The sequence below is a fragment of the Clostridium sp. CM038 genome, assembly GCF_055081105.1.
In genome coordinates, this window is sequence record NZ_CM143651.1 from 1965827 (window position 1) to 2081169 (window position 115343).

General features: G+C 31.0%; 109 protein-coding genes and 2 pseudogenes (2 of these 111 running past the window's edge). 27 read left to right on the top strand and 84 right to left on the bottom strand.

Features of this window, described 5'->3' with window-relative positions:
• A protein-coding gene (locus ACWJKS_RS08920; protein ID WP_220319670.1) for a VanZ family protein crosses the window boundary here: on the bottom strand, nucleotides 1–991 show its 5' portion. 323 nt of this gene lie to the left of the window's left edge; only the first 991 of its 1314 coding nucleotides appear in the window; the start codon lies at nucleotides 989–991; the stop codon falls past the left edge of the window.
• A 36-nt stretch (nucleotides 992–1027) separates the two neighbouring features.
• Nucleotides 1028–1222 (bottom strand): hypothetical protein, encoded by a 195-nt coding sequence (locus ACWJKS_RS08925; protein WP_216303486.1) that lies wholly within the window; start codon nucleotides 1220–1222, stop codon nucleotides 1028–1030.
• A gap of 414 nt (nucleotides 1223–1636) precedes the next feature.
• Here ACWJKS_RS08925 and ACWJKS_RS08930 point away from each other — a divergent pair, with 414 nt between their 5' ends.
• Nucleotides 1637–1987 carry a L,D-transpeptidase gene (locus tag ACWJKS_RS08930; RefSeq protein ID WP_462960990.1) on the top strand — a complete coding sequence of 117 codons (351 nt, stop codon included), beginning with the start codon at nucleotides 1637–1639 and terminating at the stop codon, nucleotides 1985–1987.
• Between the two features lie 47 nt (nucleotides 1988–2034).
• On the opposite strand, the gene ACWJKS_RS08935 is transcribed toward ACWJKS_RS08930, so the two are convergent.
• From ACWJKS_RS08935 to ACWJKS_RS08945, 3 genes are all read right to left on the bottom strand, one after another.
• A complete protein-coding gene (locus tag ACWJKS_RS08935; RefSeq protein WP_462960991.1) occupies nucleotides 2035–2163 on the bottom strand; it encodes a hypothetical protein in 129 nt (42 codons plus the stop codon).
• Nucleotides 2164–2670: 507 nt separating this feature from the next.
• A complete protein-coding gene (locus tag ACWJKS_RS08940; protein ID WP_220287220.1) occupies nucleotides 2671–2979 on the bottom strand; it encodes a hypothetical protein in 309 nt (102 codons plus the stop codon).
• 126 nt (nucleotides 2980–3105) lie between these two features.
• Nucleotides 3106–3339: a recombinase family protein gene (locus tag ACWJKS_RS08945; RefSeq protein ID WP_462960992.1), complete on the bottom strand. Its 234-nt coding sequence runs from the start codon at nucleotides 3337–3339 to the stop codon at nucleotides 3106–3108.
• Nucleotides 3340–4291: 952 nt separating this feature from the next.
• On the opposite strand from ACWJKS_RS08945, the gene ACWJKS_RS08950 reads away from it, so the two are divergent.
• Both ACWJKS_RS08950 and ACWJKS_RS08955 read left to right on the top strand, forming a co-directional pair.
• Nucleotides 4292–5590 carry an IS30 family transposase gene (locus tag ACWJKS_RS08950; RefSeq protein ID WP_462959832.1) on the top strand — a complete coding sequence of 433 codons (1299 nt, stop codon included), beginning with the start codon at nucleotides 4292–4294 and terminating at the stop codon, nucleotides 5588–5590.
• Between the two features lie 396 nt (nucleotides 5591–5986).
• The gene (locus ACWJKS_RS08955) at nucleotides 5987–6550 is read left to right on the top strand and encodes a hypothetical protein (RefSeq protein ID WP_462960993.1); all 564 of its coding nucleotides are present in this window, start codon (nucleotides 5987–5989) and stop codon (nucleotides 6548–6550) included.
• 429 nt (nucleotides 6551–6979) lie between these two features.
• Here ACWJKS_RS08955 and ACWJKS_RS08960 read toward each other — a convergent pair whose 3' ends face one another.
• A complete protein-coding gene (locus tag ACWJKS_RS08960) occupies nucleotides 6980–7870 on the bottom strand; it encodes a hypothetical protein (protein ID WP_462960994.1) in 891 nt (296 codons plus the stop codon).
• A gap of 1209 nt (nucleotides 7871–9079) precedes the next feature.
• Here ACWJKS_RS08960 and ACWJKS_RS08965 point away from each other — a divergent pair.
• Complete coding sequence (locus tag ACWJKS_RS08965) at nucleotides 9080–9790, top strand: hypothetical protein (RefSeq protein WP_462960995.1); 711 nt, start codon at nucleotides 9080–9082, stop codon at nucleotides 9788–9790.
• A gap of 543 nt (nucleotides 9791–10333) precedes the next feature.
• A complete protein-coding gene (locus ACWJKS_RS08970) occupies nucleotides 10334–11419 on the top strand; it encodes a hypothetical protein (protein WP_462960996.1) in 1086 nt (361 codons plus the stop codon).
• A gap of 234 nt (nucleotides 11420–11653) precedes the next feature.
• On the opposite strand, the pseudogene ACWJKS_RS08975 reads toward ACWJKS_RS08970, so the two are convergent.
• Nucleotides 11654–13964: pseudogene (locus ACWJKS_RS08975) on the bottom strand (GxGYxYP domain-containing protein); the annotation flags it as partial.
• Nucleotides 13965–14324: 360 nt separating this feature from the next.
• Between ACWJKS_RS08975 and ACWJKS_RS08980 the strand changes: the two are divergent.
• Nucleotides 14325–14855: an amidase domain-containing protein gene (locus ACWJKS_RS08980; RefSeq protein WP_462960997.1), complete on the top strand. Its 531-nt coding sequence runs from the start codon at nucleotides 14325–14327 to the stop codon at nucleotides 14853–14855.
• Nucleotides 14856–14997: 142 nt separating this feature from the next.
• Here the strand turns inward: ACWJKS_RS08980 and ACWJKS_RS08985 are convergent, their stop codons facing one another.
• The 9 genes from ACWJKS_RS08985 to menA all read right to left on the bottom strand — a co-directional run bounded on the left by ACWJKS_RS08985 (nucleotide 14998) and on the right by menA (nucleotide 24698).
• Nucleotides 14998–16485 (bottom strand): sensor histidine kinase, encoded by a 1488-nt coding sequence (locus tag ACWJKS_RS08985; protein ID WP_462960998.1) that lies wholly within the window; start codon nucleotides 16483–16485, stop codon nucleotides 14998–15000.
• Complete coding sequence (locus ACWJKS_RS08990; protein ID WP_462960999.1) at nucleotides 16475–17161, bottom strand: response regulator transcription factor; 687 nt, start codon at nucleotides 17159–17161, stop codon at nucleotides 16475–16477. The genes ACWJKS_RS08985 and ACWJKS_RS08990 overlap by 11 nt, the downstream gene beginning before the upstream one ends.
• A gap of 362 nt (nucleotides 17162–17523) precedes the next feature.
• A complete protein-coding gene (locus ACWJKS_RS08995; RefSeq protein WP_462961000.1) occupies nucleotides 17524–18522 on the bottom strand; it encodes a LacI family DNA-binding transcriptional regulator in 999 nt (332 codons plus the stop codon).
• 212 nt (nucleotides 18523–18734) lie between these two features.
• Nucleotides 18735–19643 carry a ribose ABC transporter substrate-binding protein RbsB gene (gene rbsB / locus ACWJKS_RS09000; protein WP_462961001.1) on the bottom strand — a complete coding sequence of 303 codons (909 nt, stop codon included), beginning with the start codon at nucleotides 19641–19643 and terminating at the stop codon, nucleotides 18735–18737.
• A gap of 20 nt (nucleotides 19644–19663) precedes the next feature.
• A complete protein-coding gene (locus tag ACWJKS_RS09005; protein WP_462961002.1) occupies nucleotides 19664–20593 on the bottom strand; it encodes an ABC transporter permease subunit in 930 nt (309 codons plus the stop codon).
• 39 nt (nucleotides 20594–20632) lie between these two features.
• A complete protein-coding gene (locus ACWJKS_RS09010) occupies nucleotides 20633–22138 on the bottom strand; it encodes a sugar ABC transporter ATP-binding protein (RefSeq protein WP_462961003.1) in 1506 nt (501 codons plus the stop codon).
• Nucleotides 22139–22176: 38 nt separating this feature from the next.
• Entirely contained in the window at nucleotides 22177–22572 is a 396-nt protein-coding gene (gene rbsD, locus ACWJKS_RS09015) for a D-ribose pyranase (protein ID WP_462961004.1), read from the bottom strand.
• 42 nt (nucleotides 22573–22614) lie between these two features.
• A complete protein-coding gene (gene rbsK, locus ACWJKS_RS09020; protein WP_462961005.1) occupies nucleotides 22615–23550 on the bottom strand; it encodes a ribokinase in 936 nt (311 codons plus the stop codon).
• A gap of 197 nt (nucleotides 23551–23747) precedes the next feature.
• The gene (gene menA / locus ACWJKS_RS09025) at nucleotides 23748–24698 is read right to left on the bottom strand and encodes a 1,4-dihydroxy-2-naphthoate polyprenyltransferase (protein WP_462961006.1); all 951 of its coding nucleotides are present in this window, start codon (nucleotides 24696–24698) and stop codon (nucleotides 23748–23750) included.
• Nucleotides 24699–24849: 151 nt separating this feature from the next.
• Here menA and ACWJKS_RS09030 point away from each other — a divergent pair, with 151 nt between their 5' ends.
• Entirely contained in the window at nucleotides 24850–25404 is a 555-nt protein-coding gene (locus tag ACWJKS_RS09030) for a biotin transporter BioY (RefSeq protein WP_216303475.1), read from the top strand.
• A 141-nt stretch (nucleotides 25405–25545) separates the two neighbouring features.
• On the opposite strand, the gene ACWJKS_RS09035 is transcribed toward ACWJKS_RS09030, so the two are convergent.
• On the bottom strand, nucleotides 25546–25884 hold the full coding sequence (locus ACWJKS_RS09035) for an arsenate reductase family protein (protein WP_220320178.1): 339 nt from the start codon (nucleotides 25882–25884) through the stop codon (nucleotides 25546–25548).
• A gap of 97 nt (nucleotides 25885–25981) precedes the next feature.
• Nucleotides 25982–27352 carry a hypothetical protein gene (locus ACWJKS_RS09040; RefSeq protein ID WP_462961007.1) on the bottom strand — a complete coding sequence of 457 codons (1371 nt, stop codon included), beginning with the start codon at nucleotides 27350–27352 and terminating at the stop codon, nucleotides 25982–25984.
• A 410-nt stretch (nucleotides 27353–27762) separates the two neighbouring features.
• On the opposite strand from ACWJKS_RS09040, the gene ACWJKS_RS09045 reads away from it, so the two are divergent.
• Nucleotides 27763–28035: a hypothetical protein gene (locus tag ACWJKS_RS09045; RefSeq protein WP_220286554.1), complete on the top strand. Its 273-nt coding sequence runs from the start codon at nucleotides 27763–27765 to the stop codon at nucleotides 28033–28035.
• A gap of 155 nt (nucleotides 28036–28190) precedes the next feature.
• Complete coding sequence (locus ACWJKS_RS09050) at nucleotides 28191–29609, top strand: IS1182 family transposase (protein WP_268064117.1); 1419 nt, start codon at nucleotides 28191–28193, stop codon at nucleotides 29607–29609.
• Nucleotides 29610–29694: 85 nt separating this feature from the next.
• Here the strand turns inward: ACWJKS_RS09050 and ACWJKS_RS09055 are convergent, their stop codons facing one another.
• Nucleotides 29695–30567, bottom strand: coding sequence for a tRNA 2-thiocytidine biosynthesis TtcA family protein (locus ACWJKS_RS09055; protein WP_220286555.1), 873 nt, complete (start codon nucleotides 30565–30567; stop codon nucleotides 29695–29697).
• A 266-nt stretch (nucleotides 30568–30833) separates the two neighbouring features.
• Here ACWJKS_RS09055 and ACWJKS_RS09060 point away from each other — a divergent pair, with 266 nt between their 5' ends.
• Complete coding sequence (locus ACWJKS_RS09060; protein ID WP_462959514.1) at nucleotides 30834–32369, top strand: transposase; 1536 nt, start codon at nucleotides 30834–30836, stop codon at nucleotides 32367–32369.
• A 369-nt stretch (nucleotides 32370–32738) separates the two neighbouring features.
• Here the strand turns inward: ACWJKS_RS09060 and ACWJKS_RS09065 are convergent, their stop codons facing one another.
• The 3 genes from ACWJKS_RS09065 to ACWJKS_RS09075 form a co-directional block, all read right to left on the bottom strand.
• Nucleotides 32739–34253: a YncE family protein gene (locus ACWJKS_RS09065; protein WP_462961008.1), complete on the bottom strand. Its 1515-nt coding sequence runs from the start codon at nucleotides 34251–34253 to the stop codon at nucleotides 32739–32741.
• 105 nt (nucleotides 34254–34358) lie between these two features.
• On the bottom strand, nucleotides 34359–34631 hold the full coding sequence (locus ACWJKS_RS09070; protein ID WP_216303469.1) for a DUF3343 domain-containing protein: 273 nt from the start codon (nucleotides 34629–34631) through the stop codon (nucleotides 34359–34361).
• A gap of 106 nt (nucleotides 34632–34737) precedes the next feature.
• Nucleotides 34738–36273 carry a hypothetical protein gene (locus ACWJKS_RS09075; protein WP_462961009.1) on the bottom strand — a complete coding sequence of 512 codons (1536 nt, stop codon included), beginning with the start codon at nucleotides 36271–36273 and terminating at the stop codon, nucleotides 34738–34740.
• A 242-nt stretch (nucleotides 36274–36515) separates the two neighbouring features.
• Here ACWJKS_RS09075 and ACWJKS_RS09080 point away from each other — a divergent pair, with 242 nt between their 5' ends.
• The 3 genes from ACWJKS_RS09080 to ACWJKS_RS09090 all read left to right on the top strand — a co-directional run bounded on the left by ACWJKS_RS09080 (nucleotide 36516) and on the right by ACWJKS_RS09090 (nucleotide 39095).
• Complete coding sequence (locus tag ACWJKS_RS09080) at nucleotides 36516–37289, top strand: hypothetical protein (RefSeq protein WP_220320181.1); 774 nt, start codon at nucleotides 36516–36518, stop codon at nucleotides 37287–37289.
• Nucleotides 37290–37526: 237 nt separating this feature from the next.
• Nucleotides 37527–38285, top strand: coding sequence for a hypothetical protein (locus ACWJKS_RS09085; RefSeq protein WP_216303466.1), 759 nt, complete (start codon nucleotides 37527–37529; stop codon nucleotides 38283–38285).
• 153 nt (nucleotides 38286–38438) lie between these two features.
• The gene (locus tag ACWJKS_RS09090) at nucleotides 38439–39095 is read left to right on the top strand and encodes a DUF4489 domain-containing protein (RefSeq protein WP_462961010.1); all 657 of its coding nucleotides are present in this window, start codon (nucleotides 38439–38441) and stop codon (nucleotides 39093–39095) included.
• Between the two features lie 23 nt (nucleotides 39096–39118).
• On the opposite strand, the gene ACWJKS_RS09095 is transcribed toward ACWJKS_RS09090, so the two are convergent.
• The 3 genes from ACWJKS_RS09095 to ACWJKS_RS09105 all read right to left on the bottom strand — a co-directional run bounded on the left by ACWJKS_RS09095 (nucleotide 39119) and on the right by ACWJKS_RS09105 (nucleotide 41582).
• Entirely contained in the window at nucleotides 39119–40267 is a 1149-nt protein-coding gene (locus tag ACWJKS_RS09095) for an aminotransferase class V-fold PLP-dependent enzyme (protein WP_462961011.1), read from the bottom strand.
• A 288-nt stretch (nucleotides 40268–40555) separates the two neighbouring features.
• Nucleotides 40556–40714 carry a hypothetical protein gene (locus ACWJKS_RS09100; RefSeq protein WP_165412809.1) on the bottom strand — a complete coding sequence of 53 codons (159 nt, stop codon included), beginning with the start codon at nucleotides 40712–40714 and terminating at the stop codon, nucleotides 40556–40558.
• Nucleotides 40715–40952: 238 nt separating this feature from the next.
• Nucleotides 40953–41582 carry a hypothetical protein gene (locus ACWJKS_RS09105; protein ID WP_216303463.1) on the bottom strand — a complete coding sequence of 210 codons (630 nt, stop codon included), beginning with the start codon at nucleotides 41580–41582 and terminating at the stop codon, nucleotides 40953–40955.
• 245 nt (nucleotides 41583–41827) lie between these two features.
• Between ACWJKS_RS09105 and ACWJKS_RS09110 the strand changes: the two genes are divergently transcribed.
• Both ACWJKS_RS09110 and ACWJKS_RS09115 read left to right on the top strand, forming a co-directional pair.
• Nucleotides 41828–42043 carry a YwbE family protein gene (locus ACWJKS_RS09110; protein WP_165412807.1) on the top strand — a complete coding sequence of 72 codons (216 nt, stop codon included), beginning with the start codon at nucleotides 41828–41830 and terminating at the stop codon, nucleotides 42041–42043.
• A gap of 681 nt (nucleotides 42044–42724) precedes the next feature.
• Nucleotides 42725–42907 (top strand): hypothetical protein, encoded by a 183-nt coding sequence (locus ACWJKS_RS09115; RefSeq protein ID WP_165412806.1) that lies wholly within the window; start codon nucleotides 42725–42727, stop codon nucleotides 42905–42907.
• 165 nt (nucleotides 42908–43072) lie between these two features.
• On the opposite strand, the gene pulA (ACWJKS_RS09120) is transcribed toward ACWJKS_RS09115, so the two are convergent.
• Together pulA (ACWJKS_RS09120) and ACWJKS_RS09125 are read right to left on the bottom strand one after the other, a co-directional pair.
• Nucleotides 43073–44965, bottom strand: coding sequence for a type I pullulanase (gene pulA, locus ACWJKS_RS09120; RefSeq protein ID WP_462961012.1), 1893 nt, complete (start codon nucleotides 44963–44965; stop codon nucleotides 43073–43075).
• Nucleotides 44966–45243: 278 nt separating this feature from the next.
• A complete protein-coding gene (locus tag ACWJKS_RS09125; protein WP_462961013.1) occupies nucleotides 45244–46242 on the bottom strand; it encodes a LacI family DNA-binding transcriptional regulator in 999 nt (332 codons plus the stop codon).
• A 186-nt stretch (nucleotides 46243–46428) separates the two neighbouring features.
• On the opposite strand from ACWJKS_RS09125, the gene ACWJKS_RS09130 reads away from it, so the two are divergent.
• Nucleotides 46429–47016: a protein kinase gene (locus ACWJKS_RS09130; RefSeq protein ID WP_220286559.1), complete on the top strand. Its 588-nt coding sequence runs from the start codon at nucleotides 46429–46431 to the stop codon at nucleotides 47014–47016.
• Between the two features lie 67 nt (nucleotides 47017–47083).
• On the opposite strand, the gene ACWJKS_RS09135 is transcribed toward ACWJKS_RS09130, so the two are convergent.
• Complete coding sequence (locus tag ACWJKS_RS09135; RefSeq protein WP_462961014.1) at nucleotides 47084–47563, bottom strand: PIN domain-containing protein; 480 nt, start codon at nucleotides 47561–47563, stop codon at nucleotides 47084–47086.
• 288 nt (nucleotides 47564–47851) lie between these two features.
• On the opposite strand from ACWJKS_RS09135, the gene ACWJKS_RS09140 reads away from it, so the two are divergent.
• Nucleotides 47852–48040 (top strand): hypothetical protein, encoded by a 189-nt coding sequence (locus tag ACWJKS_RS09140; RefSeq protein WP_165412840.1) that lies wholly within the window; start codon nucleotides 47852–47854, stop codon nucleotides 48038–48040.
• Nucleotides 48041–48087: 47 nt separating this feature from the next.
• Here the strand turns inward: ACWJKS_RS09140 and ACWJKS_RS09145 are convergent, their stop codons facing one another.
• The gene (locus ACWJKS_RS09145) at nucleotides 48088–50097 is read right to left on the bottom strand and encodes a YgiQ family radical SAM protein (RefSeq protein WP_462961015.1); all 2010 of its coding nucleotides are present in this window, start codon (nucleotides 50095–50097) and stop codon (nucleotides 48088–48090) included.
• A gap of 201 nt (nucleotides 50098–50298) precedes the next feature.
• On the opposite strand from ACWJKS_RS09145, the gene ACWJKS_RS09150 reads away from it, so the two are divergent.
• Entirely contained in the window at nucleotides 50299–50685 is a 387-nt protein-coding gene (locus ACWJKS_RS09150; protein ID WP_216303457.1) for a hypothetical protein, read from the top strand.
• A gap of 115 nt (nucleotides 50686–50800) precedes the next feature.
• Here ACWJKS_RS09150 and ACWJKS_RS09155 read toward each other — a convergent pair whose 3' ends face one another.
• The 4 genes from ACWJKS_RS09155 to ACWJKS_RS09170 form a co-directional block, all read right to left on the bottom strand.
• Nucleotides 50801–51115, bottom strand: a complete 315-nt coding sequence (locus ACWJKS_RS09155; protein WP_462953829.1) for a hypothetical protein — start codon at nucleotides 51113–51115, stop codon at nucleotides 50801–50803.
• Nucleotides 51116–51173: 58 nt separating this feature from the next.
• A complete protein-coding gene (locus ACWJKS_RS09160) occupies nucleotides 51174–52031 on the bottom strand; it encodes a DegV family protein (RefSeq protein WP_462961016.1) in 858 nt (285 codons plus the stop codon).
• A gap of 28 nt (nucleotides 52032–52059) precedes the next feature.
• Nucleotides 52060–53016: an ROK family protein gene (locus ACWJKS_RS09165; RefSeq protein WP_216303454.1), complete on the bottom strand. Its 957-nt coding sequence runs from the start codon at nucleotides 53014–53016 to the stop codon at nucleotides 52060–52062.
• Nucleotides 53017–53325: 309 nt separating this feature from the next.
• Nucleotides 53326–53466: a hypothetical protein gene (locus ACWJKS_RS09170; RefSeq protein ID WP_165412796.1), complete on the bottom strand. Its 141-nt coding sequence runs from the start codon at nucleotides 53464–53466 to the stop codon at nucleotides 53326–53328.
• 317 nt (nucleotides 53467–53783) lie between these two features.
• Here ACWJKS_RS09170 and ACWJKS_RS09175 point away from each other — a divergent pair, with 317 nt between their 5' ends.
• A complete protein-coding gene (locus ACWJKS_RS09175; protein WP_165412795.1) occupies nucleotides 53784–53936 on the top strand; it encodes a lmo0937 family membrane protein in 153 nt (50 codons plus the stop codon).
• Between the two features lie 74 nt (nucleotides 53937–54010).
• On the opposite strand, the gene ACWJKS_RS09180 is transcribed toward ACWJKS_RS09175, so the two are convergent.
• From ACWJKS_RS09180 to ACWJKS_RS09200, 5 genes are all read right to left on the bottom strand, one after another.
• On the bottom strand, nucleotides 54011–54316 hold the full coding sequence (locus tag ACWJKS_RS09180; RefSeq protein ID WP_165412794.1) for a hypothetical protein: 306 nt from the start codon (nucleotides 54314–54316) through the stop codon (nucleotides 54011–54013).
• A 116-nt stretch (nucleotides 54317–54432) separates the two neighbouring features.
• Nucleotides 54433–55377 carry a TRM11 family SAM-dependent methyltransferase gene (locus ACWJKS_RS09185; protein ID WP_462961017.1) on the bottom strand — a complete coding sequence of 315 codons (945 nt, stop codon included), beginning with the start codon at nucleotides 55375–55377 and terminating at the stop codon, nucleotides 54433–54435.
• Between the two features lie 14 nt (nucleotides 55378–55391).
• Nucleotides 55392–56300 carry an alpha/beta hydrolase gene (locus ACWJKS_RS09190; protein ID WP_165412792.1) on the bottom strand — a complete coding sequence of 303 codons (909 nt, stop codon included), beginning with the start codon at nucleotides 56298–56300 and terminating at the stop codon, nucleotides 55392–55394.
• Nucleotides 56301–56377: 77 nt separating this feature from the next.
• Nucleotides 56378–59125 (bottom strand): type I pullulanase, encoded by a 2748-nt coding sequence (gene pulA, locus ACWJKS_RS09195; protein WP_462961018.1) that lies wholly within the window; start codon nucleotides 59123–59125, stop codon nucleotides 56378–56380.
• Nucleotides 59126–59463: 338 nt separating this feature from the next.
• Nucleotides 59464–59700, bottom strand: coding sequence for a TIGR04540 family protein (locus ACWJKS_RS09200; protein WP_165412791.1), 237 nt, complete (start codon nucleotides 59698–59700; stop codon nucleotides 59464–59466).
• A gap of 196 nt (nucleotides 59701–59896) precedes the next feature.
• On the opposite strand from ACWJKS_RS09200, the gene ACWJKS_RS09205 reads away from it, so the two are divergent.
• The gene (locus tag ACWJKS_RS09205) at nucleotides 59897–60064 is read left to right on the top strand and encodes a hypothetical protein (protein WP_224578941.1); all 168 of its coding nucleotides are present in this window, start codon (nucleotides 59897–59899) and stop codon (nucleotides 60062–60064) included.
• 91 nt (nucleotides 60065–60155) lie between these two features.
• Here the strand turns inward: ACWJKS_RS09205 and deoD are convergent, their stop codons facing one another.
• Complete coding sequence (gene deoD, locus ACWJKS_RS09210; RefSeq protein ID WP_165412790.1) at nucleotides 60156–60869, bottom strand: purine-nucleoside phosphorylase; 714 nt, start codon at nucleotides 60867–60869, stop codon at nucleotides 60156–60158.
• Between the two features lie 407 nt (nucleotides 60870–61276).
• Here deoD and nudC point away from each other — a divergent pair, with 407 nt between their 5' ends.
• Nucleotides 61277–62104 (top strand): NAD(+) diphosphatase, encoded by an 828-nt coding sequence (nudC, locus tag ACWJKS_RS09215; RefSeq protein WP_165412789.1) that lies wholly within the window; start codon nucleotides 61277–61279, stop codon nucleotides 62102–62104.
• A gap of 577 nt (nucleotides 62105–62681) precedes the next feature.
• Nucleotides 62682–63857, top strand: a complete 1176-nt coding sequence (locus ACWJKS_RS09220; protein ID WP_220320189.1) for a DUF4317 family protein — start codon at nucleotides 62682–62684, stop codon at nucleotides 63855–63857.
• Nucleotides 63858–63906: 49 nt separating this feature from the next.
• On the opposite strand, the gene ACWJKS_RS09225 is transcribed toward ACWJKS_RS09220, so the two are convergent.
• From ACWJKS_RS09225 to ACWJKS_RS09235, 3 genes are read right to left on the bottom strand one after another with little or no spacing between them, the layout of a single operon-like run.
• On the bottom strand, nucleotides 63907–64602 hold the full coding sequence (locus ACWJKS_RS09225) for a response regulator (RefSeq protein WP_165412788.1): 696 nt from the start codon (nucleotides 64600–64602) through the stop codon (nucleotides 63907–63909).
• Between the two features lie 5 nt (nucleotides 64603–64607).
• Nucleotides 64608–66179, bottom strand: coding sequence for an ATP-binding protein (locus tag ACWJKS_RS09230; protein WP_216302836.1), 1572 nt, complete (start codon nucleotides 66177–66179; stop codon nucleotides 64608–64610).
• 20 nt (nucleotides 66180–66199) lie between these two features.
• The gene (locus ACWJKS_RS09235; protein ID WP_462961019.1) at nucleotides 66200–66550 is read right to left on the bottom strand and encodes an FMN-binding protein; all 351 of its coding nucleotides are present in this window, start codon (nucleotides 66548–66550) and stop codon (nucleotides 66200–66202) included.
• Between the two features lie 180 nt (nucleotides 66551–66730).
• Between ACWJKS_RS09235 and ACWJKS_RS09240 the strand changes: the two genes are divergently transcribed.
• On the top strand, nucleotides 66731–68224 hold the full coding sequence (locus ACWJKS_RS09240) for a hypothetical protein (RefSeq protein ID WP_462959674.1): 1494 nt from the start codon (nucleotides 66731–66733) through the stop codon (nucleotides 68222–68224).
• A gap of 288 nt (nucleotides 68225–68512) precedes the next feature.
• On the opposite strand, the gene ACWJKS_RS09245 is transcribed toward ACWJKS_RS09240, so the two are convergent.
• The 7 genes from ACWJKS_RS09245 to ACWJKS_RS09275 all read right to left on the bottom strand — a co-directional run bounded on the left by ACWJKS_RS09245 (nucleotide 68513) and on the right by ACWJKS_RS09275 (nucleotide 75914).
• Nucleotides 68513–69256, bottom strand: coding sequence for an ABC transporter permease (locus ACWJKS_RS09245; RefSeq protein ID WP_165412785.1), 744 nt, complete (start codon nucleotides 69254–69256; stop codon nucleotides 68513–68515).
• Nucleotides 69256–70005 (bottom strand): ATP-binding cassette domain-containing protein, encoded by a 750-nt coding sequence (locus ACWJKS_RS09250; protein ID WP_462961020.1) that lies wholly within the window; start codon nucleotides 70003–70005, stop codon nucleotides 69256–69258. Before ACWJKS_RS09250 ends, ACWJKS_RS09245 begins: the two co-directional genes overlap by 1 nt.
• The gene (locus ACWJKS_RS09255) at nucleotides 70002–70583 is read right to left on the bottom strand and encodes a UbiX family flavin prenyltransferase (RefSeq protein ID WP_462961021.1); all 582 of its coding nucleotides are present in this window, start codon (nucleotides 70581–70583) and stop codon (nucleotides 70002–70004) included. The genes ACWJKS_RS09250 and ACWJKS_RS09255 overlap by 4 nt, the downstream gene beginning before the upstream one ends.
• A 12-nt stretch (nucleotides 70584–70595) precedes the next feature.
• The gene (locus tag ACWJKS_RS09260; protein WP_462961022.1) at nucleotides 70596–71459 is read right to left on the bottom strand and encodes a UbiA-like polyprenyltransferase; all 864 of its coding nucleotides are present in this window, start codon (nucleotides 71457–71459) and stop codon (nucleotides 70596–70598) included.
• Nucleotides 71440–72885, bottom strand: a complete 1446-nt coding sequence (locus ACWJKS_RS09265) for a menaquinone biosynthesis decarboxylase (protein ID WP_462961023.1) — start codon at nucleotides 72883–72885, stop codon at nucleotides 71440–71442. Before ACWJKS_RS09265 ends, ACWJKS_RS09260 begins: the two co-directional genes overlap by 20 nt.
• A 24-nt stretch (nucleotides 72886–72909) precedes the next feature.
• Entirely contained in the window at nucleotides 72910–73881 is a 972-nt protein-coding gene (locus tag ACWJKS_RS09270; RefSeq protein WP_462961024.1) for a polyprenyl synthetase family protein, read from the bottom strand.
• 176 nt (nucleotides 73882–74057) lie between these two features.
• Nucleotides 74058–75914 (bottom strand): FAD-dependent oxidoreductase, encoded by a 1857-nt coding sequence (locus ACWJKS_RS09275; RefSeq protein ID WP_216302830.1) that lies wholly within the window; start codon nucleotides 75912–75914, stop codon nucleotides 74058–74060.
• A 420-nt stretch (nucleotides 75915–76334) separates the two neighbouring features.
• On the opposite strand from ACWJKS_RS09275, the gene ACWJKS_RS09280 reads away from it, so the two are divergent.
• From ACWJKS_RS09280 to ACWJKS_RS09290, 3 genes are all read left to right on the top strand, one after another.
• Nucleotides 76335–77285, top strand: a complete 951-nt coding sequence (locus ACWJKS_RS09280) for an ABC transporter substrate-binding protein (RefSeq protein ID WP_462961025.1) — start codon at nucleotides 76335–76337, stop codon at nucleotides 77283–77285.
• An 82-nt stretch (nucleotides 77286–77367) separates the two neighbouring features.
• A complete protein-coding gene (locus tag ACWJKS_RS09285) occupies nucleotides 77368–79317 on the top strand; it encodes a peptidase U32 family protein (protein ID WP_462961026.1) in 1950 nt (649 codons plus the stop codon).
• Nucleotides 79310–80587 (top strand): aspartate aminotransferase family protein, encoded by a 1278-nt coding sequence (locus ACWJKS_RS09290; protein ID WP_462961027.1) that lies wholly within the window; start codon nucleotides 79310–79312, stop codon nucleotides 80585–80587. The genes ACWJKS_RS09285 and ACWJKS_RS09290 overlap by 8 nt, the downstream gene beginning before the upstream one ends.
• A gap of 140 nt (nucleotides 80588–80727) precedes the next feature.
• On the opposite strand, the gene ACWJKS_RS09295 is transcribed toward ACWJKS_RS09290, so the two are convergent.
• From ACWJKS_RS09295 to ACWJKS_RS09325, 7 genes and pseudogenes are all read right to left on the bottom strand, one after another.
• A complete protein-coding gene (locus tag ACWJKS_RS09295; RefSeq protein ID WP_268064016.1) occupies nucleotides 80728–82146 on the bottom strand; it encodes an IS1182 family transposase in 1419 nt (472 codons plus the stop codon).
• 208 nt (nucleotides 82147–82354) lie between these two features.
• Complete coding sequence (locus tag ACWJKS_RS09300; protein ID WP_216302826.1) at nucleotides 82355–82720, bottom strand: hypothetical protein; 366 nt, start codon at nucleotides 82718–82720, stop codon at nucleotides 82355–82357.
• A gap of 117 nt (nucleotides 82721–82837) precedes the next feature.
• Nucleotides 82838–83569 (bottom strand): TIGR03915 family putative DNA repair protein, encoded by a 732-nt coding sequence (locus tag ACWJKS_RS09305; protein ID WP_462955966.1) that lies wholly within the window; start codon nucleotides 83567–83569, stop codon nucleotides 82838–82840.
• Nucleotides 83562–84824: a putative DNA modification/repair radical SAM protein gene (locus ACWJKS_RS09310; protein ID WP_462961028.1), complete on the bottom strand. Its 1263-nt coding sequence runs from the start codon at nucleotides 84822–84824 to the stop codon at nucleotides 83562–83564. The genes ACWJKS_RS09305 and ACWJKS_RS09310 overlap by 8 nt, the downstream gene beginning before the upstream one ends.
• A gap of 75 nt (nucleotides 84825–84899) precedes the next feature.
• The gene (locus ACWJKS_RS09315) at nucleotides 84900–85079 is read right to left on the bottom strand and encodes a pirin family protein (RefSeq protein ID WP_396020625.1); all 180 of its coding nucleotides are present in this window, start codon (nucleotides 85077–85079) and stop codon (nucleotides 84900–84902) included.
• A gap of 181 nt (nucleotides 85080–85260) precedes the next feature.
• The gene (locus ACWJKS_RS09320) at nucleotides 85261–85449 is read right to left on the bottom strand and encodes an alpha/beta-type small acid-soluble spore protein (protein WP_165413544.1); all 189 of its coding nucleotides are present in this window, start codon (nucleotides 85447–85449) and stop codon (nucleotides 85261–85263) included.
• 142 nt (nucleotides 85450–85591) lie between these two features.
• Nucleotides 85592–85750 (bottom strand): annotated as a pseudogene (locus tag ACWJKS_RS09325) (RNA polymerase sporulation sigma factor SigK); the annotation flags it as partial.
• Nucleotides 85751–86334: 584 nt separating this feature from the next.
• On the opposite strand from ACWJKS_RS09325, the gene ACWJKS_RS09330 reads away from it, so the two are divergent.
• Nucleotides 86335–86841 (top strand): methylated-DNA--[protein]-cysteine S-methyltransferase, encoded by a 507-nt coding sequence (locus ACWJKS_RS09330; protein WP_216302841.1) that lies wholly within the window; start codon nucleotides 86335–86337, stop codon nucleotides 86839–86841.
• Between the two features lie 59 nt (nucleotides 86842–86900).
• Here ACWJKS_RS09330 and ACWJKS_RS09335 read toward each other — a convergent pair whose 3' ends face one another.
• The 28 genes from ACWJKS_RS09335 to spoIIGA form a co-directional block, all read right to left on the bottom strand.
• A complete protein-coding gene (locus ACWJKS_RS09335; protein WP_165413541.1) occupies nucleotides 86901–87107 on the bottom strand; it encodes a hypothetical protein in 207 nt (68 codons plus the stop codon).
• A 65-nt stretch (nucleotides 87108–87172) separates the two neighbouring features.
• Nucleotides 87173–87916 carry an amino acid ABC transporter ATP-binding protein gene (locus tag ACWJKS_RS09340; RefSeq protein WP_220320199.1) on the bottom strand — a complete coding sequence of 248 codons (744 nt, stop codon included), beginning with the start codon at nucleotides 87914–87916 and terminating at the stop codon, nucleotides 87173–87175.
• Between the two features lie 13 nt (nucleotides 87917–87929).
• Nucleotides 87930–88613 (bottom strand): amino acid ABC transporter permease, encoded by a 684-nt coding sequence (locus ACWJKS_RS09345; RefSeq protein WP_216302822.1) that lies wholly within the window; start codon nucleotides 88611–88613, stop codon nucleotides 87930–87932.
• 12 nt (nucleotides 88614–88625) lie between these two features.
• Nucleotides 88626–89423: an amino acid ABC transporter substrate-binding protein gene (locus ACWJKS_RS09350; RefSeq protein ID WP_216302821.1), complete on the bottom strand. Its 798-nt coding sequence runs from the start codon at nucleotides 89421–89423 to the stop codon at nucleotides 88626–88628.
• A gap of 248 nt (nucleotides 89424–89671) precedes the next feature.
• Nucleotides 89672–90010, bottom strand: a complete 339-nt coding sequence (locus tag ACWJKS_RS09355; protein WP_165413537.1) for a hypothetical protein — start codon at nucleotides 90008–90010, stop codon at nucleotides 89672–89674.
• Between the two features lie 196 nt (nucleotides 90011–90206).
• A complete protein-coding gene (locus tag ACWJKS_RS09360) occupies nucleotides 90207–91379 on the bottom strand; it encodes an NAD(P)-dependent malic enzyme (RefSeq protein ID WP_216302820.1) in 1173 nt (390 codons plus the stop codon).
• 32 nt (nucleotides 91380–91411) lie between these two features.
• Nucleotides 91412–92692 (bottom strand): dicarboxylate/amino acid:cation symporter, encoded by a 1281-nt coding sequence (locus tag ACWJKS_RS09365; RefSeq protein WP_165413535.1) that lies wholly within the window; start codon nucleotides 92690–92692, stop codon nucleotides 91412–91414.
• Nucleotides 92693–93103: 411 nt separating this feature from the next.
• Nucleotides 93104–94531, bottom strand: coding sequence for an aspartate ammonia-lyase (locus ACWJKS_RS09370; RefSeq protein ID WP_258280667.1), 1428 nt, complete (start codon nucleotides 94529–94531; stop codon nucleotides 93104–93106).
• A gap of 695 nt (nucleotides 94532–95226) precedes the next feature.
• The gene (locus ACWJKS_RS09375; RefSeq protein ID WP_165413534.1) at nucleotides 95227–95667 is read right to left on the bottom strand and encodes a GatB/YqeY domain-containing protein; all 441 of its coding nucleotides are present in this window, start codon (nucleotides 95665–95667) and stop codon (nucleotides 95227–95229) included.
• Between the two features lie 145 nt (nucleotides 95668–95812).
• Nucleotides 95813–96466: a thiaminase II gene (tenA, locus tag ACWJKS_RS09380; RefSeq protein ID WP_216302819.1), complete on the bottom strand. Its 654-nt coding sequence runs from the start codon at nucleotides 96464–96466 to the stop codon at nucleotides 95813–95815.
• Nucleotides 96467–96546: 80 nt separating this feature from the next.
• Nucleotides 96547–97413 (bottom strand): polysaccharide deacetylase family protein, encoded by an 867-nt coding sequence (locus ACWJKS_RS09385; RefSeq protein WP_216302818.1) that lies wholly within the window; start codon nucleotides 97411–97413, stop codon nucleotides 96547–96549.
• A gap of 191 nt (nucleotides 97414–97604) precedes the next feature.
• Entirely contained in the window at nucleotides 97605–99083 is a 1479-nt protein-coding gene (spoIVA, locus tag ACWJKS_RS09390) for a stage IV sporulation protein A (RefSeq protein WP_216302817.1), read from the bottom strand.
• Between the two features lie 146 nt (nucleotides 99084–99229).
• Nucleotides 99230–100222 (bottom strand): NAD(P)H-dependent glycerol-3-phosphate dehydrogenase, encoded by a 993-nt coding sequence (locus ACWJKS_RS09395; protein ID WP_165413530.1) that lies wholly within the window; start codon nucleotides 100220–100222, stop codon nucleotides 99230–99232.
• A gap of 1 nt (nucleotide 100223) precedes the next feature.
• The gene (gene der / locus ACWJKS_RS09400; protein WP_216302815.1) at nucleotides 100224–101540 is read right to left on the bottom strand and encodes a ribosome biogenesis GTPase Der; all 1317 of its coding nucleotides are present in this window, start codon (nucleotides 101538–101540) and stop codon (nucleotides 100224–100226) included.
• Complete coding sequence (locus ACWJKS_RS09405; RefSeq protein WP_220286567.1) at nucleotides 101540–102877, bottom strand: DUF512 domain-containing protein; 1338 nt, start codon at nucleotides 102875–102877, stop codon at nucleotides 101540–101542. The genes der and ACWJKS_RS09405 overlap by 1 nt, the downstream gene beginning before the upstream one ends.
• Before the next feature lie 301 nt (nucleotides 102878–103178).
• Nucleotides 103179–104003 (bottom strand): substrate-binding domain-containing protein, encoded by an 825-nt coding sequence (locus ACWJKS_RS09410; RefSeq protein ID WP_462959410.1) that lies wholly within the window; start codon nucleotides 104001–104003, stop codon nucleotides 103179–103181.
• Between the two features lie 65 nt (nucleotides 104004–104068).
• Nucleotides 104069–104725: a phosphate signaling complex protein PhoU gene (gene phoU, locus ACWJKS_RS09415; RefSeq protein ID WP_165413526.1), complete on the bottom strand. Its 657-nt coding sequence runs from the start codon at nucleotides 104723–104725 to the stop codon at nucleotides 104069–104071.
• 23 nt (nucleotides 104726–104748) lie between these two features.
• Nucleotides 104749–105501, bottom strand: coding sequence for a phosphate ABC transporter ATP-binding protein PstB (gene pstB, locus ACWJKS_RS09420; RefSeq protein WP_165413525.1), 753 nt, complete (start codon nucleotides 105499–105501; stop codon nucleotides 104749–104751).
• A gap of 12 nt (nucleotides 105502–105513) precedes the next feature.
• The gene (gene pstA / locus ACWJKS_RS09425; protein WP_220286570.1) at nucleotides 105514–106401 is read right to left on the bottom strand and encodes a phosphate ABC transporter permease PstA; all 888 of its coding nucleotides are present in this window, start codon (nucleotides 106399–106401) and stop codon (nucleotides 105514–105516) included.
• A complete protein-coding gene (gene pstC / locus ACWJKS_RS09430) occupies nucleotides 106401–107312 on the bottom strand; it encodes a phosphate ABC transporter permease subunit PstC (RefSeq protein ID WP_165413523.1) in 912 nt (303 codons plus the stop codon). The genes pstA and pstC overlap by 1 nt, the downstream gene beginning before the upstream one ends.
• Before the next feature lie 201 nt (nucleotides 107313–107513).
• Complete coding sequence (locus tag ACWJKS_RS09435; protein ID WP_462959411.1) at nucleotides 107514–108389, bottom strand: phosphate ABC transporter substrate-binding protein; 876 nt, start codon at nucleotides 108387–108389, stop codon at nucleotides 107514–107516.
• A gap of 180 nt (nucleotides 108390–108569) precedes the next feature.
• Entirely contained in the window at nucleotides 108570–110273 is a 1704-nt protein-coding gene (gene pnpS, locus ACWJKS_RS09440) for a two-component system histidine kinase PnpS (RefSeq protein WP_165412724.1), read from the bottom strand.
• Between the two features lie 2 nt (nucleotides 110274–110275).
• Nucleotides 110276–110971 (bottom strand): response regulator, encoded by a 696-nt coding sequence (locus ACWJKS_RS09445; protein WP_165412725.1) that lies wholly within the window; start codon nucleotides 110969–110971, stop codon nucleotides 110276–110278.
• 290 nt (nucleotides 110972–111261) lie between these two features.
• The gene (gene ltrA / locus ACWJKS_RS09450; RefSeq protein WP_258280593.1) at nucleotides 111262–112671 is read right to left on the bottom strand and encodes a group II intron reverse transcriptase/maturase; all 1410 of its coding nucleotides are present in this window, start codon (nucleotides 112669–112671) and stop codon (nucleotides 111262–111264) included.
• A 446-nt stretch (nucleotides 112672–113117) separates the two neighbouring features.
• Nucleotides 113118–113573: a transcriptional regulator NrdR gene (nrdR, locus tag ACWJKS_RS09455; RefSeq protein ID WP_165412726.1), complete on the bottom strand. Its 456-nt coding sequence runs from the start codon at nucleotides 113571–113573 to the stop codon at nucleotides 113118–113120.
• A 60-nt stretch (nucleotides 113574–113633) separates the two neighbouring features.
• Entirely contained in the window at nucleotides 113634–113894 is a 261-nt protein-coding gene (locus ACWJKS_RS09460; protein WP_165412727.1) for a YlmC/YmxH family sporulation protein, read from the bottom strand.
• A 238-nt stretch (nucleotides 113895–114132) separates the two neighbouring features.
• Complete coding sequence (gene sigE / locus ACWJKS_RS09465; protein ID WP_165412728.1) at nucleotides 114133–114840, bottom strand: RNA polymerase sporulation sigma factor SigE; 708 nt, start codon at nucleotides 114838–114840, stop codon at nucleotides 114133–114135.
• Between the two features lie 55 nt (nucleotides 114841–114895).
• Nucleotides 114896–115343 carry the 3' portion of a sigma-E processing peptidase SpoIIGA gene (gene spoIIGA / locus ACWJKS_RS09470; protein WP_165412729.1) on the bottom strand. The gene runs 359 nt beyond the window's last position, so the window shows 448 of its 807 coding nt (coding positions 360–807); its start codon lies beyond the right edge, outside the window; it ends in the stop codon at nucleotides 114896–114898.

The following is a 115343-nucleotide window of genomic DNA, read 5'->3' on the forward strand; positions in this document are numbered from 1 at the left end:
CTTTTGATTTATTGTCTGTAGTCTTCTTATTTCTTTTATCCTCTGTATGACTTATAGTAGACCCTTCTTGATTTATGATTGGTTTTTGTATAACAATTATTTCCGCTACTATCTTACCCTCTACCTTTTTCCCCCAAATAGATAAAGTAGAATTTTTTTCTATACTACTTACTGAGTCCGTATATTCATTATATTCAGTAGTCATTTTATTTTTTTTACTTTCCATTGTATTTAGATAGATCTTTGTATCTTCATTAACTTTTACATTTAATTTTTCCATTAATGAAGTGTCTACATTGCTATCTACAATCATACCATCATACATATTTATAATATTAGCATCATAACTAATAAAAGCTCCTATATAATCGACCCTTGATTCTGGTATAACATCTCCTCCGATTACTTCGTGCTCAAATTTTGTTATTCCAATCATATTTCCGAATTCAGCCTTTGCAACTGTAAATCCACTTACTAAAAATAAAACTGTTAGTGTTATTGTACCTATACATATTTTTTTATTAGTTACTAATATTTTAGTAACTACTTTATAACACAAATATCCTATTACTCCACCTAATGTATTTAAAATAATATCATCAATATCAGAACTCCCTATTGCTAATACATATTGTAAAGACTCAAGCACTAAGCTAAATACAAATGACATACATGCTACCGGCAATATACTCTTAGCCTTTTTTAAGATTAAAGGTAATAAATATCCTAGTGGAATAAATATTATTATGTTACCAAATAAATTAGATATAGCCCATGCCCATCCCAGACTGGATGCATTTTCAAAGAAATCAACCCATAGCTTAAATGGAATTAAATTTAAGCGTCTTAAACTAGCTGCTCTTGTTGAAAATATATGTATAGATCCAGGATATTTAAATACAACTATCTTAAATATTATTGCAATATATGCTACAAAAATACATATAATTATAAATTTTGATATGCTCTTATACTTTGACTTCTGCTCCATTCTAATCACTCTCACTTATAATTTGTTGTTTATTTTTTAACCAACTGATATTGTACAGTCTTTCATTTCTACATCAACCTGTCTTATATTATCTACTATAAAACTCTCTTCATATGATTCTGATTGAATCCTATACAATCTATAATATATACCCTTATCTCTAATAAGCTCTTCATGACATCCTATTTCTACAACTTCCCCTTGCTCTATAACAATAATTTTATCAGCCATCTTTGCTGTTGAGAACCTATGTGAAACTATAATACTATTTGTATCTTTTATAAGCTCTTTAAAATTATTAAATAGTTCATATTCACCCTGTGCATCTAACGAGGCTGTCGGTTCATCTTTCTTAAAGTTGTTTTCCGCATTAATAATTCCCCCTTATTTAACATTAACTTCAAATAATAATACCATGGTAACCATAATAATACAATTTTATAAAAATACTTACAACCATTTACAAAATTTGAGATTAAATGCATAGCCAATATATTCAATAAATAAAAAAAGTGCCATGAGTGGCTTGCCGGTTTAGTTGGCGGTACCCCTAAAACCCCGAAAAATTATATTGTGTTAAATTGGAATATATAGGAATTATAGCGATAAGTGATCACTTATTTGAATAGTGGTTTGAGTCGCAATTTGGCAAGACAGCATTTATGGTTTTATAAGAATGATTCGCTTATTGTACAAGGAGATGTTGTTACTGGTGGTGTTAGCAATCATCATCAAACACCGACATGGGTTTGGAAATTAAAATATAAACAAAGAAATTTTATATTAAATAGTCCGGGTTATAGTGTGCCTGCATCGGTTTTTATGACTTTTAATGATGGAATTGAAATGCATGATCTAGGTTCTAGACCTTTATTTGGCGGAAGTGTATATTGGGCAAATGGTTCTCGTGGTTCTATAAATTGTACACCTAGTTTAACAAAAACTATATATAATAATATTGATGCTAATACACCTATTATTTGTTATAATGACTGATTTAATAATGTATTAATCAATTTCTTATTTAGATAGAGCAATATGGATTAATAGAAAAAATCATCTAATCTTCTTAAATGGGTGTTTTGACCTTTTTTTCCTACAAACTCGTCAAACCTTTTAAGTTCTTCCGTATCACTCCTAATTCCTAATACTGTACATTTCTCATCTGCCATTATAAAAATACATCACATTTAATTGTGTTAACACAATTAAACGTGATATAAAGTCTTTTGCAATGTGTTTTTGAGTCTTTTAATCTCATAACTAGATTATATATTAAATACCATGATAATTATAAAAACAAGAAATCAACTCGGAATAATTAGATTCAAATAACTTCTTACATTTATTTTTAATTGTTATCCAATTATAGGTGGTACAGGTAGTAACGGAACAGAAAACGGCTATAAACGTGTAAAAATATGGTAACAGTTAATAATACACTATACTTATTAGCTGTTACCATATTAAATTTATTCTATTTCCGATTCTAAAGTAAGCGAGGATCTTAACATACCTTTTCTAATTTCTTCTGATACCTTAAATGAATATTTACCCATGATGTTAAGGGGGTAGTACGCCCTATTGAATAATAAAGAACTAATTAAACAGCAATGGTGTAAATTGTATTTCCCATTTCCGTTTTTGTTCCATTGCTACAGAGATGCCAAGTATTAGTATTATTTATACATTTTAGGAACGTCATTTCCACTCATATATTCCTGTTTCTTTTCTAAGTATAAATTATCATTAGTTCCTGTAACTGTAAACACAACGGAACTATTCATTGCACCTGTTACTAACTTTCCATCAGCATCAAACATCTCAAAATCATAAATCATATATAAAAATATCTTTCCATTAATTTTATGTTGATTAATTTCAGTTGACTTGAAAGAAATTTTAATAGGTTTCTTACACTGATACAGTTCATACATAATATAACCATTTGTAGAGGTATACACATCCTTAGACATATGTTTTGCCATCTTAGAATCGTACCCTTTTGAACTTGTATAAGCTTTATTTACTAAATCATTTACATTAACATAGTAAAGGCATATCTAAAACAATTATATCAACTTCTTTATTTTTTATAAAATCCTTCCACTCATCTAAGAACATTTGCTTATTTCTTCTAATCTATCAAGAGATTTTATGTATAAAATACCACCACTTCTAAGAATACGTTTCATTAACTGGTATTCAGGTCTCTTAAAATCTTTACCACTGGCTTTTTCTATAAATATGTATTCATCCTGTATTCCAAGGTCTTTAGCCGTAGAAACTTGTCTTTCTAAAGATTGGTCTTTGCTACTTACTCTTGCATAAAAAAATAGTGGAAGCAAATCAATATAACTGCTGCAAAAGCTATGGAGTTTGTTACCATGAAAAATAATGCTTTTTATAGAAGAGTTAAAGAATATGAATCAATTTAATAATAACAAACCTATTTACTATATTAATAAGTTCCATAAAGTTATCGGTTTTACACATTTGTAGGTGTTACCCATTTATAACTTGGCATAGAATATTTAAAAAGTTTTTCAGATAATTTGCTTATTCCACCTTTCCGGGGGGGGTGGGCAAAAACACACATTTTATGAACTAACTATAAGGCTTATTTTTTTTAATTTAATAAATTGAAAAAATGTAAATATTGCACTATAATAAAATTACATAAGAATAAAAGTTGTACATGCTTTGAGAAAAACATTTATTCCTTCCCACTCAGACATTTAAAACCATCTAAATATAATAATAGTAATTTTTAAATGACTTCTATGGCTTCAGGATATTATAAAGCTACAGGTTACCAATAGTGATTATTATTTTTATAGTTGATTTAGCAATAATTATTTCTCTTTTAGTATATAAGATGCAACTCAATACGGAGAATCAACATCAAACATTTTTTGGTAAACTGAATAACAAACAAGCTATTTCCTTAAGAAATACTTGTGTAGGATTGACAGCGATATTTGTAGATGTGAATTACAAAAACTTTTTATTTCCAATCTATAAAATTATATTTTTTATAGGTGCTTATGTTTTTTTCTTTTTATCCTGTTGATTTGGGAGTAAAATATCATATTTAAAGGTGAAAAAATGAAATGCTACTCAATTGTAAATCTAAAAGCAACCTGTTCTATTTACAATTGAGGTATAATTCTTAAATAAAATATATATGCCAAGAGGTTGCATCTCGGTATACAAAAATATTGGTATGTGTCAGTCTTTTGTTTTACTAACATTCAAAATTACATATCCTAAAAGAGTTGGCGGCAGAATGGAGGATATATGTCAACGTTTTTCACCTATGAAGAAAGGCTCGAGATACAAAAATTCTTAAAAGAAAGTCTTTCCTTTAAAGAAATCAGCCGAAGATTGGAAAAGAATCCAACCACCATCTCCAGAGAAATACGTAAGCACAGTTCAGAGGTTGCAACAGGTTATTCGGGATATCCGTACAATGCCTGTAAAAATCGTTTTAACTGCAGGTATAAGGATGTATGCGGTAAAAACTGCACAAGAAAAACAACCATCTACTGTAAGCTTTGTCAATCCTGTAATGATAACTGTCCTGATTTCATTTTGGAAATCTGTACTGCCCGCTTTAGGGTTCCCTATGTCTGTAATGGTTGTGAAACGCTTGGAAAATGCTCTTTATTAAAAAATATATACAATGCGGAGCATGCCCATATGAAAGCTCACGAAGCCATTTCACAGTCCAGAAGTGGATTGTGTGTATCGGAAGATGAAGTAGCCAGACTCAATAAAATAATTTCTCCACTAGTTCAAAACGGTCAATCTGTTCATCAGATATATGTTACGCATGAAGATGAAATTATGTGTAGTGAAAAGACTATTTACAACTACATAGATGCCTGCCTTTTCGATGTGCGAAATATTGATCTTCCGAGAAAAGTCAAGTTCCGCGAAAGGTATAAAAAACCGGAATTCAAGGTAGATAAAGGCTGCCGCATTGGGCGCAACTATAATGACTTTCAGGCATTCCTTGCTAAAAATCAGGATACCACTGTTGTACAGATGGATTCTGTGATTGGAAGTAAGGGTGGCAAATGCCTTTTAACGATTCACTTTGTAGATACCAGCTTGATGTTAGCATTTCTTAGAGATGCAAATACTTCAAAATCAGTAACGGATATTTATGAAACACTTTATGAAACCCTTGGGAAGGAGGTTTTTACAGCCCTTTTCCCTGTAATTCTTACAGACAACGGGAGCGAATTTTCGAATCCAAAGGCAATTGAATATGGTACTGAAAAATTCTCAGGACATCGTACCAATGTATTTTATTGTGATGCTGGAAGTCCCTATCAAAAGGGAGCCATTGAGGTTAACCATGAGATGATTAGGCGGATTCTTCCGAAGGGAAACAGCTTCGATCATCTGACACAGGAAAATATCAGCCTAATGATGAATCACATTGATTCCTATAAAAGAAAAAAACTGAACAACCGTAGCCCATACGAAACGTTCAGCTTTTACCATGGAGAAGAGATTTTACAAAACCTAGGGTGTACACCGGTAGCAGCCAGCGACATCATGTTAAAACCAATTCTTCTCAAAAAATAAAAATATAAAACAGTGCCGCCAGCTATCCATACAATCCTAAAATAGGGGTGGATTCTCCGATTACAAAAAAATCGAGAGTGAGTTGACCTCTATTCGGCATGCATATTTTCTATTATCATACATCAAAAAACCGAAAAATCAAACTGCATTTGGATTACAAATGTGGCTTTTGGGTTTCAAAACTGGCTTTTCAGATACAAAGGTTGCATTTCATTTACAAATATTCAATTGTCAATTACAAACGTTGCATTTCAATTTACAAAGTGGCATATCGCTTTGCAATTGAGTAAAATGAAATGCTTGAGAATGAATAATTTGCTATTTATGATTATAAAACGAGTAAAATTAATTGGTATACAAGCAAGTACACTAAATTTGACAAGGAGTGATTTTGTGTTGGATATTAATAAGTCAAGTATATCAGATGTATTCGGCTGGACTTGTTCTCCTGTATGGAGAAAATTTGCTTTGGATAACAATGGCATATTTGAAAAAGGAAACATAATAAAAGAGCAAAGTATAAAAATAAAAAATTTGGAAGGCTACATATGTTATAAAGCATTCAGGAGAGCTAATGATAAAAGAGGTATGAATACACAGATAACAGCTTCTTATATTACAAAAGGCAATTTTGTTTTTAAATCAAGAATAAAGGGAAGCATATATACACCATTTGTTAATTTCAATAAACTTGAAAATGCAAAAATCGATAATGAAATTTTTAATAAATTTATAATAAAAACTAATAACAAAAATACTTTAGCTGAATTATTCAAAGATGATGAGATTATTAGTTTGATAAGTTCGCAAGATTTATTCTGTATGGAAATTAGGAAAGGAAAAAAATTCAATGAAAAAGTTTTATATATAGAGATCAATGGAATAGTAGATAATTATAAGAAAATGGAACAAACTTTTAATTTAACTATTAAAATTATTAACTATATTCAAAAGATATAGTTATTTATATGGATATGTGCGATTGCTACGCTCTGTAGAAGAAAAATGAAAATGAACCTGAATGGATGGTAACCTTAAGAATTTGCTTAGAGAATTTATTAAATAAAAGAAAGTGTAAATTTACAAAGCCAATTTAATTAGTTTTAAGGGATATGGCCACATAGTTATCCAGTGTCACGGGCTGATACAACAAGTCAAAAGGGTGTTCCGTATACATAATAATAGAATTAAAGTATACCCTACCCTACTAAGTAAACTATGTCATAAGTAAATTGACACCAATAAGATTAATGGTGAGGGTGTCAATTTATTTAATATTATGGAATGTACAGTTTAGAAGCAGGATATTTTATAGTAAAGTATACCTCTTATTTCTTTATTCAATTTTACCTTTTAAAAATATAGGTTATATCAGTCTCTGTTGGTGTGTTATTTATTATTAGCAATAACGCTAGCTTCATTTTCTTTTTTATCCATTTCTAAAATCATATTTTTAAATTTTTCCGCCGCTTCCTCTTTTTCTTTTAATAAATTAGTAATTTTCTCATTAAAGCTTTCTTGTAATTCCTGTGTTTTGATTTGTTGCCCCTCTTTTAATTTTAAAAGTTCTTTGTCCATTTCAAAGCTTGTTCTTTCCCGCTGTATTTCAACATCTTGCTTAGCTTTAATTTGCAGTTCATCTATTTTATTTTTGTTTATTTGGTTTAATTCATCTATCTGTTTTATTAATTTATCTTGTTCAGCCTTTTTACTTAACAATTCATTCTTAAGTTGCATATTTTCATCCAATGATTTATCAAAGGATGTTTTAAGCTCTATAATCTCATCTTCGAATTTAATGTATATTTCATTGGTATTAGCTAGGCTTAATATTTTTTCTTCCTGCATATTATTAAGGGTTTTTAAGTTCTTAATATTTTCTTGTAATTCTTTAGTTATATGCTTTGCATCAGATAGGTCTTTTCCCAGTGAGCTTATTTTTTTGCTGTCTTCTTTTAATAATGTAATTTCTCCTTTTAGTTTTTCATTTTCCTTATTATTGTCTATTAACTCATTTCTATGGATATTTTTTACCTCTAAGGCTTTAATATTATTTCTTTCTACTATGTTTATGTATATATCTGCCATTCTACTGGTTATTGTTTGTAATTCTTTTATATCTTCGGACATAGTGCTGTCCCCTTCTCTTGCTCTATTTAATTCGTAATACTTAACTACTTGCTCCATCAATTCCTTATTGTTTATTCCTTCACTCTGAGCCAACTCATTAAATTTTTGTTTTAATTCATCACTGATTCTTACGCTTAATATTGCATCCATTTCGTACTTCCTCTCTTAGGCCTGTATTTTCTATAATAAATAGAATAAATTTAATTATTTTCATAACTTAATGGCATTTATACTCTAAATTTATCTACAGCTTGTTAAATCATCTCCTGCGGAGCTGCAATATTAACGACTTAAGAAGGAGATTTATACTACATCTTATAGAAGTGGTAGACTTTCCTTCTGAAATGTCTGTTAAATTATCACCTTCGGCGCTGTTCATCTTCTTAGAAGCTGCTATATAAACAGTATAATTCCTAGGATACTTGGTTTCAATGATTTTTTAGTGATTTACTATATTTATCATTGAATTTTTTTATATAATGTAAATAATTTTTAATTGTTAACGCGTGTATACCATTGTTTACAATGCATTTTACCATGTATACTTTATGTTTACATTACAAGTATACCATGAAATCTTTGAAAAATACATATAAAATCACTAAAAAGGCTTGAAAACAAGTAAAATCAGAACCATTCAATATAACTTTTATTATATTGAATGGTTTTGTTTGCGATTATAATGATAATTTATAAGGTTTTTTAACTAAATAGCATACTGAATAAATTAGGATGTGAGAAGAACAGGGATAGTGTTTAAAAAACTTATCGTTCAAAAAGAGAAAGCAAGTTATAAACACCAAAAATACCACTATCCTATCCGCTAATAATCTCCAATCTATTTTATTCACCACCATGTTAGATTTTATATTTTCTAATATAACTGCCCTTAGTCCTTTCCTTTTCTCTTTATAGTTATTATAAAAGCGAAATTACATATCGTGGTAAATATTGCATTTAGTATTTGTATGGTGTAATATAAGCATATAAAATTAAATAAATGTAATAAAAGACATAATTATCAACAATGATCATTATAAGGAAATATTTATTGCACAAGAAAGTTATTATGGCAAGTTAGTGTGTTTATTAGTTTTCGTTTATATAGGTATATGTAAGCTATTAACTTAAATAAAAATGCAACAAAGATCCATCCATTTATGAATTTTAAGATATTTATTGATTAGGTTTAAACTCATTATTACAATAAATTCAAAATACCAATTATATACAAATGTGTAGAAGTTGGTATTTTGTTCTTATATAATCGCTTTGGTACATCCGGTACAAAAAATCCAACTAAATATAAATGACTATTTATATTTAATGGAAAATTAAAAATTAGGAGTTGAATTGTTAATGAAGAAACGATTACTAACCATTATTTTAAGTCTTGGTATGACGGTGTCAATTTTACCAGTTTATGGTGTACAAGACGTAACAAATACAAGTAGTGCGTCCCAATCAATAGTAGGTACTTCAATTAATGCAGTTCCTTCTCAAATGAAACCAGGTACAATAATTGAATATGATAAAAGTGTTCAACTGATTTTAGTACAAGATGGCTATAAGGGTGGAGATGGTAAGGAGGTTGTTCTTGATAAAAAAGTAGCATCTAAAGTACCGACATCTGCCGTTAAAACACCTTTACCTCAAGCTGGTATGAAAGTGTACTACGATGGTTTAGGAGAGCCTATAAAAATAACAATCAACGGGGTTATCTATTCCGATAAGACTAATTCTGCTATTACACGTTCATATGCAGCTGCTGCATCCCAATATACCTCACCAGCTGGTGGAGTTACATGGTATACAGATGCTATTGGAATGTATGACAATACATTAGGTTATAAGGACTGTGCGACAGATATGTATGCTGATAATTGTGCAAAGAATACACAGATAAGACTAACTTGTGCATCTACTGGAAGATTAGCATATTTTTATAAAAATGATATTGGAAATTTAAGAAAATATAATCATGTATTAGACTTACGACCAGAGGCCTTTAAAGACTTTGGCTTTTCTCTTGGAACCGGAGTATTTCAAGGAAAATATGTTCATAATTAATTATGAATATGTCGAAGGTTCGTGCTAAGAATATCAATAAGAAATATATCTCCGATCTTAAAAGAGTCACGATAATTTGTTGCTATGAATTTTGCGAAAAAACAATAAAATAACAAAGGGAGACTATTATTAAGATGCATGAATAATAAAGGAAATTCGATATATTTAGCTGGTGTATGTACTAATTGAAAACTCCTTCATTTTATAGTTGAATTTTTCCTATACCCTAATTTGCAATTGATAATTTTAATGTGGGTTGGCGAAGAGTATCATTTACATTGAGAGTGCATGTGGTAGCATATACCTAGTACTGAACCATTGTTTACAATGACTTGGTTAATGGTCTGTAATCATATGTGCAGAGGCTCAATGTCAATGAGAACCCACATGCACTATCAATTGATACAAGGGCGAGGAAATTTTTCAATTATAATATGAGGGAGTTTTCAGTTTGAAAATACAGCTAGAAAGCTGGCTAAAGATTGTTGATTAACAATTGATTATATACTAAAACGAAAATAAATTTAGGGAGGTAAGCGTATTATGTTTAAAAATATTAAATTTAAAGTGGTTATTGTCATATCATTATTTTCAATATTAAGCTTGCTATCTACTGGATGTAATTCGAATAAGGCCTCAGAGAGTAATAAAAATATTACAAAGAATGCAGCTCAAATGATATCTATTTCCTGTTTTGAAAAAAATGCAGATGTTAGTCTCTATAAGCTGGATACTATATCAAAGAAGGCTGTTTTGCTAAAAACCCAAGTTACTCCGGGGATTTTTATGCCTAATGTATTTTCAGATGACGGTAATTTGTACTATCCTAAAATGGATACCAACAAAAAATTTGCACAGTTATTCAAGTTTAATTTAACATCACAGAAAGAACTTCAGCTTACAAGTCTAAAAAAAAATGACATTGTTTTAGTTGAATATTTGTATATTGATAATTTGACGTCAAAAATATTTATGCGCATTACTAGAAAGAATCATGAGAACTCTGAATTGGCTTCCTATAATTTAAAAACAGAAGAAGTGAAGGTATTTGGAAATCAGGATAAGGATATAGAAGTTTTAAATTTTGATATATGCAAAGATAAAAAATTGGTAGCAGTTGCAACATACTCTAAAGCAAAAAGTTTAAATAATATGGATAAAGCAAGTAAGAACCAGCTTGCGTTGGAACCATCACAGTATAATTTCACAATCTATGATGAAGATGGGAAAATGGTTAAGGAATGTAAGCCAATGAAGGAATTTGTGAATAATGTATCATTATCGCCAGATGGAAGTCTTCTATTAATTTCTATAAGTACGGAGTGGTTAGATGATGCTCATAACAAGAAAAATATCTTTTGCACCCAAAATGTAGAAACAGGAGAAATAAAACAAGTATTTAAAAGCTCGGAGCAATTTCAAGAAATTAAAAATGCAAGATTTTCAGCAGATGGAAAGGGTTTTTTTTATTTAGCAACAAAACTTGATGCAAAATCTTTTGTAAATGATGGAGGATATACAAAAAAGCTTAACACTATATTTTACTATGATTTACACACCAATCAGTCTAAAGAAATATGGAGTCCAAATAATAAAACCATCACTAATTATGTTGTATTAGACAAATAAGGGGATGAATAATATAGCTGGAGTACAGTTTACATAGGGGTATGTGTAGCAATGGAACGATAAACTGGAGTTGATACCCTTAAAATAACCAGTTTTAATTAAACTGGTTACCCCTATCCTACCAGAAGTTTATAAAAGATATACTATAATAAAGAGAAAACTTCAGTGGGGATATAAATCCCCTTCTGAAGTCGTTAGTGCATCATCTTCGGATCTGTGCAGCGTCGAAGATGATTATTTAACATTCTTACTTATTAACTTCATAAATGTTTCAGGGGTCACTATTGCCACTTTGGGATTTTCCTTTAACCTATCCACAACCCTCTCAATATTACTAAGGCTTTTGCTCCAAGCATGAACATAGACAAAGGTGTAGCTATTAGAATTAGAAATATCTACTTGCCCAGAGTCAACTCTATGATTAATATTTTTCACGAGCTCATCTTCACTTTCAAGAGTATCCCAAAGTAAATCTCTGCAGGACACTATAGGTTTATTATTAGACCAAATAATTTCTCCGTGATAATTATCGTGCCTATGATAATCAAGATAAAACAACCCATGTATATTAGACTTCATAGTAAATTTGCCCCAAAGCTCCTTATCATAAAAAGACGAGTCATCTATAATTGATATATATTTTTGATCTACTTTTTTCATATAATCATTTAATCTGTTAATATATATTCCGAGAGCATCCTTATCAAATTTACTTGGGTACATATACCCATTTCCAGATGGTGGAACTATAAAATAATCATTAGTAGCTCCATGAGCTGCACTTTCATAATATAATTTAAATACAGTAGGTGCAAGGTAATATAAAGATGGGCTTAATGACCACCCCAAATTAAATTTGCCTTTATAAGGAGAACCATACCATTTGTGAGAACCATAATTAGTTCCAAGGTTCCACTGTTGATTATCTCCATCTGACACAATAAATGTTACATTATGAACATTTTCTTTATTAGGACTGTTCATTAACGTTTTTTGAGTCATTGGTAATAATGGGAATGAACTTAATACAGTTAAATTATACGACCAATCTGCAGCAACCATGCTAATACCATATTTTGAAACCGTACTTATATTAATAAATTCATCGGGTCCCCACCCGAGGCAAATGGAGTCCTTTTCCATGGATGAGAATATTTTATCGCGAAGCGTTGTATCATTTATTTTATCCTCATAAAATATTAGGGATTTGGTCATTATACCATAATCTCTTAAGGCGGAATCTTTGCTCGGGGATAACTCAATTATTATGGAATGATTGAGGCCAGAATCCCATAAATTATCGTACGCCCATTTTTCATCTGTGTTTCTGCAATCGCCTTTAATATTTGTAATTCCATAGGCGCGTACTTTGTCTTGGATAGCTTCATCAACTGCAATGCAATTATTTAACGAGGCAAGTGAACAAGCATTATTTATCGAAGGATCTTTTAGCGATTTATTATTGTAAAGTACATATCCATCAATATAATCCTTAAATACATCTAATAAGCGCCACGGATCTGATGTATTTTCGTATAAAACTCCATAACTATTTTTTAAATCATCTAGCCATATTTGATAATCTGGTTGTGAGGAATTAAGTGTATATATTTGAATAGATGATTGACTACTAATAAGCCCTTGAAGGGTGGCTATCATTGTCCGCTCACAAGGCGTCATTGTATCTTGAGAAATAACATATAAATAAGTTGGAGTTGTAGGATTTTTCATAAAATTACTACTATTGAGAGTTTTTTTAAAGTCGCTCCATTTAATATTAGACATCTATATTTCCATTACAGTATTTATAGAAATTTCGCAGAAAATTAATTCTTTCATTATTATTATAAAAAGATTTAATATGACTCTCATCAAAATTTGCTAATAGTAATTGTCTATTTATAATATCATCTGCCATAACCTGGTGGGCATTTTTCATCATATCATACATAATCATGAAGGTACTAGTCCTTCCTATACCTTGTTTACAGTGAAAATGAACCCAGGTATTTTTAGATTGTGATTTTACGAGCTCTACGAAGTAATCAACCATATCATCTGTTGGAATCTTACCATCAGTAACAGGAATGCGTTTATATGATAGTGATTTAGAATTAACAAGATGCTCTTCATCTTCAACTTTTTTTGGAACTATACCTATATTATTATGATTATAAAAAGTAATAGGCACATTTAATTTAATACTATTTAATTTTTTATATTCATCAGACATCACTTGATCCTTTGTTAATCCTATATTAGCATCATTTTTTGCATTAGCCCAGCTAACAGGGACTCCATTAATAAACCCATGTGATTCTTGCCTCAAGTCAATAACTGCTATAGGTAATGAAGTTCCTAGACTATTTATTACAAGAGGCAGATTATACTCGGAAAATTGTTGACTACCTGAAATGTTTAATGTGTTTAATCCACTAAGATTTAATTCTTTACTACTTTGTGTACTTAATATATTAGTCGACTTGCGAAAATGTTTTGGAATTTCATAGAGATGATTTTTTAAATCTAAAATTAAATTTATATTGGTGTCATTTAAGGATACATCAGAAGCTCGTGCTATGGATCGCATCGTATTAGCAAGCATCATTTCATTGTTCTGCTGCATATATTTATTTAATCTCATCATATTATAAAAATAGGGACACATGTACATGTATATCCTCCATAAAAAATAGTTTTCACCATATATTATGAATAAAAAATTATTTTGTTACGGAGTTTTGATCTTGATGTTTGAGTTGAACCAAGATTACAACCCCACCAAAAAGTCATTATTATATAACGTTCGCTGGGGTTGTGAATATAATCTGAAATTTTAATTTTTATGAACCTTCTCACTGTCTTTATCATAGAATTTAATAATAGTAATTTTATGGAGTGTAACATGGATTTTTTTAGATCAAATCAATATTCTAGAATAAATGCGGTTAATTATGCAATGACCTATGCCTTGCATCCAAACCCCAGTTTTAGGTACTTCTCTCTTATTAATAATGAGACTAGTGGCGACTGCGCAAACTTTGTATCTCAGTGCCTACTCGCTGGTGGAGCACCTATGAGGTTTAATGGCTCACATCCTTGGTGGTACAGAAAGGCTAATACTAATAGTACAAAGGATGACACATGGTCTGTTCCATGGGCTGTGGCAAATTCCCTTTATTGGTCTTTAAAGACTAATCAACAATCTGAAGCTTCAGGGATTAAGGGTCTTGAAATATATGATACTCGCCTTCTTGAATTAGGTGATTTGATTTTTTTTGAAGATAATAATGGAAATATTTTTCACTCTGCGATTATCACCGGTTTTAGATATTTACAGCCTTTAATTTCTCAACATACCTTTGAGGCTTTAAACATATTTTATAGAGATTCTTGGGGAGCAAATCGTATACATTTTTTAAAAATAAGTTTATAAAAATTATAATTTAAATATGTAATGGCATGTAAAATGATAGTTACGACTCAGCTATTCACTATTGGACTGCCTGAGTCGTAACGATAAAGCAAATCATTTTACATACCATTTTTGAAATATAGTAGCTATAATTACAGGCTAACTATTGTTTTTTTAAAATAAAATAAAATTGAACTCCAATTTCTGTGTTTTCTACTCCGCAGCTACCACCATGAAGTAATACTATGTTTTTTACTATGGAAAGACCTAGACCAGTGCCCCCAAGCTTTCTAGTCCTTGATTTATCGATTTTATAGAAGTTATCCCATATCTTATTTTTTTCAGTATCATCAATTTTACTTCCGCTATTTTCCACTTCGACGCGGATAGCACCTTCTATATTTATCATTTTTACTGTTATGGATCCGCCATCATAAGTATGTCTTATTGCATTAGTCATATAGTTTGTTAGTACCTGTTCTATTCTGTTCCAATCTGCATTTACTTTTACATTTTGGATTAAATTTAATTCGAGCTTAATGTTTTTTTCATTAAGTAGGGATGAAAATTTCTTAGTAACTGGATTTATTAGTTCATCAAGAAAAAATACTTCCTCAATCAATTTAAAATTCCCAGATTCTAGTTGAGACAAATTCAACATATCTGATACTAAGTTGTTCATTTTCCTTGATTCATCCATTATGATATCAATAAAATATTGTTTTTCTGCGCCTTCTAAAACATCATCATTTAACGCTAGTGTATATCCCTCTATAAGGGTTATAGGAGTTTTAAGCTCGTGGGAAACTGATGCCACAAAGTCTTTCCTCATTTCTGTTAATTTCTTTTCTTTCTCAATATCCTTTTCTAATTGTGCGTTAGATTCTTTAAGTGAGGTTAATGCTTCATTTAAATTTTCTGATAGAAGGTTAAGTGAAGTCGCGAGAGCTCCTATTTCATCTTCACTTTTAACCTCACATTTTTCTGTAAAGTCAAGCTTTGCCATTTTAGCTGCCGTTTTAGTTATTTTTATCAATGGCTTTGCAATCATGCTTGAGTAAATTAAAGAAAGAAATAGAGTTATAACTAGGGCACCTATGTAGAAATACAAGTAAAATACCTTTATAACTTGAACGGCTTCATTTACTGGCTGTAGTGAAGCAAAAGCATACACAATTTCATCGCTATTTTCAGCATATAATATACCTGATACACTTGCTACCATATCGGGGGTTTCTTCAGTAGTAAAAATCAGGGATTTTCCTTCTTCTTTAAATTTATTAATACCACCGCTATTTTCTATTTCAGATGACATTATTTGGTTCATGATTCTAACTTTTATAGAGTCTTTTCTTTCATCAATTGTTTTTGTAAGATATTTCAAATTTCCTAATCTATCTCGTGTAATTATTTTATAATTATTGTTTTCTTCAAAAGAACTAACTAAATTAATTTTATCTTCATCTTTTTGGAGTAAAGAATATTCACTTTTGAATTTAACAAGATTATGTTCAAGGTTATTCTTTTTCCATTTTATATAAAACTGCTCAAAGAATGCAGACTGTACTATCAAATTAGTAGTTATAAACACTATAAAAACTATAGAGGTTATAGCGAAAAGCTTTCTAGTGATGCTCTTTTTACTTTTCATTTTTCGCCTCGAATTTATATCCAGCTCCTCTTATGGTTGCTATAAGATAAGATTTTTCACCTAGCTTCTCTCTTAATCTTTTTATAACAGTATCTACAGTTCTTAAATCTCCAAAGTAGTCAATACCCCATAAAGCATCCAATATTTTTTCTCTACTTAATACGATCCTTTTATTAAGTATAAAATAATTTAGTAGTTCAAATTCCTTTGGGGATAGATATATTTCACTATTATCTACAGCAACCTCGTGGCTTAAATTATCAACTACAAGGCCGTCAAAGTTATTTTCTTCCTTTAGAACAGGTTCAGTGCTGTAAGTTCGCCTTATAATTGCTTTCACTTTAGCAACTAGTAGCTTTGGGACAAATGGCTTCGTAATATAATGATCCGTGCCTAATTCAAACCCCAATAATTCATCATCTTCTTCGGATTTAGCTGTGAGCATTATAACAGGGATATTTGAGGTCTTTCTTATTTCCTTGCATACATCCCAGCCATCCATAATAGGCATCATTACATCTAAAATAATCAAATCTACTTTATTTTTATTAAATATATTAACAGCTTCATTGCCATTTTCTGCTTGCAAAATATTATATTGTTCTTTCCTTAAATAAATGGACACAAGATTTCTAATTCTTTCTTCATCATCTACAATTAAAATGGTTTCATTCATATATTTTCTCCTTTATATATCTAGTATAGCACTTGCTAATTTTCAACTTTCTTTTATATTATATAATAATACCAGTAATAATCATAATTTATTATATTTCAACTAACATAAAAGTAATATGAAAACTTCCTCAGCGAAAGGGAGGGCACAAAGGAAGTGTAAATTAGTATATTGCAGCTCCGCAGGAGATGATTTAATTATTTTATTCATTTCTATCCTTTATATATATAATAAAGTTATACCATGGCACTTAAACGGCAAAAATGTTAACAAATTATGAAGGGCACTATAAACCTTTAAGCCACAATAATTAATTCTTATTTTTAACAAAAAGACTTATTGTCTTTAATAAAAATAGAAATCTATGCAGTTCCTCTAATAATAAGCTCTGTTTCAAAGTAAACTTGTTTTTCAATAGGTAACTCACCATTTATAACACCTATTAAAATACTGCACGCTTTTTTGCCCATTATATATATAGGTTGTGCTATTGTTGTAAGTTCTGGTTCTATAATTTCTGATATCTGGATATTATCAAAGCCAACAACGGATATATCTCTTGGAATTTTATACCCATTTCGCAGTAAAATTTTCATCCCACCAAGGGCCATCATATCGTTACTATAAAAAATAGCATCCAAATTGGGGAAAGCACTTATTATTTTTTGCGTAGCTAGTACACCACCTTCAACATTAAAGTCTCCTTCAAATATATACTTTTCATCATATATTCCATAATTCTTCATTCCCTCAATATAGCCTTCCAATCTTTGTTTTGATACTTCTAAATTTTCCCTTCCTTTTACGAAAACTATTTTACGTTTTCCCTTTTCATATAAGTATTTAATACCATTTTTTACACCCTGCTTGTTTAAACAAAATACCCCATAATCATCTTTATATCCTTCAATATATCTATCCACCAATACAAAAGGAATGTTATTGTCTTTTAGTATGGTTATACTTTCATTACTTTTACCTCCAGACATAAAAATAATGCCATCTATAAGTTTACTTATAAGAAGTTCAATATATTTTTGTTCTTTATCAATATCATTATCAGTGTTACATATTATTAAATTATATTCTAACCCTTCTGCCTCATCCTCAATAGCTCTTGCCATTTCTGAGAAAAATGGATTTGTGATATCGGGCAGTATAATTCCTATAGTACCGGATTTCTTGGTGCTAAGACTTCTGGCTATGGAGTTAGGAATATAACTCATTTTCTTAGCAATTTCTAATACCCTTTTTCTGGTTGCGTCGCTTATGCTAGAATCCTTTTTATTCATAACCATTGAAACGGTGGCCTTTGAAACACCAGCCATTTCCGCTATATCCTTCATTGTTACATTATTCATAATCATCCTCCGATTTGTAGTAAATAATGCTAGTAATTAAATCATCTTCTTCGAATCTGAAATATCGTTGAACATCTAGCATCTAATAGTAGTAACCTATTCACAAAGTATACTTTTAATAATTATAATCTCATAAAATTATAACCCAGAGGATAATCCCCTGGGTTATAATTTTTATATTCTATTATTATTGGGGGAATAATATTTCATTACTATTTTTTTATAAGTTCAAGTTCTACTGGAACTTCTTTTTGCACTGTTTCACCTTTCGCTATTTTAACGGCATTTTCTACTGCAACTGAACCCATCAAAACAGGCTTTTGTGCTATGGTAGCTGCTAGATCTCCACTTTTAACTGCTGCTTTTGCATCATCATTACCGTCAAAACCTACAATGATAACATCTTTATTTGCTGCTTTAACTGCTTTTATAGCTCCTAGTGCCATTTCATCGTTATGTGTAAATATTGCATCGAACTTAGGAGTGGATTGAATAATGTTTTCAGTAACGGTTAATCCCTTTTGTCTATCAAAATCTGCTGCTTGACTAGCGACAACTTTAACACCGGCTTTTTTATCTACTATGTTGTGGAAGCCTTGACCTCTTTCTCTTGTAGCAGAAGCTCCTGGAATACCTTGTAATTCTACTAGATTTCCTTTCCCGTTTAATTTTTCAAGTATGAACTCCGCTGCCATTTCTCCCCCTTTTATGTTATCAGATGCAACGTGACAAACAACTTCTCCACCATTTGCTTTTCTATCTACTGTTATAACCTTTACTTTGTTATCGTTTGCAACTGTTATTGAATTTGCAACTGCATCGCTATCTGTTGGATTGATGATTAAAGCACTTATTCCTTGTTGAACTAAATCATCTACATTACATCTTTCCTTTGCAGCATCATTTTGTGAGTCAAGGACTACAATTTCATATCCTAATTCCTTCGCTTTCTTCTCTGCTCCTTCTTTCATTGATACAAAGAATGGGTTATTAAGAGTTGAAACTACCATCCCAATTTTCTTCCCGCCGTCTGCGGATTTTTGCGAAGTGCAGCCAACCAAAGTTCCCATAATTAGTACAGTTGACAATGATATTGATAGTAATTTTGATGTTTTTTTCAATTTAATCATCCTCCATTTTTTTATTTATTCTTTTTTTCAACCATTACGGCGAGTAGAATAACTAAACCCTTAACTATTGCTTGATAAAAAGGTGAAACATTCATAAGATTTAATCCATTGTTAAGTACACCTATTATTAAAGCTCCTATTATTGTACCTATTACACTGCCGTCTCCTCCAGTTAAACTAGTACCACCGAGTACTACGGCTGAGATAGCGTCTAACTCAAAACCTACTCCAGCATTTGGAGAAGCAGATCCTATTCTACTGGCAACAATTATGCCACTTAAGGCTGCTGTCGCGCCACAGATAACATATACAAGTGTCTTGATCTTGCCTGTATTAATACCTGATAATCTTGCTGAGTCTTCATTTCCGCCTAGTGCGTAAAGATATCTACCATACCTAGTTTGACTTAAAACATAAAATGCTATTCCAAACACTAAAATTGTAAATATAACTGGAATTGGTAATCCTAAAAACATCTTATTTCCTATCCCTGAAAAACTCTGTCCCAGTCCTGAAATAGGAGTACCATTTGTATATACATAAGTTACACCTCTAAAGATAGTCATTGTAGCTAGTGTAACTATGAAAGCTTGTATTCTACCTTTTGAAACAAGAATACCATTTATGAGACCGATTACACAGCCGATAGCTAAAGCTACAATAATTGCTAAATATAAGTTGCCTGTGGTCTTTATTATACTCGCTGCAACAGCACCGCTTACTGCAAGTATGGATCCTACAGATAAATCAATCCCTCCCGTAAGAATTACGAAGCTCATTCCTATAGCAATAACTGCATTTACCGAAACTTGGGTAAATATATTTTTAATATTTGGTATGGTTAAAAATCTAGGTGTGATAAATGATATAACGATACATAATATCAAAAGACCTATTAAAGATTTATATTTTAAAACTACATTCTTTAAATTGCTTTTCACAATATAGACTCCTTCCTTGGGGGGGTTATTTTTTTAACCTTAACTTTTTATACCGACTGCATATTTCATTATTGCTTCTTGTGAAGCTTCTTCCCTAGAAAGTTCACCAGATATTTCGCCTTCGTGCATGATTAAAATTCTATCACATATCCCGAGTATTTCAGGCATATCAGAGGATATCATAATAATTGATTTACCCATAGCCTTTAGTTCGTTTAAAACATCATAAATTTCTTTCTTAGCGCCTACATCTATTCCTCTAGTGGGTTCATCTATGATTAATACTTTAGGTGCAAGCATGAGCCATTTAGCTAATATAACCTTTTGTTGATTCCCACCACTTAAATTTTTAATCAACTGCTGCGAACTGGGAGTCTTTATAGAGAGTTTCTTTATATATTCTTGGATTTCCTTACTTTCTTCTACTTTATTTATGTGCTTCGCTCCGTTTTCATATTTTTTAAGGTTAGCTAGGGTCATATTGCTTCCTACTGACATGCCTAGAATAAGACCTTCTTTTTTTCTATCTTCAGAAAGATAACAGATTCCTTTTTCAATAGCATCTTTAGGAGAACAAATATTAACTTCGAAGCCATCAACAAATATTTTACCAGAAGATTTTTTATATTCTCCAAATATAGTTTTTGCCATTTCTGTCCGACCTGAACCCATGAGTCCTGACATTCCTAAAATTTCTCCACTCTTTGCTTCAAAGCTAATATCGCAAACCTTTTCATAAAAGCTTAAGTTTTCAACTTTGAGAATAGTGTGTCCTTTGGATGATTTTCTGTATGGAAACTGTTCTTCTAATTTTCTACCAACCATCATTGATATTAAATCTTCTTTAGTAATGTCTTTTGTCTTAACCTCGCCGATATGTTTACCATCTCTTAAAACTGTTATCCTGTCACAAATTCTAAATATTTCATCCATTCTATGAGAGATGTAGACAATGCACATATTTTCACTTTTAAGCTTGTTAATAACTTTAAAAAGATTATCCGTTTCAACATCAGTTAATGCAGTTGTAGGCTCATCCATAATTATTACTGTTGAGTTCTTGGAAAGAGCTTTTGCTATTTCTATTAGTTGTCTTTCACCTACATTCAAATCTTTAACTAAAGTATCTACATCAATATTGAAACCAATATCTTTAAGTAATATTTTCGATTTTTCTTTTAGCTCTTTTTTATTTATTCTCCTTGTTATTCCATTAAATCCTTCATTACCTAAAAAAATATTTTCCCATATACTTAAATTAGGAAGAAGACTTAGTTCTTGATGAATAATTGCTATTCCATGTTTTTCAGCATCTTTTATACCTTTTATATCTACTTCAGAACCTTGGATAATAATGCTTCCTGTATCCTTATGATAGACTCCACTTAAAATCTTCATTAAAGTAGATTTACCTGCCCCATTCTCTCCGAGTAGAGCTAGAACTTCTCCACTATAAGCTTTCAAGCTAACATCTTCAAGAGCTTTTACTCCTGGAAAGGCTTTTGAAACATTTTCCATCTGAAGTAGAGGTTTTATGTTAGTCATTGAATTTCCTCCTTAAACTTACTTAAATTGAGCTATAGTTAGAATACAACTCCTGATTTTAGTATTATATTTGCATAGGGTGTTTGTTCACCAGTTCTTACTACTGCTTTGCACTCTTTCAACTGAGACTTCAGTTCCTCATGAGTTATAAAGGTGATTTTTACATCTCTAACTGCTTTTTTTATTTCATTAAATAAATGCGGACTAACTTCAAAGGTCTCTTTAGCCACTATTACTTCTTCTATTTGAAGTTCTGTTAATATACATTTTAAAGTTTGAATAAGGCCTGGTATATTTTTAATTAATGCGATATCTATTCTTTTAGTGTCATCTGGTATTGGTAGACCACAGTCCCCTATCGCTAATGCATCTTTGTGTCCCATTTTAGCTATTACTTCAGATATTTGTGAATTTAGTAATGTAGTTTTTTTCATGACTTATCCTCCTTGTATGCCTCTATGGAAAAATGACAATTATTAATTGTTATCTTCACCGTAAATGTCTATTACCTCTTGCATCATTGGTATTGAGGGTTGTGCTCCTGATCTTTGAACTACGATTGAAGAAACTTTATTAGCAAAAGTTATAGCTTTTTTTAGATTTTCATAGTTCAATTTTCGCGTCCCTAAATTACTTGCTACTGCCCCAATAAAACTATCTCCTGCAGCAGTTGTGTCAATAGCCACAACCTTAATTGCTGGAATTAATTCTGCCTTTTCTTTAGTTACTAATGCTGCACCCTTTGAACCTAGTGTTATTATTACGTAGTTCACTCCCATTTCAATAAAACTCGTCGCGGCTTTTTTAGCACTTTCTAAATCTTCAACTAAAATTCCTGTAATATCATAAGCCTCTGTTTCATTAGGAATTATTATATCTGTACATTTCAACAAATTCTTATTTATTTTTTTTGCTGGTGCTGGATTTAGTATTGTTATAATTCCTTGGGATTTTGCATAATTAAAAGCCTCAATTGTCATTTCGCTAGGCGTTTCAAATTGTGCAACTATTACATCGCAATCTCTTATAATTGGATAGCTTTGTTTTATCTCATCTATATTAATACTCATATTAGCACCCGCGACTACAACTATAGAATTATTCCCTTCACAGTTAACATTAATTATAGCTGTGCCCGTAGTCTCTTTATTATCTTTAAAAATATAATCTGTATTTATACCCTCTCGCGAGAGCTTACTAACCAAGAAATCGCCATTACTGTCTAATCCAACTTTACCTATCATGTAGACGTCGCAGCCCATTCGTTTAGAAGCAACCGCTTGATTTGCCCCTTTTCCTCCAGGAACAGTAGTTAAACTTTTCGCAAAAATGGTTTCACCAATCTTAGCCATGTTTTCTACTATTAATACTATATCCATATTTAAACTTCCAAGTACGCAAATTCCACTCATATAATAGATCACCTCTTCTTAACTTAACCGATTAACTGAACCGGTTAAGTTAAGTGTATACGTTTAAATACCTCTTGTCAATAAACAAATTTTTCAAATATTGTCTAATATATTTAATGATATTTATAGTTTTATTAACCCCCTTAAATAAGCTTATCCAACATGGATAGTTCTTATTTAAGGGGGCTGCTTTATACCTACCAATTAAATATAAGCGCTATTAATACTAATATGATGTGAGTCATGTTCATTAATGCAAAATTTTTCACGGATAAAATGAAGGTTTCACTTTTAATAGGGTTTTGGTGAAATAATTTTATATTTTTATTCAATGGTATTATAGTTAAAATTACCAGCAATGATGAAACTGGTGAAATTTTCAATATAACTAAAATTATAATATCTAGGTATGCAATATAATATAGGGTCTTAAATAAGGTAAGTGCATTCCCCTTACCTAAATAGTAAGGCAACGTGTATCTCTTATTTGTTATATCCTCTTCAAGATCGCAAATGTTATTAGCAAGCATTATATTTGCTATGCCATTGATTGTTGGGATGGAGATCAAAAAGATATAAAACAATTCTACTAGATTTATGCTAATGTTTAACATATTACTAACATACATGATAGAAATTATATTTTTATCAGATATATGAATGTAACAAGCTAAAAATAGAATTATAAATCCCATAAATACTCCAGAAAATACTTCGCCTAGTGGCATACGTGAAATTGGAATAGGCCCATATGTATAGAATATACCTGCTAAAAATGAAATAATTCCAATTAAGAGCACAACTACATTAGTGTTTAAAGTTAATAGAATCCCAAAGAAAATTGCTATTGCAAGTAAGGTAAAAATTATAGCTACAGCTGTGGATTCTTTGATGTTATATCTTATGATTCCATTTTTATTTTCATGATTATGTCTGTTACACTTTAAATCTTTTTTGTAATCAATATAATTGTTAATTGCGGTTGTAGCCATATCGAATGTTAATAGTGAGATACCCATAATAATAAAATTTTTCAAATTAAAGCTTTTATATCGGTATAAAGAATAAAGTGTTCCCAATATAAATGGTATCATACTGGCCAATTTTGTTTTAATTTCAATAAATTCAAGAAAACTAATTAAATACAATTTTAAACCCTCCTGTTAAATAATAAATTCTTAGCTATAGTTTGTTTGACTTTCAAAATAATGCATGATATTATCATTGTAAACCATAAATTTAATTGGGTTTACAATTTTTCAGACATCATATTTATAATTTTTTAGGGAGGAATTTATTTTGAAATTATCTACACGAGATTTAATAATTACTGCATTATTTACTGCATTAACGGCAGTAGGAGGCTTTATTTCTATACCTCTAGGTCCAGTTCCTATAACGCTACAATCTTTTTTTGTTCTTTTATCTGGACTTATATTAGGTGCCAAGTTAGGTGCACTATCTCAAATCACATACGTTATTTTGGGGTTAATTGGATTACCTGTTTTTTCTGGCGGAACAGGAGGATTAACTTCTGTAGTAAGTCCTACCTTTGGATTTTTAATATCTTTTATTGTTGTAGCATATGTAATTGGCAAGATTACAGAGAAAAATAAATCTCTTTCTACAATAATATGTTCTGTTATTTTAGGAAGTTCCGTAATGTATCTTATGGGGATACCCTACTTTTATTTTATTTTTACGAATTATTTAGGGAAAAATATAAATTTTTATGCAGCTCTTAAATACGCTTGCATACCATTTATACCTGGAGATATTATAAAGGCAATTATAGCTATAATCATAGCTAAACAATTAATCTCTAGATTATCAAAACATTCGAATTCCAATTAATATTCATAAGTTATTGTAGTATTTTAGGAGATAATCTAATGATATCTTCTAAAATACATATTTAATATCATTTAGGGGCATGAAAATAAATAACAAGTCAAAGCTGTTAGTATACTGACTTATTATTTATTTGAATATCCCTTATTCCCAGGTTGTCCATATCTCTGGTACATAGCCCACAGTGGCTTCCTTTCCATTACGTACTATAGGGGTATTAAGAAGTTGAGGATTTTTCAATAAAATTTCTTCTTTAGTCTCCTCACCTCTAATTTGCTGTAAATTTGATTTTTTATAATCCTTTGCTTTCGTGTTAATTAAATTGTTTAATCCTACAGAATGTTTCACACTTTGTAATTCACCCTTACTTAGTCCTTTAATATTTAAATCTATAAATTGATATTTTATATTTCTTTCCTTAAAATATCGTTCAGTTTTTTGTGTGTCAAAACACTTTTTTCTTCCAAAACATTGAATATTCATCTTTGAAATTCTCCTTAAAATATATTATTCTATTTTTTTAAAATGGTTAAATAATCACCTGCGGTGCCGCGGCAAAGACTTCTGAAATGTCGTTAGACTATAATATTATCATAGCTAGTAGCACGGTAGCAACTATTCCACAAATAACAGGAATAACATTTTTTCTAGCTACGTCAAAGGGTTCAACCTTACATATTCCTGCTGCAGCAACTACACTCCAAGGGATTATAGTTCCTCCGCCTATCCATATTGTAATTATTTGACCAAATGCCGCAACCTTTTCCTTGTCTATATTAATAGTATTTGAAAAGGTGTTAGCCAAAGTGCCTACGAGCGGTAACCCTGCGAAACCTGAACCGCTAAGTCCAAGAAGAGTACTTACTGCTGTTTGTATGCCTATAACAGAGTATTTAGATAATGGTATCTTGCTTGCAGCATATATTCCTATATCACTTAGAAGTCCGCTAGCTCCATTACCCAATATATCAACTGCGGTCCCTTCACTTCCTAGAAAAAAGAACGCACCAATAATTATAATTGGTGCAAATATGTTTATACCAAAAGTAAAACCGCTTTTAATATATTTAGTAACCTCTCCTAATGACGTTCTAAAATCAGTATGTATTATAGATGAAATAATCATTATTATTGCTGCTGTACCACCTATTAGAGCTGTAGAGTCTGAACCTATGAAGTTGAATTTTTTAATGAATATGATATCTATTATAAATGATAAAGGGGTAACAATTGCCATTATTTTTATTCCTATTGAATGATTTTGTATTAATTTTTTAGTTTCAATTATTGTTGCATCAACCATAATTTTAGAGGTTTTATCTTTTTTCATAAGTATAAATGCTAAAGTTATAGTAACTATACTCATTATACCCCAAAAAGGAAGACATTCTTTAATAATTCCTAATGCATTAGGCAAGTTTGCAGTCTTAGCGGTTATTGATGGTGCTGCTTGAAGAACAAAATCGCTTGATAAAGCAACTCCATTTCCGAATAAACATAAAACAACTGCGGCCCATACAGGTGGCAATCCAGATTCTATTGCTGCAGGCACCATTAAAGCACCTATAAAAACTATTGCAGGTGTGGGCCAAATAAACCACGAGGTTACAGTAACCGTAATTCCTAGAACAAAAAATGACAATGTTTTATTTATCATTAATTTCCTTATAGGTTTTATAATTAATTCATCTGCACCCAGGTCATGTAATGAACTAGACATTGAATTAACTAATGAAATAACTACAACTATTTCAATAAATTCTTTACCCGACACTACTACGGCCTTATATATAATCTGAACAGCACTTAGAACATCACCTGTAAAAATATAACCTATTACGCCAATGCCTAAAATACATAGAAGTATTATATCTTTTTTAAGTGTAATTATAACTGTAATTATTAGAATAATGATTATATATGCATAATGAATTACACTTAAATTTATCATATGTTGTTGCCCCTCCTATGTTTTATTCTCGATGCATACAAATATTGGTGTATTAATTTGATTAACTATTTTAAGAATCGAAATGCTCTATCTAGTTGTTTTTTTAAGATATCTTAAATTGAGTATATGCAATATTCAAAGAAAATAATCAATTTTTACTATTTCAATTAAGATAAAAAATTTGCAATATATTTTGAGGAACATAAATATAAATAGGCTAGTATAATGTATTACTATTTATGTTTATGGACATAACATATTGCATGACTTTAGCTTTCATTTATGATAAACTTGTGATTAGCAAAAAATATTCGACTCTATGGAACATTTAATCAACTGATGTTTTCTAAACCAAGAGGATAATAGATAACAGCTGTTATCTATATGCAAAGATAAGCAAGGAGGCAAACATGTTAAAAATCTGGGGTAAATTAATCAAAGATAATAGAATTATTATGGATGAAGTGTCAATGTCGAAGCTAGAAGATAATTACCAGGAAAATCTAAAAGCGTGCATTTCAGAGTTATGTTACAAATTTGATATTTCAACACCGTACTGGCTAAAATCTAATATTAATGAATACAATAAAAGACATAAAACTAGTTTTGACGAAAATAATTTTATAGAGGAAATTTACTTTGATAAGTTTATGATAGAAGAATTAAAACCAACTGAAAAATAGTGCTAATAAGCACTATTTTTCAGACCGTTGACAAACATAAAATGTAAAACACTCTAATTTAAAATTGGAGTGTTTTTTCATATTCAAAAAGGATTTTAGGACATCAATGTCGAATATATATAGTATACAAACTTTATAATTCGGAGGGCATTATTATGATTAATGAAAAGAACTTCACACAACAAAAACTAGAAATGGTGTATTTAGAAGATTTAGTTCCTAAAGACCATATTCTGAGAAATATAGATAAATACATGGATTTCTCTTTTATAAGAGAACTGACTAAAAAATATTACTGCTTAGATAATGGAAGACCTGGCGTAGATCCTATTATACTTTTTAAAATGCTGTTTATTGGGTACTTATTTGGAATAAAATCTGAACGACAACTTGTAAAGGACATTGAAGTAAATGTGGCTTATAGATGGTTTCTAGGACTAAGTCTTACTGATCCTATTCCAGATCATTCAACAATTAGCCAAAATAGACGTAGACGGTTTAAAGGTACAGATGTGTTTCAAAAAATATTTGACGAAGTAGTATTTAAGGCTATAAATCTTAAGATGGTAACCGGTAAAATACTTTACACAGATTCTACACACCTAAAAGCAAATGCTAATAAGCGAAAGCTTGTGAAAATTGAAGTTGAAAAAACGCCGAAAGAATATGTAGCTGAACTTAATAAAGCAGTGGAAGAAGATAGAATAAACCATGGTAAAAAACCTTTAAAAGAAAAAGAACCTGTTACCAAAATAAAAGAAACTAAAGTTAGCACAACCGACCCCGACAGTGGATATATGATGAGAGATGGCAAGCCGGAAGGCTTCTCATATTTAGATCACAGAACTGTCGATAGCAGACATAATATAATTACTGATGTGTATGTTACTCCTGGAAACATAAATGATGTTGATCCTTATATCGATAGATTAGATGTGCAAATAAAAAAGTTTAATTTTAATACAAAATATGTTGGTGCAGATGCTGGTTATGCTACAAATCTTATATGTAAAGAACTATATGAGAGGGAATTAAAATCTGTAATGGGATACCGTAGGTCTCCACATACAAAAGGAATGTACACAAAAAATAAATTCCAATATGTTAAAGAGCAGGACATTTACGTATGCCCTGACTTAAGGGCTTTACATTATAAAACGACAACAAGAGAAGGATATAAAGAATATGTTGGTAATGCAAAATATTGCGAGATATGTCCAAATAGAGCTCAATGCTTTTCTGCAAAAAGCAAGTTTAAAACTATTAGAAGACATGTTTGGGAAACGTATAAAGAAGATGTTGTAAAGTTCACCAGAACAGATAAAGGCAGAAATATATATAGAAGAAGAAAAGAAACTATAGAGCGAAGCTTCGCAGATTCAAAACAACTGCATGGGCTTCGCTATTGCCATATGCGTGGATTAGAAAATGTGCAAGAGCAGTGTCTGCTTACAGCAGCAGTGCAGAATATGAAAAAGATAGCTAGCCTGCTATCTTTACTGTTTTTTGATTTTCTAACTAAGAAGATAGTTGTTATTTTAAATTTATCCATAACTCAAAATGCTATCGCATAATTGCATGTAAAAGGCCCAGTATAATAAAAAAATTATACTGGGTTTGTAAACAACCTGGAAAAATAGTGCTAATAAGCACTATTTTTTAATCTTCATTTTCATCATAAAAGTCTAAATACGAATAATTCTCACCATTTTTTTGCCAACCTAAGATAGAATCCATATTAACATTTTGTGCGGCTCTAAAAATAGATTTATCAGCACCGCTAAAATTCTTCTTTAACTCTTTAACTAAATCTTTAATTTCATGACGTTTATTGCCTATCTTTTTAGCTGCCACCATGCATGCACAATTTAGTGGCCAAATACCACTGTTTTGAGTGAAATCCACAATATATTGTTCTTCAATATAATAAAGAGGACGAATTAATTCCATACCTTCGAAATTTTGTGCTTTTAATTTTGGAAGCATAGTCTTAAAATTTCCTGAATAAAGAACATTTAACATAGTGGTTTCGACTACGTCATTAAAATGATGTCCAAGGGCAAGTTTATTACAACCTAACTCTTTTGCTTTTGCATATAATGCACCTCTGCGCATTTTTGCACACATGTAACAAGGATAATCCTTAGCTATACTATCAATTATATCAAAAACTCTTGATTCAAATATTTTCACAGGAATATTTAGATGTTTACAATTATCAATTAATAGTTCTTTTATATTTTTATGGTAACCAGGATCCATAGCAATATACTCTAATTCAAAATTAAATTTACCGTGAAGTTGTAATTCTTGAAATAATTTAGCCATTATTAGACTATCCTTACCTCCCGAGATAGCTACAGCAATTTTATCACCCTCGCAAACTAAATTATAATCTATTATAGCCTTAATGAATTTTCTCCAAATAGGCTTTCTAAAGGTTGTAATAAGACTACGTTCTATTTCCGCTAGTGGTTTTCTATCATTAAATGGAACTAATATTTCACAACCTTCTCCTGCAATGCTACTCATAAAATCACCCCTCCTGTATATTATAGTACTCTCGGAAACTCTCAAGCCATTGCTAATTCTAGGTTCATTTTTATTCATATATCAACTTCACCCCAGAATTTCTTCGAGTTTTATATCTTTCGGATAGCATAGATAGTCTAAGCTATCCTTAGTATTATCGATTTATTTTAATTAAATAGTTTTAAATAAGACTTGACAGCAGTAAAAATTTCGCAAAATGAATTATGTATATTATTACCATTTTTCATTTATAAGGAGTGATTTTTATGTTAACTGTTAAGGCCTCACATACTCAATATCAAAATTTCGTTGAAACATTTCTAGAAAAATTCTTTATTCAAAATAATCAAGAAATTACTTTGTTTGAGCGTAGTTCAATAATAACAAAAATCTGGTCTGCCGACCTAACCGGAATTGTCCCTCTAATACAAAGTGCTTATTCTAACTCCAATCAAGGGGCTCCGCCCAAAGATGCGGTAGCTTTACTCAGATCACTTATTATTATGGCTTATTGTAAAGAAACCAGCATATCATCTTGGATAAAGACATTACGTTCAGAACCGTTTTATGCAATTCTGTCAGGCTTTATCCCTGCTTGCTACTCGCCTTTTAAAGCCGAAGGCATAGTTGCTGATCAAATACCTGGCATAGGTACTTTTTATGATTTTATGGATAGGCTGATTCATAAGGATAAAATCCTATATAAATCCAAACTGCGTAAATTGAAACGTAAACCAAGTAAAAAACAAAAGAAAAACCAAAAGATGAATAACTCCAAATCTGGTGTAGTCGAACGTTTAGTTAAAAGAATCTTAAAATATGATAATTCTAAGCTTTCTGACAGAATAGAATCCAAAATGAACAACATACTTAAGGAATTATTTGTTATTCCTTCCTTATCAATGGGCATTTTGGGTGACCCTTCTAAACTAAATATTGCTGGTGATGGAACTTGTATGCCTACACAGGCTTCGCCTTATGGTAAAAAAGTTTGTGATTGCAAACTTAAACCAGGAGAGCATTGTGCTTGTTATCGAAAGTTTACCGATCCCAGTGCTAGCTGGGGTTGGGATAGCTTTAATGAACACTATTACTATGGTCAAACTTATCACGGGTTCACTGCCTGTGATAGTTTTTACAGCCTACCTATCCATATTAAATTTGTTAGTGCAGCACGGCATGATTCTGTTACCGGTGTTTATGCACTTAAAGAGATTGTAGATTTATACCCTGAAATTAAATTCTATTCCGTAGCCTTAGATTCTGCCTATGATGCTAATGCATTTTATCTTTTATGCATGCATTATGGAATAAATCCTATTATTGATTTAAATTCACGTTCTTTAAAACCTTCATCAGGCAGTGATTTTGTTGAACTTGACGATAAGGGCATTCCTCATGGGAAAATTTGTGGACATCAGCTTCGTAATTGGGGAATCGTCCGTAAGGAATTTAGGCATAAATGGTTATTCCCAGTTCAATGTGACCACTGTGAAAAATGTCCTATTAAAAGCAAGAAAATTTATTACACTAAAACATTAGATAATCCAAGATATTTTACTCCTATACTAAGAGGTTCAAAGCAATGGAAATCTCTTTATAAACGACGTTCAACTACTGAAAGGTGTTGGGATAGAATAAACAACGACTTCCATGCTGAAAAATCGATTATCTATTCCGTTGGTCGCAGAATAACAAGAGTATTTCTTGGTGCATTTTGCTGTTTTATAGATGCTTGGGCTAATGAAAAAGAGGTAACAATTGCTGATATCTTCCCGGTTTTCAAGAAAATAGCTGCCTAATTTATAATCAGTTTTAACTCAATAACCAGCCTACGGCTTTTTTAAAATAGTGTATAAAAAAGCCTTTTTGTCATGCCTACTATTAATTCAAGTATAGCATTTCATCCAAATAAATACTTTTATTCCTCAAATATGGGAATTGTTAATTATTGTTTTTCGAGTACACTCATATTAGAATATTATAACATAATCCAGAAGGGTTTGTCTTTGGAAAGTAATACACGCTGATACACATTATTATAATAACAGAAACTTAAACATCTGATCAAACCACTATAAATGATATATTGATGTAATCCAAAAAAGATGACTTCTGTTTATGTTACAGAAATCATCTTGTAAGCAGAATAAATATGTTGGCATGTTTATTTAAAGAGTAAACACTGTGTCATCTGGAAAAATTGATCCGCTAAAACCATCGAATGCTTCGAAGTGCTCTTCCACATTATCAGGGGTTTCTTTCGAATTAATAATAGATATTTCATCGTCACCTATTATATTTAACTCCATCAAAGTAGTTACACCAAAGCTTATAACATTCTGAAGAATTTTTGGAGCATCTGTAAGCTCAGTGATTGTTTTAATATTGAGTTGAAATTCATTTAATTCACGGTCTTTAGGAATATCTAAAAAAACTTCTATAGGTTTTTCAAAAAATCCATTTATACTGTTATTTTTGTTGTCTTCAAGATAATCAATTATATAATTAACTCTTTCAATAAATTTAATACTTGCGAACCCAGATGTTGTAGATAAAAGGCTTCTAAATTCGGAATGCTCTACAATAATACCAGGTTCAAATTTTATTTTTTCAAAAATATAAGAAGAATTTATATTTTTAGGTAAATTTATATTTATGATAGGGAAATTAAGATTTTCATTGTATGATGCAAATATTTTTTTTGCTATAATGGTTATTATCTGATTGCCTGGTTGTAGATTAGTTATTGCAGCTGGTGGAACATATGTATAAGGAAGTCTCAGTGAAATAACATCATAGGGCTGGCTATTAAGTGTATTCATCAGAATTGAACCAATTACAGAATTAGATTTTAAATCAATTATATCAATCCCGCCATGATTTTCACGGTTTCTGTTAGCTACCAAGAGCTTAGTATTGTCGTCAGTTATAAAAAGTCTGGTAGGTTCAGGTTTTGAGGTAATAATAAAATCATATGCTTCATTAGTATTAGTATTTATTAACTCTATTCTGTTTAGTCCAAAATTTGATGCGTATAAGGTAGCGTCTTTTAAGATCATTCCAGCAATTAATGATCCCTTAGGTAAAATTAAATCAGTAAATTTTTCTGAGTTAATATCTATTTTTAATATAGTATTTCGCATTGAAATGTATGCAGTTTTATCATCTTCGGATATTAAAAGATAAGTTGGATTTATACCTAAGTTTTTAAATGAATGTATAAGTCCATAATTTTCTGTACTATAAATTCTTAATTCCTTTAGTAATGTATCTAATACATATAGTTTAGTCCCTTCTTTATTAAGTCTTAAATCAATAATTGCTGACAATCCTTTAATGCGACCTATTAAATTGTCTAAGTTTATATCATATACAGTTACTTCAGAAGTATTTGAAATGTATATTTTTTTGTTTATGGTATCAATTTGAAAGTTGCCATTATTGGGAATAATATTTTCTTTTATTTCACCAGTAATACAGTTAATAAATGAGATAGTATTACTCATATCACAAGCAACGCCAATGGTATTGTTATCTTTCAAGGCTAATCTAAATGGGCTTTTCCCTACAGATATTTCTTTTAATATAGTATTGCAAAGACTATCAATTATAGTTAAGGTTCCAGTTTTAACGTTTGAAACAAAATAAAAACTTTTTCTAATATTTTCAGCTATTTCAATCACACCCTTTATCTTTCTTAATAGAAAATATGCTTTAACAATAGAAAATATGCTAAAATTATAAAGGATTTGGAAATTCCAAATCCTAATAATTTCTTTGGATATAAACTAGACCCTTTCGTAGCTATCAAATTTTCCATTTTTAACGATCCTGTACACGCCTTTTGCTTTTATATTAATCTTTCGAATTTCATCGCTAACAATATTCATATAGACTTCTTTGAATTTGATGGATAGACTACAACCATAGGATATTTTTGTTGGGGTTGATACTAATTCAACCTTGCAAGATTTCTTTAAAAGCCTTTGGTACAAAAGTGTTGCAACATTATGACCTGGGTAAACAACTAAATATTCACTTTCTACTACTTCTACCTTCATAGCTTGAACATCTCCCTTATAGCTAATCAAGTTTATAAATTAATTTGTATCATAGATAAACTAGTAGACCAATCCATAATATGAAAATATCTTCTTCATGTGATATCTATCTGACCGGTCTTTTTTTAAAAATTCTATCTACAATTCCTATGTTTTTTTCATATTTTAGATCTTGTTTCAGACCTTCTTTTTCACTAGTTAGTCGCTCTAATTTATTATTCAATTCATTTACTACAACATCTTTGAACATCTTCTGTTTTTTCAACCCTTCGTATTCATTAGTAAGTTGTTCTGATTTATTCTTTAATTCATTTATTACTCTGTCCGTAGATATTTTTTCGATTTTCATTACTTCTAATTTTTTTATAGAAGTCTGTTGTATTTCAGCTATTATATTTAATTTCTCTTCAGCTTTTTTCTTTGCATTTGAAATCTTAAAGAAATTATTATCTGATTCCGCTAGAATTCTTAGTTTTTGCTGATACTTTATTTGTAAATCTATTAGTTTTTTTTCTAAATCTTTGTTAATTTTTTTTAGAGCTAAAATCTCTTCTTGAATATCTAGTTTGTTTTTTTTCGCATTAGAATCTAATTTAGTTTCAGGAGCTACTTTATTTAGTTTTGGAAAGTCATCTCTATAGTCATTATCTTTGCATTGAGGTAATAATAAATTTATTTCAGGAGGATTAGTTCCTATCATATATTTACACTGTATATTACTATGCTTTTTACTTAAAGATAAAAATTTATACAGTGAAATTTCATTGTTTAATTGGGTGTAATCTTTATTCGGTTCACTCCATTGATTTATATATGAAGAAGTTAGAATATTTTTGCCTTCACTCCATATCGCCCAAAGGACTCCACTAATTTCAACTAGCAATAAATTAGTTGGCTTATCACAACCTTCATGAATTTTATAGCTTTTCATTTTTCCATCAGGTTCAATTAATACATGTTCTATAAAATGCAATGATCCCTCTTTAGACAGATTCATTATATTTATTTTATTTAAATATAATAATGAGCAAAAATTAATGCTATTGCCGATAATACCATATAATCTTCTTGGAATACTCCAGTTATTGTTTTTGTATTCTGTGAAATTAATTACTATTTCATTTTTTTCATGCTTAATAAATACTAGGGATAAATCACCATTTTCTAAATTTTGTACCTGGTAATGGCAGAATACCTCTTTTAGAAATGGTATGGTATCTATTGTATTAAATAAACTTTCATTTTTATTTAAGCACAAATGCACTAAAGAACATTGGATTCTCTTTATGCTATTTTTACCAATAAAAAATATATGCATTTGTTCACCAATTGTAATAACATTTAATTCAGTCATCTCATAGCCTTCATTTTCAAAACTATAAATGGTTTTTCCAAACCATTTATTCTGTTCCCATTCGCAATACTTAAGATCACTAGCTCCAACACTATATATAATGTAAATTTTGTTATCTATATCAAAATTAACGGTGAAATCAATAACTTCATTGTCAATTTTGTTTTCCTTAGTCCATTTATTCTCATCATACATAATACTGTACATTAAATTCCTATCATCATTTACATAGAAGCTCCATATATGATCTTCACTATCATAAAATAAACATGGACTACATATCCTCATATTACTCATCTCCTTATAGAAATTATATTTTATTCCAAAGTAATATATGACCTAAAAATTAATATTAAAAGCCATATATAAAGTATTTACATAATATAGTAATAGATAATTTAAAATTAACACTTAGGAACTATTTGTATTACTAAACAAGTATACCAATCACACCTCCTGGATACCTGCATACTATAATATCGAGAACACGCATTAGAAGTGTATCCCTTGACATAAAAGGAGGATGATTTATGGCTATTACTCGTGATGAATTTATTGCAAGACCCGGTATTGTTAACAAACAAGGACACCTTCCTGATCCATCAGAGCTGGTTTGCGTTGAAATTCCAAAAGTTTTTGACCAGTGCCTGATTAAAAGATGTTTAGTTTATGATTGCAGACCGGATACGCTAGATACAGATGCTGAATTAAGAAGTGGCATTCTTGATAATCCAAAAACATTTACAGGATGTAGGGATTTTGATCTAAAGCTTATTTCAGTAGAGAAGATTCCACTAAAGAAAAATCCTAATTATAAGAAAGTAAAAATTTGCTTTGTAATTTCATTTTATGCGGATTTTATAAATTGTAACGGTGAGAGAAAATGCGAGTTTTACAAAATTAATCGTACAGAAGTTATATCAAAATTATATTGTCCAGATTCAATAGCGCAAATATCTACTAACTTTGTGTCTGGTTCATCTCAGGATCTTGATTCTGAAATTGTAAAACTTGAATTGGTTGCAGAATGTTTAGATGGAGCTTTTTGTAAAGATGATGATTGTCACAGTTTTTTAGATATCACTTTAGGATTCCATCTTATTGTAAAATGTGAACTAATTGTTCAATTATTAATTCCTGCATATGGTTATTGTCCTGTACCTTGTCAATGCGAAGAGGAATGTGAAGAAGATTCTTGTGAAAAATTTGATCACGCACCAGTTCCAAAATTCTTCCCAGATCAAAAACTTAGACCTTTATTTGATGATGACTGTGAAGATGATGAAAGTGAAGCTGATAAATAAGTGAATTCTAATAAAAAAACACAAAGCAACTAAAGTTTTTTAAGTGTTGAAATCAAACCTCAGTACAAATGGTAGACGTACTGAGGCTTGATATTGTTTACAGGGTTAGTTCTAAATCTCCATATATAAATTTTAATCAATAAAAATATCATTCACAACTTATAACCACCTGCATACTATAATATAGAGAACACGAATTAAAAGTGTATCACTTAACATAATAAAGGAGGATAATTTATGGCTATTACTCGTGAAGAGTTTATTGCAAGACCTGGTATTATTAACAAACAAGGGCACCTTCCTGATCCATCAGAACTAGTTTGCGTTGAAATCCCAAAAGTTTTTGACCAGTGCCTAATTAAAAGATGTTTAGTTTATTCTTGCGGACAAGATACGGTGGATACAGATGAAGAATTAAGAAGCGACTCCCTTTGTAACCCGAAAATATTTACAGGATGTAGGGATTTTCAACTTAAACTTATTTCGGTAGAGAAAATCCCACTAAAGAAAAATCCTAGTTACAAGAAAGTATTAATTTGCTTTAGAATTTCATTTTATGCAGATTATATAAATTGTAATGGAGAGACTAAATGCGAGTTTTTTGAAATTAATCGTACAGAGGTTATATCGAAACTATATTGCCCAGATTCAATAGCCCAAATATCTGCTAGCTTTATGCCTGGTAAATCAGAGGATCTTGATTCTGAAATTATAAAACTTGAATTGGTAGCAGAATGTTTAGATGGAGTTTTTTGTAAAGATGATGACTGTCATAGTTTTTTAGATATAACTTTAGGATTCCATCTTATTGTAAAATGTGAACTAATTGTTCAATTACTAATTCCTGCATATGGTTATTGTCCTGTACCTTGTCAATGCGAAGAAGAATGTGAAGAAGATGCTTGTGAAAAATTTGATCGCGCACCAGTTCCAAAATTCTTCCCAGATCAAAAGCTTAGACCTTTATTTGATGATGAATGTGAAGATGATGAGTAAGTAAATTCTAGAAAAATTACGAATAATTAGAACATTTATAGGCCTATCTCATATATTGTAATATGAGAATTCTAAGATATCCGACCTCGTAAACAGTACATTTAGAATTCTTTTACTAGATATAACGACTTAAAATTTAGGAGGAATTAATATATGAATTCAATGTCATGTCATTGTAAATCTGAAAAAGAGGATTGCTTTAAAAGAGAAAGAGAAAATGAGGAATGTTGTAAAAGAGACAGAGAAAATGAGGAATGTTGTAAAAGAGACAGAGATAGAGATAGGGATAGAGAAAATGAAGCTGAAATTTTATTAAAGTGTAAGCCTGGAACCGCAGCATCAGTGGCAGCAGCAACTGATGATGAAGTTACTAAAAGACTTGCTACTCTTAGTATAAATACTGAAAGATTTTGTAATCCATGCTTTAAGTTTGAATTTTCAACCAATATATTTTCTACACTACCAAAAGCAGATGATGAAGGTAATGATAAAAAAATGGCAAGTGTAACTGTTAGATTCCAACTATTTAAGCTTTGTAAACGTGATAGAGTTGCAACCGAAGTTGGACCTGAATGGATATTTGATTTATCAAATCCTTCAGACGATTTCCAATTAATGAAGCATGATATTGTTACTTTTATCGTTTGTGATTGTGATTGTGATTGTGATTGTGATTCCGAATGCTGCACCTATTTTGTACAGTCAACTACTACGGGCACACCCGGTGATGATCGTAAGCCCGCAAGCATCACTTTTAACAATCCAACACTTTCAGTTTTAGTAGCAGAAAACAAACGTCATTGCTGCTAGTACTATAACAGATAAAAAAGGCTCTATAAAAAGGGCCTTTTTTCATGTATATCCTTTAAGGCTTTAATAAGTTTTTCAATATCTTCTAAATCATTAAAATATCCTGGACTTATTCTAACTGTGCCATTACGATTTGTGCCAAGTATTTCATGTATTAGTGGTGCACAATGAAACCCGGTTCTCACAGCTATTCCTTTTTTATTTAAGAAATATCCCACTTCAGAAACATCAATATCGTCTATAGCCAAAGAAACTACAGCTCCTCTGTTATTATAATCGCATCCTCCATAAATTTTAACATAAGATAATTTACACAATTCTTTTACTAAATATTCTACGAGCATTATCTCATGTTTTCTTATATTTTCTATTCCGACTTTTCTAATAAACCTTATACCTGCGCATAGGCCTGCTATTGCTGGCGTATTTAAGGTTCCACTTTCAAATCTATCAGGTAAAAAGTCAGGTTGCTTCATAGAAAAGGACTCACTTCCAGTGCCACCTTGAATAAACGAATCCAGCTCAATCCCTTCTCTTATATATAAGCCTCCTGTTCCCTGGGGACCATATAATCCTTTATGACCCGGAAAAGCTAATAAGTCAATATTATCTCGTACTACATCTATTGGGATAACACCAGCACTTTGAGATGCATCAACTACGAATATTATTCCTGATTGTTTCGCGATTTCCCCTATAGCTCTTATATCTTGAACGGTTCCTAATACATTGGAAGTATGGTTTATTATTATTGCTTTTGTGTTTCTACGTATTTTTCTTTTTAAATTATTCATATTCAAATATCCATTTTCATTTACACCAAGAAGGGTAAATGCTATCCCTTTTTCACTTAGATAATTTAATGGTCTAAGAACTGAGTTATGTTCAATTATTGAGCTAATAACATGATCTCCTGACTTTAATATTCCTTTTATACCTATATTCAGAGCCTGGGTAGCATTACATGTAAAAATAATATTTAATAAATCAGGGATGTTGAAGAATTCACTTATCTCTTGCCTGGTATCCATAATTTTAGATGAAGCCTCAACTGCCATATCATGCGAACCCCTACCAGGATTTGCAGCGTAATTCTCCATGCATCTTAACACTTCGGAATAAACTGCCACAGGCTTTGGAAAACTTGTTGCAGCATTATCAAGATATATCATAAAATCCTCCTATTTTGAATATAGCGTTTTATTCTTTATATAGTATAGATATTTTGATATACTTAATAGTATGCTTAATAAAGTGTTAATTTTTTTACCTATCTAATTTTTAACGACATTCCTCCATTTGTAAATTTCAAATTGGATTTTAAACTAATGTATTAAAATAATAACATAAAAAATGAGCCTCTAAAAATAAGAGCTCATTTATTTTAACCATTACTAATTTAATTTTAGTATTATCGTATAAATATATTATCGAAACAAGGTCCCATTAATAATATAATCCTATTTATCAAATAAACCACCAGTTTTTTTAGTGCTCCTTGCTGCTTTTTTTGATTTTCCGATTACTTTATCAGCTCTTGAAAGACCACTTTGCTCAGAACTTTTCTTTTTCTTTTCCTCGATAAGTTTTTTCATCATTTCAATATTATTACTTGACATAAATTTTTCCTCCTTTGGCATCAAATCAAAGAATGTTAGATCCTATAGAATTTATGTTTCAATTCATAATCTCTACATTTTTATTTTCTACACTCAAACTCAACTTGTTGTTTTCCCTACTAATCAGTTTATCTCAATTCTTGTAAAAATTCAATATAATATTGAAAGATAACAATACTTTTTTATTAAAATGCCATTTAGTCTGTAAAATATTTTTAGATTTTCATATACATAGCAATTAATAAGTAATTCTGTTTAACTTAATAAGTACATTTTTATATCCTGGTTTTATAATTTCATTATCATACAAATTTTCATAGGTTGCTTTATCGATATCAAAGGCTAATGCTTTTGAGAAATTGTTTCCGTAAATCTTTTTAATAAACGTCTCAAAATCTCCTTTTATTAATGTATAATGTATTTCATCACAATGATACCCTTTTATATCATTATTCAATTTTTCTATAATTCCATATAATTGATAAATATAGCTCATTTCTTTTAAACTGAAAATTTTATCTAAAGCTACAATAGCTTCAGCATATTTAAAGTTCATAGGTATAGGATAAATACTAATTTTATTCTTATCATCAATTTCTTTCAACATTCTTAAACTTTGAAATAAAGTGGTACATATATCTAATTGAATAATAGCAGCATATTCACTGAGCCTTAAAGATTTACTTTGCTTCTGATGCTCTCTATTTGCTTTTTCAATTTTGCTTTCCCTCTCAATTGCAATATTAGTAGAATTTTTATTTATGAACCAACTAAAAACACCGCCTAAAATAGCGCCAATTATAATGGAGACAGAGGATATAATTGGATTTATAAGATTAGCAGGTATGAATAGTAACGATTTTAGCATTCCTATTTCTCCTTTTTAAAAAAGTATTTTCTACAATATAGTTTCCTTACAAATTAAATTTATTCGTCTACCCTTCTATACTTTTAGTTTATATTCTAATCATTGAAGAATTAACAGGTTGAAATATATTTTGACAAGTAAGAGGTAATTAGGGTATTATTTGTATGTAAAGCTTACAAAAATACGATTTTTACTAGATTAAAAATATACTTTAAAGTAATTTTAATGAAGGAGACTACAAACTCATGAATACACAAAGTGATAACAGAGGACAAATAAGAAATAATATACCAATAGGTATTACAGTAGACGTTGTATTAAAAAAAGACCAAAGAACAACTAAACTAACCAGAGGTGTAGTAAAAAGGTTGTTAACCAACTCTGCAGTACACCCAAGAGGTATAAAAGTTATGCTAGAAGATGGCCAGGTAGGAAGAGTCCAAGCCATTATATCAAAATAAAAACTAATAGTTTGAAGTCAATTTACTATTGTAAATTGACTTTTAACTTTTATTATAGATCATACCCTTGCATTTCTAACCGAAATGATATATAATAATAAAGTTACCTAGTAAAAATAGAATATCTGCAAATACATGCAAAGTCGGATCATTAAAACACTTAGCAAAAGAGAAGACCTGAATTTTAAAATTCCAATTCTTAAATTCTTACCCTTTTCACTCTGAAATTTCTTAATGAATCCTTATTAAAATTATGTTGAATAACGTACTGATAACGCTTATAACATATCCTAATTTGTTTTAGCGGTATTTCAAATCACTCTAAGGAAGCAAAGCAATTAATATTTGTTTCATGTGCTCTCATAGAATAGCAAGGAGGTGTTTATATGAGAAAAGACGAACTAGTTGAAATTACAGAAGATGTAATTAATGAATGTTTAGAATGTTTAGACTAACAACAAAAAAGCAAATCTGTCACTATTGACGTTCTAGTGTAGGTTTCTTTTTTTTATTAAAATACAATTTATAAGTTTTTACTTTAAAGTTATATTATGGAGTATTACCAAGTTCTTAATCTCTAATGAATATTTTAAAATAAATAATGCTATAAATAGAGGAAATTTCTTTTAAGTAGAGAATATGTGTTAGTAGAGAGAATGTAATTAAAAAGGAGTGTTTATAATGTTAACGATTTCTTTTATTAGCGGTGATACGGAACTATTTGATTTAAAACAATCTGAATGTGATCTGTTTAAAAGTTGGTTTTATAATTTTGAAAACTCCAGGCCTCATGAAGTTAATTCTATGGGTAAAAAATATTTGTTTAATAAGAAAGCAATAGCTTATATTGAGATAGAGCCTTAGGTTTTGGTGATATATCAAAGTAATGAATAATTCTTCATATGAATTGGAATAAAATACAAAGACCTGCATTTCTATAAGGATGCAGGTTTTTTGTATATATTAATTATAAACTTACGTATTTTCAGGTTATCCAACAAGACAACCTTTAGGTTTTCTTTTTAATGATTATTTACATAATATATAGGTAGAAAGAGAAGGTACACTTACCTCATTAATACAAGTTTTAATGCCTCTACTTACCCCTGTTTTATCAACTTCATATTCGTTTGCTATAATAGACCATTCTTTAGTATCTGGTAAAATTATTTTTATTTCTTCTTTGTTAGCATTATGAATTATAATTAATTTACTATAACCATCTTTGAATGGGGAAGTTAATTCATAAGCTACACAGTTGCGAGGCGAATCAAGGAATATCAAGGATTCTCTTACTTCACAAGCATTGTCTAAGGTCATAACTTTTTGGCTTTTTCTTAAAGAGATTAGCCCTTTAATATATTCATAGGTTTCTGGGAACTCAGCTTTTCTACTCCATAGTATTTCGTTCACAGCATCACTAGAGTTATAGCTATTATGATTTCCTTGTTTGGTCCTTAGTATTTCTGTTCCACCTTGAATAAAAGGCACTCCTTGAGATGTAAGGACTATAGATAAAGCCAATCTATTCATTTTTTCTCTTTCCAAAGGAGTATTATTAGAATTGCTTTTTTCAAATTTATCATATAAGCATAAATTATCGTGAGCACTTACATAGTTTATTGTTTCTCCAGGATCTTGCGAGAAATCATATATTTCATTGTTATATTGAATGCCACCAACAATCCCCTTTTTAATTTCTACCTCAAGGCCTACCCTACCACTTACAAACCCTGATTGGATACCATCATTATCTCCCTTAATTGCATTTCTTAGAGCATCATTATATACAGACACTTGCATACCCTTTTGGCTACCTTTTCTAAGCTGCATAGAAGATGGTAATGATGATGTTCCCCCTGTCCATGGTTCACCATAAATAATAATATTCGGATTAATAATTTTTGCTTGTAGCGTTACTTCTTTCATTGTATCAATGTCATGAAGCGCCATTAAATCAAATCTAAAACCATCTATCTTGTATTCTCGTGCCCAGAATTTAACACTATCAACTATAAATTTTCTCATCATTGGTTTCTCTGACGCTGTTTCATTTCCACAGCCTGAACCATTAGTATAGTTGCCTTCGCCATCTGTTCTATAATAATAGCCAGGCACCAAGATATCCATTGGTGAGTTACCGGTTGTAAAAGTGTGGTTATATACAACATCCATAATTACGCTGATGCCATTTTCATGCAAAGTTTGAACCATGATCTTAAACTCGCGAATTCGCACAGTACCATCATAGGGATTCGTAGCATAAGAACCCTCTGGAACATTATATAAATAAGGGTCATATCCCCAATTATATCCACCCTTAGTTTCATCCACACTTTTGAAATCAAAAACAGGCATCAAATGAACATGAGTTATTCCTAAATCTTTAAGGTGGTCTAGTCCTGTAACAACACCCTTTGAAGTTTTGGTGTTTTTTTCACAAAACGCTAAGTATTTCCCTTTGTTTTCCATTCCGGAATCTTGTGATACTGAAAAATCTCTAACATGAATTTCGTATATTACTGCCTCGGTTCTATTAATTGGTAAAGGTTTTTTATGATTATCCCAATTAGGGGGATTTAAAGAAGTAAAATCAATAATCATACCCTTTTCACCATTAGCACTTGATCCTTTAGTATATATATCTGGTGTTTCCTTTTCCTCGGAACCATCTGATACTAAATAATTATAGTATTTATTTTTAAAATCACCCTTAAGTTTAAATTCCCAAACTCCTTTTTCTTCCTTGTTCATTTCATATTTTTGTCCTAAGTCATCATCGGGAGTTTCATACACTATTACTACAAGTTTCTGAGCAGTAGGTGCCCAAACCTTAAATGTGGTGTATTCAATAGTATAAACTGCGCCTAAATCATTCCCATAGTATGTTAATTCTGGGTTTTCTAATACTTTTATCATCATCAATCTCTCTCCTTAAAAATCCATTAAATCATCACCTGCAGAGCAGTACATCTTTTTTAAAATGTACTAACGGCGTCAGGAGGATATTTATACTCCAACTGAAGTTCTTTTTTTCTAGGGCAATAAACACCCACATATAAAAATGACGGACTTTATTGTAAAATGCTGTTAGACATTTTATGAAATAGGACATGCGTTTGCATAGGTATAAAACAGAGTAAGTGATTCTTTATTCATAATATGTAGTACGCATGAAAAATAATCCTAAAAAGTTATAGTTATTTAGTTGATTCCCTTTCAACTAATTTTGTCTCAATAATATAATTGTATATTGACTCTTTTTCGTTTTCTAATTTGTTTATTAACAGCTTAACTGCAAAATAGCCTAATTCTCCAGAATTAATATCCACTGAAGATAGCGAGGGCTTTCTATAAGCTGCGAGTGGCGTGTTGTTAAATCCAACAATTGAAATATGACGCTCTGACATTTCACTTATAGCTTTGGATGCACCAAAGGCAATTAAATCATCAGTAGTGACAACAGCTGTAGGGGTAGAGGTATTTAAAATTTTTTTCATAGCATTATAACCACTAATTTCTGTAAACTCTCCTAATTGTACCATATTTCCGTCTATTTCCACTCCGATATTTTTAAGAGCCATCTTGTAACCTTCTAATCTATTTATAGTTACATTAAGCATAGGAGAACCTCCTATAAATGCAATTTTTCTCTCACCCTTTTGTATAAGCGTATTAACAACATTGTACATAGCGTTAAAGTTATCATTATCAACCCATAAGACCCCTTCGGTACTCTCGGGTTTACCTATTACTACGAAAGGATAATCTGCTTCTTTTAAATAAGCAACACATTTGTCATCCTTCCTTACTGTTGGTAAAATAATCCCATCAACTCTTCTACTATTCATTAAACTTGATATGTATTCAACCTCTTGATCTTCATTGCTGCTGTAAGCATACATGATATAATATCCTTTTTTTTGAGCATAGTGACTTATTCCTCTCATAACTTGAATGAAAAAAGGATTAACAAATAAATCTTCATCAGTATTAGGTAAAATAAGTCCTATAGTCTTTGTTGTTTGGCTGACCAGACTTCTAGCTATCGCATTAGGATGATAATTTATTTCCTTCATTGCTTTATAAACCCTATCTTTTGTGGCGTCACTAATTTTCGGATTATCCGCAATTACTCTTGAAACTGTGGATGGCGATACATTGGCTAGCTTAGCCACTTCTTTTATAGTTACAGACATTAAAACTTCACTTCCTAATTTCTAAAAATATTCTATGCTCATTATATTATTAAACATAATATTAATCAAGGCTAGCTTAGTTTATTTTTATTAATGAAATACCTATATTATTCATCTTTATTCAGGAAATATTTACAGGACTTAATCATATAATATAGTAATATCTCTTATAAAGAAGATGCTAATATGAATGAGGACAAAAATTATTATATTCAATTAAATAGTAGGGTTGAAAAAATGATTAGAAAATCAGAATTTTTAGGTTCGGGTCATAATGGAATAGTTTATTTACTTCCAGGCAAAAAAGTAATTAAAATTTTTAAAGATAAGAAAGTTTGTGAGGGTGAATATAATATTCTCATAAAAACTAGAAGAAGTAAATACTTCCCTAGAGTTTATGAACATGGTGCCTACTACATTGTACGAGATTATGCATGCGGAGAGCGGTTAGATAAGTATATCAAGAAGCATGGTATAAACAAAAAAATATCACTCAACATAATCAAACTTATTGCAGAATTTAAGAAGCTTAAATTTAAAAGACTAGATATTAGGTGTAAAGATTTATACTTAACGGATGATTTTTCGATTAATGTAATCGATCCTAAAAACAATTATTCTAAAAATGTAATTTACCCCAGACATCTAATGAAAGGCCTAAACAACTTAGGTGTAGTTGATGAATTTTTATCAACAGTTAGTGATGAAAATCCTGAAATCTATAAGTTGTGGAATCTTAAATTCAAACAGTATTTAGAAGAAACCATTAAATAAGTGAACATCAAAATAGTATAAGAGGCTGTAATCCACTAAAGGAGCAGCCTCTTATATTAGTGTATTATTATAATACATTTAATTCTCTTAACTCATCTAGAAATTCTTGAAAGTTTATTGCCCTTGAAGAATCTAATATAATTTTTGCGCTTCGAATTAGTTTTTTATCATCCGTCACAAGGATGTAGTCTTCATTCTGCTTGCAAATATCAATTAAACTATAGTCATTTATAGAAATTTTATCTCCATTAACTAAATATATATTTTTATTCTGCTCATATTTAATAAAATCACGACCTACACACTCTTCAATAAAAGTATGACCATTATTAGTAACAATATGTCCTAATAATTTTAAAAATTTATTAGAGAGTATAAAGTCTTCATTGAATTTTACATACTCTTTCACTGATAATTCTCCAGCTATATCTTCAGATATTTTAAAATTAATACATTTCATATTTTCAATAGTATCAAGCAAGGTAGGATATTTATTCCACATTTTTATAATTATATTGGTATCCAACAAATACTCTTTACAAATCATTGTACTATCTCCTTTTCTAAGTAAGTCTATATTGAATTTTTAATAAAAAGATATCTGAATCATTAGTTTTATTTATATTATATTCATTAATAATTAAATGGTTAACGACATTTCAGAAGGAAGGTCCTAGCTTCTATTAAATTGTTGCTTCTTAACCTTGATAAATATAAATAATGGCATTATAATTTAAATAGTAATATATAATTTTAAAGAATGCTTAAACAAAAACCTTAATAAATCAAAAATAAATAGGAAGGAGTAGCTGCTTTGCAGCTAATAAATAAAACTATGGAAGTACACATATTTTTAAAAGGTAATAAAAAGGCTGTTATTTACAAAGGCGACAGAATTGATGTTTTAGATTTTGAAATGAATGGAATTAAATATAAGCAAATCAGATATTTTAAAAAGGGTTTCAGTAAAAGTGAACTGGTTGAAGAAGAAAGTATAAGCAAAATAGTTAAAACAGAATTGTAATAAATACCTACATCCACGGCGTGGATGTAGGTATTTATTATAACGTTCTATTTTCTTTTTTTGTTCTTTGCCTTATTTTTATTATCTTGTCTGCTTCCATAATTTGCTCTGTCTTGGGTGCTTAGTGGCTTACTTTTCTTTTTAAAGTTTTTATCTATCGGAGTATCTTTGCTCTTACTTTTTATATTTTTCCCTTTATCTTTGCCATTTTGTTGTTTTGGGTTTATATTTGTGTTATTTAAATGTTCCTTATTTTTTTTGCTTCTTGGTTTTATTAAACACTTAGGTTCATAACCAATGAGATCTTCTCTATTAGCCTCTGTTAAAGCTGATAATACTAAATCATATTTCATAGGATCTTTATATTGAAGCAATGCCCTTTGCATAGCTTTTTCATTTTTAGTTTTAGGTATATGAACTTCTTCAAGGGTATTTGGATCAAGTCCTGTATAAAACATGGTTGTTGATGGTGTTCCTGGAGTTGGATAGAAATCTTGAACTTGTTCAGGTTGGTAATTAGTATCCCTAAGGTATTCTGCTAGTTCTACTGCTGAACTTATTGTACATCCTGGGTGGCTAGACATTAAATACGGGATAAGATATTGTTTTTTTTCTATTTTTTCAGTAGCTTTATAAAATTTTTCCCTGAATTTATCATAAGTTTTACCTGCTGGTTTGCCCATGAATTTTAAAACTTTATGAGAAACATGCTCTGGTGCAACTTTTAGTTGGCCGCTGACATGATTCTTAATAAGTTCATTAAAAAAGGTGTCATTTTTATCTGCCATAATATAATCATAACGCAGCCCTGAACGCACAAAAACTTTTTTAATATCCGGCAATTCTCGAAGCGACCGTAGTAAATTTAAATACTCCATATGATCAACATTTAAATTCTTGCAAGGGCTTGGATGCAAACATTGCTTATCTATGCAAGCTCCTACTTTTAATTGTTTATCACATGCAGGTCGCCTAAAATTAGCGGTAGGCCCTCCTACATCATGAATATACCCTTTAAAATCCTTGAGTTTTGTAATTTGAATTGCTTCTTCTATTATTGAATTTTCACTTCTACTTTGCACAATTCGGCCTTGATGAAAGGTTATGGCACAGAAAGCACAGCTACCAAAACATCCTCTTGAACTAACTAAGCTGAATTTAACTTCCTCTATAGCAGGTATTCCACCGAGCTTTTCATAAATAGGATGATAATTTCTTTCATATGGCAGGCCATAAACAGTATCTAATTCCTCTCTAGTAAGGGGCATTTCTGGTTTGTTTTGCACAAGATACTTATTAGAATGTTTTTGAATTATACCATTTCCCCTAATAGGATCTTGCTGATCATATTGTATTTTAAAGGCTTGTGCATATTTCTTTTTATCTCTGCAGACTTCTTTATATGATTCTATTTCAATGTAGTCACATATATTTTCAATATTATCTACCACATAACATGTTCCAGGTACCTGAGTAATGAATTTTATATCTACACCTTCATTTAATTCTTTTGCAATTTTAACGACTTGTTTTTCTCCCATACCATATATTAACAGGTCAGCTCCACTATCAATTAGCATAGATTTCCTTACTTTGTCACTCCAATAATCATAATGTGCGAAGCGCCTTAAACTTGCTTCTATTCCTCCAATAACAATAGGAACATTTTTATATGCTTCCCTTATTCTATTACAATAAACTATTGTTGCTCTGTCAGGCCTTAGGCCCATCTTTGCACCAGGGGAATACATATCTTTTTCTCTTATTTTTTTACTTACTGTATAATGATTAACCATAGAATCCATATTCCCAGAGTTAACTAGGAATCCAAGCCTTGGTTTGCCTAATTTTTTAAAATCCTCTATATCTTTCCAATCAGGTTGAGCTATTATTCCTACTTTATAACCTTCACTTTCAAGAACTCTTGAAATGATTGCAGTTCCAAAACTATGATGATCTACATAAGCATCACCAGTAACTATAATAAAATCTAATTCAGTCCAACCTCTATCTATAATATCTTTCTTACTAATAGGTAAATATTTATTATCACTCATTACTTCCACCTTCTTTTGCTTTAATCGTGAATCTCAATATATAATTTAAAATATAATTATATCATTCTTTACTATTTAATTCTTTGAAAATAATAAATAACATTAATAATAACATTTCTTATATACTTACGTATAATAAAATATAATGAATTTATCTTAGAAAATTAACATTCGATGAGAATAATAAAAAGGAGAAAATATATGAAAAAGTTAATTAATAATATAAAAAATGAAAATATTGAATTAACAGAAGAAGCAGCAACAAGTAGCAGTGACAATATTCAACAAGCTTTTGAAATAAGTATTCATGATGGAAAAGGCTTTTACGAAACTGGGGTAAGCACCGCGTTTTGGTCAACTTTAATGATTACAGCAAAAATTTTTCAGCCTGAAACGGGAGAATGGACAATTAAAATTAAAGATAAAGCTAGAAAAAATTTAGTGGTTTATGAAAATTATCATGTGGTACATGATAAAGAGATTTCATTTAATTATAAAACAAGCTTAAAAGTAAATCTTTTAATTGAGGCTACTTGGAACCAAGTTAAAGACACAATTTTAAGTGGAGAATTATCAATTAAGTACTAAAGCGCTGTTATTCTTTGAAAATAAACCTTTTCATATTAAAACATAAAATCCATTAAAACCTTAAGATTTTAATGGACTTTATGTTTTATAGAAAATTTAAAAAGTGATTATAATATTAGACTTGTTCATTAACTTTTTCTAACAAAATAAAAAAGTCTTCTTCATTTTTACGTTCTAAATATGTGTCTATAAGTGACTGAGTAGACAATTTACTAAAGCCCTTATATCCATTGTCCAATATATCAGTTAAAACACTTATGAAATAATCTTTACTTTTATCTATATCCTTAAGCATCTTATATGATATATCCTTTATTAATTCTTCTTTTATATTTTCTCGTAGCTTTTCAGTATATTTTTTCATAAAAATTTGTGTTTCTTCAGGATATGCAGAAAAATCTCCTGAAATTATATCTTGAATTTCCAACATAACCACTCCTTAGTAATTTCTGTTTTAAAATGTATTTTTATTAATTATATATATTTATTTAGTTTTTAGTGAGGCGTTCTTTTACTATCACAAGTCCAAGTAATCCAGGCCCTGTATGAACTCCAGCCACTGGACTAATTTCTCCAAAGGATAATCTTGTAATATTTTGAAGACCGGCAATTGTGTCAGAAAAGATCTTTGCTTCTTCATAAGCGCCACCGTGCATAATCCAAACTTTACAAGGAGATATTGCAAGAGCTTCTCTTGCAATATCTCCAAGTTTACTTGTAGCTTTCTTTTTTCCTTTTGCCTTTGCATAAGTATAATATGCGCCCTCTTTATTAATTGATATTATTAGTTTTATGTTTAAAATTTCCCCTATGGTACCGGAAACTTTTCCAATTCTACCGCCTTTAGTTAGATATTTTAGTGTATCCACCGCATAGTAAACAGTGATTCTATTTCTTATTTCAGGCAGATCTTTTACAATTTCCTCAAAGCCTTTTCCACAGCTGATCATTTCACCACATTCTTCAACAATTGCCGCCTCGCCAATAGTTAATGATTTAGAATCAAAAACGCAGGTTTCTATAGATGGATGATTTTCACTTACCAATCTCAATGTATTATATGTGCCTGATAACGCTTCAGATATTACTACTGCAATGGCATGTGTATATCCTTTCGCTTCAAGCTTTAAATACAAGTCTTCCATATCATTCATTGAAGGTAATGAAGTTGAGGGGATCTCATGTACGAAATTATCATAAACTTCTTTTGGGGTAATAGTTACCCTGTCAATGTACTCTCTATCCTTATATATTATTCTTAGAGGAAGTACAAATAGATCGTATTTTTCAATCATTTCTTTATCAACATCAGAAGTACTATCCGTAATAAGTGCAATCTTACTCATTTTAATTTCACCTTTCTTATTTTATTGTTTATTCAATAGTTCCATGTTTTGCAATCATCGCTGCACCAATTATACCTGCTTTATTACCTAGTTCTGCTAAAACAATTTTAGCAATAGGTAATTCAGAATAAGACTTGTTCGCTGCAACTTCATTTATAACCTTATCCAAAAGATATTGGCCTGCCCCTGCAACACCGCCACCTAATGCTATTATTTCTGGATCAATGAAATTGACTATATTAAGTATTCCTATGCTTAGATATTTCACTAAGCGATTCACTGCTAAATTTGCTATTATATCTCCTTCTCTAGCACAATCAAATATTATTTTTGCATCTATATTGTTAACATTTCCTCCTGCCCTTTCTATTATTATAGTGCTTTCATTCATTTCCTCAATTAGTTTTATTGTATGTTTTATTATAGCAGTAGATGAAGCGAAGGTTTCTAAGCAACCATTTCTTCCACAATTGCAATTGTAAAAATTTTCACCAACAACCATATGTCCAATTTCCGAGCCTATACCATTAAATCCACTATATACTTCACCATTTAAAATAATTCCCCCACCAATACCTGTTCCTAATGTAAGCATCAAGCTACTTTTACAATTCTTCATTGAGCCATTCTCATATTCCGCAAGTGCGGCCACCGTAGCATCATTATCTATATAAATTGGTTTATTAAGTGCATTTCCCAACATCTCTCTTAAATGTACATTCTTCCATCCAAGATTCACACAAAATATTACATTCCCATTTTTATCAGCTAAGCCCGGAATACCGATACCTATCGCCTTTATTCTTTTTAGTGGCATATTGAAATCCTCTAAAGTGTTTAAAACTAGAACTACCATATCCTCTATTATCTCATTGGGGTCCCTCCCCACTCTTGTAGCACATGATTTTTCATACTTTATGTTTCCTTGATCATCAACGATGCCAACTGCAATATTAGTGCCTCCTAAATCAATACCTATATACATATACTTCTTCCTTTCATAGCCTCTGCTACAGTTCTTTTATTTAATAAATATATATTCAATTTAAAACCATAAATTTCATTTAAAGGTATTCGCCATCAAACTAAAAAATAATTAAATTTTCATCGTTTTTATTCCAATATGCTTTGACATTATATTCATAAAGGATTAGAAAGATATCAATTTAAACAGTTTCAGACAGATTAGTAGTGAATATTTTTAAAATTGGTTTGGTTTTGTATATGAATAAATTATACCATATATACGTATTTTTACTTTGTAAATTTAAAAAAGAACCCAAGTAATTTTAAATTACTTGGGCTCTTTTTTAACAGATTTATATTTTGAATTATTTTTTTCATCCGGATTTATATATTCATAATCACCTACTTCATTTTTCCTGATTCCTAAAGATGCCATTTGTTTATTAGTAGTTTTAAGTTTATTAGCCATGTATCCACCTCTTTCTATAATATGGTTGCCATAAAAAAAATATTTATACGTTATTTTTATACAAGAACTGGAGTTAAATCATCTCCTGCGAAGCTGCAACATCTTCGCAGAAGATGCATTGACGACTTCAGAAGGAGATTTATACTCTCACTGAAGTTTTCTATTTGTTAGGGCATATAACTCCCTATTGTAGAAGTGGGAGACTATCTTTTTGAAATGTCGTTAAAATCACTTCGCATATTTCATCTGAATTTAGGTAATTATAATATTAAAATAAATTTAAAAAATAAATATAAATGTGAAAGGTGGTGTTTTATATGGGAGTTTTACGTTGGATAGGCGGAATAGTAGTATTCTTTTGGGCATTAGGGCTTATATTTAGAGTTGGTGGCAGTATGATCCATATATTACTTCTAATAGCTGCAATTGTATTCATCGTGGATATGCTTTCAGGAAAAAGAAGAACCTAGGGACATATCCTATTGGATTCATGAGAAAAAATAATGCTACACAGGATATCTATTGTTAAATATCCTGTGTAACATTATTTTTTCGCCTTTTTTGCTATTCCAGCATATAAATATTCTAGGTGATTCGTATTAACGTCTCCCATTTTTAATATATCTATTCTACTTTTAGCCTTATCTAGAACTTCCTTTGCTTCATCAAAGTCCAGTTGCTTTATGCAAGAACTTGCATATTCTAGTAAATAATCAATTTTTATAACTACTTTTGCTAAGTCTTCCTTATCCTCATTTATCAAATTAATTAATATAGAATATATTTGGGGAGAAGCCGTTCCCTTATAATTATATAAAAGATCATTATTTTTACTGCTTTTTTTTGTCATATCTAACACCTCTTTATTTTTTAAAGTTTTATATTTAACATTACTTTTAAAGACATTTCAGAAGGAAAGTCTCCCAGTTCTATATTGCAGAGCTCCGCAGGAGATGATTCACCATATTAACTACATATGAATATATGCCTTTTAAAGGTCCCTTTAGACACTGTACACCGATCATCTATGTGAAAACCAACGGAAGTAATTTCCTCTTCCATATCATCAAAAGTAATTATTACCATTCTATCAGCTATTCTACGAGTGCTACTTATAATAGCTAGCTGTTCCTCGGTCGTAATTTGAGTAAATATACCATAAGGAAGATCAACTATGGCCACATTAAATTTATTCGCAATATCATTCATATCACAAATAGTTATTACATCATCATATCCAAAATACCGGAGGTTTGCCTTTGCATTTTCACCAATGTATGGATTTATCTCATAACCTTTAATATTAATATCCATTGAAATAGCTTCAATTAGTACCGTCCCAATGCCACAACATGGATCTACAACGCTGCAATTTAGATTATTAGCTACAGCTATATTAACAAGGGCCCGACATACATTCACCTTTAGTGCATTTGAATAAGAAAAAGGTTTTTTATTGTGCAATAGCCATTCAGAAGCATTGCTCTCACATTCACCAAATATCCATTTGTTAGCTATTTTTGTTATGCCAAAGATAATTCCGGGATTTTTCATTTCAGCTTCTCCTAGTATATTAAAGCCTATTTCGAACTCAATCCTACGCCTCTCATGAAAACCAATATTTTCATCAGTCGCATTGATATAAGCAACTTTATAATTTATTCCGGTAAGTTTATCCATAACAATTTGATCGATAATCTGTTTCATTGTTTCTCCGGTATACATTATAGAAATGCATTTTTTTATAAAAGGACTTCTAGATGGATCCACATAAATATCAGAAAACAAGTGCTTTTCATCAAGGTGTTTATTAAAGAGGCACTTTATTTCCATTTTGCATAGGCTTTCTTCATCACTCGAATAATTAGTTGTGTATAAATACTTCTTTTCATTTTGTGGTAGCTGAAACATTAAAGCACATCCTTTTAAATTATATTGATAGCTTTTAAAAATCCATCAACTTTTTTTTCGTAATCATCTTTGTTCTTCCAATACGCCTCGGCATGGCCTGCACTCGGTGCAATATATATATCTTTGTAGCCCTTCTTTACTGAGTACATTTGGTTACACATAAAAGTAGGTACATAGTCATCTTCTTCACCATGAATAAACAATATCGGAGTTTTCACATTAGGTAAAGTAGTTATAGGTGATACATCTTTGAAGTCCCATCCAACTCGAATTTTGCTGATTTTACTTGATAATTTTATGAGTGGAAATCTCTTTATACCGTAATCTTTTTCTAATCTGTGTTTAAATAAATCTTCTGCATCAGAATATCCACAGTCATCTATACAAAACTTAATTCTATCATCTATTGCAATATTTTGAAGAACTATGCCGGCACCCATGGACTCGCCATGTAATCCGACGATGATATCATTTCCTAATTTATTAAACAGCCAATCGGTGCATTTTTTTAAATCAAACTTTTCATAATAACCAAAAGAAGTATTTTTCCCACCACTTAGACCGTGATTTCTATGATCATAAATAAAGATAGCAAAACCTCTTTTTAAAAACATATCCATATATTTAACAGAGCCATACAAACTCCAAGTTATTCCGTGACACAATATTATAGTTCTTTTTGCATTGTTATTTGGAAAGAAGAAACCATGAATTTTATAACCATACTGGGAATCGAGATATACTTCTTGTTTTTCCAAATTATCAAATTTTTCTATTTCTATTTTCCCTTGTTCTACTTCGTGATCATAGGTAAAATTATATTTTGCAACCCTAGGATATATAATTATACTAGAAAAGTGCCACCCTATAATAAAAATAGTAATAATAATTAAAATTGATATAAATAATGCTATATTTATCATGATAATCCCTCCTCTAAAAAAAAAGACCCTTGTATTTTATCATAAGGGCCATTCAAAATACACAATAAGTTGTAATACTAAGATTTCTTTCTAACCTTCAAAACATATATCATGCAAGCAATCCCAGCTAAGATTAATACAGCATAAATCCAAAAGGTTAATGTCATAAAAATATATTCTGATTCGAAATAAATTACAGTAGAGCTTAGAGCAGGGACTACTAATGAATCACCTTTAAATTGTTTTATAGTTTTAACACCTGCTTGTTCTCCATCTACAACAATATTCCACGTGCCTTTCTTAGATAATTTAATGGTTGTGTCTTCTCTATTTGCATTAAAAGCTACTACAATATTCGCCCAAGTATCCATATTTGCACTGTAGTTCATTTCGTATGCTACCACATTTTCAGGGACTGTTAAAAAATTCAAGTTTTTCTTAATCATATCCGCTGAAGACATTCTGAAGGCCGGATGTGCTTTTCTTAACTCTATTAAACCTTTGAAATAATTAACAGTGTTGATGTTTTCTGATTTTCGAGTCCAATCAAGTTTATTTACACTATCAGGAGACTTATAGGAGTTGTTATCGCCACCTTTAGTTCTCAAAAATTCCTGTCCTGATTGAAAGAATGGAATACCTTGGGAAGTAAGAATTATAGCATCTGCCATTTTGTGCATTTTTAATCTTGCTTCATCATTATCTTTTGGGTTTGTTAAAATAAGTTTATCCCATAATGTATTATTATTGTGAGATTCAGCATAAGTAATAGATTGTACAGGGTCAACTTTTTCCCAAGTTTTTATACCACTTGAGTAATCTATACCTCCGACTATTCCTTTTTTAATGTCTGTCTCCGCATTAGTTTTACCGTTAATAAAGCCCTTTGATTTTACTTCGAATACGCTACCTTTTATTCCATCTTTCATTTTATCATTGAAATGTGATATTCCAGGCATTTTACTCGCATTTTTCTGTATTGCCGCTTTATCTTCTGAAAGAGTAGTCCCAATATTAGAGCTCTCTCCGATAATGAGAATCGAAGGATCTATATTATTTAATTTTTTTCTAACTTCATTCATTGTATTTATATCAATGAGCCCCATATTATCGAATTTAAATCCATCTATATTATATTCTTTTGCCCAATACATTACGGAATCTACAATAAACTTTCTTGTCATTGCATTTTCTGAAGCAAGGGTATTCCCATACCCACTTTCATCTGTGTTGCTACCATCTTTATCGTATCTATAATAATATCCTGGTACTAATTTATTGAAATTAGAATCATAGCTATTGTACATGTGATTATAAACTACATCCATGGTTACCCTTAATCCGTTATCATGAAGAGATTGTACTGCTTGTTTCAATTCTTTAACTCTAGTGATAGGATTGTATGGATCTGTTGAATAACTTCCTTCAGGTGCATTATAATTTTTAGGATTGTAACCCCAGTTAAATTGTGGCTTTTTTGAAGTCTCATCCACACTAGCATAATCAAACATTGGCATAAACTCCACATGCGTTACCCCTAGGTCTTTTATATAATCAACACCCGTCTTGGTACCATCTGTTCCCTTTGTCCCTGTTTCAGTAAACGCTAAAAATTTACCTTTGTTTTCCATACCACTATTTTGGTCTATAGAAAAGTCTCTAACATGTAGTTCGTATATAATTGCATCATTTAGATTTGTGAAATTAGGTTTTTCACTTGGCTTCCATTTTTCAGGAGTTGTTTCCTTTAAGTCAATTACAGCGCCCTTATCTCCATTTACAGACACAGAACGAGCATAAGGATCTACAGCCTCGTTCCAAACCCCTGCAATATTGACCTTATAAGTATAAAATATATCCTTTTGATCTCCATTTAAGTCAAAGGTCCAAGTGCCTTTGACGCTTTTTTTCATGCTAGATTCATTACCAATTTTATCATCCCATTTTTTATAAGTTACAATCTTTACCTCGGTTGCAGTTGGTGCCCATACTCTAAAGCTTGTTTTATTGGTAGAATAAGTATTACCTAAATCATTTCCTTCATAATAAAACATTTTTTCAAAACCAGCACTTCCCATTACATCCCCAATCACTACGTCCTTTTCCGGAAAACCTTCCTTAGAAACCGTAAGTTTTTGACTTAGTTTAACATTTTCACTAAGCTCTATCTTCGCAACTGTTGTAGTACCATCTTTTACTTCATTACTTGTTACTTCTTTTATTTTTACAGACTTACCATCGGCCTTAACTATAATGCCTTCAGTACTTTGTGCGATAAATTTAAATGCTAAGCTTGTTTCTATGCTTATGCTATTCAAGTCATCTAATTTTGCAGCTATAAATTTACCTGACTTATCTAAATTATTTCCAGCAGGTACGACCACCTTGGGAGCACCCGCTTTAGCTTCAGCTACTGAATAGTATACTTTAGAGTCGCCTCCATTGATCCAAACTTCCCGAGCACCATCATTGAATTTCTCAATAAATCTATTCTCATCAGTGTCCTTTTCCCCTTTGTCTGTGCGTACTATAAACCCCACTTTATCATCGAATTTATCATCGAATTTAACTTCACATATCTCACCAAATGCATCCTTGCCAGCGACATCGAACTTACTTCCCTCTTCATCATCAGTCAACAACCACATGTTCCATTTTAAATCACTGCTTGGATTTTTAGCATAATGAACAATTATCTTCATATTACCGCTTTTAGCAAAAGTATCCATGCTTGGGAACAGAAAAAACAATTCTGTTATAACTAAAATAGCTGCAAGAAAAATGCTAAATGCCTTACTCTTGTTACTCTGAATATCAAAGTTCATAAATTTCTCCTCTAAAAAAATTATGGTCATCTAATCTATGTACTATCACTTACTATATAAACATTTTTAACCTTAATCCATTATATAATTTTAGAAAGATATATACAAGTAATTTATTAATCTCTTAAATCATCTTCTGCGAAGCTACAATAGCTCCGCAGGAGATGGTTTACGACTGCGGAAGGGAATGTATCCTATTCCACAAGTGAAAAACCGTACACTTTATCTCCCGTGTACGGTTTTCATTAGTTTTATTTGTAACATCATCTAAATAAAAAGACGTTTACTTAAATCATCTCCTGCGGAGCTACCTATTTTCATTTCTTATAGCTGCATAATTAATCTTGGCTTTCTGAGAATACCTTGTTAATAATATCTACTCTGGAACTACCTATTATATTAGATATTTTTAAAGATATATTACCATCCTTATAAATTCTATCCTCATTTGCATTAACTAATACCATTATTTTTTCTTTTAACTTTTCATATGATATAACATCATCCAAATAAAAATCCACTAAATCCTTCAAACATGATGCTAATGCTTTTGGGTCCTTATAAACTTTTCTCATACTGTACTCCTTATTATTCATTTTAATGTGTATCTTCTTATTATAGCCTAATATCTTTAAAATTTAAAGATATGTTGAAGGAATTGTAGCTACTTTCTATATAATTACCTTGGGAAATGTATTGTTTACAATTTTAACCAAAGAAATTTTACTAATATTAGGCAAGTATGATGTAATTGCTAATTGGAGGTATTTTATGATATTTTATTTTTCAGGAACTGGTAATTCACTTTATATTGCTAAAAGCATAGCAATGCAAAATAACGAAAATCTAATTTCCATAGCAGCTACTATGAAGAAAGATAACGAATCCTATGAATACACATTAAAAGATAGCATCCTAAAATTAGAGTTAATGATATGATAATAAATTAACTCTAAAAAACCCTCAATAATTTTATATTGAGGGTTTTTTAGAGTTAAGCATGAATGGAACTAGATTTACTACTTGACTATTATTCAGCCATCTCTAAAGCTATTTTCATCATATTAGTAAAGGCTTCTTGTCTTTCTTGAGACGTAGTCACCTCATGAGTTACTAAATTATCAGAGACTGTTAATAAACAAGATGCTTTCTTCCCCAATATATTTGCATTATGGAATAGAGCAAATGATTCCATTTCTACGCAAGTACAACCGTACTTTTCATAAATATCCTTATACTCATCAAAATTTTCACGATAAAATACATCCGATGAGTGAACTCTATTTTTATGAATTTTTATGCCTAAATCCTCTGCCGTTTTCTCTAACTTACTATTTAAAACAGATGATGCAGCAATTGTATCGGATTCATATCCACTTTGAGTTTTTGCATAAGTGGATTCACTCCAAGCCTCAGTGCAAAGTACTACATCATATAAGTTTAAATCAGCAGTGTAAGCACCACATGAACCAATTCGTATAATATTTTCTACACCATAAAAATTAAATAATTCATATGAGTAGATACCAATACTAGGCATACCCATGCCACTAGCCATTACAGAAATTTTACGTCCTTTATATGTACCCGTGTATCCAAATATATTTCGTACGTTATTAAATTTGGATACATTTTGTAAAAATGTTTCTGCAATAAATTGTGCCCGTAATGGATCCCCCGGCATTAAGACTGTTTTTGCAATAATTCCTTCTTCTTTTACTTCAATATGCGCTGTTGGTATCATATTGAAACCTCCTTATACTTATATTTATTTTTTGAAATATAGTGAATTGTATTCCTACTAATAACAATTAAGGTACATTCATATTATACCAAATTAAAAGTATAAAAAAATGCTATATGCTATTTATTTGACAATATTTTTGATTTAATTTACAAACTCAAGCATATCTAATATATAGATTGTTATTTCGGCTTTTTTACAATATTAATTATTAATGTAGGTTTACATTTTTGTAGGTTTACATAATTACAATTATGTAAACCTATTTTCGTTATATCTCAAATTCTTTTTATTTATTAATTTTTATAATATTAATAATTATTCGTGTATGATATAATTGTATGATAATTAAAATGAATTCTAATTGTTTAGACAATTTAAAATTATAGATTGGAGATATGATACTAATGCATAACGATAAAATTATATCAACTTTTATACCCTCAGTAGCTTCAATTTTACCTGAAACAAATAATGATATTTATTTTTTATTTTACAAGGATGAGTTATTAGTTAAATCTGACGCTAATAAAACAACAATACCTACAATTAGAGATCTAGTAGATTTAAAATTAAATAATATTCAATATCTTGGCTCCATAAATGGTGAAAATTGCTTTTGTGGAGAAATGAATAAAGATGCTATTATCCCAAACAGTATGTGTTTGCTCGACCTTAAATCTTTAACTCACCAGTTACCTAACGAAATGTTTTGGATAGCTGGGAGAGCTAAACAAATAGTAAGCTTTAATAATGATCATAAATATTGTGGCAGATGTGGCACATTAACTCAGAGCGTTGGTGGAGAAAGATCTAAAAAATGTTCCAAGTGTGGACTTGTAAATTACCCTAGGATTTGTCCAGCTATAATTGTAGCTGTTGTAAAAGATGGGAAATTACTTCTTGCTCATAATAATCAATTTCCGAAAGATTTATATAGTGTAGTTTCTGGTTTTGTAGAGGTTGGAGAGACTTTTGAGGAGTGTGTTGTTCGCGAAGTTTGTGAAGAAACAGGCATTACTGTAAAAAATATAAAATATTTTGGAAATCAACCTTGGCCTTTTCCTAATTCTCTAATGATAGGATTTACTTGCGAATACGAAAGCGGAGAAATACAAGTAGACGGAAAAGAAATTGGGCATGCTAAATGGTATAGTTCTACTGAACTACCTTTAACACCTGATAGTATAAGCATAGCTAAAAAATTGATTGACTGGTTTACTGAAAACAATTAAATCAGAGAATATATATACTAATACACAAACAAATAGAAGTTAGAATCCTTAATTCACAACGAATTAGATTCTAACTTCTATTTGTTCTTAATATATTTAACAATATTTTTTCTCCTTAAACTATATTTTCTTTTTAAATTTTAATCAATAAATCAGTATAGTGTTACAATTTTAATACTTAATTTATTACGGTTAAACTTAACTTTTGTATTCCTAAGTAATTTATAAAATGGCTTCCTAGCCGATTGCAATGGCAATCATCTTTGAATTCTTAGTTTACGTATAGTTTCTATATATTTTTTATGACCTCTCCCCACTCTATTATATTTTATTGGGGGTATCAAGTTTGTTTAAAGATTTTACTAAATATATGATAAGTTGCGCTTCTTATATTTATAATATAACATGATAATTATAATTTGTCAATAGTTATTATTAATCAACAAAGGAAATTTTATAATTCCAATCCATAATTTTGTGGTATAATTTTATGTATATGAAAGAAAATAACAAGTCACTGATTTCGAGAATATTTTCTTGAATTGCTTATAAAATAACAATGAAAAGAGGTTTAATGATGAATAAAAAAGAGTTGGCAAACATAAGAAAAGGGTTTAAATTAGATAGTGGCATGATGAAAATCCAGGAGATTTATAGTGTTTATCTAAAAAAAGATAATGTACGAATTGATTATGAGCCAGTTATTCATTCAGAATTTGATTACTTTGATAGAATGGATATGGATAAAAAAGAGTTGTTCTTAGGTAATTTTAAGAAAGTTCTTACCGGTGCTATTGATACTAAAATTTTCGAGTTGAATGTTCAAAATATAGAAGAAGAAAATAATACTCAAGAAATTTTAGGTGGTGCTTTAAAATCAAGTGATAAAAATGAAATTCAAAGCTACATTAATAAGCTTATTGAAAAGATTGCGGCTAACTATAAATATGAAACTGATGTGGTGGTTACTTTCATTAAAGCTGAATACTGGCTAGGCTCTAGCCACAAAAATATGGATGCAAATGAAAGTATCGATGATGCTGTCCAAGCCTTTAACTTTATCCTAGCAAGTGTAAACAAAATAGATATTCCAAAGAGAACCCTAAAATTCGACTACACTGATAAGGAATTTAAAGCAAATTCAGCCCTAGATTCGGTTATTAATCTTAATGCCCCCTTGGAAGGCTTTATGTTTCCTAGCCTAACTAATGGGTATTCAGATATTAATAAAATTTTATATTACGCCTCAAAACCTAAGGAATTAAACACAGACTTTATTGAAAATGTTCTTAACTGTGCTTTTAAATTTACTGCTGAAGATGAAAAAAATTGCTTTAGTGATATATTAAAATCTATAATTGGAGATAAAATAAAACCTGAACTTATGCAAGATATTTATGCGAACATCCACGAATTTGCGGAGCAAGCTGACGAAGGTGAAACTCCTACTCTTTGCGCTAAAGATATTAAAAATATCCTTAATAATTCTGGTGCAGAGATTATATGCGATATAGAAACTGCTTTTGAGGAAACTTGTGGTAGCGAATATGATTTTAAGATAAACAATATTGTACCTGAATTTAATGCAAAATCCATTAAAATTACTAGTGAAATTGCAAATATTACTTTAACACCTAAGGAACTAAATTCAATTAAACAAGTAAAAAATAAGGACGGTAGAAGATGTCTACTTATTGAAATTGATGAGGATATTGTTATAGAAGGCTTTAAATTAGAAACTGAAGAGTTTTAAATTCTAACCCTCATAATAAAAGGAGAATATTAGTGCATCTTAGATGACACTAATATTCTCCTTTTATTCTATATTTGTTCTTAGGCCTACCAACTTTACCGTATTCCATTTCAACTACAAGTTTTTGTTCTTTCTCTAAATAATCTAAGTATCTTCTAGCAGTTATTCTAGAAACTCCGATATTTTTTGCCATCTGTTCTGATGTAAAAGAATTATCTTTCATGTTAGATATACCCACTAAAACTTTTTCGTAGGTGTATTGATTAAATCCCTTAATGTCACCAATATTCCCATCATATTCTATCACATGTCTATTCTCTTTTATGGTATATTTATCAATAGCTCCTTGCTCCATACTATCAAAGTTTTTAAAACTATTCTTTCTACTTTTAAATTGAAGAAGTGCTTCTTTAAATCTATTGAATATAAAGGGTTTAACTAAATAATCTACTGCACCATATCGAAAGGCTTCTTCAACCGTTTCTGTGTTCCTATCTGCTGTGATTAATATAACATCACATTTAAAATTTTGGAGTCGTATCCACTTTAATAAATCTATACCCTTCCCTTGAGGAAAAAAAACATCTAATAATATTAATTCAGGTTTCCCTCTTAATACAACTTCTTTTGCTTTTTCAATCGAGTTAACGCTATCATATAGTGTAAATCCCTCTATCTTTTTTAAAAATTTTTCGTTGATTTTTGCCACCATTGGGTCATCTTCAACAATAAGAACCTTAATCATATCATCTACCCCCTTTTCATCGGTATAAAAATATCCCATATAGTTCCATTTTCTTGCAGAATATTTATATCTCCACCAGCATAATCTATTATTTGCTTTACAATACTAAGCCCAAATCCTCTATTTCCAACTTTAGTTGTAAATCCGCGAACAAAAACACTATCCATTATATTTTCACTAATTCCAGGCCCATTATCCTGAATCCTTATTCTAAGTGCTTCATTAGTAGAATTTAATCTTATAAATATCCTACCATTTTCAAATTTCACTAATTCTTCAATAGAATTTTCTATTAAGTTTCCAATAACAGAGCAAATTTCATCTACTGTTATGTTTTCAGGAATTTTATCTATATAAGAATTTGAATCAATTTCTAAAGAAATCTTTGCTTCTGTTGCCTTGCTATATTTAGCAAGTAAGATCCCTGCTATGTGCGCATTCTTAATTTTTTTATTGAGAATATCAGAAACTTCGCCTCGTAGCTTCGATATATGACAAATATATTCAATTACCTCATCATATTCTTCTAATTGTATAAGTCCTGAAATAGTGTGAAGTTTGTTCATAAACTCGTGATTTTGTGCTCTTAAGGCACAGGTCATTTTTTTAATTCCCGTTAATTCTTCTGCCATATTCTTAACTTCTGTTAAGTCCTGAAAACTGGATACAACACCTATAATCTCTTCTCTATAATTTTTTAATAAGGTATGACTGCACATAAGGGTTCTATTCTGGCGTATTTTAATTTCTTGATTATATACCCCTTCATGAGTCCTCAATACTTCCATCATTTCATCTGTATAATTAAAGTTAAAATTAACAATCTTTTTACCTATATCCTCATCTTCTAGTTGTAATATTTCCTTAGCTATTTTATTAAAGAGTATTACTTTACCATCTTTATCAATAGCTAGAATTCCATTTTTAAGATTCTGCAAAATTAAGTCTCTCTGACCTAATAGAAGTGCAATTTCCTTTGGCTCTAGACCAAATATGCTCTTTTTTATTCTATTTGATAAAATGGCTGCGGCAATTATACCCATTAAAAGTCCACCTACTAAAGCTATCTTTAAACAAAATAAATGAAAGCTAAGTTCAGCATACACGGTATCGGTTAATAGACCCACTAAAACTGCTCCTACTTGTTCTCCTTTATAATATATGGGTACGAAGGCTCTTATTGCAGAAATCAGCACATTCCTGTCCTTAGATACATAAGACTCACCCTTTGCAATTACCCGTTCTTCTCCACCATCAGCATATTTTTTGCCTAGCGAATTTCCAAAGGGATAAGAATATTTTATTCCCTTCATATCCATAACAATAATATATTTAAATCTAGTTTTATCTCTGAAACTTTCTATAGTCTTTTGAACAGTTCCATAATCATTTGAGGTTGCTAAAGTTTCTTCAATTATATCAATAGAAGCAATAGTTACAGCTAAATCCATAGCATTATTTCCCATTTGAGTTTCCACAGAATTTCGTGCTTGGTAATAAGTAACAACTCCTATACTACCGATCACGATAAATATTATAATGCTCATAAATATTGTTAATCTATACTGTAATTTCAATAACACTCCACCTCATATTGTCATTTTTTAACTTTTGCTTTATTTAACCCATCCTTAATTGCTTTTATGAGCCCATCACTCGTATATGTAGCTCCTGCCACAACCTCAACCTCTGAACTATTGGCTTTAATGACTCTCACTGGGATCTTTTCATAAACTATATTAGCTATTATTGGTATTTCTTGTTGCTCCAATATCTTAATTTCTTTTATTTCATATTTGTCAGTTGCTATTTGTACTTTTATAGGCCCAATATGTCCTTCTGCATTTCCCTCATAGATTCCTTCTTTATAAATTATATTTTTAGAACCACAAGACACTAGGCTAATTGCTAAAACTATTATTAAAGTTAGTCCTAATAATTTTTTCAAATAAGTCCCCCCTCTTGTTATTAGAGCTTTCACGGAAACTCCTTAGCTCCTGTGATTACTCATTTTTAGTATCATTAATTTTTGTTGATTCCCCCACTTTTTTTGCATAAAACACTTGACAAGCCTGTAAAATTTTGCGGTCCTCCTCTTAAAGACATGTTTTAATAGGAGGATTATTTTATGCTTAAAAATTGGAGCTCTCATGCTGATTATCAGCAATTTATTATTTTAAATCTCTCATGTTTCTACAAAGCTTTTCCTAAAAAAATTATAGAACTTGAACCTTCTATCTCTAAGTTGTATTGCTTAGACTTAGATATTCTTAGAGAGATATTAAAACCTTATTATTCTAATATTGGTAGACCTGCAACTCTTCAACCTGAGATATTTCGTTCATTTTCTTTAATGCTTTTTCAAAAGGAAACAAGCATTACCAACTGGGTTAAAAAGATTCATGCCTGTGAGTTACTTGCAACCTGTATAGGCTGCACTAAAAATAATGTCCCATCACTTGGTGCTCATTATGATTTTATCTCTAGATTATGGCTTTCAAATCTGTCTACCGACAGGGTAAACCTAAAAAAAATATATTCGTATAAGAAGAAACCCTCTAAAATTAAGGCACCCGGGAAAAATAAAAAGCTTCCTAATAAAAAAACTGGTGTTGTTAAGAGAATTTCAGATTTTTTTGAAGCTGGTCGCTCATTTTCCCTAAGAGCCGAAAGGCTGCTTCAAAAAATATTCTCATTAGTTGCTGTAGAACCCTCTTTTAATCTTAACTTAATAGAAAAAGATAACCTTACAGTTGGCGGCGATGGTACTTGTGTTCACTGTAAGTCTTCTTACTATGGTTCTAAAGTTTGTGACTGCCGTGAAAATGGAATTTACGATTGCAAATGCCCTCGTAGACTTTCTGACATAAATGCTAATTGGGGTTGGGACAGCCATGAAAATCGTTGGTTTTATGGCTACACTCTCTATGCTTTATCTGTCTATAATAAAAAATATAAGATAGATCTACCTATTTATCTACGATTTGTAGAGGCAAGCAGACACGACAGTGTCACTGGAATAGTAGCATTAGCTGAATTTAGAGAACTGTTACCGCAGTTCACTATATCAAATTATGTTCTTGACTCAGCTAATGATAACTACCCTACATATGAATTATGTTCTAAATGGAACATTAATCCCTTTATTGATCTGAACTCCAAAAACAAAGGAAATTCAAAATATCCAGTTACTCTAGATATTAATGAAAAAGGATTTCCTATCTGTATTGGTGGCCATGAAATGGTCTATAACGGTTATGAAAAAAGTCGTTCACGCCTTAAATGGCGTTGCCCTTTAGTTTTAAAAAAGGTTGCTAGTTGCTCTTGCTGTGAACAGTGCTCACCTTCACCTTATGGGCGAGTAATCTACACTAAACCATCATGGGATTTGCGGTTGTTTACTCCTGTGCCTCGCGGCTCAAAACAATGGAAAACTATTTATAAAACTAGAACCTGCTCAGAACGTATAAACAATCGTATTCTAAATGATTATAAAATTCATACTTTACGAATACATGGTAAAAAACGTTATTCATTTATGACTATGATTGCTGGAATTAATATTCATCTAGATGCAAGACTTAAAGTTTCAGGTTTTAGTATTTTAAATTTATTAGAGTAGCTGTTTGACAATTAAGTACTTTTTTCTGAAAATTCCTGCATCGTGTAGGCTTGTTTGCTATACCTATTTTTATTCCTAACTGCTCTCTGAACATAAAATTTATAGCACTATAATGACTCTATACATAATTAAGTTTTACATATTAGTTTCCGTGACTACTCTATTACCCTTGACCTTCTCTGGAGTAAATATCGGTTATTATAATAAAATCGATTTTGAGCTTCTTCTCATTTCAAGTATACCATTTACTAGTCCATTATAAAACTCTTGAGAATTATTTTAATATTTTTATATCCAAGGACAAAATATCCCCTCTAAAATGTCGATTATAATAAAGAAAAATAAGCCAATTATACTTAGAATTAAAATTCCTGAGTACATTTGTATATAGTTAATTCTCATCCATGAATCCATAATAAAATATCCCATGCCGTATTCAGTCCCGAAATTTTCAGTAAAAAATAAAACCGATATTGCTGTGCCTATGCCTATCCTAAGAGATGTTAATATAGCTTTAAGAATTCCTGGAAAAACAATTTCTTTTATTATTTGAAAATTCGTTGCTCCCAATGAATACATAGGATAAAAAACATCTTCAGGAATATTTTTCACTTCATCTCGTATATTAACTACTACGGGAAAAAAGGTAATTAAAAATATCATAACTATTTTTGTCAAATCTCCTAACCCAAAAATAAGCATTACTATAGGAAGTAATGCAATCTTGGGTATTGGATAATTAAAATATATAATTGGTGAAAATATTAAATCAATTTTTTTAAAGTATCCCATTAAAATACCCACTGGCACACCTATTGCCAATGTAAATAATATACCTACCATAATTCTATTAAAACTGTAAATAACATGGATTGAAATATCCTTATGAAAAGTTCTAAATATATTTATAACTATTGCATATGGTGGTGGAAATAAAGGCTTACTAATAATCATTGCTATTATTTGCCATAAACTAAAAATAATGATAAAAGCAATAACAAAATTAATTATTTTATATTCTTTAAGTCTCATTACAATGCGTCCCCTTTAAGAATTTTTCTAAGTTTACTATTTACATGGATATATTCTAAATCTACCTCCGTAGTTACACGTCCAAACAATGGATTGCTTATAACTTCAACTATTTTTCCTGGAGACGATGAGATTACAGCTATGTCCTTCGCTAAATATATTGCTTCCTTAATATCATGGGTTACAAGGATGGTGGTAACCTTATGTTCTTCCCATACTTCTAAAAACAATTTTTGAACATCCTCCCTAGTCATAGCATCTAATGCAGAAAAAGATTCATCCATTAAAAGTAAATCTGGTTTTAATAATAGAGCTCTAGCCAGGGAAACTCTCTGCATTTGTCCCCCACTTAGCTGACTGGGGTACCTTTTAACAAAGTCTTCAAGCTTTAACTCTTTTAGAATTTTTTTATAAAATTCTATATCTATATTCACCTTGCCATCTTTAATTTTAGTTGAAAGAAATATGTTTTCTTCTACGTTTTTCCATTTAACTAGTCCGTAATTCTGAGGTATTAACCCAATTCTATGATTTTTAGGATCTACTGTTTTTCCATCTATTAAAACTTCACCTTCATAGTCTACAATAATTCCTGCTAAAACTTTTAATAAGGTTGATTTGCCTCCCCCTGAGGGGCCAATTACAGCACATATTTCCCCCTTTTTCACTGTTAAATTTGCATTTTCTATCGCCTTTACATTTTTGTCTACATTTTTATAACAAACATTTAAATTATTTATTTTTATCATTTATTTCCACTCCACTCATGACATAAATCACTATCTATATCTAAGTTTTCAAGAATCCTCCCCACAGTGATATTTATAATATCGTCAATGGTTTTAGGCTTTTGATAAAAAGCTGGCATAGGCGGTATTATTCTAACATTTAAATCACTTAAAAAAAGCATGTTCTGAAGGTGAATAGAACTTAGAGGAGTTTCTCTTGGAATCAAAATCAACTTTCTTTTTTCTTTAATAATTACATCCGCAGCTCTTATTAGTAAATTATCGGAAGTACCACTTCGTATTTTTGAAAGGGTTCCCATTGAGCATGGCACAATTACCATTCCATCAGTCTTAAAGGAACCGCTTGCTATAGAGGAAAACATATCGTCTATTTCACATAGTTTAAGCGTTCCTTTGGTTTTATTCATATTTTGGAGCCATTCCTCAAAATTAATTTCAACCTCATATTCTAAAACCTTTTTACCATTATCTGTAATAACCAAATAAACTTCATTATCTTTTTCTATTAGTTCTTCTATAAGTCGTACACCGTAAATGCTACCACTAGCTCCAGTAATCCCTACTATATATCTTCCCAAATAAATCACCTCTTAATTATAATATATAAACATATCTAATACAGTAAAAACAAATATCAAAACACTTACAACTTGGTTTATGTGATAAGAAGCAATTTTCATCTTCTTTTCGTTTGTTGGCGATACAATATAATGTTCTAATGCTAATAAAATAGCACTTATAAAAATACCAAATAAATATATAAGACCTGTATGCATTATAAAATATAAGCTAAATAAAAGTAAAATCATAATAAAGTGAAACAAGGTGGATATGTATAAAGCCCCCTTTAGGCCAAATTTAGCAGGTATAGAAAATAAACCTGCCTTTCTATCAAAGTCAATATCTTGAGTTGCATAAATTATATCAAACCCTGCTACCCATAGAGTAACTACAGCACCTAAAATAATTGGTGTGAGCGCAAATTTTCCTGTTACTGCAAGCCATGCTCCCACAGGAGCTCCTCCACAAGTAATACCTAGAATAATATGGCATATCCATGTAAATCTTTTAGTATAGGAATAAATTATAAAAAGAAAAAGCGCCACTGGTGATAATAGAAAACATAAATCATTTAATTCATAGGCTGCTAAAATAAAGATTGAAAAACACAGTATTATGATTCCCCAGACTTCATAAACCTTTACTATTCCTTTTGGCAAATGTCTACTTGCCGTTCTAGGATTCTTTTTATCAATATCTTTATCTACAATTCTATTGAGAGCATTAGCTCCATTGCGAGCTCCAATCAAAGCAATTAATATCCAAAATATTGTAGGACCTGAAGGTAACCCATCTGCTGCCCAAATCATTGCTATTAAAGCGAAAGGAAGTGAAAATAATGTATGCGAAAACATAACTAACTCTCCATATTTTTTAAGTTTCTTTAATACCATATTCCTTCCACCTCTTATCTACCATTTTCTTAATTTCATCCGACATTTCTATATCATCTGGCCAAGGTCTTAAATGTCCTTCTGTGGGCCATTTTTTTGTAGCATCTATACCTATTCTAGATCCATAATGAGGAGTATTTGATGCATGGTCTAGTGCATCTAAAGGTCCATCTGAAATTACTAGATCCCTCTTAGGGTCAATATTGTTAAATACTTTCCATGCAACGGTTGAAATATCATGTGGATCTATATTTTCATCTACAACTATAATCATTTTTGTATACATCATTTGTCCAAGACCCCATAGCGCATTCATAACTTTATGAGCATGCTTTGGATAGGCTTTCTTAATAGAAACAATTACACAATTATGAAATACTCCTTCTAAAGGGAAATTCATGTCTATTATTTCTGGGCATTGAACCTTTATTAGGGGTAAAAAAATCCGTTCTGTAGCTTTTCCTAGGTAACAATCTTCCATAGGAGGCTTACCTACAACGGTTGTAACATATACTGGATTCTTTTTTCTTGTAATCTTTTCAATATGAAACACGGGATACATATCTTCAAGAGAATAATATCCTGTATGGTCACCGAAGGGGCCTTCTAGTCTTTTTTCATCTAAGTCTACATATCCTTCTAGTACAAATTCAGCATTAGCAGGTACATAAATGTCATTGGTGATACATTTAACAATTTCTAAAGGTGATTTTCTAAGAAATCCTGCAAAAATCATTTCATCTATCATTTTTGGAAGTGGTGCAGTTGCTGCATATATAGTTGCCGGGTCACAGCCTATGGCTACAGATACAGGCATTTTCATTCCAAGCTTCCTATATTTTTCATATATCTCTTTGCCGTCTTTATGTAGATGCCAATGCATACCAGTGGTATTTTTATCATATACTTGAAGCCTATACATTCCAACGTTCTGCTGGTTAGTCTCTGGATCCTTTGTTATTACGAGTGGCAGTGTTATGTATCGTCCTCCATCTTTTGGCCAGCACTTTAATATTGGAAGTGTACTTAAATCCGCTTCCTCTATTATCTCTTGACAAGGTGCATTTTTGACTTTTTTAGGAAATACCCTTGCAAGCCTAGCAAGTTTTGGAATAGATTTTACCTTATTCATTAACGTTATGTAATTAGTAACGTCCATAAAATCCATTATAGTCTCCGCAATTTCATCAAGATCTTCCACTTCTAGTCCATAGTTAATTCTTTCGTAGCTTCCTAAAGAATTAATTAATACTGGGTAGTCAGAATTTTTCACATTCTTAAAAAGCAATGCGTTACCATTTTTTTTTGAAACCCTATCAGCTATCTCCGTAATTTCAAGATCACTATCTACTTCTATTTCAATTTCATCTAAAAGTTTTTTTTCTTTCAAATAATTTATAAAATCCTGTAAATCTTTATAAGCCATAAAATGACTCCTTTCTAGAATTCATTAAGAATTCCGAGTTAATAATTTTTGTGTGATATCTTTAATTATTTCTTTACTTTCACAATCAGGTAATTTTTCTATATACTCAAAAGCTTTTTTAGTATATTTATTCGCTAAGTTTTGAGCTTTATCTATTCCTTTGTATTTATTAACTAATATAGTTATTTCGCGTACATCTTCATCACTTAATGAAGAGTTATCTAAAATAGTAGCAATCCTATTTTCTTTGTCCCCTACCATAGCATATATTAGGGGTAGTGTATAATACCCTTTTATTAAATCACTTTGAGGATTTTTCCCTAGTTTATTAGCATCTCCACTGTAATCCAGCGAATCATCTATAATTTGGAAAGCCATTCCAATATAGTAACCAACTCTTCCGAGTAATTTTGAAGTTTTCTCACTACAGTTAGATTCCTTTGCACCAGTGTAAAAGCTGATAGCAAATAAAGCTGCTGTTTTTCCAGATATAATCTTTATATATTTTTTAAGGCTTGTGTTTCTTGCGTATCTTATATTGTATTGTCTTATTTCCCCTATACATATTTTAGATATAGCCTTTGAAATATCTCTTAAGTTTTCCGTAGAATAATCAAATCCAGATAGCATTATAAAACATTGACAAAATAAAAAATCACCTATATACACTGCATATTCTTTACTGTATTTATGTTGTATGGTTTCTGTGCCGCGCCTCAGTTTTGATTCATCTACAATATCGTCATGAACTAATGTTGCCATATGCATCATTTCAATGGCAGCCGCTAAATTATACATTTTATCACAGTTATACTCCCCGAATTTTGCTGCTAATAACAGAAAGGCAGGCCTTAACATCTTGCCTCCTGCGTCAACTAATGGAGAAATAGCTTCATCAAACTTTTTCTCACTAGATTTTACATTGTTCTTAATTATTTTCTGAATGCTTTTCAATTCCTCTGCAATATCAGGGTAATCACACCAAAACTTACTCATTTTATCACCTATGTCCAATTATTATTTTAAAATCTTTTTTTCATTTTATAACTATTAATTTCTTATTATAATTATTCCACTACAAAATCAAATGTCCTTTTAATTATTTTTAAAAGGACATTTGATTTATAAAATTCAATTTTTAATTATATAACTGTTGTTTAAATGTATAATTGTTAATCAACGTATAAATAAGATTTTTTAACAAATCCTATACGCTTCCAATATTTTTTAAGTACTGGTAATACATAGTAATCTAACCCGAAAGTACTTCCAGATCCACCTATAAGCGCGATTCCTGCACTTAAGTACCATAACATCTCAGTAGGAGCCATTCCTGAAGTCCAAATCATTATACCCATAGCAATTGACATAAGCGAAGCTAATGCTGTAAATAATCCAACTATCAATAATAATCCTACGCATATTTCTGCAATTACCATACCTGTTTGGAAAACTGAAGCTAAAGTCGTAAATCCACCGTCCCCTGTATAAAAGAAAGTATCCATAGACAATTTAACCATTTTCCCTATAAAACCTGGCACTGGCAAGGATGCCACTGCAGTCGTTGCAGCTTCTACTGCAGTCTTTGCTCCTTCTGCCGCAGCCGTTGCTGCAGTTGCTCCATCAACTACTGGAGCAGGTATTAAGAATATTTTTGAAGGATCGGCTATTATTTTAGGTAATTTTGCAAGCCCTTCTGATAACCACTTGTAACCAACGAATATTCTTAGTACTACTAGCCAAAAATTTGGAGATGACTTTGAAAAATGTCCACCTACAAGGCTTCTATTATCTTTAACATGGAAAAATTCATGCAATAAATATGAAAAGCATTTGTTAAACCCAGCAACCTGGATAAAGTACACAATATTTATAAAGTGTTTAACAAATAATGCGAAGAACCCAGATAAACTATAGAATTTTTTGCCGGATCCAATGCTTGCTAATCCATATTTACCACCTATGCATACCATTGCACCATGGAATGTAGGTTTATAAGATTTTTTTTCTAAGCCTAATATATCACTATAAACATTATGTGCAATTAATTCAGCAGATGCTTCTGCATTTTCAACCATCTGAGGAACAGGTCTTTCCTCACCTTCAGGAATAAAGAAGATATTATCACCAACAATATAAACATTTTTATAATCTAAAGATTGTAACTTGTCGTCAGTTACTATTCTTTTTCTACCCTTTTGCGCTATATCCATTTTACCGACAATATCTGAACCTTCAACACCAGCTGTCCAAATTACCGTGTAGGTATTAATGGTACCATTATTTCTTATTGTAGCACAATCTTTTGTAACTTCCGTAACACCGGCATTAGTTAGTACTTTAACTCCTAATTTGTTAAGTCTTTTCTTAGCTTTTGCAATTAACTTATCCGGAAAAGTAGGTAATATTTTAGGCAAGTCATCTACTAAATATAACGTTACCTCTTCTTCTCCTATGTAAAATTCCTTACATAATCTTTCTTTCCACTCCCCTAATTCACCCATCATTTCAACACCTGTGAACCCACCGCCAACAACAATAAACGTTAGCAGTTTTTGTCTTTCTGCTTTGTTTGGTTCTTTCACAGCTTTTCTGAACATTTGAAGGATATGCTCTTTTAAATTTACAGCATCTTCGTATGACCATAATTTGTGGCAGTATTCCTGCGCGCCGTTTATGCCAAAGTAAGTTGGCTTGGAGCCAGCACCAATAACTAGATAATCGTAATTATAGTTATTATTTTTAGATTTTAACACATTATTTTTAAAATCTAAATCTGTAATTTCGTCAAGTACAACCTCTACTTTTCTTTTTGCAAATATTTTTTTCAGATCAATTCTGATTGATTCTTCCGTTACCCTTCCAGCTGCCACTTCATGAAGTTCAGTAAGTAATGTATGGTATGGATTTTGATCTATAAGAGTAATTTCAACATTCTCATCTTTTTTAAACTTTTTAGCTAGTTTCTTCGCGGTTAATATTCCGCCATATCCGCCTCCAAGTATAGCTATTCTTTTCTTTTCACTCATACTATATCCCCTTCTGTTTAAAATTATTATTTTATAGGACTGTTTTTATAAAAATCATAGTTTATAAATATCAAACCATAGAATTATTAATACATTAGATTAAAATATATTACTTTATAAAAAATTAAATATGTTATTAACACTATCACCAAGTCTTTATTTATTTTGAACTTCCTTAGTTAAAATTTTATCATAATAATTTTAGCTAAGCAAATAAGAAAGCGATTTGTTCATTAATAATGTATTTTGTTAATTTAGTTCATGTATATGTTCCACGAGCTGGGTCTATAGCTGTTTACACTAGTTTAAATAAGTGTTATGATAACTGCGTTATTTACATTTCATTACAGCGCTTTATATTATTTTATCCATACTTCACTTTTTTTAAACTTTCTAAAATTATATTATTGGAGGCACTTTATGAAAAAATTTTTTTTAACACTTATGTTAGTATTAATAATGAGTATAAGCATCATTGGTTGTTCTAACAATCAAAAAAAAGATACAAGTTCACAATCCCTAAAGACTCTAACTATTGGTGTTATGCCTGATTTAGATTCCCTTCCACTTATTATAGCAGAGCACAATGGATATTTTAAGCAAGAAGGTTTCCAGGTAAAACTAGAGCATTTTAAAAGTGCATCGGATAGGGATACAGCTCTTCAAACCGGGAAAATTCATGGAGCAATATCTGATATGCTTTCGGTAGTATTTTTTAACGACAATAACTTTGATGTTAAAATCACATCAAAAACAGAAGGTAGCTTTAAATTGATCTCTGGAAAGAATTCTAATATTTCTAAAATTGAACAAGCTGATGGAAAATCCATAGGGATTTCTAAAAATACTATTATTGAATACTTAACAGATAGAATTATAGAAAGTTCAAACATAGATGTTAACTCACAAAAAAAAGTTGCAATACCAAAAATACCTACTCGCCTTGAGATGCTAACTAATGGTAAATTAGATATGGCTACATTACCAGAACCTCTTGCAAGTACTACGATTTCTGCAGGTGGCAAGATTTTGAGTAGTTCTGATAAACTAGGTATAAACCCTGGTGTAATGTTATTCACAAAAGATGCAGTATCCTCAAAATCTGAAGAGATAAAATCATTTTATAGAGCTTATAATAAAGCTGTTGAATACTTGAATAAAGAAAAACCTGAAAGCTATATTGATTTTGTAATTAAAGAAGCTGGCTTCCCTGATACAATAAAAAGCACACTAACTATTCCGAATTATTCAAAGGCTTCTATGCCACCAGAAAAAGAGTTACAGGAAGTTATGACTTGGCTTAAAGCAAAAAAACTAACTACTAATAATTACAAATTACAAGACTTATCAAATAGTTCATTTATTAAATAATATACCACTGTAATAATATATAACCTCTTTTTCACTTAGTGTAGAAAGAGGCTACATCACTAGTAAAGGAAGGTGCTTTAATATGAGTAGATTTTTTAACAACAATGAAATAGAATTATTAGCTCCTGCAGGAACTTTCGAAATTTTTGAAAAGGTTATTCACAGCGGTGCTGATGCTGTATATTTGGGCGGCAAAAAATTAAATATGCGTATGCATCGAAAAGATTACAACCTGTCAAATGATGAATTAGAAAAAGCAATCAATATTGCTCATTCTTTAAATAAAAAAGTTTATGTAACAGTAAACAATCTTTTTAGTCAGCAGGATTTAAAAGATGCGGTGGAATATCTAAAATTCTTAGAAAAAGCTGGACCAGATGCTTTAATTATTCAAGATTTTAGCATATTAGAGTTAATAAATAGTTTAAATTTAAACCTAACTATCCATTCATCTGTAATGATGAATGTTCACAACTTAGAGACTATTAAAGCACTTCGAGGTTGTGGAATTACTAGGATTGTTGCGTCCAGGGACATGGATTTACAAACCATAAAGAACTTGCATTACCAAACCGATATGGAATTCGAATATTTTGCTCATGGAGATATGTGCATTGCCCATGGTGCTCAATGTTTGTATAGTGGCATGCTTTTCGGAAAGAGTAGTAATCGAGGACTTTGCATGAAGCCCTGCCGTTGGAATTTTACAATGAAACAAGATGGTCTAGCTTATCCTACAGAATATCCAATGGCTGTAAAAGATATGTATATGTATGAACATCTACCTGAAATGATTGAGGCAGGTATCCTCTCCTTTAAAATAGAAGGAAGAATGAAAGATGCAGATTATCTAGTTACCATGATTAATTACTACAGCGATGCTATAAATAGATATATTGATGACCCTATTTGCTATGATAGAAAAAAAGATGCCCAAAGTATTTATGGAACCCGCATTAGAGACTTATCTACCTGCAGTGCCTTTGGAAACCCGGGGCTCTCAAATATCAATAGACGCTATGAAGGTACGGGGAAATTTTATAGCCATGGTAAAGTTTTTAGTAAGCCTGTAGAAGAAATCGAAATTAGTAAAGAAACGGTAGAACAAATCAAGACCCTTTTGAATGAAAAAACTTCTCTAACACAGAAACCTAATCTAAGTGTAAAAGTCAATTCCTATTCACAAGCTAAAGTCGCGATAGAGGTCGGTGTAGACGCGATTTATTTATCTGGAGAAGTTTTTGCGCCAAACCTTCCTTTTAGCAAGAGTGAAATACTTAAATTAACAAATGGAAAAGGAAATACAAAAATATATCTAGGCTTTCCAAAAATGATGTTTGAAGAGGATTTTTCAAAATACAATCATTTACTTGTGAAAAATAACTTAGGACTTGATGGCTTATTAGTAACCAATTTAGGAGCTATTCATAAATACAAATCTTTAGGACTTGAGCTTATTGGAGATTATTCCTTAAACATTTATAATCAATATGCGACTAGTTTCTATGAAAAGCAAGGTTTATCTGTTGCTACACTTTCTGTAGAGACCCCACTGCTAGACGCTAAACAGACCATTGCTAAATCACCAATTCCTATTGAAATCATAGTTCACGGCTCTCCAACAGTTATGTATATGGATCATAATTTATATGAGAATACAAAAGTCTTAGAGTTTGTGATATGCGAGAATAATTCTCACGTTGATAACAAGGTGTTAGTTTTAGTTGATGAAAAAAAACATGAACACCCAATATATCAAGATAACTATGGCAGGAATCATATGATGCTTTATAAAGAGCTTTGTTATCTTCCCTTTTTAAAAGAACTAAATGATATTGGTGTAAACCATTTTAGAATTGAAGCTTGTCATTATGATACTAATAATCTACGAAAAGTTTTAAGCATTTACAGAGAAGCCATTAATGACTTAAGCAAATGTGAAGAATTATTCCATTCCCTAAGTCCTAGTGATGCTGGATTTACCCTTGGAGCATTTCAATTTAATAATGAAGGCGGTTATAATAATGTGTAATTATATAGGTCCTGAAAAAATTATTCAAAAGAAAAAAGAATTCCTTTTTCCCTGTTCGCAGCATTTTTATAAAAACCCACCTCAGATTACACGTGGAGAAATGCAGTATTTATTTGATTCAGAAGGTAAAAAATATCTCGATTTTTTTGCAGGAGTTTCTGTTGTTAATTGCGGTCATTGTAACCCTGAAATTTTAGATGCAACAATAGAACAAATGAAAACCCTTCAACATACAAGTACTATATATTTAACACAGCCAATAGTTGATCTAGCTGAAAAGCTTTCATCTGTATTACCTGGGGATGTTAATCATTCGTTCTTCTGCTGTACGGGCTCAGAAGCTAATGAAGGTGCTCTTTTACTTGCTAGACTTTACACAGGCAGAAATGAATTTATTTCATTGAATAATAGCTTACATGGTAGAACTTATTTAACTATGAGTGTTACAGGAATACCTATGTGGAGAGCAGATCCTACGCTTTCTGATTGTGTTACCTTTGCCCCCAATACTTATGCTAAAGAGAAAAGCATTGAAGCAGCAGCTACAGAATCCTTAGAATCTGTAGAAAAATTAATTGAGGCTAAAGGACCAGATAAGATTGCTGCTTTAATTGCAGAGCCCGTGCAAGGTAATGGAGGCATTATAACTCCACCTCAGTGGTATTTCAAAAAATTAAAAACTCTACTTGAAAAACATGGAATACTATTAATTATTGATGAAGTTCAAACAGGATTTGCAAGAACTGGTAAGATGTTTGCCATAGAACATTATGAAATAATTCCAGATATAATTACAGTGGCAAAAGCTCTTGGAAACGGAATGCCGATATCAGCTTTTTGCACGAATGATAAAATTGCAGCAACATTTACCAAAGCTTCTGCATCTACCTTAGGCGGAAATCCAGTAGCTGCAACTACTGCTATAGCTGTCCTTGACTACATTTCTAAAAATAACTTATGTATAAATGCAGAAAATTTAGGAGTAAAATTAAAAAGTGGCCTTCTAAAACTTAAGGAAAAGTACCCAATAATTTATGATGTTAGAGGTATAGGCCTTATGTTAGGTGTAGAGCTAGTAAAAGAAAATGGTGAACCAGCGTTTAAAGAAACTGACTTTGTATTAGAGATATTAAAGGATGAAGGCATTCTTTTGGGTAAAAATGGAATAGGTAGAAATGTGCTAGCTTTCCAGCCACCTCTTGTTATAACAAAAAATGATGTAGATTTTATGATAGATAAATTAAATTTAGCTTTGAGTAAATTATGTTAGTTTCCACGCGCTAATATAATACAATATGTTCATTAATGATATATTCGAATAAAAAAAAACTAAGTCTTAACTTTTAAGACTTACAGGTTGTTTACAAACCCAGTATAATTTTTTTATTATACTGGGTTTTTTACATGCAATTATGCGATAGCATTTTGAGTTATGGATAAATGTAAAATAACAACTATCTTCTTAGTTAGAAAATCAAAAAACAGTAAAGATAGCAGGCTAGCTATCTTTTTCATATTCTGCACTGCTGCTGTAAGCAGACACTGCTCTTGCACATTTTCTAATCCACGCATATGGCAATAGCGAAGCCCATGCAGTTGTTTTGAATCTGCGAAGCTTCGCTCTATAGTTTCTTTTCTTCTTCTATATATATTTCTGCCTTTATCTGTTCTGGTGAACTTTACAACATCTTCTTTATACGTTTCCCAAACATGTCTTCTAATAGTTTTAAACTTGCTTTTTGCAGAAAAGCATTGAGCTCTATTTGGACATATCTCGCAATATTTTGCATTACCAACATATTCTTTATATCCTTCTCTTGTTGTCGTTTTATAATGTAAAGCCCTTAAGTCAGGGCATACGTAAATGTCCTGCTCTTTAACATATTGGAATTTATTTTTTGTGTACATTCCTTTTGTATGTGGAGACCTACGGTATCCCATTACAGATTTTAATTCCCTCTCATATAGTTCTTTACATATAAGATTTGTAGCATAACCAGCATCTGCACCAACATATTTTGTATTAAAATTAAACTTTTTTATTTGCACATCTAATCTATCGATATAAGGATCAACATCATTTATGTTTCCAGGAGTAACATACACATCAGTAATTATATTATGTCTGCTATCGACAGTTCTGTGATCTAAATATGAGAAGCCTTCCGGCTTGCCATCTCTCATCATATATCCACTGTCGGGGTCGGTTGTGCTAACTTTAGTTTCTTTTATTTTGGTAACAGGTTCTTTTTCCTTTAAAGGTTTTTTACCATGGTTTATTCTATCTTCTTCCACTGCTTTATTAAGTTCAGCTACATATTCTTTCGGCGTTTTTTCAACTTCAATTTTCACAAGCTTTCGCTTATTAGCATTTGCTTTTAGGTGTGTAGAGTCTGTGTAAAGTATTTTACCGGTTACCATCTTAAGATTTATAGCCTTAAATACTACTTCGTCAAATATTTTTTGAAACACATCTGTACCTTTAAACCGTCTACGTCTATTTTGGCTAATTGTTGAATGATCTGGAATAGGATCAGTAAGACTTAGTCCTAGAAACCATCTATAAGCCACATTTACTTCAATGTCCTTTACAAGTTGTCGTTCAGATTTTATTCCAAATAAGTACCCAATAAACAGCATTTTAAAAAGTATAATAGGATCTACGCCAGGTCTTCCATTATCTAAGCAGTAATATTTTTTAGTCAGTTCTCTTATAAAAGAGAAATCCATGTATTTATCTATATTTCTCAGAATATGGTCTTTAGGAACTAAATCTTCTAAATACACCATTTCTAGTTTTTGTTGTGTGAAGTTCTTTTCATTAATCATAATAATGCCCTCCGAATTATAAAGTTTGTATACTATATATTCGACATTGATGTCCTAAAATCCTTTTTGAATATGAAAAAAAACACTCCGATTTTAAATTAGAGTGTTTTACATTTTATGTTTGTCAACGGTCTGTAAGTCTTAACTTTTAAGACTTAGTTTTTTATTGTGGTTATGTGTTATATTGCTGAAAAACAAATGATAAATATTACATATCTCTAGGATCTATATCATTAATCATTTTTGCAGTCCCCAGTATGTACCATTTAACTTCCTTTTTCTCTACGCTTGATACTTTACCAAGTATTCGAGATTTAGACATAAGTCCTGCAAGTGAACCTACAAATGAAGGTGTATTTAATTGTACTTTCTTGATTTTTTTCACACTATCTATATCTTTAATAGTAGGCTCCTTAGGAATAGAGTTGTTTATTTCTTTACTCGTTTTACCTTTTTCTTTACTGGTAGCCCCCAAATCTTCTAGTGTTTTATAGATTTTTTCCATCATATGTTTTTTTCTTTCAATACTTATGCTAGGACTTTCAACTTCTGTGTATTCTACTGATTTTTTCATAATCATCGTTCCTTCCTTTAATTACAATAACCTAATAATGTGTTTATATCTATTATAACATGATTGTTAACATTTTTTTTAAAAATACTGAAATTTAAAATAGTGCAACTAGTGACACTATTTCATTTCAATTAAATTATCCCAATATTTCTTTGGCATATGTTGCATTTGTAATCTATTATTACTCCTTTCCTGTATGCTAATACTTTTATGAAAAACTTTCCAAAGATCTTGATAGAATAACTCTTCCTTCTCATTACTTTCTAATTTTTCAAATTTCAAATCCCTTAATATCCATTCATGATTTTCATAAACTACACCTGTTTTTCTCTTCACATCATGAATTATCCACTTTTCATTTGTAAGTCTTACTTTAAAGTGATTTGCTATGAGCTCAAGAATATTGTAAGTAGGTTCAATTGCTGCATACAATATGCCCTTGAATTCTTGAAATCTAACTAATCCTAAAAATCTATGTGCTTCAAAGCCAACTTTTCTAGAATATTTCTGTACTTCATTTACAATGTCATCTGTTAGAAAATCATTAACTTTATTCCCTAACTTAAACCCTAACTGTATATATTTAAATAATATTAACTCTATTCCTTGTACCTCAGACAAAAACGCTTGATACACATGAATTAATGCATCTTTTGAGATTTTTTCTAGTATTGACTTAGATACTTTATTTGATTTTATTATATCAGTTTCTATAAACTTGTCCTTATATATCATATCAAAAGTATAGCTATCTATCCTATCTATGCCTTCAGGTATTCTATCATAGTAACAATCATATACAACAGATAAAAACCCATCAAAACTTCCATCATAAATGTATCTAACCAAATAAATCACTCCTTTGAGTAAACAAGCTCATTTGTTGTGGCTTATCAAAACTTTCATAGTCTAATAAATAATTTTTGATCCTTCCTCTTTCCATCGCCTTATCTCCATAAAATTTACCACTACAAGTTATAAAGTATCTAGCTCTTTTGAGCACTACTCCTATTTTTTTTAAATTATCATAGGAAAGATTGCAAAGTCTTCTTGATTTTATAATTCTTAAAGCCGATGTTACTCCTATTCCAGGCACTCTAAGTAATGTTTCATAGGGAGCGTTATTTACTTCTAACGGAAACTTATCCAAATTATTTAATGCCCAAAAGGCTTTGGGATCTAAATTTATATCAAAGTTCGGATTTTGCTCATCTAATAATTCATTTGCCTTAAATCCATAATACCTTAAAAGCCAATCTGCTTGATACATTCTATGTTCTTTTAATATTGGAGGTGTGCTTTGAATAGCAGGTAAATTTGCATGCCGCACCACCGGCACATAAGCAGAATAATACACCCTCTTAAGCCCGAAAGTATTATATAATCCTTCAGTAAGACTAATTACTCTTAAATCACTTTCATTAGTTGCCCCTACCATTATCTGAGTACTTTGTCCACCAGGAGTAAATCTTGGAGCTTTAAATCCTTTTTTCTTATATTCATTAGATTCTATTATACTGTGTTTAATAAGTCCCATAGGTTTTAATATATCTGCCTTATTCTTTTGAGGTGCTAAGAGTTTTAAGCTTTTTTCTGACGGCAACTCAATATTTACACTCATTCTGTCTGCATACAATCCCGCCTCATATATGAGCTTTGGATCAGAGCCTGGAATAGCCTTTACATGAATATACCCATTAAATTTGTGAATCAGTCTTAAATCCTTTAAAATTCTCACTAAATTTTCCATAGTGTAATCTGGGCTTCTTTCTACCCCAGAACTTAAAAATAATCCTTCAATATAATTTCTTCTATAGAAATTTATAGTTAAATCTACTACTTCTTTTGGAGTAAAGCTTGTTCTCTCCAGATCATTACTAGCTCTATTAATACAATATTTACAATCGTATATGCATTTATTGGTATACAAAATTTTAAGTAGCGAAATACATCTACCATCCTGTGACCAGGAATGGCAAATACCTGTTGATGATGCATTACCTATGCCTCCCTTTGTATTCTTTCTATTAGAACCGCTCGAAGAACAAGACGCATCATACTTCGCTGAATTAGATAATATTTCAAGTTTTTTCATTATATCCACTTTTATCACCCCACAAACGTTTGTTCTTATTTTATCACGTTTTGTCCAATTTTAATAGATATATTTCCTGGATAATCACGAAACTCTATTAAAATACACATTAACCACGCTACCATTTCCATAGCATCTTTTTCCTATCTTAATACTATTTATACTTGAACATCCCTCTACTTGAACTAAATATACCTGTCTTCCATTATTAATGGGAAAACTTATTTCACTCTCTTTTTCAAATTCTAAAGAATATATATTTATTCTTGATTAACTTTTATTAGTGCAATAGCTTCTTTACTTACCATGTGTAACCATTTATTTTCTCTTTCTTCCCACGCAAACTGACAATTTCCATATTTCTATGGGGCTGTTTATCAAATTTAAATGATTTTACAAAAAAAGCCTAGCAATTACGCTAGGCTAACTTCTTCCACATTTCTTATTACAAATTCTTTTCGTAAGACTCAACCATTTTCTTAACCATTTGTCCGCCTACCGAACCATTCTCTCTTGAGGTTAAATCTCCATTGTAACCGTCTGTAAGATTTACTCCTACTTCTTTAGCAGCTTCCATTTTAAATTTGTTTAATCCAACCTTAGCCTCCGGAACCAATACTCTATTTCTTGACATATAATAACCTCCTCTATATTTGATAATCATTTTCAATTACACTATTATCATGTGTATTATTATAAACAATATTCATAGAAAATTATGTCTATTCCAATATAATTAAATAGATGATTTTTAAGGGCTAGTTATTATATAAATTGAGTCCCACTATTCCAATAGATATTAGCTCATCTACATCCTTTCCTGGATAGGAATATTTTTTTTCTTCTTCACACAATGGTTGAGGGAATGAACTACTGCCAGTTATATAGGCTGTTAAAAATGTAATACTTCCAATCATATTTAATAAACAATTCATAAAAAACGCAGATGTTCCTCCTACCAGAGCTTCTAAATATAATATGATTTGTTATTTGTTTTCATGTACCTAATATTTAATTATTAAATAAGAACTTTTAAGGCCGGTTTCTAAAATGCTTTTGCAGAAGGGACCCACTAGAGGACCCTATACATACTCATACCCTAAAAATTTTATTTATTCTACCACATTATATTTTTTTACGCATTTATAATTGATAACCAACAATTAGACATTTTCTTGATTTCAATGTTGCATTACAAAAACAAGTTTTGATAAATCAATATTCATAAATGAATACTCATAGGAGTAATAATACTATTTTAAAAGAATGCAGGAACTTGGACTCTATACTTTAGATATAGATGAGATTAAAGGTAAAATAGAAAATTTAAATTTAACTAATATATTTAATAAAAAACTTATATAGATTAAGAAATTGAAAGGCCCGCCTTAAAGTCTGGCCTTTTTCATTTGGAGAAAATTAATATTCACGTTTTCATTTTATATGATAAAAAAATTGCTTTAAACTGGACATAATATGAATCTTATGCTACCTTTTATTTATGGTTTCTATTATACAATTGAGGAGGCGTTTTGTGAAAATCGGTTATGATGTTTATGATTCCCCTATTGGGCTTATCCATGTAGTAGTGAATGAGATTGGTGTTATAAAAGTAGAAATTTTTGAAGAAGATTGGATACAATACAAGAAAAAACATGAAGCTATTCCCAAAGATAATGAGTTATGCAAGGAAGTTATAGTTCAGCTAGACGAATATTTCAAAGGTAAAAGGAAAAATTTCGATATACCTTTATCTATAGAAGGCACACAGTTCAGAAAAAAAGTATGGAAAGCCCTTAGAGATATACCTTATGGTGAAACGCGGAATTATTTGCAAATTGCAGAATCCATCGGAAACCCTAAAGCTGTAAGGGCAGTAGGTCAAGCTAATAAATATAACCAATTGCCTATAATTATACCCTGTCACAGGGTCATTGGTAAAAGTGGTAAGTTGGTAGGCTTTGCTGGTAATAGAACGCCTACACAAAAATTACTATTGGAAATTGAAGGATTCAATTTCCAATAGTAATTTTTACACATAATAATAATTATAGACATAGCCCTAATAATGGTTATGTCTATAATCTAATTTAAAATTTTTATCAAATACAATCCATCATCTAAAATACTTAGTTCACAACTAAATTTAACACCCACATCAATCAGTTCAAAGCATACGTCCCTTGTACTATCTATATCAAATAGGCACTTTCCCTTTTCATCTAAAGCACTTACAGCATCTTCATGAATGCCTTCTCTCAATAGATTCTCTTTAACTTCTTTATTTAACATTTTCACGCCTCCAACTTAATAAAATTCTTAGTGTCGAAATTATTTTTTCTCAAACAATCTATTATCTAATCAGATACTAAATTTAAAAATTGTTTTATTCTTGGGTTAGTTGTGTTAATTAATAACTCCTTCGGTGTTCCCCTGTCAACAATGATTCCGTTATCCATAAATATTATATTGTCTGCTACTTCTCTTGCAAAACTCATATTATGAGTAACAACTACCATTGTCATACCTTCAAGTGATAGATCCTTCATAACTTTAAGCACCTCCGCTTCAAGCTCAGGATCCAGTGCAGATGTTGGCTCGTCAAATAATAGTACTAATGGTTCTATAGCCATAGCACGCGCTATAGCAACCCTTTGTTGTTGTCCTCCTGAAAGCTCATGAGGATAACTGTTGCACTTGTCTAAAAGCCCAACCTTATCTAAAAGCTTAAGTGCTTTATCATGGGCTGCCTTCTTAGATTGCTTAAGTACAGTAACAAGCCCTTCCATAATATTTTCTACCACAGTCATATGAGGAAATAAATGGAATCCTTGAAATACCATTCCAGTATTCCTGCGAAGTGATATCACTTCTTTATCAGTTGGATTTTTATTTTCCCCAAACACTAATTCATTATCCCCAATGCTCATAGTCCCCTTATTAGGCAGTTCTAGCAAATTCATACATCTAAGAAGTGTGGTTTTACCCGAACCTGAAGGCCCTATAATAATGGTTGCTTCGCCTCTTACAATTCGCAAATCTATACCTTTTAATATTTCATTATTTCCGAAACTCTTGTGTAAATTTTTTATATTAATCATGAATTTCCTCCAATTACCTAGCGACATATTTTTCAAGATTTTTCTCTATTTTCTGTTGAATTGTAGATAGTATAGTACAAAATAATAGATATATAAAGGCCACTTCACAGTACAATACAAGTGGTTCATATGTTACTGCTGTTATTCTTTGAGCAATCTGAAACATTTCCGCTAAAGTAATCGACGCAGCAAGGGATGTATCTTTAACAAGGCTTATAAATGAATTTGACAGCGGCGGTACAGATACTCTAGCTGCTTGTGGCAAAATTATACGAATCAACGACTGAGTATGAGTCATACCAATTGAAGATGCTGCTTCCCACTGCCCCTTAGGTATAGATAGAATTGCAGCCCTAATTACTTCCGAATTATAAGCTCCAACATTTAATGTAAAACCTATAATTGCTGCCGGTAAAGCTCCCATGGTTATACCAGCAGCTGGTAATCCGTAGAATATTATAAATAACTGCACGAGAAGCGGTGTCCCTCTTATTATCCAAACATAAAAACTTGATATTAAAACTAATGATTTATGTTTGGATATACGTGCAAGAGCCGTTGCCATAGCCACAATTGAACCGAGTATGAAAGAAAGCACTGCCACTGGAATGGTAAATTTTACACCAGCTATTAATAAAGGAAAAAAAGAGTCTTTAATTATGTTTAATATTCTTAGTGTTTGCACATCAAAATTCATCTTATCACCCTCTTATTTTGATACATCGCTGCCAAACCACTTATTTGAAATTTTTAAATAAGCACCATCTGCTTTCATATCAATAAGTGCTTTATTAACCGCATCCACTAATTCTTTATTTCCCTTTTTAAACATAAATGCGCTTGGCTGTGCATTTCCTTCCTCATCAACAACTTTTATAGCAAGGTCTGGTTTTTGTTTTTTAAGATCAAGATAAGATAAACTGTCATTAACTGTGGCATCTACCCTTTTAGAACCTAAAAGGTCAATTGCTTGATTAAAGCTGTCAACTGGTTGAAGTATTGCACCATTATCTTTTGCAATTTTAGATAAGTTACTAGTTAATGATTGAGCAGATTTCTTCCCCTTCAAATCTTCAAACTTTTTGATAGTGTTATCATCACTGTTTACTATAAGCACTGCTTTTGAAACTATATATGGTTCTGAAAAATCATATTTTTCTTGTCTATCTGGTTGAATTCCAACTAGATTTACTACCATATCAAATCGCTTTGCGTCGAGCCCAGCAAACATACCATCCCACTTTGTTTCCACAAATTCTGGTTTTACGGAAAGACGTTTAGATACTTCCTCTGCAATTTCAACATCAAAACCAGTTAACTTTCCTGATTTATCATGGAAGCTGTATGGTGCGTATGTTCCTTCAGTACCAATTTGTATTTTCCCTTCACTCTTTATTTTTGATAATAGGTCCTTAGATTCAGTGTTTTTACTACTACTTGTGGCGCATCCTACAAGTCCCAGTGTTGCTATTAATAAAGTACTAATTAATACAGATGTTTTTTTCATTTATTACCCTCCTAGTATTCCTATCGTTTTAGTAATGTATTGCATTGTATTTATAATACCATAGGTTTTCTTTTACTGTCAATATTTATTTTTAAGTTACTAAAATGAAGACTAATTATATATTATCACCATATTCATTTGTTTTGAAAACAAAAAAAAGCCCTAGTGAGCTCTTTTTTTCATTTTCCCTATATAAACATACATATTCAAAGCAGCTCTTCGACTCTTTCATCCCCCTACAATCTATTTCAATTGATTATTTCCACATACTCATCTTCTGGAAGTTGCCTTATGAATTCATATTCTTTTACATACATTAACCGAATTTTTTTTCCCTCTTCGCTTGAAGTTTGAGGCTCTTCTTTATTAACTTTCATTTCAACTATATCCGCCTCAATTAACCTATCATCATCAATACCGATTCTAAATTTATATGTATTAGCAATATGTTCATTCCAAGACTCTAGGTAAACCGCCTGCATTATTGTATTTTCACATTTTGAGCACTTGATATTTAGTTCCTGTCCAACTTTTTCAATGAGTACTCTATTGTTATCACATGTTTTGCACACCATAGTTCTATACATATTTAACCACCTCCACTAATTATATGTAATAAGGCGGAGATTTATTCTAAAAAATTCTATAAGAAATTAATAGAAAAAAAGATAGCAAAACCTTATTATAAAGTTTTTACTATCTTTTTAAATTAAAAAAATAAATCATTTGTAATTTATTCATGATTCTCAATGGTCATGAAGAGGTAATCCTAGCAGCGCTTGGTTATATTCTTGCTGCGCCTGTTTCTTTTGCAGCTTTCGCAATTGCTTCTGCTACTTTTGTTGCTACACCTCTATCTAATGCACTTGGAATTACATTGTTTTCGTTTAAATCTTCATCTTTTATATAATTTGCAATAGCATATGCTGCTGCAAGCTTCATTTCTTCATTTATTTCTTTTGCTCTCACATCTAATGCACCTCTGAATAACCCTGGAAATACAAGAACATTATTTACTTGGTTTGGAAAATCTGAACGTCCTGAACCACATACCCTTGCGCCCGCTTTTTTAGCTTCATCTGGCATGATTTCTGGGGTTGGATTTGCCATTCCAAAGACTATAGAATCTTTTTTCATAGATTTAACCATCTCAGGTGTTACTATTCCTGGTGCAGAAACCCCTATAAATACATCTGCACCTACTAATGCATCACTTAAGCTTCCTTTTATATTTTCTGGATTAGTTATTTCTGTAAGGGCTGTTTTTGCATCATCAATTATTGCCATCCCTCTATAAAGTACTCCTACTTTGTCACAGACAATTAAATTCTTCACTCCTGAGGAGAGTAAAAGCTTTGATATTGCTGTTCCCGCAGAACCAGCACCGTTTACTACAACCTTTAAATTCTCAAGCTTCTTTCCAACTACTTTACAAGCATTGATAAGACCTGCAAGAACTACAATTGCTGTCCCATGTTGGTCATCGTGAAATACTGGTATATCTAATATTTTTTTAAGCTTTTCTTCTATTTCAAAGCATCTTGGAGCACTAATATCTTCTAAGTTTATCCCACCAAACCCTGGGGAGATAAGCTGTATTGTGCGAACAATTTCATCTACGTCCTTTGTGTCTAAGCAGATTGGAAAGGCATCTACATTACCAAACTCTTTAAACAATATAGCCTTTCCTTCCATAACCGGAAGTCCTGCCTCGGGTCCTATATCTCCAAGCCCTAGAATAGCAGTGCCATCCGTAACCACTGCAACCATATTCCCTTTAGATGTATATTTATACACATTTTCTACGTTTTCATAGATTTTCTTGCAAGGTTCTGCAACACCAGGTGTGTACGCAAGTGCCAAATCATCATTTGTTTGGATTTTTATTTTTGATATTACTTCAATTTTGCCTGTATGTTTTTCATGCAGTTTTAAACTTTCTACAAAATAATTCATTCAATACTTCCCCTTTTATTAAATTGTATTATTTATACATTGCCACTTAATTCTTCGTTCTCACTATTGAATACGTCAACGTCTAATTCCCCTTCTTGCTTAGCTATTATAACAGTGCAAATAGCATCTCCTGTAATATTGACAACTGTTCTGCCCATATCTACCAATCTATCTACACCCATTATAAGACCGATTCCTTCTAAGGGAAGACCTACAGCCTGAAATACCATAGACAGCATTATAATGGAAGCACCAGGGACTCCAGCTGTACCTACAGATGCAATAGTTGAAGTTAGAACTACTGTTAACATCATATTTAGTGTAACAGGAATGCCATATGCTTGAGCTACAAAGAATGTTGCTACCCCTTGCATAATAGCAGTACCATTCATATTAACTGTTGCACCTAATGGAATAGTGAAGGCCGCAATACCTTTTGATACCCCTAATTCTTTTTCACATGTTTCCATATTCACTGGTACTGTAGCATTACTACTAGCTGTTGAGAAAGCTACAGACATAACTGGGAAGAATTTTTTGTAAAACTTTTTTATAGATAACCCAGTAAAACTTTTTAAAAGACTTGCATATCCTAATATTGAGATAAGTAATAGACCCAAATATATTGTAAGAATATATTTCATTAAAGGCATCATAGCTACATACCCTACAGTAGCAAAGGTTTTAGCTATAAGCCCAAATACACCTATAGGTGCAAATGTCATAACGATTTCTACTAATTTCATTATTAAATCATTTAGGCTTTCAAGTAAATTAATTAGGGGCTGACCTTTTTTACCTAATAAAGATAAGCCTATACCAGTTAATACAGCAACTACAATAATTTGAAGCATATTACCTTCCGACATAGCTAAAATTGGATTACTTGGTACCATTTCGTATAACGTTTGTACCAATGGAGTTTTGGTAGCAATTGTAGTTTTCACTGCTTTTACGGCTGTTAAATCTAACCCTGATCCTGGCTTTATAAAATAACCTAAGACTAGCGCAATAGCAACAGCTATTGCTGTAGTTGATAGATAAAAAGCTACAGTCTTTCCCCCGACCCTACCTAATTTCTTTACATCTCCCATACTGGCCGCACCATTTGCTAAGGAAATAAACACCAGTGGGACTACAAGCATCATTATTCCTCTTAAAAAAAGTTGACCTACTAATTGGAAAACACCATTTATTAAAAACGCATTTTTAAAAGTTCCATTAGGAAATTGAAATACAATAATTCCAGTTATTGATCCTAATAATAGAGCAATAAGGATTCTAGTTGTCAAGTTCACCTTTTTTTTACTCATACAAAACCCTCCTTTATATATTTTATTAGCTGGCTATGAAATGCCACAGCCAGCATTAATACCACATTTTTATATATTGAAATGGCTGTAATCCGCCCACCTTGGGCGCATATACATTTACAAGATGGGTATAAACTAAAAATGAATTTCGAAAGGAGCCCTTCATGTCAGTATGCTCCTAAACAACCAAATGTTGTTTAGGAGCATACCGGTAACCGTTTTCTTAATATTCACTCAATATGTTTTAGCCACTTCCGGAGTATATGCAATGCTAAGATCATCTCTAGTTTCAATCCTCGAAACTAACTGAGCCTTTACTTTATTCCATGATGATTGCAATTTCACTATACTATAATACCACAAAAAATACCTAATTGCATACTATTGTTTACATTTAATTAATAAAATAATTTATATAGCCATTAAATGCTTTGCTGCTATTCCTGGCTCGGTCATTGCTATTGTATCTAGTATTTCATTAAGTTGTGCTTTCGTTAAAATACTCTCTTTAAGTACCAATTCACTTACAGGTTCGCCTGTTGCAATCGCTCTAGCTGCAATTTTTGCAGCTGCCTTATAACCTACATGAGGTACTATCGCTGTAATTATACCTACACTATTATCTACTAAGTATTTGCACCTTTTTCTATTAGCCGTAATACCTGCAATACAATTTTCTCTAAGGGTATTAACTCCGTTACCTAGTGTTTCTATAGATTCATATAAGTTATAGAATATAACTGGTTCAAATGCATTTAATTCTAATTGTCCGGCCTCTGCTGCCATAGTTATAGTAATGTCATTGCCTATAATATTAAAAGATACTTGACTCATAACTTCTGGAATTACAGGATTTATCTTTCCTGGCATTATTGAAGATCCATTTTGTTTTGCTGGCAGATTGATTTCCCCAAAGCCTGCTCTAGGACCTGAAGACATTAACCTTAAGTCATTTGATATCTTGGATAGACTTACTGCACAAGTTTTAAGAGCTGATGAAACGTCCACAAAAACATCCAGATTTTGTGTCCCATCTATTAAGTCTTCTGCTTGATGTAAATCTAAATTAACAACATCATTAATTGCTGGCACGATTTTTTTAAAATATCCTGTATCCACATTTATTCCTGTCCCTATAGCAGAAGCTCCCATATTTACACTCTTTAGCCCTTCACTGGCTTTTTCTAACCTATCAATATTTCTTTTTATTACTGAGCTATATGCATGGAATTCTTGGCCTAATCTAATAGGTACAGCATCTTGCATTTGAGTTCTTCCCATTTTAATAACATCATCAAATTCTTTAGACTTTTCAACAAGTACATCACCAAGTTTTCTTAACTCCTCTAAGGTTTTTGGAATAAGTTTTAGAGCTGCCATCTTGCCTGCTGTTGGGAATACATCATTTGTAGATTGTCCCATATTTACATGATCATTTGGATGAACTTTATCATACGCTCCCAATTTACCACCCAATATTTCATTTGCTCTATTAGCAATTACTTCATTTGCATTCATATTACCCGATGTACCTGCTCCACCTTGAATAGGATCAATTATAAATTCATTATGTAATTTACCAACTATTATTTCATCACATGCTTGTACTATAGCGTCGCTGATTTTTTTACTCATTAATCCAGCTTCATTATTTGCAATAGCTGTAGCTTTTTTTACTTGCGCAAGACTGACTATTAAGTCTTTGTGCATCCTCCTACCTGTAATATTAAAGTTTTCTGACGCCCTTAATGATTGAACTCCATAATATGCTTCTATAGGTACATTCTTAGAGCCAACAGAATCGCTTTCCACCCTAAATTTTTGCATGTTTTCATTCATAATATTTCCTCCTTGTTTACTATAATATACTAATAATACCCTTTGAAATAAATTTTGTCAAATAAACATCTGTCTTTTTAAGTATCATAAGTAAGTCTTTTAACTAAATTAAGACTAATTTATTACTTAATATTTATTGATTTACGGCGCTTTAAGCATTTGAAATTGAAAATTAATTCTTAATATACCTAGGGTTATATCGAATACAACCTTAAGTTTGAATATTTTGAATATTGTTTACTTTGCAAGATTACCGTTAAGATTAATTTTACATCTGCTCTCTAAGTGGTATTCCACATAAAAAAAATAAGTACCTCAAGGGTACTATGATATGACCTGAAGATAACTACTTGCTACTAAGAGTTTTTTGATATTTATAGGCATATAACATCACAATGAATTAATTAACCTGTTAATAAATCATATTGTAATTGTTTACACTATTATATTTACAATTATTTAGTACTTATTATATAATTTAAATCCAGTATTATCAACTATTGTTATACCCTTAAATTGATTATTCAATAAGGACTCATTACTTATTAAAACTCCATTTTATAAATTTTAACATAAAAAAATACTTTCTTAATAAAATTCAAAAGTGAATCTTACCCCTACATATGGGATAAAACTCACTCATAATTACTAATTTGCCTTTACCTTTAATAAATGGTATCATTACTCCATTTTCCCTATGCCAATAATTGATTCACAAGAGGATTTACCTTCCTGCTATCATACTTTCCTTTTAACTTAGGCATAACAGCCTTCATAACCTTCCCCATGTCACCCTTTCCGCTAAAGTGATTTTGGGTAATAACTTCACTGATAATTATTTTTGCTTCATCGTCACTTAATTGCTTGGGCATATAAAATGTAAACATTTCGATAGCAATTTCTGTTTCAGCTATAATATCTTCTTTATTAGCTTCTTTCGCATAACTAAGAGTTTCATTTAATTGTTTAATTGTTTTCTCAATAATACCAACTAAGTCGTCGTCAGAAAGTTCTTTTTTCAAATCCATTTCTTTATATTTAACGTCAGCCATTAAAGTCCTTAAAGCAGTCAGTCTTACCTTATCCCTACTCTTCATATATTTAATAATATCATCTTTCAGTGTTTGTTTTAACATATGTGTTACCTCCTAAATAATTCAATATTTTTTAACAAGTCATTTTGTTACTTTATTAAAACTATACTTATATATACATTATACTCTTATAATCTCACTTTAACGACATTTCAGAAGGAAAGTTTCCCAATTTTATAATCTAATATTAATTATATGCCCTATTCCAAAATTCTAATTCATACATGCATGATTTCATAAAAATAGCTAATAATCTTTTCTTTTCTATCTCATCTATGTCTTCGCATAAATCATTTATATAATCCAGCCAGTCATTAGTGAATTTTTCAAAATCTTCAGAAGCGTATTCTTCAATCCATGGATTGAAAAAATTCCCCTCTAGCTTATGTCCATAAGTCTTTTTAATATATTTGCCTATGTAGCTATAACTCCACGTACACGGCATAGCAACAAGGGCAATCTCCTTTAAATCTCCGGTAAGCGCCACACCTTGCATATAGCTTGTATAACTTGTAGTTATTAATTTATATTCACATTTTTCCGTTTCTTTAGCAGTTAATCCAAAGCCTTCTAAATATTTTATATGAACAGCCGTTTCATCCTCCATAATTCCCCTTATTGAATTATAATAAAATTTCATCTCGTCCATAGTTTTTGCCTTAATTAACCCTACAGAAAATACCTTTGAATATTCTTTTAAATATAGATAATCCTGTATAAGATAGTTTTTAAACTTTTCCTTATCTAAGGTACCTTCTCCTATCTCCTTTATAAATGGATGCTCTAAATATGAATTCCAAAATTCCTTTACCTCTTCAAATATATAATCTGTAAATTTCATACTATTCCACCCCTCCATCGTCATTTAATTTCTCAAACAGTTCTAAGCCCAAAAATGTCTATATAAGTCTATGCTATTTTCTAAGGAAGATCATTCAATGTTTTAAACTCATATCCCTGACTTTTCCACTCTTTAATCAGACTGTCGAGTATTTTTGTATTGGTTTCTGAAACTGCATGAAGCAAACATATCATTCCAGGCTTTGTTTGCTTTAAAAGATTTTTTTTTGCCGTTTCAGGGTTTGGCTGATCCTTAGGTTCATAATCTTTATAAGCAAGTGTAAAAAACACTGATTTATAACCAAGCTTTTGAGTGTAATAAAGAGAAAGTTCACTGAAGTCACCCATAGGCGGTCTAAAAAATTTCGACATTTTTAAACCGGGGATGTTATTAACAGTAGTTTCATTTTCTGTAATCTCTGAATTAAAATCCATTTCATTAGTTATAGACGGCATGGATTTATGATGCACTGAATGATTCCCTATAATATGGCCTTCATTCATCATTCTTTTTACAAGATCAATATCTTTTGCACCATTAAAAGAACCCGTTACATAGGGCTTTGTTACAAAAAAAGCTGCTTTAACATTGTTAGCTTTTAAAGTATCAAGAATGCTTGCTGTATAACCATTCTCATACCCCTCATCAAAAGTTAGATAAATTACTTTTTTAGAAGTTTCGCCAAAAGCATAAGCATGATATTTCGATAATAATGTTGAATTTTCTCTTGGTGAATAAGCCCATGACCAGTTAATAGTTTTTGTCTGTAGATTTGGACTATTCTCTTTTAAAGTTGATTTAGAGTTTGTATTTCCACCACTGCCCGTTTTAAGGCTGCTATTTGTTTGCTTTGCATTACTTAAACTTATCTGATTTTGTCTGTCATTTGCACAACCACAAAGCACAAGTGTTAATACTATTAATAACGGTATTTTTTTAAATTGCAATTAGATCACCTCTATGTATATTTTAATATATTCATATACGATAAACTTCCACATAGCTATTATACCTCTTTTAAAATATTTTATAATATTTTTTTGTATGTATTATTATAATTATTTGCAAATGAAAATAAGCTTTGAGCCATAAGGAATACTCCCTATAACTCAAAGCTACTATATCCTGAAAAATCTTATTATAATATAATGCATATTAAGCTGCCATTACCCTCATTTATAATTCGTTGTAGAGTCTTTTGAATTTTCACTTGAACGTCATCAGGCATCTTAAACAGCTTACTTTGGAGGCCTTCTTTAACTAATACTTCTAAAGATTTACCAAACATATTACTCTGCCAAATTTGAGATTTATCATTCTCAAACTGTTCTAAAATGGATTTATAGAAATCTTCACTTTGCTTTTCTGTACCCATAATAGGTGATATTTCTGTTTGTATGTCTGCCTTAATAAAATGAAGAGAAGGTGCAGATGCCTTTAATTTAACTCCATACCTCCCACCATGCTGCACAATTTCAGGTTCTTCTAATGTCATTTCTGAAAGCTGTGGTGCAACTAATCCATAGCCTTTTTCTTTAACATCTTTTAAAGCCTCTGAAATTTTATCATATTCTACTTTAGCTCTAGAGAATTCTCCCATTAATGTTAATAAATCATTTTCTCCTTTTATTTCACAATCACAAGTTTCGCCAAGTATTTTGTAAAATAATTCGTGTTTAGGAATTATATTGACTCTAGCAGTACCTTCTCCCATATTCATTTCATCAAGTATTGCAGAGTCTAAAAAATCAACTTCTTTAAATGTTAGTAGCGATTTATTTATATCCCTAACTTTAAAAATATCTTTACACGTATCTTTTAAGAACTTCATAAAGTTAATTTTTACCCAGTGCTTAGAACTTAAGTTTTCAATCCATTCTGGCATATCTATGTTAATTTCTTTAACTGGAAATTCTTTAAGAATTCTTTGAAATATATTAGCTATATCCTCCTCTTTCATATTTACAACATCCATAACTTGAACTGGAACATCATATTTTTCTTCTAATTCTCTTGCTAAAACTTGTGTTTCAGGAGCATCTGCATTTTTAGAATTTAATACCATTATGAAAGGTTTATTAATGGATTTAAGTTCATCAACTACCCTTCCTTCCGCTTCTAAATATTCTTCCCTTTCTATGCCTGTGATAGAACCATCTGTAGTAATTAAAAGACCAATAGTTGAATGCTCATTTATTACCTTTTTTGTTCCAATCTCTGCGGCTTCCTCAAATGGAATTTCGTAATCATACCAAGGGGTTGTCACCATTTTAGGCGTCTCTCCTTCAGCATATCCTACCGCTCCTTTGACAATATACCCAACACAATCGACCATCCTTACTTTAAATTTAGTTCCCCCTTCAAACTCAATTTCAACTGCTTCGTTGGGTACGAATTTAGGTTCAGTAGTATGAATCGATTTCCCTGAACCACTTTGAGGAAGTTCATCTTTTGCTCTTTCTTTTTTATGAGGATTGTCTATGTTAGGAATTACCATAAGCTCCATAAATCTTTTTATAAATGTTGATTTTCCAGTCCTTACAGGACCCACAACACCTACATAAATATCCCCTTGCGTTCTCTCCGCTATATCTTTATATATATCAAAATTATCCAATATATACCTCCCAATACTTATTATTATCACTATAAATATATTTTAGAGATCAATGAATTATTACTATAGATTAAAAATATATAAAAAAAACCAATTTTTTATTAAATTCTTAATAAAAAATTGGTCTTTCCATACTAATAGTTTTCTTAAAACTCATCTTTTTTATTTCTTGACATTAATTCGTATACCCCATATTTAGGGTCTTTACCTTCAAATAATACTTTGTATAACACATCCGTAATAGGCATAGAAATCTGCTCTTTTTCTTTAAGCTCATAGAAGGCTCTTACAGCTTTTATACCCTCTACTACCATTCCTATGTCTTCGCATGCCTTTTCCATTGGAACACCCTTTCCAATCAAAATACCAGCTCTTCTATTTCTACTGTGCATACTAGTGCAAGTTACTATAAGATCACCCATACCCGTTAAGCCATAGAATGTTTCAATTCTGCCTCCGAGCTTTGTGCCTATTCGTATAATTTCACTCATTCCTCTTGTCATTAGCGCAGCCTTAGCATTGTCACCGTAGCCTATACCATCAGATACGCCTGCAGCTAGTGCAATAATGTTTTTAACTGCTCCACCTATCTCTACACCCACAATATCTTCATTAGTGTAAACTCTAAATTTACTAGACATAAATGCATCTTGCACAATACTTGCATACTCCATTTTTTTAGATGTAACTACTAGCGTTGTAGGTATATCTAATGCAACCTCTTCTGCATGACTAGGACCGGAAAGTATTACTATAGGGTTACTTACGATTTCTTCCTCTATAACTTCTGAAATCCTTTTTGCTGAGCCCTCTTCTATTCCCTTTGCAATGCTAACCACAATTTGATTTTCTTTTAGATGTGGTGCTATCATCTTACTTAAGCCTCTTATTGCATGCGAAGGCACTGCTAATACAATTAGCTCACTATCACTTATAACCTTTTCTATGTCCGTAAATGCTGTTACTCCTGCTGGCACGATAATGCCTGGTAAGTACTTAATGTTTTCTCTCTTAATGTTAATATCATCAATAACACTAAGCTTTCTATCCCAGATATTAACGCTCGTACCTTTTTTGGCAAGCATTATTGATAACGCAGTGCCAAAACTCCCACCACCTAAAAAAGCAACTTTTGACATTCTATTCCTTCCTTTCCCTAAATATAAGTCTTATCCCTGTTCCGATAAACTCAAAGCTATTTCTTAATTGATTTTCTAAATATCTTTCATAAGAAAAATGTAGTAAATTTTCATTATTTACAAAGAATACAAATGTTGGTGGTTTAGAGTCTACTTGAGTAACGTAGAATATTTTTAATCTTTTATTTGCCACCGTTGGAGGTTCTTTCATAAGTACAGCCTTATTTACAACTTCATTAAGTATTCCTGTAGAAATTCTTTTTGAATAATTCTCATAACATTCTTTAACTGTTTTTAATACCTTATGTACTCTTTGGCCTGTTTTTGCGGATATAAATAAATAAGGTGCATATGCCATGAAATTTAATCCTGCTTGTAATTTTTGTTTATATTCAAGCATAGTCTTTGTATCTTTTTCAATAAGATCCCATTTATTCACTATAACAAAAATTGCTTTTTTCATCTCATGAGCATAACCTATAATTTTCTCATCTTGATCACTTAATTCATCCGTAGCATCAAGGATAAGTACAACTACATCAGCTCGCTCAACAGCAGCTAATGATCTAATAACACTATACCTTTCAATTCCTTCTTCTACTTTACTTTTTCTTCTTATTCCCGCAGTATCTATAAGAATAAATTTACCTTCTTCAGTTTCTATTTTACTATCAATAGCATCTCTTGTAGTACCTGCAATATCAGTTACTATGTTTCTTTCTTCTCCAAGTATTTTATTTATAAGCGATGATTTACCAACATTCGGCTTACCTACTACTGCAACTTGAATATATTCTTCATCTTCTGTGTTTGAATAAACACTTTCAAAATGGGCTACTACTTCATCTAGCATATCTCCAAGTCCAAGGGCTTGAGTTGCAGAAATAGCTATAGGAGTCCCTATACCTAAATTATAGAATTCAAAGGCATTAGCTTCTAGTTCAAGATGGTCTATTTTATTTACTACGAGTACTACTGCTTTTTTGCTTTGTCTAAGCATCTGTGCAACTTCAGTATCCGCACCTGTAAGTCCTTGTTTACCATCTACAATAAATATTATAACATCTGCTGTTTCTATCGCTATTTGTGCCTGTCTTCTCATTTGAGCTAAAATAATATCTTGACTTTCAATTTCTATACCACCTGTATCAATTAATGTGAAATTGTGTCTAAGCCAATCTGCATCTGCATATACTCGGTCTCTTGTTACACCTGGTTTATCATCCACTATTGAAATTCTTTTACCTGCCAACTTATTAAATAATGTAGATTTCCCTACATTGGGTCTTCCTACTATTGCTACGATTGGTTTTGCCATTATTCTTCCTCCCGACTATTTTGGTTTATTATATGGATTAAATCTTCTCCTGAATAATCACATATTAAAATTTTTGTATTTAAGCTTTTTTCTAAATCACTTATCGTAATATTATCCAAGAGTATTTGTTCCTCATAGTTTCCTAGTTCATATCCTTTTTTTAGCATATTGCTAGGAATTATTAAATAATCTCCTAGCTTTTCATCCCTTAGCTGCTTAATTATGTCATTTCCTGTTAAAAGACCCGCTACTGTAATAGTTTCTCCAAAAAAAACATTATTTATTTTTTTAACATCAGTTTTTATTTTATTATTACATGCAGTAATTTTCTCAGCTACCTTTAATATTTCTGTATAAGCTGAATGCCCTGTTACAAATGTAAAGCTTCCCTTATTATTCGGCTTTAGGTTTGCTATATCTTTATCAATAACACTTCTAAGTAGTCTAATCATACCAATGCCATCTTCTAATTGATCATACCCATCATAAAACTCTTCTTGTGGTACATCACTATGTGCTACAACATAGAATTCATCAGACAATCGTATAAAAGGTGAGCCTACTTCTCTAATATATTTTTCTTGTAATTGCTTTACACTTTCTATTTCCTTTGCTGCAGTATTTTTATCATACAATGTTAAATTAAATAAGCCTTTTCTATACTTTGTTATACCAACTGGAACAACTGCTAAGTTTTCTATGCTAGGATAAAGTTTATATAAATCCTCAATGGTTTTTATAAGCTCTTCTCCATTATTAATACCTGGACAAGAAACTACTTGACAATTAATTTTAATACCCGCTTCAGCCAGCCTTTTTAACCTATCATACACATTTCCAGCAAATTTATTGTTTAACATTATCTTTCTAAGCTCTGGATCAGTAGTGTGAACTGATACATTAATAGGGCTTATTTTGTATCGAATAATTCTATCTATGTCCTCTTCCTTCATATTAGTTAAAGTTACAAAATTACCTTGAAAAAACGATAACCTTGAATCATCATCTTTAAAATACAAAGTTTCTCTCATTCCTTCTGGCAATTGGTCAATAAAACAAAATATACATTTATTATGACAGTTCATTGGTTTATCCAAAATAGCATCAACAAATTGGATTCCTAAATCTTCATCATATTCCTTTTCAAATTCAATTTCCCAAATCTCACCATCTATCTTTTCAATTTCAATTTCAAGAAGTTCATCTGTAATTAAAAACTTGTAGTCTATAATGTCTACTACGTCATTGCCATTTATACTTATTAATCTATCTCCTACTTCTAACTCAATTTCTTCTGCGATACTTCCTGGAAGTATCTTAGCTATTTGGTTTTTCATTTTTACCTCCTGCTCAACCATAACCTTTCATCTAAAAGGTTTTATGAGGAATTAGAAATATTATATTAAGATTAAATCACACCTTTAAATTTATAATAAGAAATTAGTTAAGTAATAAATTATAGTATTCCATTAAGTTATATTACATTAATTAAATACCTAAGTCAACGCTATTAGTCGTTAAAAGAAGAAAAAAAGCAAATTACGCTCATTTTGCGGTTTTTTAACTATCTTATACTAATGGATTTAAACCTGCTATGCAATTTACTACAGAATAAAAATACCTCCTAAGAAGGAGGTATTAAAATGCTTCTATGCAATATTTTCTAATGATTTTCTTACCATCTTCACTTTTAAAATACTGAAAAAGATCCTTTAAACTGTCTTCTTTCTCTTTAGAATAATACATTTTTATTGGAATCCTTAGAAAGTAAAGTTCATTTTGCAAATTTGATTTAGTAATTTCAATACCATTTAATTTTAAAAATTTACTTTCTTTATTATACCACTGTCCAGGTATAAATCCTATAGAATTTTTATTCTGAGCAACAAAATTCTTCATCTCTTCTACACTTGATACATATTGAGTGCTATTACCCATTTGTTCTTTTACAGGAGTATCCATTATCCTTATGTTAAATCCCTGCTGGGCTGTATTTAACATATTTTTATATGCTACAGGTACTATTGTTTTTGATTCACCATTTAATTTTTCCCAGTTTACTATATTTCCAGTATATATTTTTTTTAATTCCTGAGTTCCCACACCATCCACTTTATTGCTAGCGTTAACAATAATCCCTATTCCATCACAAGCTAGCATGTCAGCTTCAATCTCCTTCTTATCTGGCTGAACATATCCAATTAAAACATCCCCTTCAGAATTATCTAATTTATTAAAAGCACTTTCTTTCTCACCAGATTCCACAGTAACTGCATGCTCATTATTTAAATTATAATCACGTGCTAAATCATTTACCAAAGGAAAAACTGTGTCTTCACAAATTATTTTAATGCTTTTGGATTTTTTTTCTTTGAATTCTGCACCTTTTTTACACCCTGTACTTAGCATTATCATACTAACGCAAAAAAATATAAAAAATTTTTTTAGTTTTTTTTTCTTCATAATCACAACTCCACTACAATATTTTAAATTTGTATTTATTGTAGTTTTTGTATTTTATCTAAAAACTATTCGTTTAAATTAATTTTTTCACCAGTAACTAGATAAATTGTCCATTCACATATGTTTGTTGTATGGTCAGCAATTCTTTCTAGCCACTTACAAATGAATATAAACTGAGTAGCTTGATTTACTGTATTTTGATCTTTAATCATTAATTGTAGTAGTTCTCTAAATACTTCCTTATATATAGTATCTACCTCATCATCCCTTTTGCAAACTGCATAAGCCTTTTTAACATCTCCTGCCACATAGGCATCCAAGGCATCTCTTATCATAAGCACTACTATTTCAGCCATTTTAGGTATACTTACTAGTTGCTTTACATACTTTTCATCTTTTAATCTTAATGTGATTTTAGCAACATCAACGGCATAATCAGCCATTCTCTCAAGGTCCGTTACTATTTTTGTCATAGTGAAAATATTTCTTAAATCTATTGCTAAAGGCTGCTGCATAGCGATTAATTTTATTGCTTTATCTTCTATTTCTCGCTCCATTTCATCAACTATGTCATCATTCTTCATTATTTTTTCAGCTTTTTCGGTGTTTTGAGTAACTAAGGCATCGATGCAGTCATAAATTTGTTTTTCTACTATGCTTCCCATTCTAATTAAATCATTATGAAGCTCTTGAAGATTCGCTTCAAATACTTTTCTTGCCATTAAATCACCTTCCTTATTATATTTTAGCCAAATCTTCCTGTAATATAATCCTCTGTTCTTTTATCTCGAGGTTTGTAAAAAATCTCCTCTGTTTTTCCATTCTCAATGATTTCTCCATTTAAGAAAAATGCTGTATAATCAGAAATCCTACCTGCTTGCTGCATATTATGCGTAACAATTATAACTGTATACTTTTTTTTGAGAACATCCATTAATTCTTCAACCTTTAAAGTTGAAATAGGGTCTAATGCTGAAGTTGGTTCATCCATCAGTAAAACCTCAGGTTCTACTGCCAAAGTTCTAGCTATGCATAAACGTTGCTGTTGTCCACCAGATAATCCTAGCGCACTCTTTTTAAGCCTATCTTTTACTTCATTCCAAAGTGCAGCTCCCTTTAAACTATTCTCTACAACTTCATCAAGTTGTTTCTTATTAGTTAGACCATGAATTCTGGGTCCATAAGCCACATTATCGTATATTGACATAGGGAAAGGATTAGGCTTTTGGAATACCATTCCTATTTTCTTTCTTAAATCTATAACATCATAATCTGGATTGTATATATTTTTATTTTCGTATAATACTTCTCCATCTATTTTAACAGAATCTATTAAATCATTCATTCTGTTTATAGTACGTAAAAATGTCGATTTACCACAACCTGATGGTCCTATAAGTGCAGTAACAGAATTTTTTTCTATATTAATGTTTACATTTTTCAGTGCTTGAACGTTGCCATAATATAGATTTAGATTCTTTGCTATAACAATTCCCATATTATACCCTCCTTATTTACTTCCTGTATGAGATTCATACAATTTTTTCCCAATTACCCTTGCAGATACATTAAATATAAGCACTGCAATTATTAAAACTGCTGAAGCTCCATTTGCTATCTTAGTAGCATCAGGTACCATCCCTTCAGAATTCAACTTCCATATATATACAGATAAGGTTTCAGCGGGCCTTAATAAACTATAAGCTGAAGCTTTACTAGTTAAACTTAAATTAGTAAAATTCAAAGTTGGTGCACTCATACCTGCAGTATATAGTAATGCCGCTGCTTCTCCAAATATTCTTCCCGCTGCCAGTATAACACCCGTTAGAATTTGAGGCATTGCAGATGGCAATATAACATTTTTAATAGTCTGCCATCTAGTTGCACCTAATCCTAAGCTTGCTTCTTTAACACCAGACGAAGCGGCTTTAATAGCATTTTCACTAACTCTAGTAAGTCCAGGTAAATTTATTATAGTTATAGCTAATGCTCCAGCAATAAGAGAATATCCCCATCCTGTCATATTAACAAACACTAAAAGTCCAAATAGACCAACTACTATAGACGGTAGAGATGCCATAGTCTCAATACTCAATCTAATAATATTTAATAGCTTGCCTTCTTTTGCGTACTCAGCTAAATATATTCCAGCCCCTACACCTAGTGGCACTGTGATTATAAGTGTTACTACAAGCAGATGTAACGAATTATATAATTGACGTCCAATCCCCCCACCGGCTTCACCAATTTGGGGTTCTCCAAATATAAATTTTAAATTTAATGATTGCCTTCCATTATATAGTATATATCCTATGAGGCTTACGAGTAAAAGAATTACTAAAGCAGAAATTATATATAAAACTATGGTTGCTATTTTATCTTTAACTTTAGAACTCATTATACCTCACCTCTTCTTCCAAGTTTTCTAATTATAAGTATAAATACAAAGGATATTATTAGTAATAATAATGCCATTGACCATAACGCATCATTCCAAGCTGTACCATAGATTGTATTTGCCATATCCATAGTAAGTATGCTTGTTAATGTAGATGTGGTTCCGAGTAACCCCTTAGGGAATGCTACTGAGTTTCCTATAACCATTTGCACTGCTAATGCTTCTCCAAATGCTCTTGAAACTCCGAGTACTATACCTGTTAATATTCCACTTTTAGATGCAGGAATAATCACCTTAATTATAGTTTGCCATCTAGTTGCTCCAAGTCCATAAGATGCCTCTATATAATCTTTGGGTATGGTTTTTATAGCATCAGACGCAATACTTGTGATTGTTGGCAAAATCATTACGCTTATAACTAATACTCCTGCGAGTAAACTAAAACCAATTCCTCCGAACCAAAGCTTAATAATAGGCACTAAAACACTTACACCTATCCAACCATAAACAACTGAAGGTATTCCCACAAATAACTCTATGGCAGGTTGAAGAACTTTTGTGCCAAGTTTTGGTGATACTACATTCATAAACACTGCTAAAGCTACACCTATCGGTGCACTTACTAGCACTGCAAGGAAAGACACTGCTGAAGACCCAAGAATAAATATCAAAGTTCCAAATTGAGGAGGTAAAGATTCTCCCCCCACCTCTGGATTCCACTCTCCAGAGAATATAAAATGAAATATTGAGTATCCGTGCTTTATAAAGGTATTTAATCCTTTAGTCGTTAGGAAAAATATGATTGAAAAAGTAAGAATAACTATAACAGCACCACAAAATGTTGCAAATCCACGTCCTAAATATTCATTCTTTAGTTTTAAAAATATTTTTTTCATAGCATTTTTTTTCATATCATTGTACCTCAAAAAAATTATTTTAACGATATTCCAGAAGGAAAGTCCCCCTACCTTCTATAATTGTGGACTTACTACCCTAACAAAAATGAAACTTGGCGAGGTTATAAATCTCCTTCTGAAGTCGTTAATATTGTAGAACCGAAAGTGATAATTTAATGCAAAATAAGACCGGTTTTACCCAGCATTTAGAGAATATTAATCTCTTTTAGCCTTCATATCTGCCATTGGAATATACCCTAATTTTGTTATCCCTGCCTTCATTTCATCACTTACCATATAATCCAAGTATGCTTTTGTTATTCCTGTAGGTTCACCTTTGGTATACATATGTTCATATGCCCAAATTTTATATTTATCTGTGCTTATGTTCTCTGCATTTGCAGAAACACCATTAATTTTCAGTACGGTTAAACCCTCTTTATTAGCCTCATCAGCGAAGTATGATAATGCTAAGTAACTTATTGCCCCATCTGTTTGTTTAACTGCTTGTTTAACAGCTCCGCTCGAATCTTGAGTTAAACCAGCGACTTCTTCCTTTTTATCCAGACCGAATTCTTTAAATGTTACTCTAGTTCCTGAAGATTTTGGTCTATTTATAACAGTGATTTTCATGTCAGCTCCGCCAACTTCTTTCCAGTTTTTTATCTTACCTGTAAATATATCTATTAATTGAGCCTTTGTTAAAGATTCAACTTTAGATTTTTGATTTGTTACTGCTGCAATTCCTATAACACATACCTTATTGTCTTTTAATTTAGTTGCGTCAATTCCTTCTTTATCTTTTGCATAAATATCTGAATTTCCTATTTCTACACTACCTTCTAATACTAATTTAAGTCCAGTACCACTACCGCCACCTTGAACATTTACAGTTGCTCCTGGGTTTTTATCTAAAAAACTCTTAGCACCTAATTCAGCTAAAGGCTGAAGTGATGTTGATCCTGCTGCTGTTATTGTACCTGATAACTCATTTTTTTTAGTCTCAGTTTTACTTGAACAACCCGTGGAAATTCCTGCTGTCATTGCAACTGCTAGTGCAGCGACCATTAATTTTAAGTTTTTTCTTTTCATTGATAATTCCCCCGTTCATTTATTTAGATTGTTTTATTAGCTACTCATTACACTTATAATATTATACCCCGAAAGTTAACTTTGTATTAAGGCAAAGTTAACTAAAGTTTAGCTAATGTTAATTAAACTTTACAATGATAAAAATAAAGCTATCACGTTAATAACGCGATAGCTTTATTTTTATTTAGCGTACGGAATTTCAACTATAAATTTACTGCCTGATCCTAGCTGACTTTCCACATATATTTTTCCATTTAATTTAAGTACTATATGCTTAACAATAGCAAGTCCTAATCCAGTGCCACCTTTTGATCTTAAACGAGCCTTATCCACTCTGTAAAATCTCTCAAATATACGTGGAATTTGTTCTTTGTCTATTCCAACCCCAGTGTCCTTAACCCATAGCATGCATCTATCATCCTTGCTCTCCATTCCAATGCAAACACTATCTCCAGTTTCTGAGTAGTTTATTGCATTATCTACTAAGTTAATTAACATTTGTTTAAACCTATCAGCGTCACCTATCACTTCTTTTACATTTCGCTGATCAACCTTTAACTTGATTCCTTTTAATTCTGCTATGTTTTTCATTAAGTTGTAGACATTTTCTACAATTTTATTAATATTAATTTTTTCATTTTTAACTTCCTTTTGTTGTTCTATATGTGAAAGTGTTAAAATATCTGTACTTAATCTAGTTAATCTTTCAGCTTCTTCATTGATTATATTTAAAAATTTTTCCTTTGTGTCAGCATCATCAACATATTTTAGAGTTTCTGCAAACCCTTTAATAGAGGTTAAAGGCGTTTTAAGCTCATGAGAAACATTAGCAACAAATTGTGTTCTCATATTTTCCAATTTTTTCACTTCTGTAATATCTTGAACAACTGCCACAGTGCCTATATGTTCGCTTCTGTTAATTATATCTGTAGTTTTTATTCTAAGTTCTCTTTCTTGTGGCCAAACTATCTTTATTTCCTTATAATCATTATCACTTTGGTGGAAGATATTTTCTAATTCAAAATCCCTTATATTATCCAGAAGATTCTGCCCTATAATATCTTTAGTGATTCCAAATGTTTTTTTAGCATATGGATTAATCATTATCACTTTATTTTTTCTATCTACAGCAATGACTCCACTATCCATACTTTGCAAAATAGCCTCAAGCCTGTTTTGCTTATCGGTAACTTCATTCAATGTAGACTCTAGTTTATCCGCCATCTCATTAAAATTCTTAGCTAGTTGTCCTATTTCACCATCTGATAATACTCTAGCTCTTCTATGAAATTCGCCCTTACTAATTCTTGAAGTAATAAAAATCAAGTCGGTAATTGGTTTTACTATAATATATGATAGTTTTAGAGAAAACCAAATTGACATTATTGCTGAAAAAATTATGGCTAAGATGTAAAGCTTAAAATATTTACTGCCTAATCCATTTACAATTTCAAGAGGCATAGAACTTCTAATAATAAACCCATCACCAAAAGTGGTTGCAAAATACATCATATTCCGATCAGTAGATTTACTATATCTTACTGTAAATCCACTGCCGCTTTTTCTTGCGTCTTTTATTTCTTGCCTATCATTATGATCATCCATAGTTTCCCCGCTTATATTTGAATCATAAATAACTTTACCATTCTTATCAACATAGGTAACTCTTAGCTGCGAACTTTCTAAGTTCTCCATAAAAAATTTCTGAGGGTCTCTTAAATTATTACTTTGCAATAATCTAATAATCATATTGTTATTAATTTGAAGCTTCCCTTTTAGATTTTGCTGATATTCATAATTAAAAATAGACGTGAATAATGCAGTTACTACCACAAATATAAAAATCACAGTGCTTAACAAATATATAAGTAATTTTTTTTTCATAATTACTCTCCAAAATTAAATCTATATCCTATGCCCCTAATAGTCTGGATATACATTGGATTTTTATCATCTTCTTCAATTTTTTGCCTTAAATGTCTTATGTGAACGTCAACAGTTCTTGTTTCTCCTAAGTATTCATAACCCCATATTTTATCTAATAAAAAGTCTCTAGTCATAACTCTTCCTTTATTCTTTATCAAAATTTCCAATAGTTCGAATTCCTTTAATGTCAAATCAATTTTGATTTCACCTTTAATAACCTCGTGCTTACCAAAATCAATAGTCAAATTTCCAACACTAAAAGACTTTTCAGCTACTTGCATATTGGTTCTTCTAAGCATGGCTTTGATTCTTGCTACTAGCTCCCTTACTGAGAATGGCTTTGTAATATAATCGTCTGCCCCTAACTCTAGCCCTATTATTTTATCTATTTCTTCTGCTTTTGCTGTTATCATTATTATTGACATATTTGACATAGATGAATCTTTTCTAATTTCCTTACAAACATCTAGGCCATCCATTCCAGGTAACATTAAATCTAGTAACATCAATTGCGGCAATTGTTCTTTAGCAAGTTTTATAGCATCTATACCATTATTAGCACACATAACTTTATAACCATTCTTCTCCAAATTAAATTTAATTAACTCTTGTATATGTTCCTCATCATCAACCACTAATATTTTTTCTTCAGCCATGTTAATCCCTCCATATTTCAGCGTTAGTTTATTGTTTTAAATAAACAATAATACATTTTCTTTTGTTTATTATTACTAGCCTTAATATTACTCTAAATATCCTCACTAGTAAACTGTTCTATTACTTACCTGATAGTTTCATATCATCAGCCTCTAATATATTTAGCTGCTACGTCATAATTTTCTCGTAGTTTTTCAAAAAAAATCGAGTAGGAGCTAAATAATTAATTTATTTAGCGACCTCTCACACCACCGTGCATACCGTTCGGTACACGGCGGTTCAATAGAAATTAATGTTTTAATAAATATGTCTCAGATATAGAAACTAATCCTATATTTTTAAGGTATTTATTGGTCAATGTTTTGTTTAATATAGGGCTATTGGATGTTCTCCAATAGCCTTTCCTTGTATTTGCATATTGCAAAGCTTTATTGTTTGGTATTCCTAATTTAACAAGGTTCCCATATTTTGTTTTAATCTTTTTCCATTGTTTCCAAAAACACATTCTAATTCTTCGCCTTAACCATTCATCAAGTGTTTTAAGAATACTTTTAATGTCTGCAATAGCAAAATAATTTATCCATCCAACTATCACTTGCTTAAGTTTCATAAACCTATATTTCATGCTCATCGCATTACTTCTTGAAGTTAATTCTTTTAGCTTTGCTTTGAATTTGATTATAGGTTTTTGAGGAACTCTCATTCTGTATTCACCTTTTGCTCGGTAAAATGAAAATCCTAAAAATTTAAGTTTCCAAGGTCTATCTACTGTACTCTTTTCTTTATTCACTCTAAGCTTTAACTTTTCCTCAATAAATCTCGTAATACTCTTCATTACTCTATTTGCTGATTTCTCACTTTTGACGTATATATTCGCATCATCAGCATATCTACAAAAGTTTAGTCCTCGTTTTGTTAGTTCTACATCGAGTTCATGTAACATTACGTTACTTAATAATGGGGACAAAGGCCCGCCTTGAGGTGCTCCTTCTTCTGTATTCATAAATACCCCATTTATCATCACTCCACTTTGTAGATACTTTCGTATCAGAGAAATTACTCTACTATCTTTAATATCTTCCGATAGTATCCTTATTAATTTATCATGATTTATCGTATCAAAGTATTTAGAAAGGTCTATATTCACCGTCCATGTATGTCCAGCATTAATATATCCCCTACATTTTTCAACAGCTTGTTTTCCACTTCTTAAAGGTCTAAAACCGTAACTATTATCAGAAAATTTCTTTTCATATACTGGTATTAGAGTTTGTGATATCGCTTGCTGAATAACTCTATCTAATACAGTAGGTATTCCAAGTAGCCTAATTCCACCGTCAGGTTTTGGTATTTCTACCCTTCTTACGGCTAGAGGTCTATATCTACTTTCTAATAATGATTGCCTTAATTCTTGTCCATGCTCTTTTAGATAATGTAGAAGTTCATCTACTGTCAAACCATCAATCCCATGACTTCCTTTATTGGCTTTTACTCTTTTATATGCTTTATTCATATTATCTCTCGATAATATCTGCTCGAGTAAACCATTATCATATTCATTCACATCGTTTCTTCCTTCTTCTGACATAGAGGAAATACTATGCACTTCTACATTACCTTCGAGTTCCACTCTATTCTCTCGTAGAGAGCCTTCTTTATGAAGTTGTCTGCTTTTATCATATTTTCTCGTATCCTTCAAAATTCCAAAACCTCCTATTGTTCAGTCCTTCCCACGCTAACGCGTTTTGCATGGTACTATGACGTCTGCTGACTTCTGATAGTTCAGCCATACATCACTGTATGGGTTGTTATTTCTAAATTCATATCCACAACTTACCTATCAGATCTCCCCGGGTAAGAACGCAATCTTTCACTCCATCTATCTGCTACATTTACACCACTTGTTTCGAATAGTTTTGGGCTTCGTTTTGTATTGCAAACTTACCCACAAGCATATGCCTTATATGTAGTTTCTGTTCGTCAGACCGGAGTTTGGCCGCCAACTTCCTTCAGATTCCATCTCACGATGGACACCCTTGTCTTAAGCTATGCACTTGGCACTATTAACCCGTGCTAGGGACTTTCACCCATTAGATTGCGCCCATGCCGGGCGCACAATTATAAAAAAAATGCCTAAGGGCATTTTCATTCCTTAGACATTAATTTCCTTATCTCTTCCATGAATGTATTAATATCTTTGAATTGCCTATAAACTGAAGCAAACCTCACATAAGATACCTCATCTACATTTTTTAATATGCTCATAATGATTTCTCCTATATAATCTGATTTCACTTCTGTAAGCATTTCATTGTTTAACTGTTTTTCTACTTCATCACAAATAGCTTCTATTTGTTTTCTTGACACCGGCCTCTTTTGGCATGCCTTCATAAGGCCATTTAATATTTTCGTTCTGTCAAAATATTCTCTATTAGAATCCTTCTTTATTACTAAAATAGGTACATCTTCCACTTTTTCATATGTAGTATATCTCTTAAAACAACTTAGGCACTCTCTTCTTCTTCTAGTTGCAATATTCTCATCTGTTGATCTAGAATCAACTACTTTACTTTCTTCACAGCTGCAATATGGACATTTCAATGGCCTTCACGTCCTTTTCATAGTATAGTTAGCAAATATACTAACATTATACACTTTTTCCTATTCGTTTTCTATATTTACATCACTACCATCTACAAGAATAACATCTACCCCAATTTTCTTTACTTTTTCCCAAGGTATCTCAACACTATTATTTTTATTGAACCAAGATGACTTTTGGGTTGGCATTAGGATTGAAATAATTCTATAGTCTTCACAATCAACTTTTAAATCTTTGATATATCCCATTTTTGAGCCTGAACTTATATCTATAATTTCCATCTGTCTTAAATTATTTATTGCAAACATTAAACTTTCCATTTTGTTCACCCCCAATAAGTTTTCATAAACCCTTTTTTAAACCAGCTAGTCACTACCCTAGTCTATTTTTAGAGGCCTAGCACTTTATATTATTTATATTCATAAGTTATTAAAAATATTATTTATAATTAGAACATTTCTTTATTTGTTTCATTTTGCTTAATATTTAATCTTCAAATAATAACTTTTAAAATCGGTTTCTAAAATAAAATTATAAAAAGGGTCCTACTTGCGGCCCCTATACCATTTTATTTATTTCTTTTTGTAATCTTTTTATTATTCTTTTTTCAAGCCTTGAGATATAAGATTGTGATATTCCAAGTATATCAGCCACTTCTTTTTGTGTTTTTTCTATGGTTCCATTTAAGCCAAATCTTAATTGAACAATTTCTTTTTCTCTTGAATTTAAACGTTGCATAGCAAGCCAAAGCAATTGTTTATCTACATCTTCTTCAATAATATTATAAACCACATCGTTGTCCGTTCCAATAATGTCTGAGAGCAGCAATTCATTACCGTCCCAATCAACATTTAGAGGCTCATAAAGAGAAATTTCTGTTTTAATTTTACTATTTCGCCTAAGATACATTAAAATTTCATTCTCTATACATCTTGAAGCATATGTAGCTAGCTTAATGTTCTTTTCAGGATCAAAAGTATTAACTGCTTTTATAAGCCCTATGGTTCCTACAGAAATTAAATCTTCAACATTTAAGCCTGTATTCTCAAACTTCCTTGCTATATATACTACCAGTCTTAAATTTCTTTCAATTAAGGTAGCTCTCACCTGCTTATCACCTGTATCTAATTTAACTACTAACTCATACTCTTCATCCTTAGTTAAAGGAGGTGGCAATGCATCGTTCCCTCCTATATAAAACAAATTGTTTGAAAATATTTTGAATTTAGCAAATAACTTGTTTAACATCACTTTAAAATTGAACATAATTTCCTCCCCATCTATATTATTAGCACATAGCGATCATTTCCTATTAAATCATCTAACTGAGTATCCCTCTAGACATAAGAGCGTTATAGTCATTATCTTTGCTTAATTTATACTCACAAAATGCTATAATTACATCTCTTGTTTCAACATTCTTTTTATCAATATGAATATTAATATACTGTGGTTTAAACCCTATAAGCCTTCCATTAGTGCCATTCACTACATTATAAGGAATAAAGTAAGTGTTGTTTCTTTCTAACAAAATTTCGCTTAAAATATCCCGTTCAACAATTAATACTGGTAAGTTGGTAGCAGGTTCACGAAGCTCATTTCCAGTATCTAAAAATGCCTTAATAGTTTTTTTATAGCTTTTATTTATTATATCAACAGTGTATATAAGTGTTGATATTTTTTTTCTATCTCCAATAAAAATCATGATCCTGTATATCAATATATAAATTATCATTACTGAAAGCATTAATTTTTCGTAAGGAAAATTT

Bases quoted from the DNA above. Each gene is read 5' to 3' on its own strand.
- ACWJKS_RS09275 (WP_216302830.1), bottom strand. From the start codon at position 75,914: ATGAGTGAAAAGAAAAGAATAGCTATACTTGGAGGCGGATATGGCGGA.
- ACWJKS_RS09135 (WP_462961014.1), bottom strand. From the start codon at position 47,563: ATGATTTGTAAAGAGTATTTGTTGGATACCAATATAATTATAAAAATG.
- ACWJKS_RS09225 (WP_165412788.1), bottom strand. From the start codon at position 64,602: ATGATTAAGGTTCTTATTGTTGAAGATGACCCAATGGTGGCAAAAATC.
- ACWJKS_RS09435 (WP_462959411.1), bottom strand. From the start codon at position 108,389: ATGAAAAGAAAAAACTTAAAATTAATGGTCGCTGCACTAGCAGTTGCA.
- ACWJKS_RS09240 (WP_462959674.1), top strand. From the start codon at position 66,731: ATGCTTAAAAATTGGAGCTCTCATGCTGATTATCAGCAATTTATTATT.
- ACWJKS_RS09360 (WP_216302820.1), bottom strand. From the start codon at position 91,379: ATGAATTATTTTGTAGAAAGTTTAAAACTGCATGAAAAACATACAGGC.
- phoU (WP_165413526.1), bottom strand. From the start codon at position 104,725: ATGGCAAGAAAAGTATTTGAAGCGAATCTTCAAGAGCTTCATAATGAT.
- ACWJKS_RS08925 (WP_216303486.1), bottom strand. From the start codon at position 1,222: ATGGCTGATAAAATTATTGTTATAGAGCAAGGGGAAGTTGTAGAAATA.
- ACWJKS_RS09075 (WP_462961009.1), bottom strand. From the start codon at position 36,273: ATGAGGATATGTAGTCCATGTTTATTTTATGATAGTGAAGATCATATA.
- ACWJKS_RS09445 (WP_165412725.1), bottom strand. From the start codon at position 110,971: ATGGCTGAAGAAAAAATATTAGTGGTTGATGATGAGGAACATATACAA.
- ACWJKS_RS09190 (WP_165412792.1), bottom strand. From the start codon at position 56,300: ATGATAAATATAGCATTATTTATATCAATTTTAATTATTATTACTATT.
- ACWJKS_RS09185 (WP_462961017.1), bottom strand. From the start codon at position 55,377: ATGTTTCAGCTACCACAAAATGAAAAGAAGTATTTATACACAACTAAT.
- ACWJKS_RS09340 (WP_220320199.1), bottom strand. From the start codon at position 87,916: ATGATTAATATAAAAAATTTACACAAGAGTTTCGGAAATAATGAAATA.
- ACWJKS_RS09220 (WP_220320189.1), top strand. From the start codon at position 62,682: ATGAATAAAAAAGAGTTGGCAAACATAAGAAAAGGGTTTAAATTAGAT.
- ACWJKS_RS09200 (WP_165412791.1), bottom strand. From the start codon at position 59,700: ATGAGAAAAGTTTATAAGGACCCAAAAGCATTAGCATCATGTTTGAAG.
- ACWJKS_RS09035 (WP_220320178.1), bottom strand. From the start codon at position 25,884: ATGAATATTCAATGTTTTGGAAGAAAAAAGTGTTTTGACACACAAAAA.
- ACWJKS_RS09355 (WP_165413537.1), bottom strand. From the start codon at position 90,010: ATGTATAGAACTATGGTGTGCAAAACATGTGATAACAATAGAGTACTC.
- ACWJKS_RS09100 (WP_165412809.1), bottom strand. From the start codon at position 40,714: ATGTCAAGTAATAATATTGAAATGATGAAAAAACTTATCGAGGAAAAG.
- rbsD (WP_462961004.1), bottom strand. From the start codon at position 22,572: ATGAAAAAAACTACATTACTAAATTCACAAATATCTGAAGTAATAGCT.
- ACWJKS_RS09280 (WP_462961025.1), top strand. From the start codon at position 76,335: ATGAAAAAATTTTTTTTAACACTTATGTTAGTATTAATAATGAGTATA.
- ACWJKS_RS09180 (WP_165412794.1), bottom strand. From the start codon at position 54,316: ATGACAAAAAAAAGCAGTAAAAATAATGATCTTTTATATAATTATAAG.
- ACWJKS_RS09335 (WP_165413541.1), bottom strand. From the start codon at position 87,107: ATGTTAAATAAAGAAGTTAAAGAGAATCTATTGAGAGAAGGCATTCAT.
- ACWJKS_RS09150 (WP_216303457.1), top strand. From the start codon at position 50,299: ATGAAAAAGTTAATTAATAATATAAAAAATGAAAATATTGAATTAACA.
- ACWJKS_RS09205 (WP_224578941.1), top strand. From the start codon at position 59,897: ATGATATTTTATTTTTCAGGAACTGGTAATTCACTTTATATTGCTAAA.
- ACWJKS_RS09370 (WP_258280667.1), bottom strand. From the start codon at position 94,531: ATGAATGAAAACATGCAAAAATTTAGGGTGGAAAGCGATTCTGTTGGC.
- ACWJKS_RS09395 (WP_165413530.1), bottom strand. From the start codon at position 100,222: ATGTCAAAAGTTGCTTTTTTAGGTGGTGGGAGTTTTGGCACTGCGTTA.
- ACWJKS_RS08980 (WP_462960997.1), top strand. From the start codon at position 14,325: ATGGATTTTTTTAGATCAAATCAATATTCTAGAATAAATGCGGTTAAT.
- ACWJKS_RS09085 (WP_216303466.1), top strand. From the start codon at position 37,527: ATGGCTATTACTCGTGAAGAGTTTATTGCAAGACCTGGTATTATTAAC.
- ACWJKS_RS09410 (WP_462959410.1), bottom strand. From the start codon at position 104,003: ATGAAGAAAAAAAAACTAAAAAAATTTTTTATATTTTTTTGCGTTAGT.
- tenA (WP_216302819.1), bottom strand. From the start codon at position 96,466: ATGAAATTTACAGATTATATATTTGAAGAGGTAAAGGAATTTTGGAAT.
- ACWJKS_RS09265 (WP_462961023.1), bottom strand. From the start codon at position 72,885: ATGGCTTATAAAGATTTACAGGATTTTATAAATTATTTGAAAGAAAAA.
- der (WP_216302815.1), bottom strand. From the start codon at position 101,540: ATGGCAAAACCAATCGTAGCAATAGTAGGAAGACCCAATGTAGGGAAA.
- ACWJKS_RS09300 (WP_216302826.1), bottom strand. From the start codon at position 82,720: ATGAAAAAATCAGTAGAATACACAGAAGTTGAAAGTCCTAGCATAAGT.
- ACWJKS_RS09050 (WP_268064117.1), top strand. From the start codon at position 28,191: ATGATTAATGAAAAGAACTTCACACAACAAAAACTAGAAATGGTGTAT.
- ACWJKS_RS09070 (WP_216303469.1), bottom strand. From the start codon at position 34,631: ATGAAGGTAGAAGTAGTAGAAAGTGAATATTTAGTTGTTTACCCAGGT.
- ACWJKS_RS09060 (WP_462959514.1), top strand. From the start codon at position 30,834: ATGTTAACTGTTAAGGCCTCACATACTCAATATCAAAATTTCGTTGAA.
- ACWJKS_RS08940 (WP_220287220.1), bottom strand. From the start codon at position 2,979: ATGGCAAAACATATGTCTAAGGATGTGTATACCTCTACAAATGGTTAT.
- nudC (WP_165412789.1), top strand. From the start codon at position 61,277: ATGCATAACGATAAAATTATATCAACTTTTATACCCTCAGTAGCTTCA.
- ACWJKS_RS09115 (WP_165412806.1), top strand. From the start codon at position 42,725: ATGTTAACGATTTCTTTTATTAGCGGTGATACGGAACTATTTGATTTA.
- pnpS (WP_165412724.1), bottom strand. From the start codon at position 110,273: ATGAAAAAAAAATTACTTATATATTTGTTAAGCACTGTGATTTTTATA.
- ACWJKS_RS09250 (WP_462961020.1), bottom strand. From the start codon at position 70,005: ATGATAAAAATAAATAATTTAAATGTTTGTTATAAAAATGTAGACAAA.
- ACWJKS_RS08950 (WP_462959832.1), top strand. From the start codon at position 4,292: ATGTCAACGTTTTTCACCTATGAAGAAAGGCTCGAGATACAAAAATTC.
- ACWJKS_RS09345 (WP_216302822.1), bottom strand. From the start codon at position 88,613: ATGAATTTTGATGTGCAAACACTAAGAATATTAAACATAATTAAAGAC.
- ACWJKS_RS09055 (WP_220286555.1), bottom strand. From the start codon at position 30,567: ATGAGTAGCATTGCAGGAGAAGGTTGTGAAATATTAGTTCCATTTAAT.
- ACWJKS_RS09405 (WP_220286567.1), bottom strand. From the start codon at position 102,877: ATGAAAAACCAAATAGCTAAGATACTTCCAGGAAGTATCGCAGAAGAA.
- ACWJKS_RS09285 (WP_462961026.1), top strand. From the start codon at position 77,368: ATGAGTAGATTTTTTAACAACAATGAAATAGAATTATTAGCTCCTGCA.
- ACWJKS_RS09160 (WP_462961016.1), bottom strand. From the start codon at position 52,031: ATGAGTAAGATTGCACTTATTACGGATAGTACTTCTGATGTTGATAAA.
- ACWJKS_RS09290 (WP_462961027.1), top strand. From the start codon at position 79,310: ATGTGTAATTATATAGGTCCTGAAAAAATTATTCAAAAGAAAAAAGAA.
- ACWJKS_RS09130 (WP_220286559.1), top strand. From the start codon at position 46,429: ATGAATGAGGACAAAAATTATTATATTCAATTAAATAGTAGGGTTGAA.
- ACWJKS_RS08965 (WP_462960995.1), top strand. From the start codon at position 9,080: ATGAAGAAACGATTACTAACCATTATTTTAAGTCTTGGTATGACGGTG.
- ACWJKS_RS09095 (WP_462961011.1), bottom strand. From the start codon at position 40,267: ATGATATATCTTGATAATGCTGCAACAAGTTTTCCAAAGCCTGTGGCA.
- ACWJKS_RS09170 (WP_165412796.1), bottom strand. From the start codon at position 53,466: ATGGCTAATAAACTTAAAACTACTAATAAACAAATGGCATCTTTAGGA.
- ACWJKS_RS09140 (WP_165412840.1), top strand. From the start codon at position 47,852: ATGGAAGTACACATATTTTTAAAAGGTAATAAAAAGGCTGTTATTTAC.
- pulA (WP_462961018.1), bottom strand. From the start codon at position 59,125: ATGAACTTTGATATTCAGAGTAACAAGAGTAAGGCATTTAGCATTTTT.
- ACWJKS_RS09090 (WP_462961010.1), top strand. From the start codon at position 38,439: ATGAATTCAATGTCATGTCATTGTAAATCTGAAAAAGAGGATTGCTTT.
- ACWJKS_RS09155 (WP_462953829.1), bottom strand. From the start codon at position 51,115: ATGTTGGAAATTCAAGATATAATTTCAGGAGATTTTTCTGCATATCCT.
- ACWJKS_RS09105 (WP_216303463.1), bottom strand. From the start codon at position 41,582: ATGCTAAAATCGTTACTATTCATACCTGCTAATCTTATAAATCCAATT.
- pstB (WP_165413525.1), bottom strand. From the start codon at position 105,501: ATGGGAATTGTTATAGCAAAGAATCTAAATCTATATTATGGCAACGTT.
- ACWJKS_RS09270 (WP_462961024.1), bottom strand. From the start codon at position 73,881: ATGAGTAAGTTTTGGTGTGATTACCCTGATATTGCAGAGGAATTGAAA.
- ACWJKS_RS09045 (WP_220286554.1), top strand. From the start codon at position 27,763: ATGTTAAAAATCTGGGGTAAATTAATCAAAGATAATAGAATTATTATG.
- ACWJKS_RS09320 (WP_165413544.1), bottom strand. From the start codon at position 85,449: ATGTCAAGAAATAGAGTATTGGTTCCGGAGGCTAAGGTTGGATTAAAC.
- ACWJKS_RS08970 (WP_462960996.1), top strand. From the start codon at position 10,334: ATGTTTAAAAATATTAAATTTAAAGTGGTTATTGTCATATCATTATTT.
- ACWJKS_RS09040 (WP_462961007.1), bottom strand. From the start codon at position 27,352: ATGATAAATTTAAGTGTAATTCATTATGCATATATAATCATTATTCTA.
- ACWJKS_RS08995 (WP_462961000.1), bottom strand. From the start codon at position 18,522: ATGAATAATGTAACAATGAAGGATATAGCGGAAATGGCTGGTGTTTCA.
- ACWJKS_RS09245 (WP_165412785.1), bottom strand. From the start codon at position 69,256: ATGAGACTTAAAGAATATAAAATAATTAATTTTGTTATTGCTTTTATC.
- pstC (WP_165413523.1), bottom strand. From the start codon at position 107,312: ATGAAAAAAAATGCTATGAAAAAAATATTTTTAAAACTAAAGAATGAA.
- ACWJKS_RS08935 (WP_462960991.1), bottom strand. From the start codon at position 2,163: ATGGCAGATGAGAAATGTACAGTATTAGGAATTAGGAGTGATACGGAA.
- ACWJKS_RS09165 (WP_216303454.1), bottom strand. From the start codon at position 53,016: ATGTATATAGGTATTGATTTAGGAGGCACTAATATTGCAGTTGGCATC.
- ACWJKS_RS08985 (WP_462960998.1), bottom strand. From the start codon at position 16,485: ATGAAAAGTAAAAAGAGCATCACTAGAAAGCTTTTCGCTATAACCTCT.
- ACWJKS_RS09125 (WP_462961013.1), bottom strand. From the start codon at position 46,242: ATGTCTGTAACTATAAAAGAAGTGGCTAAGCTAGCCAATGTATCGCCA.
- rbsK (WP_462961005.1), bottom strand. From the start codon at position 23,550: ATGAGTGGAATTTGCGTACTTGGAAGTTTAAATATGGATATAGTATTA.
- ACWJKS_RS09460 (WP_165412727.1), bottom strand. From the start codon at position 113,894: ATGGAAAGTTTAATGTTTGCAATAAATAATTTAAGACAGATGGAAATT.
- ACWJKS_RS09295 (WP_268064016.1), bottom strand. From the start codon at position 82,146: ATGATTAATGAAAAGAACTTCACACAACAAAAACTAGAAATGGTGTAT.
- ACWJKS_RS09010 (WP_462961003.1), bottom strand. From the start codon at position 22,138: ATGACTAACATAAAACCTCTACTTCAGATGGAAAATGTTTCAAAAGCC.
- ACWJKS_RS09375 (WP_165413534.1), bottom strand. From the start codon at position 95,667: ATGTTAAAACAAACACTGAAAGATGATATTATTAAATATATGAAGAGT.
- ACWJKS_RS09365 (WP_165413535.1), bottom strand. From the start codon at position 92,692: ATGAGTAAAAAAAAGGTGAACTTGACAACTAGAATCCTTATTGCTCTA.
- deoD (WP_165412790.1), bottom strand. From the start codon at position 60,869: ATGATACCAACAGCGCATATTGAAGTAAAAGAAGAAGGAATTATTGCA.
- ACWJKS_RS09145 (WP_462961015.1), bottom strand. From the start codon at position 50,097: ATGAGTGATAATAAATATTTACCTATTAGTAAGAAAGATATTATAGAT.
- ACWJKS_RS08990 (WP_462960999.1), bottom strand. From the start codon at position 17,161: ATGAATGAAACCATTTTAATTGTAGATGATGAAGAAAGAATTAGAAAT.
- pstA (WP_220286570.1), bottom strand. From the start codon at position 106,401: ATGAGTTCTAAAGTTAAAGATAAAATAGCAACCATAGTTTTATATATA.
- ACWJKS_RS09110 (WP_165412807.1), top strand. From the start codon at position 41,828: ATGAATACACAAAGTGATAACAGAGGACAAATAAGAAATAATATACCA.
- ACWJKS_RS09175 (WP_165412795.1), top strand. From the start codon at position 53,784: ATGGGAGTTTTACGTTGGATAGGCGGAATAGTAGTATTCTTTTGGGCA.
- ACWJKS_RS09260 (WP_462961022.1), bottom strand. From the start codon at position 71,459: ATGGTATTAAAGAAACTTAAAAAATATGGAGAGTTAGTTATGTTTTCG.
- ACWJKS_RS09350 (WP_216302821.1), bottom strand. From the start codon at position 89,423: ATGAAAAAAACATCTGTATTAATTAGTACTTTATTAATAGCAACACTG.
- ACWJKS_RS09080 (WP_220320181.1), top strand. From the start codon at position 36,516: ATGGCTATTACTCGTGATGAATTTATTGCAAGACCCGGTATTGTTAAC.
- sigE (WP_165412728.1), bottom strand. From the start codon at position 114,840: ATGTTCAATTTTAAAGTGATGTTAAACAAGTTATTTGCTAAATTCAAA.
- ACWJKS_RS08960 (WP_462960994.1), bottom strand. From the start codon at position 7,870: ATGGATGCAATATTAAGCGTAAGAATCAGTGATGAATTAAAACAAAAA.
- pulA (WP_462961012.1), bottom strand. From the start codon at position 44,965: ATGATGATAAAAGTATTAGAAAACCCAGAATTAACATACTATGGGAAT.